Below are 115,343 nucleotides of genomic sequence, written 5' to 3' on the forward strand. Positions count from 1 at the left end.
GCCGCGGTCGGCGTCTCGCTCACCGAGCTGGACGAGGCCGCCCGCGCGGTCCTGGCCGCGGCGGGCGCGAGTTCGCCCTTCCTCGGCTACCGGCCGTCCTTCGCGCCCGTGCCGTTCCCCGCGGTGATCTGCGCCTCGGTCAACGACGCCATCGTGCACGGCATCCCGGACGACTACCGGCTGTGCGACGGCGACCTGGTCAGCATCGACTGCGGCGCCACGCTGGACGGCTGGACCGGCGACTCGGCGATCAGCTTCATCGTCGGCACCCCCCGCCCCGAGGACGTCGCGCTCATCGACGCCACCCAACGGGCGCTCGACGCCGGGATCGCCGCCGCCGTGGTCGGCAACCGGATCGGCGACATCGGCCACGCGACCGGAGGGGTGGCCCGCGCCGCCGGCTGCGGCATGCCCGCGGACTTCGGCGGCCACGGCATCGGGCGGCAGATGCACGAGGACCCGCACGTGCCCGGGCGAGGCCGCCCCGGCCGGGGATTCCCGCTGCGGCACGGCCTCACCCTGGCGATCGAGCCGATGCTGATGTCCGGCGGGCGCGACGAGTACGTCACCGACGCCGACGGCTGGACCCTGCGCACCGTCGACGGCAGCCGTGCCGCGCACATCGAGCACACCGTCGCCGTTACGGACGAGGGGCCGCGGGTGCTGACCCTGCCCTGAACCGTGGCGGCGCGGGTCGTATGCGGCGCTGCGGCGGTGCCCTACGAGCCCGCCCCGGTGCGGTGCGTACGGGTGCCGCCGCGGTGCGGTGCGTACGGTGCCGCCGTCCCGTCCGCTCGTCCTCTCCCGGCTGTCCTTAGTCAAACTAATGACCTAAGGTAATTGCCGACGGTAAGAAAATCCGCGCATCCGGGTGCCCCGCGCGGGAGGGACCGAGGAGAGGCAGCGAGGACGGGTGAGTGACGCGAGCGCGGAGCCGACCGCCCCCGTCGCGGTGGCCGGGCCACGGCAGGAACCGATCTTCACCCTGCCCTTCGTGAGCCTGATGACGGCCAACGGGCTGCTGCGGATCTGCACCTACATGCTGATCACGGTCGTCCCGCTGTACGCCCTCCACAACGGCCTGTCGCTCACCGAGGCCGGCCTGACCACCACGTTCTACATGGCCGCCGCGCTCGTGGTCAGGCCGCTGTCGGGCCGGCTGGTGGACGCGCGCGGCCGGTTCGTCGTCATGCTCCTCGGTTCGGTGCTGTACTTCGTCGCGACCGGTCTGTACGTCCTCGCGCTGCCCGTGTGGCTGCTGCTGGCCGTGCGGGCGTTGCAGGGGCTGGGCTTCAGCTTCAACGGCACCGCGGTGATGACGCTCGCCACCGACCTGATCCCCGAGAGCCGGATGTCGGAGGGGATCGGCTACCTGGGCATCGAGCAGACCGTGGCGCAGATCTTCGCGCCGTGGCTGGCGCTGACGGTGGTCAACGCGTACGGCTACCGGGCCGCGTTCGTGGTCGTGTTCGTGCTGGCCGGGGTGAACCTGCTGGTCCGACTGCCGCTCGGGCGGGTCGCCAAGCAGCATCGGCGGGCTGGGAGCGGGAGCGGGAGTGGCAGGGGGATCGAGGGCGCGGGTGACGCGGGTGCGGGCGCCGTCCCGGGGGCCGACGCCGGTGCGGGCGCGGTGCCGGTCGTGGGCGCGGCTCCGGAGGACGGTCCGGTGGTTCCCGTCGCGTCCGGTGCGGCGGCCGGGCGGGCTGCTCCCGAACCCTGGTGGAACCGGCTGGTGGACCGGGACGCGGCGCGCCCGGCGGCCATCATGTTCTTCATCATGTCGGGCGTGGCGGCCGTCAACACGTTCCTGGCCGCGTACACGACAGGGCGCGGCATCGCCGACTCCGGCCTGTTCTTCACCGCCAGCGGCATCATGCTCGCGGCGGCCCGCATCGCCGGGGGCCGGCTGCAACGGCGGTTCGGCACGACGCCGACCATCACCGCGGGCATCCTGTCGGTGGCGGCCGGGCTGCTGCTCGTCCGCTGGTCGCCGGACCTGGCGGTGCTCATGGCCGGCGGGGCCTGCTACGGCTGGGGGATGGGCACCGCCCAGCCCGGGATGAGCGCGCTGGCGGTGCTGGTGGCGGACAAGTCACGGCGCGGGCTGGCGAACTCGACGTTCTTCATGGCGATGGACCTGTCCCAGGCGGTGGACGCCGCGGCCCTCGGCGCGCTCGCCGGCCTGGCGGGCACCGGCTCGGTGTTCCTCGCCTCCGCGGCGCTGGTGGCCGCGTCGGCGGTGGCGTTCGTGGCGCTGCGGTCGCGCATCGTCCCGTAGGACCGCGCGGATGCTCCTATGCTTGTCAAGCGGCCGGTGCGAGGTTGGTTTGAGTGATTCGTTCCGTTGGTGTGGTGGTCAGGGCGCGGTAGACCTCGCGGGCGACGAATCGCTTGAGGCAGCGCATGATGTCCTTCTTGTTCAGCCCTTCCTTGGTGCGTCGTTCGACGTAGGCGCGGGTGCGTTCGTCGAAGCGCATGCGGGTCAGGACGATGGTGTGCAGGGCGTTGTTGGCGGCCCTGTCGCCGCCGCGGTTGAGTCGGTGGCGGTGTGTGCGGCCGGAGGACGCCGGGATCGGTGCGACTCCTGCCAGGTGGGCGAACGCGGCCTGCGACCGCATTCGTTCGGGGTTGTCCCCGGCGGAGGCGAGCAGTTGGCCGGCGGTCTCGGGCCCGACCCCGAACAGCTCCAGCAGCTGCGGGGCGGCCTGCTTGACCAGCGGGCCGATCTCCGCGTCCAGCTCGGTGATCTCGGTGTCCAGTGCCTGGAGACGGCGGGCGAGGCGCCGCAACGATCCCCGGGTCGCCGCCAGCGGCCGCGAGAGGTCCTCGCCGGGTCGCAGCCGGGCCAGGGTGCGTATCAGCGCGGCCCGGTCCAGACCGGCGACCTGCTCGCGCAGCATCGCGGGGGCCGACACCAGCAGGCCGCGGATCTGGTTCATCGCCTGGGTGCGGGCCTTGACCGCGCTGCGGCGGGCGAGTCGCAGGACCCGCACGGCCTCGACCACGCCGTCCCGGCTCTTGGGGATGCCGGCGGCTCGGCCCGAGAGCACGGCCGTTGCGGCGGCATAGGCGTCGATCGGGTCGGACTTGCCCTTCATCCGCCGTGTCTTGCGGTCTGGCCGGTCTACGTCGAAGACGGTGACCCCGGCGGCGGTCAGCACGCGGGCGAGCTCGGCGCCGTAGGCACCGGTGCCCTCGACGCCGACCGCGACCAGGTCGCCGTGCGAGCGCATCCAGTCCAGCAGGTACCGGTAGCCGCGGATGGTGGCCTCGAACTCGCGATCGGCCAGGTGCCGGCCGATGGAGTCGATCACGGCCGCGTGGTGGGTCAGGCCGTGGGTGTCGACTCCGCCGGTGATCCGCGGCCCGTCGTGCGTCATGCTGGTCATGTCCGTCCTTGCGTATCCGTACCGACGAGGGCGGCACGCGCCGGTCGGGCGGGTGGACAAGACAGTGACGGGGCTTATGCGACAAGCTCCTATGAAGTCACAAGCGCCCGTCCGGCCGCGTGCGTGGTGACGCCCGGATGGGCCGACACATCCCAAACAGGACAGTCGAGACGTCAGTCAGCCGAGGGGTCAGACCCACCAGCAGCGTCACCACGTCACATCCTCACCGTCAGCCGAGTTCGAGCGTCGTGGTGCCGTAGACCGCGTCGACCCGGCTGGCCGGGGCCTGGCCGGTGTACATCCGCAGGCACTCCGACGTGGCGCTCAGGCCCCGGTCGGCGGCGAGCTTCGCGGCGGCCGGGTACAGGTCCGGGATGTCGATGGCCACCTCGGCGCCGGGCGGCAGCGTGGCGACGAGCGCGTCGAAGAGGACGCCGGCCTCCTCGGGGCTGTCGGCGAACAGCGGGCCGATGCGGTGGCCCTGGTGGGCCGGCCGGATCACGCCGTACCCGCGGACACCGCCGTCCGCGCCGAGCAGCACCCGGGCGGTGTGGCCGTCGCCGGTGAGCCAGCGCGCGACGAACTCGGGGCGGGCGGCCGGGAAGCAGCCGCGGTCGTACGCCGCGATCGCCCGGTGGTGGTGCGGTGCCACCGCCAGGGCCGCGGCCGGGTCCGCCGCCGCACCGGCCGTCCGGGGACGGCCGGTGTGGCGCACGTTGCGGTACGCCGGGAGGAAGCCGGCGCGCGCGTAGGCGGCCTGCTGGGCCGGCACGCCGTCGAGGCCGATCACGCGGCCCCGGGCGCGGGGCAGCGCCGCGTTCCAGGTCGTCAGGCCCAGGCCGGTGCCGCGGTGTTCGGGGTGCACCAGGTAGTAGCCGAGGAACGCGTACGCCGGGGAGTACACGACGACGGAGACGGCCGACACCACGCGGCCGCCCAGCCGCCCGACGAGGAAACCGGCCGGATCGCTGGGGAGGAAGTGGGCCGCGTCGCCGTGGCCGGGGTTCCAGCCCTCGTCGGCGGTCCACGCCACGATCTCGTCCCACTCGGCAGCCGTCGCCTGGGTGACGATGAGGTCGTTCCGCATGCGTTCCGCTCCTTCCGCCGGCAGGGTGCCGGTCGTCCGTCGGGCTCCTGCCCGGTGCCGTGCCTTCCGGGGCGACCGGTGTCGCGCGGGCGGGTCGTTCTCGTGCCGGTGCCGGTGCCGGTGCCGGTGCCGTGCGGACCGGGACCGCTGCCGTGCGGACCGGGGCCGCTCAGACCAGATCCATCGCCGCCACCTCGTCGGGACCGCCGTAACTGACCGGTCCGTGGAAGGACTTGCGGGCGGTGGCGAACCACCACAGGGTCGCGATCACCAGGACCACCGCGAGGGCGATCGGCGCGTAGTTGAACGTGCTCGCGGTGATCGGGGTGGCCTGCGGGAGCATGAACAGCACGTTGCTGGTGATGATCCACAGCACGGCGACGACACCGACGGGCCTGCTCCAGCGGCCCAGGTGCCACGGGCCGGCCTGGAACTCGTCCTTCAGCCGCAGCCGCAGGAAGATCGGGATGCCGTAGGAGAGGAACAGCCCCACCACGTTGACGCTGACCACCGCGCTGAAGGCGGTGTGCGACCACCAGCCCGGCAGCACCAGCACCAGCGACGAGGCGGCGGCGAGCCAGACGGCCTTGACGGGCGTGCGGGTGCGCGGGGAGACCGAGTGCCACAGCCGCGAGCCGGGCATGGCGCCGTCACGGGAGAAGGCGAAGATCATGCGGGTGTTGGAGGTCATGTTGGCCAGCCCGCAGAAGAGCATCGAGCCGATGATGATGACCAGGATCGCCTTGGACAGGCCCTGGCCGAGCGCGTCGAGCAGGATCTGCACCGGCGGGGCGGCCGAGGAGACCTCTGCGGCGTAGTCGCGGATCGAGTAGACCAGGGCGACCATGAGGATCAGCCCGGTGAGCGCCGAGTAGCCGATGGCGCGCACGATGCCCTTGGGCGCGTTGACGGTGGCCTGGACGGTCTCCTCGGACATGTGGAAGCTGCCGTCGAAGCCGGTGAAGGTCCAACTCGTGACCAGCAGGCCGAGCAGCCCCGCGTAGACCGCGCTGTGGAAGCCGGTGGTGTTGGCGTAGTGGAACGCGTAACCCGCGTGCTGGTGGTGGGAGGGCACCGAGACCAGCGAGATCACGATCACCAGCAGGCCGACGATCAGCCACCACACGGAGATCCGGTTGATGACGGCGACCAGCCGGACCGTGTACGTGTTGAGCAGCGCGTGGACCAGCAGGACGGCCGCGGTGATCAGCACGGTCTTCCTGAGGGTGGGCGTGTAGTCCCACTGCATGGCGATGTAGGACTGGATGAACGTCGCGGCCGCGTAGTCGGTGGCGGCGGTGCCCGCGACCTGGCCGATGAAGTTGAGCCAGCCGGTGTACCAGGACCAGGCGCCGCTGTGCCGCCTGGCGAGCTTGCCGGCGGAGAAGTACAGCGCGCCGCTGGTCGGGTAGGCGGAGGCGATCTCACCCATGGCGGCGCCGATGAAGAGCACCATCACCGACACGCCGATCCAGCCGAAGATCAGGATGCGCGGACCGCCTCCGGCCATGCCCATCCCGAAGGCGGAGAAGATGCCGGATATGATGTTGATGATGGTGAAAGAGATCGCGAAGTTGTCGAACGCCCGGAATCGCCGGGTGAGTTTGCGCGGATAGCCCATCGCGTGCAGCGTGGCGTCGTCGTCGAGGGCGACCGGCGGCGCGTGTTCCGTTCTCCTGGTGCGGCCGGTCAGTGTGGGGTCGGGCATGCGAACCGTCCATTCTGGTGGGATTCCGTCGACCGGTACGGTCTGGCTCACGAACCGCCGGGCACCGTGAGACCGCACGTCTCCCGAGCCTTCGTGAGCTGTTCCTCCGGGGCGCCGAACGCGCTCCAGGGCATGCGGGAGGCGTAGGGGCCCATCAGCATGAAGGCCGCCCGCGCCTCGAACTCCTTGCGCGCCATGACCAGCGCGTGCGCGAGGTACGACAGGTCCACCACCGGCGTGAACCGGTAACCCGGCACGTGTGGGAGCCACTTGTGGTAGATGCTCAACGCCGCTGTGCTCCACGGCGGTTGCTCCCACATCTTGTACGCGAGCGGGGCCGACGGGTTGTAGTTCTCGACCAGGGCCACCAGCGGGAGCAGCGACAGGGGCGATCCGCTGGGGGCCCGCTGACTCAGGAACGCGGCCACGTCCCAGACCTCGGACGCCTTGCCGCCGTTGCGGGGGAAGTAGATGGACAGGAAGCGGTGGTGCGCCTCACGGTTCCAGGGGTCGAGCCGCAGGATGTGGGACAGCAGCCGCCAGGGGCCGGACGGTGCGGTCAACAACCCCTGCGGGGCGGGGTCGAAGGAACGGTGGAAGCGGGACAGCGAGAGCTGGGCCACCCACGGGGTCGGGTCCTGCGGCGCGTGGTCGGCCGCCTGCTGGCAGGCGCTCAGGGCGATCCTGGACAGGGCGGTGGCGCGGTCGTCCCCGGTCTCCGCGGCGCGCACCGCCCGCAGGACGGCGACCCGGGCCCACAGCAGCGCCGACTCGGCGCACGGCTCCTCGGCGACCCAACGCTCTGTCAGATCCGAGTCCCACGCCTCGGAGGCGAGCACCAGCGAGCGGTGCGCGCGTAAGCCGAAGTCGTCCGCGGCCGAACGCAGGGCCTCGGATGCGCTCAGGTAGCGGCCGGCCTGCACATCCACGCAGGCGTCGGCCAACTGCCGGTCGTCCGCGGCGGAGTGCCAGATGTAGCGTCCTTCGAAGGACTGGTTCCGCGGCTTTTTCCGCGGCTCGCGCTGCCGCCGGCTACTCACCGTGCATCCCCGTCCCTCAGTCTCCGTTGTCGGCGCGTGCGTCGATGGCCAGTGGAAGCCGTCTCCCCGTGCGGGCGGGGCGGTCACGGCTCTCCGAACGCGCCAAAACGGAAATTCCGCTCCGTGTCGTGCTTGGCGTGGGAATTACTCGGAGTTGACGGAGGATGACTGTACGAGTCGATTTCACGGTGTGTCAAATACCTGCTTACGCGCTGTCGATCATCCCTCTCCTTTGCGGCTTTGGTGGGGCATGGGTACCAAAGGTCCCCCCGAGAACGGCGGAAGGCGGCCGACCGCCACCGCGGCCGACCGCCCTCCCGGTAGCCCGTCGTACGGGCTCCGCGAGGCCGCCGATCGCGTCAGCACATGATGGAGGCGACACGCGTCGAGTGGTAGGAGCAGCTGTCGATCTTGGTTCCCTTCGAGGACCTCAGCGTCGCCGTGTCCTTGTCGTTGTTCCAGACGTACGCGGAACGCCCCTGGTACCGGTTCGCCGCCGTGTTCCGGCCTTTGCCGGTGTGTATGGTCACGGTTTTGTGAGCGCCGAGTGTGTAAGTGGTGAAGGTGTACTTGTGCTTCGACGCATCCGTTATCGTCCACCCCTTCAAGTTCGCCGACTTGCCGGTGGTGTTCGCTATCTGGACGTACTCCGCGTTGAGGCTGGTGTTCGTGCGCCGATCCACGCCCGGGCTGTTGTAGTAGATCTTGTGCACATGCACGGAACCGGTCGACGCGCTCGCCGGTGTCGGCGCGAGCACCGCCCCGGTGACGGCGGCCCCGGCCACGGCTCCGGCGGCGAGCATGCGAAAGCGATTCATGGTGTCCCTGTCGTCCCCTGGTCGATCCCGGGCGCCCCCCTGGCGGGCCCGGTGGACCGTCAGACTAGGGACGAACCCCGCGCACCGCCCGCCCGTTACCCAACCGGGACGCAAGGCCGGTCCGACCCGCCCCAACGGCCCGTCTGCTCCCACCCGTCACGGGTGTGCGGCCGCCGCCGGGGCGCCGGAGGCCGGTCATGACTGCACGTCGTGTCCCCCCGGCTTCTCGCTCACCTCTCCCACCTCTCTCACCTCTCCCATCTCCCGCGGGAAGAGCCGCAGTGGCGGGTGGGGGAATGCGGGCGGCGGTGGGCGGCACCGATTCCGGCCGGCCCGCGCGGGAATGCGGGAAGACCGTGCGCGGACCGGTGGTGGTGGCGCCGCGAGTCCTGGGACCGGCACCGGTGGAATGACGTCGTCTGGGCGGAGGAACTCCGTCCGCCGGGCGCGTGGTGGTTCTGTTCGATATTCATGGACATGACGGCCTCGCATTTCGTTGCTCGCGTGAGGAGACACTGAGAGGAGGGGAAACGGCGGCGGTTCCCTGCCGAACGCGCCTGCCCCGACCTCGTCTTCGTCGAGGCTACGACCTGCGGAGAGCGGTGTCATCCATCCACGGGTGGAGTGTGGACGGCGAATTTCTCCACCCGTGAAATAAACCCGGGGGTGGAGGACAGGATCCCGTCCCCCGTCGTACATTTCCGAGCGGCGGGGATTTCCCGCCGGACCGCGGATATGCGGAGGAACGGAAAGGACGGCCGGCCATGGACCAGTTGTGGGGCCTTCTCCCCTGGATCGTGTTCTCCGTCGTGTCGTACGCGCAACTGCGCGAGCACGCGGGCGGGTTGTCGTCGGTGTGGCCGGCGCTGACGGTGGCGGCGGCCTTGTGCGTGCGGCGGCCGTTCGTCGCCGTCACACGCCGACGCGCCCCGCCGGGGGCGGGGCGCGTCAGTGCGCGAGGCGCGGGTGGGGCAGGGAGCGGGTCAGCAGGAGAGGTTGCTTCCGGCGGGGACGCCGAGGATCGAGGTGAAGTTCTCGTAGGCGTTGACGCGGTCCTGGACCTCGGCCGGGTTGCCGCCGTTGCACTCGACACTGCCGTTGATGCTGCGGATGGTCTCGCCGAAGCCGGCGCCGTTGACCATGGCGTTGTGCGGGGTCATGGTGCCCGGTCCGGTCTGGGTGTCCCAGTACCAGAGGCCGGTCTTCCAGGCGACGGCCGGGTCGGTCTGCACCAGGTTGGGGTTGTCGAGGAGGTCGATGCCGAGCGCGTCACCGGCCGCCTTGTAGTTGAAGTTCCAGCTCAGCTGGATCGGACCGCGGCCGTAGTAGGCGGACTGGCCGGCCGGGCATCCGTAGGGCTGGCTGGTGTCGCAGTAGTGCGAGTAGTTGGAGGTGTTCTGCTCGACGATGTAGACGAGCCCGCCGGTCTCGTGGCTGACGTTGGCCAGGAAGGCCGCGGCCTCCTGCTTCTGGACGGTGGCGCTGCCGGTGGTGGCGAAGCCCGGGTAGGCGCTCAGGGCCGCGGTGAGGCCGGCGTAGGTGTAGAAGGGGTTCCGGCTCGGGAACATGCTGTTGAACTGGGCCTCGCTGACGACGAATCCGCCGTTGCTCGGAGGCGTGGTGCCGCCACCGCCGGAGCAGGTGTACGGGCTCCAGTACCAGGTGCTGATGGTCGGGTCGTAGCCCGGGTTGTCGTGGGTGGCGATGTAGTCGCTGCCGTTGCTGTACTGCACGATGTCACCGGTGACGTAGCTCTTGCCGGCGACCCAGGCGGGGTAGCTGCAACTGGAGCTGCCTCCGGTCGAGCCGCCGGTGCCGCCGCTGGAGGTGCCGCAGCCGCCCTGGTCGGCCCAGACGTCGGCGGCGCCGGGCGTCTCGCCCTGGGTCCACCACTTCGCCGACCAGTTGTGCCCGTTGTAGGAGGCGGTCTGGCCGCCGGTGTAGACGGAGGAGGAACTCCAGGCGGCCGCGCAGTCCGTGGCCGAGGCGGTGGATGCGAAGGGGACCAGGACTGCCAGGCCGACCGCGACGGCGAGCGCGGTGAGGAAGGCGATGAACCGTTGTCTCGACACGTGACCACTCCCTGTGGGGGTGAGAAGTGGGACCGGGGATCAGCACTCAAACGGAAATGGTCTGAACCTGTCAATAGTCCAGACCAATCCCCGGGGGTGGTGAAGGGGTGCGACGGGCGGCTTCCCGCCCGCTGTGGGGGCGGATGTGCCCGGTGTTGTCCGTGGGGCGATGGCGAGAACGGGGGAGCCGTGGCGCCGAGTCGGCTGGTGAACGGGGAGAAGGGGCCGGGGTGTTCGAGGGTTCGGGTGTGGGGACGGGAGGAGGGGCGCCGGTCAGTTGTCGCGCGTGATCCAGTCGCTGCCGCCGAGCGGGTAGTCGTAGCCGGGACGGTCGACGTCGGCGCTGGTGCGGAACGGGAGACCGTCGTCGTCGATGCGGACGGTGCCGTGGCGGTTGCCGCTGGACCAGTCCAGGCTCAGGTCCCAGCGGACGTCGTGCGCCTTGGTGTGGGCGGTGACGTAGAAGACCTCGGGGTCGGACTCGCTGACCTTGTAGGGGAAGTCGCGCTGGCCGTTCTTCACGGTGACGGTGGGGCTGCCGTCGTCCAGGTCGATGTCGAAGGACTTGGAGTCGACGCCGCCGCCGCACCCGACCCCCATGGAGTAGTCGTTCCAGGCGAGGGGCGCGTCCTTGGTGAGGGCGCGGACGTGCAGGGCCTCCAGGACGACGGTCTCCGCGCCGGTGCCCTGGACGGTGAGGGCGACGCGCTGCTCGTCCGAGGAGACCGCGCCGTACGCGGCGGCCCAGCGGGGCGCGTCCTGCTCGTTCGCCGGCGGACCGACCTGGGCGGGCGCGCTGTCGACGAGGAAGTGCTGGCTACAGGGGCTGTCGTAGACGTAGGGGCGGGTGCCGACGGTGAGCGGGGCGGCGTTGCCGGTGCTGCCGGTGGGAGGGAGTGCGGCATTCCGTCCCGGACCGGCCGAGGGAGCGCCGGTCGTGCCCGTGCCCGTACCGGTGGCGGATGCCGAGGCGGAGGGGGAGTGGCGCTGTCCGGTCGGGGACGGGGTGGCGGAGGGCGGTTCGGCGTCGGCCGCGGTGCTGGGAGATGTGGCGCCGGCCTGCTGGTCCCGGGAGTCGTGGCCGGTGCCGGTCCAGGGATGGGTGAGGAACGTGGTGGCCGCGAGGAGGACGGCGGCCGTGGCGGAGGCGATCAGGGCGGTGCGGCGGCGCCGCGGCGAGAGGGGGCCGGGGAGCAGTCGCTCGACGACGGGTTCGGACGGCTCGGACGGTGCGGGCGAATCCGGGGGAGTGCCGGGACCGGCAGACGTGGTGGGGGAGGTGGTGGAGTCCGGTCCGGTGGGCACGGCGGACCGGGTGGGCGCATGCGGTCGGTCCGCCGCAGGGCCGTCCGCCGGCTCGCCCGCACGATCGTCTGCCGTGTCGTCCGCCTCGTCGTGGGTCGGATCGTCCGCCGGGACGTCCGTGCTGCGCTCGTGCGGCGCCGCCGGGGCGCTCCTGGTGGCGCGGGCGGCGTCCGCGAGGATCCAGCGGCGGTGCAGTTCGACGAGTTCCCGCGGTGTGGCGCGGCAGGCACGGGCGAGGCGTTCGACCGGGGCGTAGTCGTTGGGAAGGGCGGTCCCGTTGCAGTAGCGGTGCAGGGTCGAGGTGCTCAGGTGCAGCCGCTTGGCCAGCGCCCCGTAGCTCAGGCCCGACCGGTCCTTGAGTTCGCGCAGGAGCGTGGCGAACGCGTCCGTCTCCCCTGCCCCCGCCGCACTCGACAACGGTCCCTCCCCTTCGCGGTGTTCCGTTCATCCAAGCACCCCGGGCAGTCGCACCGCGAAGCCGGGCGGGCCTGCCGGACGGCGGTGTCCCGCTGCTGTCAGCCGTCGCTGGTGAGGGGCGGCGCGGTGTCGGCGCCCGGGGTCCGGCCGGTCATGCGGCGGTAGAACTTGACGAAGTTGGAGGCGTCCACGAATCCGAGCCGCTGGGAGAGGGCCGCCACGGTCGTGTCGGAGGTGGTGAGCCGGCGCCGTGCCTCCAGGGCGATCCGGTCGTCCAGGAAGCGCTTGGCGCTGCCGCCCGTGACCTGGCGTACGGCCCGGTCGATGGTGCGTGCGCTGGCGTGCACCTCGGGCACGTAGTCGAGGACGTGGTGGTGGCGGGCGTAGCCGGCCTCCACGGCTGCCGCGAAGCGCGTGAAGACCTCCGGCGGGCCGTGCGGCCCGGCCGCCACCCGCGGCGCCGCGCCCACCAGTGGGGCCAACGCGAGCCGGAGCGCGTCGGCGGCGTCACGGCGGTCCGGACCGCGCGCGAGCAGCACTTCCAGGTGCTCGATCCCGATCCGGGTGAGGGCGTCGCGCGGATCGGCCCGCCACTGCGATGCCTGTGCGGCCTGCGCGGCCCGGGCGGCGCTGTCCGCGAAGGCGGCCACCGTGGTGCCCGGGACCAGGACGTCTCCGGTGAACAGCAGCAGAACGCCGTGCAGGCCGGCGTGGTCCACGACGTGGTGGACCTGCCCCGGCCGTACCCAGAACACCGCTCCCGCCGCCAGCCGGGCCGGCCGGAAGTCGATCTCGTGCCGCCCCGACCCGCCCGTGACCAGCCCGACGACGTGGAAGTCCGGCCGCACCGGCTGCCGGGACACCGGCCCGGCCAGCACCGGTGTCGCCGGAAAGCGGCGCACCTCGATCGGGACCGACGCCGCCGTCCCCGCCGCCGCGTATCCGACACCGAGCACCGGTTGACCATTTTTTACCACCACAGGTCGACAAACTACCTCGTCGGAGCGGCCAGGCGACGTTGTACTGGAAGCGAGCCGTCCTGAAAGGACCATGATGACGATCACTATTTCCGGCGACGCACGCCTGCGGGTCGCCGACTCCGGGGGCAGCGGGCCCGCCGTGCTCTTCCTGCACGGGAACCTGATGGACCACACGATGTGGGACGGGGTGGTCGCCGAACTGGCGGGGTACCGCTGCATCCGCTTCGACTTCCGGCTGCACGGCGCCACCGAGGACAGCGGCGAACCGTTCACCTACTGGACCGCCGCGCGGGACGCGCTCGCGGTGCTGGAGGGCGCGGGCGTCCGGTCCGCCCACCTTGTCGGGCACTCCCAGGGCGGGTTCACCGCGCTGCGGGCGGCGCTGCTGCGACCGGCTGCGGTGCGGTCGCTGACGTTGATCGACACCGCGGCGACCGCGTTTCCCGGGGAGGCGCTGGGCCGGATGGCGCAGATCCGCGACGGATTCGCCGCGGGCGCGGGCGCGGACCTCGGTGCCGACGCCGATCACGACCTCGACGCCACCCTCGACGGTGCCCCCGCCCCCGGCGCGGTCCCTGACCCGGTCACCGCCACCGGCGCCGCCGTGCTGCGGCTCCTGCTCGGCCCCGACCAGCCGGCCGCCGCGAGCTGGCTGGAACGGCTGCGGCGCCAGCCGCCCCGCCGGCTGAGCACCGCGGTCGGCACCCTGATGGGCGTGGACGACATCCTCCCGCGGCTGGCCGAGGTGACCGCGCCGGCCACCGTCATCCACGGCACCGACGACCTGCCCATCCCGGTCGGCGCCGGCCGGGCCCTCGCCGCCGCGCTGCCCGCCGCAGTGCCCGCCCACCTGATCGAAGGGGCCGGCCACACCCCGCCGATCACCCACCCGGTGCGCACCGCCGCCCTGCTCGCCGCGTTCCTGCGTCACACGTGAGCCACACGGGAATCGTGGGTCCGTGGCCTCCTGCCCGGGGGCGTTGGCCGGGCAGCCGATGACCGACGGTTCCGCACCGCCTCGGACGGGACATGACCGGGGGCACGCCCCGGCACGGCTCAGCCGGAGATCTCCTGGTGGCCGAGAGACGAGACCAGGGCCAGCGCGTCCGCGTCGGGGGAGCCGGGCCGCGCGGTGTAGACGACCAGCCGGGCGTTGCTGTCCGCGACGGTCAGCACGTCGCAGTCGAGCGTGACCAGGCCGACCTCGGGATGGGCGACGGTCTTGCGGCCGTCGGTGCGCGCCGCGACCGGACGGCCCTCCCAGAGCCGGGCGAACGCGCCGCTCTCCCGGCACAGGTCGTCGACGAGACCCGCCAGCTTCGGGTCGTGGGGGAAGAGCCCGACCGCGTGGTGCAGGTCGGCGACGGCCTCCCGCCGGAAGGCGTCCTCCTCGTCCGCGCTGTACACGATCCTGGTCGGCGGGCCGCAGAAGTGGCGCCACAGCAGGTTGCGTTCCCGGCCCGAGGCGTGTGGGGAGTGGCCCAGCAGCGCGGTCGCGGGGTGGTTGACGCTGATGATCTGCCAGGCGGCGTCGATGACCATCACCGGGGTGTCGGCCAGCCGGTCCAGGATGCGCTGGACGCCGGGGGAGAGGTGGCGGTCGATCTGCCCCGCCGCCGGGGGCAGGTGCCCGGCCGCACGGAACAGGTGGTCGCGTTCGGCCCGCGTCAGCCGCAGCGCGCGGGACAGCGAGCCGAGGACCGAGGGGGACGGGGGCCGCACGCGGCCCTGCTCGACCCGCGCCAGATAGTCGACGGAGATGCCCGCCAGCGCGGCGACCTCCTCCCGCCGCAGGCCGCGGGCCCGCCGTGATCCGCCCGGCGGCAGGCCCGCCTCCGCCGGGGTCAGCCGGTCGCGCCACGACCGCAGGCACCGGGCCACTTCTTCGTCGCTCATCGAGACGCCTCCTGTCCTTCCACCGTCATACTCCCCGACCCGGGGCGACACCCGGTCCGCCCGCCCCGTCGCTGGGTCAACTCGCCCGGCGACACCCGGTCCGCCCGCCCCGTCGCTGGGTCGACCCGCTCGGCGCCCGGTCCGCCCGCCCCGTCGCTGGGTCGACCCGCTCGGCGCCCGGTCCGCCCGCCCGTCGGGGGGCCAACCCGCCAAGCCCCCGCTCGCAGGTCCCTACGCGGCCATGCCGCCGTCCACGCCGAGGACCGCCCCCGTCACGTAGGACGCACGGTCGCTCAGCAGCCAGGCGGCTGCCTCGGCCACCTCCGAGGGGCGGCCGCCACGGCCCAGCGGGGTCGCCTCGTCCAGCCGTGCCTCGATCGACGGCTCCCGCCGCTTCCACGCGGTGATCATCGCGGTGTCGGTGGTGCCGGGCGCGATCGCGTTGATCCGCAGCCCCTGGGGGCCGTAGTCGCGGGCCGCGCCCTTCGTCAGGCCGATGACGCCGTGCTTGGCGGCGCCGTAGACCGCCTGGCCGGCCATCGGCAGGCGCACCCCGCCGATGCTGCTGGTGTTCACGATCGCACCGCCGTTTCCGGCGGCGAGCATCGCGCGGATCTGGGCCCGCATGCCCAGCCACACGCCCTTGAGGTTGGTGGCGAGGACCCGGTCGAAGGTCTCCTCGGTCACGTCGGCGGTCAGGCCGCCGCCCTGCGTCACGCCAGCGTTGTTCAGCGCGCCGTCCAGCCGGCCGAAGGCGCCGACGGCGGTGTCCACCAGCCGCTCGGCGTCCGCCGCGCTGGTGACGTCCCCGGTGACGTGGCGCGCCGGCGTCCCGTCCGCCTCCAGTGCCGCGACCAGCGCCTCCAGCGGCTCCTTCGACCGGGCAGTGACCACGACCGAGGCGCCCTCCCGGCCGAACAGCCGTGCCGCCTCGTATCCGATGCCGGAACTGGCCCCGGTCACGACGATGACCTTGCCGGCGAGGATGCCGGAATGGGACATGGTGGGGTCCTCTCGCTGCGCGGGGAGGCGGAGGTACGGCGCGGCCGCGGTGCGCGACCGCGCTGCCGCCTCCCGACCCGTCCACCCTGCGCGCGCGGCGGAACCGGAACAAGGTCAGGCCGTGCCGGGGAACATCGTGGCCCCCCTGGCAGGATCCGTTCGGAACAGGACCGTTCAGAAGGGGTGGACCGTGACGGCCAGGCCGCCGCGGCTGATCTCCAGCACATGGCCCTCGGGGAGCGCCGACCACCGCGGCGGGTCCTGGGGCCAGCCGGCGGAGGCGACCAGGACCTTGTCCGGGTCCACCCGGTAGCTCAGCGAGAAGTAGCCCGCGCCCCGGCGTCCGATCACCTCGCCGTACGGGTCGTGCGAGGTGTACGCGAACACCGCCTCGGGGGTGAGCAGCATGCAGTTCAGGCTGGCGAACCGGGTACATCGGGCCCGTATGGCGGCCGCGGTCTCCGCGATGGCCTTGGGCGGCGGCACCCCGTCGTCGATACGGCGCCGGACCGCCAGGTAGTACCGCTCGCTGTCGGTCTCGCCCTCCACCGTGGCCAGCAGCGGCGCGCCGATCAGGTCGTCCAGGCAGCCCGCCGGGTGGAAGTCGCCGTTGTGCACGAAGGCCGTCCGCCGGTCGCCGAAGGGGTGGGTGTTGCCGTACACCACGGGGTACTGGGGGCTGGCCATGCGCAGGTGCAGCAGCGCCGCGTCCGTGGTCCGGTCCACCATCAGCCCGTGGAACCAGGCGCTCTCGTCCGCGCGCTCCGGTTCCTTGACGAATCCGACGGTGCCGTGCCGGGTGATCGAGGCGACGCCCCAGCCGTGGCTGTGCTCGCACGCGAGCGAGACGAAGGGGTCGAGGTCCTCGGCGAACAGGTCGTCGAGCGGGCGGGGACTGCGGGCGACGGCGGCCATCAGTCGGCACATGGGCGGATCCAACTTTCTCTGGGAGACGGCATCGTTCGCCGGCCCACGGCACGGACCGGGGCGATCGGCCCGCGCACCGCCGCGTCGCGGACCGGTGGTCCGGCGCCGGAGGTGCCGGCCGGGCGGTCACGGGTGGGGGAGGACCGTGCCGCCCGGCCGCGACCCGGCCGCGACCCGGCCGGGGGAGGCGCAGGCGGGGGCACCGCGCCGGCCGGCCGGGGACCGGAGGGCGGGGTTGGAGGACGGGGCGGGAGGAGGGGGCCGGAGGGGGTGGGGCCGCGCTCCGGTCCGGGTCCGGCGGCGGCCCCTTCGGGTGCCGGCGCTCAGGCCGGCGCCGCGGTCCGGCGGACGGTGGCGGGACGGTGCCGGCGCCGGCGCCGGGCGGGACCCAGCCGCCGTTCCAGAAGCCCGGCCGCACCGGCGAGCACGGAGTTGACGACGACGTAGACCGCCGCGACGACCAGGTAGCTCTGCACGATGGTGTGGTCGTACTCGCCCAGCACCTTCGCGGAGTTGAGCAGTTCGAGGAAGCTGACGACGTAGCCGAGGGTGCTGTCCTTGAGCAGGCGGACCAACTGGCCGATCAGCGAGGGCGCGGTGGCGCGGATCGCCTGCGGCAGGACCACCAGCCGCATCGTCGGCCAGTAGCGGAGCCCGAGCGCGTAGGCCGCCTCGGTCTGCCCGCGCGGCAGCGAGCGGACGCCGGCCCGGAAGATCTCGGCGAACACCGCGGCGTTGGTGATCACGATCGGCCACACGAGCTGCCAGAACAGCGGCAGCCGGACGCCCGCGCTGGGCAGGCCGAACAGGAACGCGTAGATCAGCAGCAGCAGCGGGACGGCCCGCATCGTCTCGACGTACAGCCCGGCCAGCCACTTCACCGGACGGTTGCGGGCCAGGCGGCCGAGGGCGAGCAGGGCGCCGCAGGGCAGCGCGATCGCCGCGCTGACCAGCGTGACCCTGACCGTCGCCCACAGCCCGGTGAGCAGGTAGCGGATCACGGCCTGCTGGGTGAACAGGTTCCACTTCGCCGCGTCGAGCTGGCCGTGCCGGGCGAACTGCCGTACCGCCAGCCAGACCAGCGCGGCGGCCACCAGCAGCGAGACCACCGTGGCGACGGCGATACGGGCCCGGCCGCGCGGGCCGGGCGGGTCGAAGAGCGAGCCCCCGTCCGCGTCGCTCCACGCGGCCAGCCGCTCCCGCAGCGACGGCCCGGGACGGCCGACGGGCGCGGCCGCCCCGCCGGTGCCAGCCCCACCGCCGCCCGGCCCTCCGCCGCTGCCCGGCCCTCCGCCGGTGTCCGGTCCTCCGCCCGGGACCGCCGGCGCGGATACGGTCCGCTTCATCGCACCACCGTCAACTTCCGCTCGGTGACGGCCGCCAGCCGTCCGATCAGCAGGGTCACGGCCACGTAGCACAGCGCGGCGGCACCGAAGGTCACCAGCGGCTGCGCGTACTGCTGGTCGAGGAGTTCGGTCTGTCCGGTCAGCTCCTGGGTGACCCCGACGGCCGAGGCGAGGGAGGAGTTGAGCGTCACCGCGATGAGCAGCGACGCGAGCGGCTGGACCATGGACCGGAAGGACTGCGGCAGCACCACCAGCCGCAGCACCTGGAGGAACGACAGGCCCAGCGCCCGGCCCGCCTCGATCTGGCCGACCGGCACCGACCGCACACCCGACCTGATCGCCTCGCAGAAGAAGGCCGCCCAGTACAGGCTCATCGCCGTGACCGCGGTCCAGAACAGCGAGTAGACCATGCCGATCTCGGGCAGCCCGAACACGAACAGCGTCAGCAGGACCAGGAGCGGCACGCTGCGCAGCACCGCGACGTACCCCCAGCCCAGGACGCGCAGCGGGAGCACCGGGCTGATCCGGCAGCACGCCAGGAGCAGCCCGAGCAGGCCCGCGCCCAGGAAGGTGGAGCCGCTCAGTTCGAGGGAGACCAGCAGGCCGTGGCCGAAGACGCCCAGGTGGGAGGTGATGACGTCCATGGCCGTCAGCCGACCGCCGGCGGCGTCGGGGCGTCGCCCGGGACCTGGGTGCCGACGGTGGCCTTCCAGACCTTCGCCCAGGTGCCGTCGGCCTCGACCTTCTTCAGCCAGTCGTCGACGAACTGCTTGAAGTCCGGCTGGTCGAGGGGGATGCCGATGCCGTACGGCTCCGCGCTGAAGGTGGTGGCCGACACCTTGACGTCGGGGTTGGTCGACGCGTTGCCGGCCAGGATGCCCTGGTCCAGGACGTAGGCGTCGGCCCGGCCCTGCTGGAGTGCCTGGAGGCACTCGGTGTTGGTGTCGAACAACTGCACCTTCGCGGTGGGCGCGGCCTTCTTGACGGCGGTGGCGGCGGTGGAGCCGGACTCGGTGACCACCGTCTTGCCCGCGAGGCCGGCCGGGGAGGTGATGTCGGCGGCGGACTTCTTCACCTCGATCGCCAGGCCGTCCTGGTAGTACGGGCCGGCGAAGGCGACGGACTTCTCCCGCTCGGGCGTGATCGTGTAGGTGGCGAACACCGTGTCCACCTGGTGGCTCCTCAGCAGCGCCTCGCGCGTCGCGGAGGTGACGTTCACCAGCTTCGTGGACGGCTTGCCGATGATGTACTTCGCCAGCAGTTCGGACATGGCCGCGTCGAAGCCGTCGACCTTGCCGGTGGTGGGGTCGAGCAACGAGAAGAGCGCCGCGGTCTGGGTGCCGCCGACCACCAGGGTGCCCTTGGCCTTGATCTTCGCCGCGGTGGAGCCGCTCGGCAGCAGCGACGCGCTCGCCGGCTGCTCGGCGGCGACGAGGTCGTCGACGGTCCGGCCCGCGGACGCTGCCGCCGAGCCGCTCTTGGCCCCGGGCGCGCCGGGCACCGCCGAGGAGTTGCCGGAGCTGCTGGAGCACCCGCTCACCACGAGGGCGGTCACGGCGATCAGCCCGGTGGTGAGGCCGGCACCGGTCCGGGTGCGGCGGAATGCTGTTCTGCGGACGTTCATGGCTCTCCTGCGCGGAATCGGTCGCCCGGACCCGGATACGGCGGTCGGAGTCGCCGGGCGGACGGAAAGGAACGGAAAAGGCGGGGCGGCGGAGCGGAAAACGGAGCGGGGCGGACAAAAGGGCGGAACTTGGAGCGGAACCGGAAGGCGGACATCGGGGAAGTCCCGCATCGGGATATGCGGGGAAATACGCGCCCGGAGTTCGGGGTGGGAACTGTTCGGGGTGCGGATTATGCGGAGTGCGGACTGTTCGGAGTACGTACCCGAGGCGGCGCTGAACGGGACCGGACGGAGTACCGGCGGGTGCGCGCCTATACGTGGTGCAGCACCTTCGACAGGAAGTCGGCGGAGCGTTCGTGGCGGGGGGAGGTGAAGAACTCGGCCGGCGGCGAGATCTCCAGGATCCGGCCCTCGTCCATGAAGACGACCCGGTCGGCGGCCTTGCGGGCGAAGCCCATCTCGTGGGTGACCACGATCATCGTCATGCCCTCGGCGGCCAACTCGACCAGGACGTCCAGCACTTCCTGGATCATCTCCGGGTCCAGGGCCGAGGTCGGCTCGTCGAAGAGCAGCACCTTGGGATCCATGGCCAGCGCCCGCGCGATCGCGACGCGCTGCTGCTGGCCGCCGGACAGTTCGGCGGGGTAGGAGTCCGCCTTGTCGGCCAGCCCGACCCGCGCCAGCAGCAGCCGGCCCGCGCTCTCCGCGTCCGCGCGCGAGCGGCCGCGCACCTTGACCGGCGCCAGCACCACGTTCTGGAGCGCCGTCAGGTGGGCGAAGAGGTTGAACGACTGGAAGACCATTCCCGCGTCGGCCCGCAGCCCGGCCAACTGCCGCCCCTCGGCCGGCAGCGGCACACCGTCGATGGCGATGGTGCCCGACGTGATCGTCTCCAGCCGGTTGACACAGCGACAGAGCGTGGATTTGCCGGACCCGGACGGGCCGATCACCACGACGACTTCACCGGCCGCGACATCGAGGTCGATGTCGTGCAGAACCTGGGTGCGTCCGAAGTGCTTGTTGACTCCGGCGATCCGTACCAGCGGTTCGGCGGACGTGCTCACGAGAACTCCTGGGGGACGGGAAGCGGGACCGAAACGGCTTCGCCGTCGGTACTCCGCGGGTTCGCGGCCTCCATTGGACCGGACTTCGGCCCTCCGGTCCAACGAGAGTTTTTTCGCCCCTCCATCAATTGCGCTTATCATTTGCATATGTTGGACGTGCGCCAGTTGGAGGTGCTGGCGGAGATCGCCCGCACGGGCTCCTACACCGCCGCGGCGGCGTCGCTCGGCTTCACCCAGCCGGCCGTCAGCTACCAGATGCGGCGCCTGCAACAGGCCGTCGGCACCCCGCTGTTCACGCGCGTCGGGCGGGGCCTGCAACTCACCCCGACCGGGGAGAGCCTGGTCCGGCACGCCGACACCATCTTCTCGGTGCTGCGGGCGGCGGACCAGGACATCGCCTCACTGGTGGCCAGGGGCGGCGGCCTGGTGCGCATGGTCGCTTTCCAGAGCAGCTGCCTGACCCTGCTGCCGCAGGCGCTGACCTCGCTCGTGGCGGAGCATTCCGACGTCCGCGTCACGCTCGTGCAGGCCGAGCCGGTCGAGGCCCGCCACCTCATCCGGACCGGCGAGGCGGACCTCGGCCTGCTGTGCAACTGGGAGAACGAGGACACCCCCGAGGGCGAGTCGGCCATGCTGAGGGTGCCGTTGATGACCGACCGGCGGTGCGTGCTGATGCGCGAGGACCACCCGCTGGCGGGGCGGGCGGCCATCGGGCTGGGCGAACTCGCCGACCAGCGCTGGGTGATGGAGAGCCACCGGGACCGGTTCGCCGCGGCCTGCACCAACCTCGGCTTCCAGCCGCAGATCAGCGCGACCGTCGACGACGCGCACGCCATCCAGGCGCTGGTCGCCGCCGGGCTCGGGATCACCCTGATGAGCGAGATGGCGCTGCGCGGGCCACTGGTGCCCTCGCTCGTCCACCGCCCGCTGCGGGACTGGCCGTTGCGCCGGACCTACGCGCTGCTGTGGCCGGACATGGCCGAGGTGCCGGCGGTGGCGACGGTCCTGCGCGCGATCCGCCGCGCGGCGCAGTCGTACTGACCGTCCCGTAGCCGTAGCCGTAGCCGTAGCCGGCGGTTGCGGTGGCGGTTGCGGGGGCGGTGGAGACGTCGGCACCGAAGCCGTGCCCGGGCCCGCGGCCGTTCCGCGCTCAGACGCGGTGGACGCGCGGGCCCAGCAGTTCGTAGCGGCGGGCCTCCGCGGCGGGCAGCCCGGTGTCCGTGATGATCGCCTCGAAGTCGGCGACCTCCGCGAAGCGGCTCAGCGTGCTCGTGCCGAACTTGCTGTGGTGGCCGAGCAGTACCCGCCGCCGGGAGACCTCCAGCGCCTTGGCCTTGACGTCGGCGACCGACGGGTCGTGGGTGGTCAGGCCGTGCTCGCGGGAGATCCGGCTGGTGCCCATGAAGGCCAGGTCGATGACGAACCCGGCGAGCATGCCGCACGTCCAGGACCCCGCGGTGGACCGGGTCCTGGACTTCAGCCTGCCGCCGAGGAGCAGCACGGTGAGGTGGGGGGAGTCGACGATCGCCGTCGCGGTCTCGGCCGCCGCGGTGATCACCGTGAGCGGCCGGTCGGCCGGGAGCGCGCCCGCGAGGACCTCCAGGGTGTGGCCCTCGTCCACGAAGATCGTCTCGGCGGACTCGATCCGGCGCACCGCGGCCTTGGCGATCCGGCTCTTCGCCGCCGCGTGCGGCCCGGCCCGGTCGGCGAAGGACGTCTCGAACGCCGCGCTCTGGAGCGGGTACGCGGCGCCGTAGGTCCGGCGGATCAGGCCCCTGCTCTCCAGCGCGCTGAGGTCGCGGCGGACCGTCTCGGGGGACACCTGGAGGTCACACGCGACGGATGTCACCTCGGCCATCCCGCGGCTGCGCACGGTGGCCAGGATGTGGCGGCGCCGTTCTTCGGGTTTCACGGGCGTACTGCTCTCTCCAGGGCTCGGTGGACGGGGACTCGCCCGCGGGCCGGGGCGCCCGGGGCCGGCGGAACACACTCCGGCGCGGGTCGGGCTCCGACCCGCCGCGGCGCGTTCGCGCGCGGGCGGGCGGGTGGCGGGACATCACCCGCCGCATCCCGCCGGACCGGAAGTCCCGCTGGTACCAGTTCCGGTGGTTCCGGTGGTTCCGGGAGTTCCAGGAGTTCCGGACGCCCCGGCGGCTCCGGTGCGTACGAGCGGCGGGCTCGGCCGCACCGTCGGGCCGGCGCCCCCCGCCGCCCGGCCCCGCGGCTCCTCGTGGGAGCGGGGCGGGTGCCAGGGGCTCCGGTCGCGGAACGCCGTGGTCAGCGCGCCGGCGGCGGGGGGAACGATGCCGGCCGGGCGGCGCCGTCGTCGGATGTCCGGCTTCGCGATGGCGGCCATGTGGCTCTCCCGGAAAGGCGGACTGGCGTGGGGCCCTGCGGAGCCGCGCGGCCGATTCCTCGATGCCGGGACCGGGCGCGCGCCGTTCACGGGGCCGGCGCCGGACCCGCGATGCGGTGCGGTGCCATAAGACCGCGCCGGAGCCTGCCAGGTCCAGAAGGAGTTTTTTTCGGCAATCATCAGCGGGTCTTATGGTCGTTTTCCGGCCCGGCCGGTCGGCCCGGCCCGGGGCAGGTCATGGGCCCCGCGGGCCTGCCGGGGGCTGGCCCCTGGGCCGGAACGCGGGACGGCCGCTCACCGGTGCGGGCGACCCGCGGGGCCGTCGCGTCGGGCGACCACGCGGGGCGCCGAGGGTCGCGCCGGGACGGACCCGGTACGGCCCCGGGAACCGGCCGCCGCCGCACCGGGGTGGTCAGCTGCTGCCGGCGGAGACCGCCGCGGCGGTGGCGGCGTCCTGCCGCTGCCACAGGCTGAGCACCACCAGCCCCGCGAAGACCTGCGCCGGCGCGGGCAGGTCCCCGAGTTCGGCGGTCAGACCGCGGCCGAAACGGGTCCGGGTGAAGGTCCCCAGCACATCCCCGCGGCGCAGCAGCCTCCGGCTCCGACGGCCGAACCCCGACGGCCGCTCCAAGGTGTACTCCTCCCCGCCGTGGCGCAGCCGCCAGGTCCGCCCGCTGCGGTGGGCCTCGGCGAGGACGCCGTCGGCGCCCCGCAGTTCGAAGGTGCGGCCCCGGTCGGCGGAACGGAGCTCCGCGGTCCGCCCGTCCATCTCGACCCGCCCGCCGGACCTCCACGCGCGCCGCCGCCAGTGCGCCGCCGTCGAGCCGTCGAGCACGACCGCGTAGTCGCGGCCCCACGCGTGGTTCCGGGTGATCTCCAGCATCTGCCGTCCCATCCGTTCGGTCCGTCCGGCGCCGTACGCCGGGGGCGCGTCCCCCGCGCCGAAGGCACGTGTCCCCCTACCGAGGACGCTTCCCCGTTCGAGGACGCCTCCTCGCACGGAGGACGCTTCCCCGCGCCGAGGACGTTCCCCCGTCCCTTCACGGCTCCGGTTCCCGGGCTCCGGCGGCGCCCACCGCTCTTCTGCCCACCCGCCCGGCGACCGCACGCAGCCACGGCTCGGCGAACACCGGATCGGCGGTCCCTGCACAACTCCGCCGATCGTTGCCAGAGTGGAGGCAAGGACACCAGCGAGGAGCGACCACATGCCACGCCGAACCGTCGATGTACCCGTTCCCGACCTCACCGGAAGGCTGGCCGTCGTCACCGGGGCGAGCGACGGCATCGGGCTGGGCCTCGCCACCCGCCTCGCCGCCGCCGGCGCCGAGGTCGTCCTGCCGGTCCGCAACCCGCGCAAGGGCGAGGCGGCGCTCGCCGCGATCCGGGCGCAGGTCCCGGCAGGGCGCGTCTCTCTGCGGGAACTCGACCTCTCCTCGCTCGCCTCCGTCGCCGCGCTCGGCGCGGCCCTGCGCGAGGAGGGCCGACCGGTGCACCTGCTCGTCAACAACGCGGGGGTGATGACCCCGCCCGAACGGCAGACGACCGCCGACGGGTTCGAGTTGCAGTTCGGCACCAACCACCTGGGCCACTTCGCCCTGGCGGCCCACCTGCTGCCCCTCCTGCGCGCCGGCCGCGCCCGGGTGACCTCGCAGGTCAGCGTCGCCGCGAACCGCCACTCCGTCAACTGGGACGACCTCAACTGGGAGCGGTCCTACGACGGCATGCGCGCCTACAGCCAGTCGAAGATCGCGTTCGGCCTCTTCGGTCTCGAACTCGACCGGCGCAGCGCGGCCGGCGGCTGGGGCGTCACGAGCAACCTGGCCCACCCCGGTGTCGCCCCGACCAGCCTGCTCGCGGCCCGTCCCGAGGTCGGGCGCGCCAAGGACACCCTGGGCGTCCGCCTGATCCGCGCCCTGTCGGCCCGCGGCATCCTCGTCGGGACCGTGGCGACCGCGCAGCTTCCCGCGCTCTACGCCGCGACCTCGCCCGACGCCGAGCGCGGCGGCTTCTACGGCCCTGATGGTCCGGGCCAGCTCGGCGGCCGTCCCGCGGCGCACCGGCCGTACAGCCGGCTGCGCTCCACGGAGGAGGCAGAGCGCGTCTGGCGGGTCTCCGAGGAACTCACCGGCGTCCGCTTCCCGGACCCCTCCGACGCCGTCCCGGAGTAGCCGGGCACGGCGGGTGCGGCGGGCACGACAGGTGCAGCGGGCACGGCGGGTAGAGCGGGCACGGCGGGTGCGGCGGCACCGACCGATGCGCGGCCGGCCGGCACCGGGAGCGCCGCACCGCCGTCCGCACCGCCGTCCGCCCTGCCATACGCACCGCCGTGCGGGCCGGCCGCGGTGGCCGGCCGGCCCGCACGCGGGTGGGAGCGGAGGCTCAGCCCGCGTGGCCGAACCCCAGGGCGAACACGTTCAGCCGTCCCGTGTAGCCGGACGGCAGGGTGACCGACGCGACCGTCTTGGAACTGGTGACCGGCACCGTGACGCCGAAGACGTACGTGCTGGTCTGCTGCGGCCCCGTCGCCAGGTTCCGGTAGGACATCTTGGCCGCGACCGTCTCGCCGGAGAGCAAGGAGTCCTGGTCGTGGTGCATCGTCCAGTCGCTCACCTTGAGCGTGTACGGCTGGACGGTCCCGTCGGTGTAGAGGATCTGCCCGGTCGCGGTGATCGGGCCGCCGGACCCGGCGGTCGCCAGGAGCGCGAGCGTGTCGGCGCTCCCCGGCGCCGTGGGCCTGATCGTCTGTCCCGCGGCCACGGCGTCGTCGGCCTGCCCCGCGGGGCTCGCCGGCCAGGTGAGGGTGGCGTCGCCGACGGGGACGGAGGCGCCGGGCGTCAGCCCCGCCGCGGCGAGGGCGTCCCGGGACAGGCTGTTGTGGCTGCCGTCGAGGTTGCCGACGCTCCGGTCGCTGTCCGGGCTGGTGCCCACCGTGTCGAGGAGCTGGTCCAAGGAGGTCGCGGCCACCTGATACTTCGTGTCCGTGAACGTGGTGAGGGCGCCGCCGCTGCCGCCGGTGCTCGCCCAGTCGGAGGTCACGGTGACCGGGTAGCTGCCGGGCGCGGTGCCCTCGGCCGGCGAGACCGCCAGGGTGGCCGTCGCCGAGTGGCCGGGGGCGATCGCGGGAAGCGTGGCCGCGCGCACCGCCCAGGGCGCCTCGGCGCCGACCGTCACATGGGTGGCGGCGGTGGTGCCGGCGTTGGTGAGGTGCACCGTCATCGTGCCCGCGGCGCCCGCGGCGCCGGGCGCGGACGTCACCCCGGTGATCCGCACGTCGGCGGTGCGGGCGGTCGCCGAGCACGCGGAGACCGGCGTGCCGGAGCCCGTGGCCCAGGTGCTCGGCCGGCTCCCGAGGTCGAAGCGCAGGGTGGCGCCCTTCTGGATCTCGCTGTGGCTGATGACGCTGGTCCGCACCGCCTTGCCGTCGACCGTCAGGCCCTGGACGTAGCGGTTGGCCGCCGACGCTCCGGGCGCGTCGATCACCAGCCGGGACGCGTGGTAGTACGGCTGTTGCAGGTGCACCACGGCGTGGGTGAACAGCGGGCTCGTCAGCGTGTACTGGTCGCCGCCGGCGAACGCCGGGTACAGCCCGAGCGACGAGAGCACGTACCAGCTCGACATGGTGCCGAGGTCGTCGTTGCCGGTGACGCCGGTCGGGCCGGTGTTGTAGAGGGTCTCGGCCGCGCGCACCACGTCCTGCGTCTTCCACGGCTGGCCGAGGTAGTTGTACAGGTACGGGGCCTGGAGGTCCGTCTCGTTGTACGGGTTGTACCGGTCCTCGGCGCCCCAGGTGCCGGCGGCGACGCCGGCGGGGTCCGCGGTCAACTGGTCGTAGGCGAAGAACTGGTCGAGCTTCGTGACGGTCGGGCCGACCCCGCCGAGCGCGCTCGCCAGCCCGGACACGTCCTGCGGCGCCAGCCAGGTGTACTGCCAGGCGGAGCCCTCCTTGAACCCGCTCTCGCCCGCCGGGTCGAAGGGAGTGAGCCACGAGCCGTCGGCCTGGCGCGGCCGCACGAACCCGGTCTGCGGGTCGATCAGGTCGACGAACCGCTGGGACCGGTCCAGGAACCGGGCGGCGTCGGCCTTCTCGCCGAGCTTGCTCGCGTAGAGCGCGAGCGAGCAGTCGTTGACGCCGTACTCGAGCTGGTCGGACGCCGCCGTGGTGTAGTCGCCGGTGCCGCCCAGCGGGACGTACCCCTGGTTGAGGTACTCGGCGAGTCCGGTGCGGCCCTCCAGCGGTGTCTGCGCGGGATCGGGCAGTTGCGTGGCGTTCTTCAGCAGCGCCTCGTAGATCGGCCGCGCGTCACCGGGGCGCAGCAGGCCCTTCAGGTAGGCGTCGGTGAGGAGGTTCGCCGCCGGGTCGCCGACCATCTCGTTCGTGTCGTACTGGGCGTAGGGCCACTTGGGCATCCAGCCGCTCTGCTGCGCGTCCTTCAGCAGGCTGTGCGCCATGGCGGCGACGCGTTCCGGGGCGACCAGGTCGAGGACCTGCTGCTGCGTGCGGTAGGTGTCCCACATGGAGAACGCCGTGTAGTGCGCCTGGCCGCGCGGCTCGTGGTGCACCGCCCCGTCGAAGCCGGTGTAGTCGCCGTCGGCGTCGGAGTACACGTTCGGGTCGAGCAGCGAGTGGTACAGCGACGTGTAGAACGTCGACTGCTGGGCGGCGCTCCCGCCCTGGACCTGGACCCGGGACAGCAGCGCGTTCCACTGCGAGGCGGCCGCCGAGCGGACGTGGTCGAAGCCGAACCCCTTGGTGCCCTCGGCCGCCAGGTTGCCGCGCGCACCGGCGAGCGAGACGTAGGAGATGCCGACCTTCGAGGTGACGTCGCGGCTGTCGAACGACACGTACGCGCCGCTGCCGGTGCCGGTGGCCGACGCCTGCCCGGCCTTGACCGCGGTGCCGCTGCCGGTGGCGAACGAGCTGAACGGGTGGTCGAACTGCATCGAGAAGTAGACGGTGTACTGGTTGTAGCTCTTGGACGGGCAGGTGTTGAAGTACCCGTAGGTGCTGACGGAGCCCTCGATCGTGTGGTCCCCGACCACGTCGACGGTCGCCGCGGACGCCCCGCGGAAGCCGCCGCCCGGGCTCACCAGCACGCCGGGCGCGGACCCGCTCGGGAACGTGTAACGCGCCCACCCGGTGCGGGTGGTCGCGGTGAGCTCCGCCCGTACGCCGGCGAGGTCGACGGCGTACGCCCCGGGGTGCGCGTCCTCCGTGGCGTGGTCGAACGCGACCTCGTTGGCGTGCGGGTCCAGCGAGGTGACGCCGCCGGTCAGCGGGAGCGAGGTCACGTCGCCCATGGCCGCGCAGCCGGGCCCGGACAGGTGGTTGAGCCCGAGCCCCCACGTCTTCGGGTCGGTGTACTCGTAGCCACCGCCCTCGGCCGAGTCGGTGTTGGGACTGAACTGCACCATCCCGAACGGCACGGTCGCGCCGGGATAGGTCCCGCCGCCGGCCGCGGTGCCGGCCAGCGGCGCCACCAGCGCGGCCGGGGCCGAGGGCGCGGACGCCGCGTCCGCGGCGGCGGGTACGGCCGCCAGACCGGTGACCACGAGGGCTGCCGCGACGACGACCCGGGTGAGATGGACCTTCAGAACTCGTCGCCGCATGGCGTTCCTTTCGGCGGACGGCGGTACCCACGTGCATGACATCGTTGTCACGTGGCGTGGGGAACCTACTGCGGGCGTCGTCCCCGCACAAGGGTCCGGGACCGGGACGGCGTCAACCCGCAGGTGGGAGCGGTCGCCGCGGCGCCCGCTGGCGGGGCGGGCGGGGGCGGAGGGGCGCGGGGTGTGAACGGTGGCTCCTGGCGCGTCCGTTCCGGGGACCGGCCCGCCGGCCCGCCGGCCCGTCGGCCCGCCGGCCCGCCGGCCCGGGGGGCACCCGGGCCGACGGGCCGATGACGAGGCCGCCGCGGACGGTCGGGCGGCCGCGGTCCGGTCGGGCGGCCGTCCGGCCTCCGCTTCCGGCGCCGCGGCCCGACCTCCGCTTCGACGGGAACGCTGCCCGTCCTCCGCTTCCGGCGGGACCGCCGCCCGCCGCTACACGGTGGCGTCGAGCCGCTTGCCGGACGGGTCCCACGCGCGGCGCAGCGGGTCGGCGATCTCGACGGTCAGGTCGCCGATCCGCTCGATGCCCAGCGTCACGCTGTCCCCGTCCTGCACCGGCCCCATGCCGATGTGGTGCGTCCCGGTGGCGATGACGTCTCCGGGGGCGACACCGGAGACCGACGACGCCACCTCGATCAGCCGGTCGATCCGGTTGGCCATCTGCCCGGTCGAGTAGCGCTGCCGCACCTCGCCGTTCACCGACAGCTCGACCACCAGGTCGTGGGGGTCGGGGATCTCGTCGGCGGTCACCAGGAACGGGCCCATCGGCCCGAAGCCGGCCGGCGACTTCTTGAAGTAGTAGGTCTGCCCGACGTCGCGCGCCGACAGGTCGAGGAAGCCGGTGTAGCCGAAGACGTGGCCCATCGCCTCCTGCGCGCCGATGTCGCGGCCGCCCCGCCCGATGACGACCGCGAGTTCCGGTTCGTGGTGGAACACCCGTGCCGGGGCCGGCGGGAGCGTGACCGTCGAGCCGGTCGCGACGATCGACAGCGGTGACTTCAGGAAGAAGTCGGCCTCCACGCCCTGCCGGTCGTCGGAGTAGTTCTTCACCGCGCACAGCAGTTGCTGCGGCGACGGCACCGGCGCCTCCAGAGCGACCTCGGCCACGGCGGGCGACGCCTCCCCCGGCAGGCCGGCCAACCGGTCCCGTATCTCCGGGTAGCGGTCGATCAGCGCCACCAGGCGGTCCTGCGGCCGGGTCGTCGCCGGCACCAGCGACTCCGGCACCTCGGCCACCCGGCCGCCGCCGACGACGCCGAGCCGGCCTCCGTTGAAGAAGCAGAGAATCAATGGAACTCCTCAGTGGTGTACGTGCCCGGCCCCACCGGCCGGGCGGCGCCGGTGGCGCCTCGGGTGTCCTCGTCGTCCGGTACCGAGGAGGTCAGCCGGGTCCGGAGGTGGTGCCCGGTCAGCCGCTCCCTGTCGTAGTGGTCGAGGAGCAGTTCGTGCCCGAAGTCGTTGCGGTAGTCGCGCCACATCGAGTGGATGTGGTTGCCGCTGTCGATGGCGTTGTCGAACTCGAACAGCAGCCGCCCGCTCTGGATCCGGTAGTAGTGCGAGGTCCCCTTGCGCTCCCCTCCGGCCCAGCAGAAGAAGATGTTGTCCGCGCCCTCGTCCCGCAGCCGCTCCATGTGCTTGTCCGCGACGACCGCCGGCATGCGGTCCAGGTGGTTGGAGACCAGCGACCAGAACGCCTCCGCCTGGTCCGGCGCCAGGTCCGAGACGGCTATCCCGCGGGGGTTGTCCTTCTCGAACTTCAGCGCCTCCCGGTCCTCCTCGGTGATCACGTACGAGGGGATGCCGAGGTCCCAGTGGTCCGGGTACTCCACCTTGCCGATGAGCGGCACCTGCCGGGTGACGAAGTCCGCCGGCGCGACGGGGTGGATGACCGCCGTGGAGCGCTGCCGGGGTGAGAGGGCGTGCAGCAGGTCGAACCCGTGCTGGTCGTCGTCGTGGAGCGGCGCGATGACCCCGGCGGACGCCGGCTGGCTGCCCATGTTGCACGGCGTCACCGACAGGAACCGCTCGTCGATGATGGTGTAGTTGAGCGAGAGGTGGTGGCCGATCACCCGCCACCCCCACGTGTCCTCGTGGCTGGGCCGGCCGTAGAACGAGAAGAAGTAGAGGTCCGGGTTGCGCATGTCCGCGGCCGCGATGCCGAACCGGGGCACGCCCGACTCGCGCAGCACGTTCTCCATGGCCATGATGGACAGCGCCATCGTGTAGCCGCGCGTGCTGAGCCCGGCGCTCATCAGGGAGTGCGCGAGGGCGCGTTGGTGGCGGTCCATCACCGCCAGGGGCAGCCCGGTCCGGTCCGGCTTGGGGACGAAGTCCCAGTCCCTCCGGTGCGGGGCGTCCAACGGGAACCACGCCCGTGAACGCTGCTCCGCGCTCAGGCAGTTCAGCAGGGCGCTGGTGTTCACCAGCATCCTGCGGATCACCTCGGGCGCCTCGTAGACCTCAGACATACACGCTCCCAAAACCCGCTGCCCGTGCGCCGCGCGCAGGGTCAGATTCAGATGAGGCCGAGATAGCTGCCACCGTCGACATGGAGGTTGTTCCCCGAGATGTATCCGGCCGGGACGGAACAGAGGAAGGCGCACGCCGCGGCGATCTCGGCGGGAGCGCCGAGCCGCCCGGCGGCGACCGACGACGCCTGCCGCCGCCGGGCCTCCTCGAAGCTGATGCCCTCGCGCTCCGCCGTGCGGTTCGCGAGCTGCAACTGCCGCCCGGAGTCGATGCGTTCCGGAAGGATGTTGTTGATGGTCACGTTGTGCCGGGCCACCTCCTTCGACACGGCCTTCATCACCGCCGTCAGGCCGGCCCGCGCTCCGCTGGAGGCCACCATCGTCGGGCTGGGCCGGGTCACCACCGCCGACGTGACGTTGACGATCCGGCCGAAGCGCCGCGCGGCCATGCCGTCGACCACCGCGCGCAGCAGGTGGATCGGCGCCGAGAAGTGCAGGTCGAGGGCTTCCGCGAGGTCCGCCTCCGCCAGCTCGCCGAGCCGTCCGGGGCGCGGTCCGCGGTTGTTCGTGACGAGGATGTCGGGTTCGGGACACGCCTCCAGGAGCGCGCCCCTGCCCCCGGTGGTCGTCAGGTCGCCCACCACGCCGTGCACCGGGGAGGTGGCGTGGGCGCGGACCTCGTCCACGGCTTTCGCGAGCGTGTCCTCATGGCGCCCGTTCAGCCACACCTCCACCCCCTCGGCCGCGAGCGCCGTCGCGCAGGCCAGGCCGATGCCCTGGCTCGACGCGCAGACCAGGGCCTTGCGCCCCTCGATTCCCAGATCCATGGTCACTCTCCCGGCGTGGGGTGTATGAACGCGGACAGCCGCGCGTCGATGGCCTGGAGTCCGTCCAGGTACGGGGCGACGGTCCGCCCGGCGTCCACCAGCCGTCCGGTGTCGTCGACGTCGTCGGCGGAGATCACGATCCGCACGTCGTCGGCGACGACGTCCATGTGCAGGCCGGTGAGGACGGTCCGCATCTGCTCCGCGGCCCGCCCGCCCCCGCGGCTGCCGTAGGTGACGAGCGCGGCGGGCTTGCCCCGCCATTCCGTGTAGAGGAAGTCCAGCGCGTTCTTGAGCACCGCCGGATATCCCCAGTTGTACTGGGGGAAGACGAGGACGAAGCCGTCGAACGCGCTGACGACGCCGCTCCACGCGCGGGTGTGCGCGTGCGCGTATCCGCCGAGCGCGGGTTTGCGCGGTTCGTCGAGGAAGGGCAGGGCGATCTCCGCGAGGTCGATCAACCCGTAGGACAGGGCGCTCTCGGCGCCGAGGTGTTTCGCCGCCAGCCCGGCGATGTCCGCGCAGATCCTCGTCGGGCGGGTGCTGCCGACGATCACGCCCACGTGGCCTCGTGACCGGGGCGGCTGCGGCGGTTCCGCCGCCTGTCGCGGCTCCGTCGGGTGCGGCGGTTCCGGGGGGTGCGGCGGCGGGAGGGGGGCGGAGCCGTCCGCCGCACCCGGACGAGCGTCGTCCACCGTGGTGTCCTTTCTCCTGGGGAGGCTCCGGGGCTCCTGCACCGGAACCCGGGTCCTTACGGGCAACGGGACCGTGCGCACAGGCCCTAGCCGAGGTAGGCGTTGGTCCAGTCGGTTCCCTCGGTCACCTTCATGTCCGGCTTGATGACGTCGATCTGCGAGGTGAACTTCACGGCGGTGGCCCACTGCGCCGGCGTCATCCGGCCGTTCGCCGGCCAGTCGATCTCGGAGATGGACTCCTTGAGGACGTCGAGCGGAATGCCCGGACTCTCCGCCGCCGCGATGTCGGTCAGCGCGGTGGACCCCTCGTTGTCGTGGATGTACTGCACCGCCTCCTGCATCGCCTGCGCGAACCGCTTGACGGCGTCGGGGTGCTTCTTCGCGTAGCTGTTGGTGGTGACGGTGATGTTGCCCGGGCCCATGTTCTGCGGCTCCCAGGCGGGCACGTTGGCCGAGTTCGCGACGACGATCCCGGTGCCCGCCGCCTGTGCCTGGAGCGGCGTCGGCTCGGACGTGCAGAACCAGTCGATCCGGTTCGTCTTCAGCGCGCTCTCGTAGATCGTCGGGCTCGACAGCGACGCGACCTTCATCTGCTTGGTGTCGACGCCGTGTTCGTGGAGGAAGAGGTTCACCTCGGCGGTGGTCGACTCCGACGAGGACCCCCCGGTCGAGCCGACCATGGCCTTGGCGACGTCGCTCAGCGGGGAGTCCTTGGTCAGGTGGTGCTCCTTCGCGAAGTGCGTACTGATGACCAGCCCCAGCGGCACCCCGACCGAGGTCTGGGCCACGGTCAGCTCGCCGGTGCCCTTGTCGACGGCGTCCAGGAAGTTCTTCGCGCTGCCGGCGAGGAACTGCACCGACCCCGAGGTGAGCGCGCTGCTCGTGACGGTCGGTGTCAGCACGTCGAGCTTGACCTTGATGTCGTGCTCGGCGAAGAAGTTCTTCTTCTGCGCCACCCACACCGGCAGGATGTTGACGTTGGCCCCCGAGACGCCGATGGTCACCGAACTGCCGCCGGAACCCGACGCCGACGAGGAGCCTCCGCAGCCGGCGAGGACCAGGCCGGCGGCCAGCACGCCGGCCAGCGCGGCGGTCGGTGCGGCGGTCCGGCGACCCGGACGGTGACGCAGAGCTGTTCTTCGCATCGGCAATGCCCTCTCCTGTGTCATGCGGACGAACCCCCGCCCGGGCCGGCGGAACCGCGGGGCCCGGTGGAAGGTGCCCGGCGCCGGTGGGCGGCGGGCGGTGACGTACGACGGGAGCGGCCACGTCGACGGGATCTGCCGGGACATCGCGGGCTCCTCAAGGCGCCGGGCGTCTCTTCGCCCTTGCGCTCCCTACCCAACGCCCGGGCACCGCGTGATGCCTAGCCATGTGACAGAAGGGCTGGTGAGAGCGGCTATAAGCTCGGGGAATGGCCGGTGGGCGCCCTGCCTTGCCATCCCCGCGGCGCCCGGCGCATACTCGTCCGGCCGTACCCGCCCCGGGGCGCCGGCCGGGTCGGGCCGCCCCCGTCCCCGCCCCCGCCCGTGGACGCGGATGGCCCGCGCCGGGCAACCGTGATGCCATAGGCGCATGGAGATGCGGGCAATGCGTGCGTTCGTGGCGGTGGTCGAGGAGCAGGGACTGTCCGCGGCCGCGCGGAGGCTGCACATCAGCCAGCCCGCCGTGTCCCAGACGATAGGCGCCCTGGAACGCGAGTTCGGGGTGCAACTGCTGATCCGCAGTTCCACCGGCGTGCAGGCGACGGAGTCCGGCCTCGTCCTGCTCGCCGAGGCCCGCGCCATCCTGGCCCGTTACGACCAGGCGCTCGCGACGATGGACGCGCGCACCGCGGCCGCGGCGGCCACGTTGCGCATCGGCATCCCGGTGGAGCTGCCGCCCGACCTGCTCTCGAAGGCGCTGCTCGACCTCGCGGTCGCGTATCCCGGCACGCGGGTCCTGGCCCGGCACCTGTCCACCGCCGACCAGTTGACGGCGCTGCACGAGAACGACCTCGACCTCGGCATCCTCCGGGTGCGCCCGGCGGGCCAGGAGTTCGACGCGATGCTCGTCGTGGAGGAGCCCCTGGGCGTGCTGCTCGTGGCGGAGCGCGCCACGGGACTGGCCGGTCCCGACGGCATCCGCCTGGACGCGCTGATCGGACTGGACTGGCTCGGCTTCCCCCGGTCCGGCAGTCCGGCCTGGTACGACGAACTCACCGCCATCCTGCGCAGCCACGGCATCGACCCCGGCCCGGTGCCGCCGCCGGACGGGCCGCCCCTGATCGCGGAGGTGAAACTCGCGTCGCTCAGCGTCGGCCGGTCCTTCACCCTCGCCCCGGAGGGCTGGTCCCAGCCGCTGCCCGACACGGTGACCTGGTTCCCGCTGGTCGGCAACCCGATCGTCCGCCGCACCTGGGCCGTGTGGAACGCGGGTTCCCACCGCCGCGACCTCGGCCACCTGATAGCGACCCTGGACCAGCCCCGCACCCCCGCCCCCGGCTGACCCGGCCGGACGCCGCCGACGGGTCGGGTGACGTCGGCTCCGGCTGCGTACGGGGGTCCGGGAGGCTGCGGCCGGGGTCGCGGGGCCAGTGGGGTCGGCGGGTCGGCGGGGTCAGTGGGTCACCAGGTCACCGGGAGTTCGTGGGCGCCGTAGATGACCATGTCGCTGCGCAGCGGGACGGCGTCGGCCGGGACGGCCAGCCGCAGGGCCGGGAAGCGGCGGAGCAACCCCCGGTAGCCGGCGGCGAGTTCGATGCGGGCCAGGTGCTGGCCGAGGCACTGGTGGATCCCGTAGCCGAAGGCCAGATGGCTGCTGCGGCGGCGGCCCACGTCGAGCCGGTCGGGGTCCTCCACGAGGGCGGGGTCGCGGTTGGCGGCCGGTACCGACACCGCGACCGAGGTGCCCGCCGGGACGGGGACGCCGGCGATCTCGGTGTCCTCCAGGGCGGTGCGCACCGGGAAGGCGTTGACGATGGCGAGATAGCGCAGCAGTTCCTCGACGGCGAAGGGGACCAGGTCGTCGTCGGCGCGCAGCCGGGCGAGCTGCTCGGGATCGTTGAGCAGGGCGAAGGTGCCCAGGCTGAGCATGTTCATGGTGGTCTCGTGGCCGGCGACGAGCAGCAGCCGGCACATGCCGCAGATCTCCTCGTCGGTGACCTGGCCGGAGGCGATCAGCAGGGAGACCAGGTCGTCGTCGGGACTGCGCCGCTTGGCCGCGATCATCTCGCCCAGGAAGGCGTCGATCGCGTCGACGGCGGCGTCGAAGCTCTCGGCGCTGAGGTCCTGGCGCAGCAGCGTGCCGGAGGCGCGCTGGAAGCGGTCGCGCTCGGTGTAGGGGACGCCGAGGAGTTCGCAGATGATGAGGGAGGGGACCGGCAGGGCGAAGTGCGCCACCAGGTCGGCGGGCCGCCCGGCGGCTTCGAGACCGTCCAGGCAGTGCTCCACGACCTGCTCGACCCTCGGTTGCAGGGCGCGCATGCGGCGGACGGTGAACTGGCCGGTGAGCAGCGTGCGGTAGCGCGCGTGCTCGGGGTCGTCGGTGGCGAGGAACGCGCCGGGCCCCAGCCCCCGGCGCTCCCGGACGCGGCGGGGGACCGGCCGGACGGGGTCGTCGCCGCGCCAGCGCTCCGCGCTCAGCAGCGGGTTGCTCAGTACGGCCCTGGCCGCCTCGAAGCCGGTGACGAGCAGCCCCTCGGCGCCGCCGGCGAAGCGCAGCGGACTGACCGGCGGGAGGCCGAGCAGGGAGGGGGCGGGGTGGAGGTGGCCGGCGCGTTCGAGGGGGTAGCGCGGCAGCGTGGGGGTGGGGATGGAGGGGGCGGCACTCGGGGATGTGTTCACGTCATGGGCTCCTGACGGTGGCAGTCCTCCGGAAGGCGCGGCGGCGGGCGGGCGGCGGTGCCCCGGTCCGGGACACCGGGGGAAGGAGCACGCGCCGCGCCACCACGTCTGTAGGGAAACCTACCGATAGGCATCCCTATCGGAAAGGGGCCCCGATCGATTCCGGCCAGTGCTGCCGTAAGCTGACCGATCACCCCCGGGGGGTGTCCCGACGGCGACCGAGAGGACGCGACATGCCGCCGCAGCGGTCCAAGACAGTGGAGTCGCTGCTCGCCGGGGCGGAGCGCGCCTTCGCCGAGCGGGGGTTCCACGGCGCGTCGATCGGCTACATCTGCCAGTGCGCGGGCCGCACGACCGGCGCCTTCTACTCGAACTACGACAGCAAGGTGAAGCTGTTCCTCGACGTCTTCCGCCGGCACAGCGACCGCACCGCGGAGGGCGTGGAACAGGCCCTGGCGGCCGTGGACACCTCCCGGGACCCGGCCGCGGCCCTCGCGGCGGTCTTCGCGGGGGTGGCCGACCGGGTGCTGGACGAGCGGTGGCTGTCCCTGACCATGGAGTTCCGGTTGATGGCGATCCGCGACGCGGAGGCGGCCGGGGCGCTGGCGGAGCACGAGGAGCAGTTCAACGGGCGGGTGGGCGCGGCACTGGACGCGGTGTACGCCCGGATCGGCCGTCGGCCGGTGCTGCCCGGTCCGCTGATGGCGGCGCTGCTGGGGGCCATGATCCGCGGCGTCCGGCTGGACCGGGGCTTCCATCAGGCGAGCGGTGGTGCGGTCCCGCTGGACCGCGCGGCCCTGGAGCGGGCCCTGCACGGATTGCTGGCGCCGTCCCCCTGAGCGCGGCCGCGGGCGGCGCCGCCCGCGGGTCCGGCCGTCCCGCGGCGCGGGGCGCCGTGGCCGCCGTCGACGAAGGTCGGGTCGTCCAGGAGCGGGCGCAGCGCGGTGGGCACCTCGTCGATGACACCGGGCCAGACCCGGTCGTCGTCCGTGGCGTACGGGCTCATCTCCGACTCGTGGTCGAAGCCGCGGACGAGCACACCGGCCGGGTGAAGAGGACGGAGAAGTCGTCACCCGAGCTGTTGTCCATCAGGGCCGCCTCCGCCCAGGCCCCCAGGTGGTGGAGAAGGAGTAGCGGGAGACCTGCGGGTCGCGGCGACGTCCACCGGCATCCTCCCCTCCCGAAGCGCTCCGGACGCGCCATCGGACGAACATACTCACGCGGCAGGTCCAGGCGGCCGCTGCCGGGGTCGAAGGCAGCCGCGCGCACGTGCGGGCCGACGTCCGGCACCACGGCCGTCGCTCTGGATCACGCGTCCGTTGCGTGCCCCGATTCACCGGCGCGGGGAGCGGTGATGCGGTGGACCGCCTCCAGGAGGGCGGCGCGGTGTTCGCCGAGTCGGTGGGGGGCACGGGGGTCCGTCCCGGTGGCGGCGGCCAGGGCCGGGGGTACGTCGAGCCAGCTTTCGGTGAGACGCAGGACCATTGCGAACAAGTCCGTGGCGGAGATGCCGTCGTTGATGCGGCCCTCGTGCTGTGCGGTGGCGATGGCGTCGACCTTGGCGCGGTAGCTGTCGATCTCGGTCTGGCTGGAGTCGCCGTGGCGTTCGAAGCGGAGCCAGGCCGCCAGGCGCGCGGTCTCCGGGTGGGCGAGCATGAAGTCGAACCGTGCCGCGGCGTAGGCGATCAGGTCGCCGTCTGCCAACGGTGTCTCCTGGGCCAGTTTGCCGATCTGCCGATGCAAGGCGGCCTCGAACAACTGGTCTTTGTCTCCGAAGTAGACGTAGAGCAGGCGCTTGTTGGCCCCGGCCCGTTCCGCGATCCGGTCGATCCGGGCCCCGGCCAGGCCGAATTCCGCGAACTCGCTGGTGGCTGCGGTCAGCAGCCGTTCCTTGGTCGCGGCGGAGTTCCTCGGCCTCGGGGAACTCGCAGTCCTTTCGTCGGTGTCCATGCGGCCATCCTAGGCGATGTAACTAACTTTTGACTTACTTCGCCGGCGGAGCTACGTTGTATCTATCCAGTTAGATACATGCTGCCGAACGGCATCTCCCGGAAGGACACCCTCGTGACCACCCCCGCCACCCTCCAAACCCTCACCCCGGCCGAGGACCTCACCATCACCCGCATGGGATACGGCGCAATGCAACTCGCCGGCCCCGGCGTCTTCGGCCCGCCCAAGGACAAGAGCCAGGCCGTCGCCGTACTGCGCGCAGCGGTCGACGAGGGCATCACCCACATCGACACCAGCGACTTCTACGGCCCCGCAGTCGTCAACGAACTCATCAGGCAAGCCCTGCACCCCTACCCCGCCGGCCTGCACATCGTCACCAAGGTCGGAGCCCGCCGCGACGACAAGGGAGCCTGGATCCCCTCCCTCGCACCCGCCGACCTCAAGGCACAGGTTTACGACAACCTCCGGCACCTCGGCCTGGAGACCCTGGACGTGGTCAACCTGCGCACCGCCGCACTCGAAGCCGGCTCCACCGACTCGCTCTCCGAGCAGTTCGGCGCCCTCGCCGAACTACGGGAGCAAGGCCTGATCCGCCACCTCGGCCTGAGCGGCGTGTCCGACGCACAGCTCACCGAGGCACAGGCCATCGCCCCCGTCGTCACCGTGCAGAACCTCTACAACCTGGCCGACCGCGCCGACGACTCCCTGGTCGACCGCTGCGCCGCCGAGAACATCGCCTACGCCGCGTTCTTCCCCCTCGGCGGCTTCAGCCCCCTGCAATCCCAGGAACTCGCCACCGTCGCGGCGCAACTGGGCGCTTCCCAGCAGCAGGTCGCCCTGGCTTGGCTGCTGCAGCGCTCCCCGTCCATGGTCCTGATCCCGGGCACCTCCTCGGTGGCGCACCTGCGGGACAACATCGCCGCCGCCGGTCTGGCCCTGCCCGCCGACGCGGTCACCGCACTCGACACCATCGCCAGGTAACCCGCCCTCCGCCCCACACCGGGGGTGTGTCCCACCGACGCGCCCCCGCACCGACCGAAAGACAGAAACCCTGAAGCCCGTCGTCGTACTCCGAGCATCGGGCGGCGAAGGAGCCGTCTGCGGATGGTGGTGCCGCATGAGCCGGGGTCGGCTCCATGCGTCAGGAACGCGCCCGCCTCTTGTGGACCGTCGCAAGCTCCGGTCTGGCCACGGTGGAAGCCACCTTGGAACTCGCTTCCACCACGCCCTCACTGGCGACCCCACATGCCTGCAGGCAGCGAACGCCCGGCTGCGCCAGTTGACGTCCGGCGGCGACTACGCCAACCCCACCGGCATCACCCACTTCATCGCTGACCTACCGCTGCCCGAGCAGCACGCCTCCCCGGCCAGGTGGCTGGGGGCAGGCGGACCACAGACACGCTGGCGCGGCCTGGTCAGGCACGCGAGAGCCGAGCACCCGCAGCAGGCCGGCTGCCTCACCGTATGACGGCAGATGCCCCCTGAGCCCTACCGCAGGATGCGTGCCCGCTCAGGGGGTGAGGTCCAGGACACGGACGGGATGCGCCGTCCAGGCCCCGGGGACCGCGGTCGCCACCACTGCCCCGGCGGGGCGTTCCGGGGTGGGCTGCGCGGCGTGCAGGGTGTGGGCCACAGCCCAGGTGTCGTGGCGGGCGACGGACAGCGCCGCGATCAGGTCCAGGTCCAGCACCGTGATGCCGGGCAGGGACACGATGTGCTCGCCGGTTCCCGGGCGGGCACGGTCGGCTTCGACCAGCGCGCAGGCGGTGGCGTACAGGTACCAGCCCGGCTCCGCGTGCGCCCGGTGGATCAGCCGGGAAGCCAGGAGGTTGCCCCGGCCGGCCGCTGCCATCGCCGTGTCGTCCAGGATGACGTGCACCGCCTCGTGAGGATCGGTCACCGGGCGGCCGCCTGCCGCAGACGCGCATCCAGTTCCGCGTCTAGGTCCCTCTGCTCCGCCGCGCCCGGGGCGTACCCGCTCCAGTCCTTCAGCACCGCGCGGGCCTGTTCAGCCTGCTTTGCACGCTCTTCGGGCGTAAGCACGGCTTCTGCCAGCCGGGCCAGGTACGCCCGCAGCGACATTCCCTCCGCCGCCGCCACCGCAGCAAGACGGTCCCGGGCTTCTTCCGGGATGCGGACATTCGCATCGGCCATGATCGTGCTCCCTTCCTATCTGATGAAGGATACGGGTACGTACCCGTGGTGGTGCCGGTCGCGTTGGACTTGCGGCAGTCGACGCTCCCGCGGTCGCACCGGGCGGGCACTTCCAGTCGCGCTGGACCCTGCAGCCGGTGCAGTGCCTTCGGTTCTACGCAGAGGGTCCAGATCACCGGGCAGGGCGACCGGAAGGCGTCCTTCTTCGGTGAAGCCGTGGATCCCATGCGGGGTGCGTCGAACTCCTCCCAGTCGCAACGGGCAGAAGACCTTGTGAGAGGCAACTGCCGCGATGATCCGCCGGACGGGCCCTCAGGGCTGGTCCGGCACCGGCGCGGCGGCGATCAGCGCCCGGGTGTGCGGGTGGCGGGCGCTTCGGCGATCTGCCGTGCGGGGCCCTGTTCGACGATCCGGCCCACGGACAGGACCACGATGTGGTCGCTGAGATGAAACACCACGGACAGGTCGTGGGAGATGGACAGGTAGCTGAGCCCGCGCTCCCGCTTCAGACGGGTGAGCAGGTCGGGACCTGGGCCCGCACCGACAGGTCCAGGGCGCTGACCGCCTCGTCGCACGATGAACTCGGGGTCCGTGAAAGCGCGCGGGCGATGGCCAGGCGCTGCCGCTGGCCTCCGGAGAACGCCGCCGGGTGGCGGTCCACCGCGCCGGCGGGCAGCCCGACGGACTCCAGCGAGCGGCGGAGCCGGTCGTCGATTCCGACGGTCGACTTGCCGGAGCCCGACTCGCCGACCTGTCCGACGGTTGACGAGCGACCGGCCCCCCGGAAGAGGCGCCGATGTCCTCGGAGGCCGGGGGGAGCGGATGGCCTCTGCGGTGTTACCGGGTGTCAGGCGGCCCAGTTGCGCTTGATGAACGCGGCTGCGGAGTTCAGGGCCCGGTCGGCGTCGTCGAGCAGGGCGGCGAAGCCCTGGAAGACGTGCGGTACTTCCGGCCACACCTGGAGTTCGACCGGGACGTCGTGGTCGGCGGCCCGGGCGGCGAGCCGGATGGCGTCATCGAGCAGGATCTCGTGCGAGCCGACCTGGATGAGCAGCGGCGGCAGGTCGGTGAGGTCGGCGAAGATCGGGCTGGCCAGTGGTGTGGCGGCGTCGCGTTCCCCGAGGTAGTCGCGGGCCCGTGTGCGCAGGGCCGCGGGGGTGAGCGCGGGATCGAGGGCGGCCTTGCCGGTCGCGCTGGCGCCCGAGACGGTCAGATCGGCCCACGGCGAGAACACCGCGGCCGAGGAGGGCTGCGGCAGGTCGGCGTTCCTGAGTGCGGCGAGGGCCGCGACGACCAGGCCGCCGCCGGCGGACTCGCCCACGAACGCGATCCTCGTGCTGGGCACACCCTCGCCGAGCAGCGCGCGGTAGGCGGCCACGGCGTCGTCGAGGGCGGCGGGGAACGGGTGCTCTGGTGCGAGCCGGTAGTCGACCGAGATGGCCCGGGCCCCGACGCGCCGGGAGACGTCGGCGGCCAGACCGACCGAGTCGGCCGCCGACCCGAGGGCGTAGGCGCCGCCGTGGAAGTAGAGCACCACCACCGACGGGTCGAGCCCCGGGGTCTCGACGGTCTCGACGGGCACGCCGCCGAGTTCGCCCCGCTTGGCCGAGACGTCGTCGGGCAGGGGAACCGCGGAGATCATCTCCTGGAAGATCACACGTTGTTCGGCTATGTCGCCGCCGACATCGAGCGGGCCGTGGCGCAGGAGCTCCTCGAGGGCTTGGCGCTGTTGCTGGGTCATGATCGCCTTTCGGGCACTTCTCTCGGGCACTTCGGTAACGGGCCGGCGGGCCGGGGTCCGGCCGGTTCAGGCTTGGTTCGCGGCGGGGCCGGGCCCCGTGGTGGGCGTCAGCGCGATGACGGGGATGATCCGCTCGGTCCTGCGCTGGTAGTCGGCGAAGCCGGGGTAACGGCGCGCCTGTTCGGCGAAGGCGGCGTCGCGCTCCTGTCCCCGCAGCACTGCGGCGTGCACGTCACGGATCTCGGCGCCCACCTCGATCCGCGCCGATCGTGTGCAGCAGGAGCAGTGGCGCTCCGGCGAAACCTCCGCCGACCTGCCCGGAGTTGGCGCGGAATTCGGCGATGGTGCGTGCGTTGAACGAGGCCGCGTCGGTCATCACCGTCTCCGTTTCGGAGGTGTGGACGCCGTGGTCGAGGTCATCGCGGCGGGCCCAGCACGATGTTGCCGTATGTGTCGGCGATGTCGGGGTTGGGTGTCACCTGGAAGCCGGGCGGGCGCGGGGTGGCCTTGTCCCGGCCGGTCTCGCGGAACATCCCCTCGATACCGGCCGGTGTGTTGATCATCAGCAGGTCGGCCCTCTCGGAGGTGATGCGGTATCCGTGCGGGATCTGCTTGGGCAGGAACACCACGCCGCCTTCGGCGAGTTCGTACTCCTGGTCGTCGCACCACACGAGGGCGGTGCCCTTGATCAGCAGGAAGATCTCGTCCTCGTGGAGGTGCTTGTGGTAGGGCGGCGCTTCGCCCTTGCCGACGTCGAAGCGTCCGACCATGAGCTGGCCGTCGGTGGCCCGGCCGTCCAGCAGCATCGCCAGCGTGCCGCCGTCGAGCCACTCGAGCTGCTGCTGCTGTTCGGGTTGTGCGATGTAGGCCATGCTCACAGGGGTTCCCTTCATCCGCGGGGACGAGCGTGCCGTCGCGGCACCGAGGGGCGCCGGCGACCGTGGTGACGGGGGGCGGTGTCGGCCTTCGTCCCGCGGGTCGGGTTCGGTGAACGCGAAAACGGGGCGGGGCGCGGCCTGCGATGGCGGGTCGGTCCATGGTGCTGCGTCGACGTCGACGATCTCGCTCACCCCGGTTAAGCGGACGATATCGTCCGCATCAGTGGCTGTCAATTATTCAACTATTCACCAGGGGTCCCGGGCCGACCCTTCGTGTCATCATTGGCCCCGTGACCGAGCCACAGTCGAAGGCCGGCGTCCGGCACCGTGAGCTGCGGCGTGACGCAGCGGACAACAGGGATCGGGTGCTGGCGGCCGCCGCTGCGGCGGTCCGCAGAGAGGGCGCGGCTGTGCCGATGGCGACCGTCGCGGCGGACGCGGGGGTGGGCGTGGGCACCGTCTACCGCCATTTCCCGTCGCGCGAGGCCCTGCTCGGAGCACTGATCCGCCGTTCCTTCCAACTCGTGCTGGACGCTGTGGACAGGGCAGCCGAGACCGGTCAGCCGGGGATCGCGGCTGTGCGCACCTTTCTCGACCAGACCATCGAACAGGGGCCCGACCTCGTGCTCCCTCTGCACGGCGCTCCGAAGCCGATGGACGAGGAAACCGTCGCCATCCAGGCCGAGGTGCACCGCGCGCTCGGCTCGCTGCTGCACAGGGGTCGGCAGGACGGCACGATCCGGCGCGATGTGCGGACGGCGGACCTCGTGATCTTCGGCGCGCTGCTGGCACAGCAGCTCCCGCACGTCCCGGACTGGAAGCGGGCCGCGCGGCGTCTCGCGGACATCCACCTCGCCGGACTGGCGCCCACGACGCAGCCCCTGCGCGATTCCCCGGGCGCCACCGGCTGATCGACACGGCCGCCCGCACCGCGATCCTCGATGTCATCGAGGGCCGGAGAGGGGCGCCCGCGGGAGTCAGGAGGTGACAGCGTCGTAGGCGACGAGAAGTTCGGCCGGACCGCGCAGGGTGGTGTTGGGCCGGTAGGGCGGCGGGTCGTCGAGCAGCCGCGGGTTGGTCAACCGGGTGGCGACGGCGGTGAGCGCGGCATGCGCCTCCATCCTGGCCAGCGCGGCGCCGAAGCAGTAGTGCACGCCGCCGCCGAAGGCCAGGTGCGCGTTGGCCGGACGCCCGGGTCGGAACGCGTGAGGGTCGGCGAAACGGCGAGGGTCGCGGTTGCCGGCTGCCAGGAGAAGCGTGACGTGCTCGCCGGCACGGATGGTGTGGCCGTCCACTGTGATGTCGGCGGTGGCCTGACGACTGGTCATCTGTACCGGCGGGTCGTATCGCAGGACTTCCTCGACCACGGCCGGGACCGACTCCGGGTCGGCGCGCAGCCCGGTGAGCACCTCAGGATTGCGCAGAAGCGCCAACGTCCCGTTGGCGACGAGGTTGACGGTGGTCTCATGGCCGGCGATCAGCAGCAGGCCGAGCGTGATGCCGAGTTCCACCTGAGTCATCCGGGTCCGGGGGTCGCCTTCGGTGAGCAGCGCGGAGATCAGATCCGGCCCGGGGCGTTCGGTGCGCTGCGCGATCATCGGCATCAGGTAGGCGCGCCACTCGCGCCGGGTCACCGTCAGCTCGGCGATCTCCTGCCGGGTCAGGGCCTCCTCGGGGTCCAGGGCTTTGGTCAGGCGAGTGGCGAAGGAGTGGAAGACCGGCTCGTCCGCCGGCGGTACGCCGAGCAGCTCGCAGATCACGCGGATCGGCAGGGGGTACGCCAGCTCGGCGACCACGTCCAGTCGGCCCGGAGCGTCGCCGAGCCGCTTGTCGAGCAGTTCGGTCACCAACGTCTCAATGTGCGGGCGCATGGCCATGACGCGCGGCGCGAACCGGTACATGGTCTGCCGGCGCAGCGTGTCGTGGTGTGGTGGGTCGCGGAACAGGAACGGCCCGGTGACCGGCTTGCCGTCCGAGCCCAGGGGGACGTCGGCGGTGTCGATGCGCGGGTCCTCCGTGCTCATCCTCGGGTCGCGCAACAGCCGGCTGATCGCCTCATGGCTGCTGACCAGCCAGTTGTCAGCGTCGAGCCGCTGGATCGGCACCGTGCCCAGTTCGGCGAAGTACGGGTACGGATCATGCCGGTTGGCCTGGTCGAGGATCTCGCGGTAGGCGGTGGCGGCCGGGTAGGTCCTGGCGGTGGTCACGGTTGTCCTTCCCGGACGATGGCGGGCGCGGTGAGGGGGGAGGCGGCGGCCGGGCCGGCGGGTTCCGTTGCCGGGCGTGGGATTCCCGCTTCACCGGCGACTGGGCAGTCGGGGCCGTCCGCGGCGTTGACGGCAGGCGGGAACGGCGCCCGCTCGGTGATCATCGCGGCGTAGCCGTCCAGCACACGCGGGGAGTTCACCGCGACCGCGCCTATGGTCACTCCGGCGAGGCCGTAGGCGGCGACGAACGGGCCGTGCTCGAACGAGCCCTGGGTGAGCACCACTTGGTCGGCGATGCCGGGCATGCCCACGGCCTTGATGTTCATTCCGAACTGGTCGGACCAGAACGCCGGCAGGGCGTCGTTCTGGCGGACGTCGTCAGACATGATGTTGTGCGCGACGGTCTCGGCTTGGGCGAGGGCGTTCCCCCAGTGTTCGAAGGAAACCGGGTCGGCGTCGAAACCGGGGTGGCGCCACCGGGCCACGTCGCCGACCGCGTACACGCCGCCCACCACGATGCCATCGGCGCCCAGCGCGCGGCAGGCCGCGTCGCAGGACACCCCGCGCTCGTCCGCGACCAGGCCGCTGCCGCGCAGCCACCCTGTGGCGCGAACCGAGCCCATGGCCACCACCGCGACCCGTGCGTCCAGTAGTTCACCGTCGCACAGCCGGGCTCCGCGCAACCGGCCGGATCCGTCGTCCACCAGGCTGTGCACAGTCGTACGCAGCCGCAGGTCGACGCCGTGTGCCCGCTGCCGCTCGCCGATCACGGAGCCGACGAACCCTCCGAGTGCGCCGGCCAGCGGCGCGCTCCCGCGTTGGGTCACGGTGACGGACAAGCCCATGTCACGGCCGCTCGACGCGACTTCGGAACCGGTGAACCCGCCGCCGATCACCAGCAACCTGGCGCCGGTCCCGGCCAATTCAGCCAGGTGGGCGCGCAGCCGGTCCGCGTCGTCGCGCCCACGGAGCACGTGTACACCATGCAGCGCGCCCTGGAACGGCTCCGGCCAGGGGCGGGCGGACGCACCCGTGGCGAGCACCACTCGGTCGAACCCGACAGCGCGGCCGTCGGCCAGCCGCACGTGCTTCGCTTCCAGATCCAGTCCGGTCGCGGGTACGCCCAGAAGCCATCGGGCGTGGAGGTCGCGGGTCCTGGGCAACAGCAGCCGGTCGGTGCCCAGCCAGCCGGACAGCACGCTCTTGGACAGGGGCGGCCGGTCGTAGGGCTCGTACGGCTCATCGCCGATCAGAGTCAGCCGGCCGGCGAAGCCGGCCCGGCGCAACGCCTCCGCCGTACGCAGGCCCGCCAGCGACGCTCCCACGATGACGACGCGCTCGGCGCCGGACGCGCTCACCGGCACGTCACCTCCCGCAAGGGAGCCTCCTCCACGGGCGTGCCGAGAGTGATCGCCTGTACCGGGCAGGCCAGCGCGGCACGCCGCACGGCGGCGTCTGACGCGCCGTCCGGCACGTGGTCGTACTCGAGTGACTCCTCGCCCCGAAAACGAAACACGTCCGGCGCGGCGAACACGCACTGCCCGTAACTCTCGCAGCGATTCAGATCGACAAGTACATGCACGGCAACCTCGCATTCTTGACCTTCGCTCGGTGCGTAACCGAAGTGACGCCCGCACCAGTGGGAAACCCGTCGGCCTCGTCGCCGACGACTCTACGGCCGATGCCGAACTGCCGTCGTGGACCCGGGGGTTGATCCCGGGTGGAGAGATTTCTCCACCCGGGACGAGGAGGGGGGATCCCGGGTGGAGAGTCCCTCAACCCAGGGGTCCACGACATGTCTCCGCGGTCGACGTAACTTCATCTGCGGCAAGGGTTTTTCCCGAATTCGAATCTCGGCAGCGAATCACAAAGGCGAAAGGACATGGCAGCAGTGAGCTACCTGCGAGGATTTCTCCCGTGGATCGGATTCGCCGCGGTGTCGGGTTCCGGTTGGCAGTGGGCGGCGCTGCTGGCCCTGTCGATGGCCGTGGCCTCCCTGGTCAGGGACCGCAGAGCGGGGGTGACCGCGGACGCGCAGATCCTCGACTTCGGCACCATCGTCTTCTTCGGCCTGCTGGCTGCGGTGGCCTTCGCCGATCCGACATCGGAGTTGCAGACCTACGAGAGCGGGCTTTCCTCGGCATGGCTGGCGCTGATCGCGGCTTCGAGCCTGCTGGCGGGCCGCCCGTTCACCGTTGGCATCGCCAAACGCCGTACCGGGCCCGAAACCTGGCACACTCCCGTGTTCCGCCGTACCGGCAGGGTGCTCACCACCGTCTGGACGGTCAGCTTCGCACTCGGCGCGGTCGCCACGTTCGTCTGCGAGGCCACCGACGCCGTCGGGTGGCTCGGCACCATGGTCCAGATCCTGGGGTTCGCCGTCCCGGCGGCCTTCACGCACTTCTACGTCGCGTCGGTCCGCAGCCGCGCGGCCTCCACCGCCGGCTACGGTGCGAACGCCCAGGTCCGTACCTTCCCCACTGCCGGCCGGTGATGGTACTCCTCGCGCTTTGCCTGGCCCAGTTGACGGCAGCACTGGACTCCACCATCGTGGAGGTGGCTTTGCCGTCGATGCGCCAGGCACTGGAGCTCTCCCCGGCCGCCCTGCAGTGGGTGGTCAACGGCTACACGCTCAGTTTCGCCGGATTGCTGTTGCTGGGCGGCCGGCTTGCCGACGTGGTGGGCCACAAGAGGATCTTCCTGGCCGGTCTCGGGCTGTTCACGCTCGCCGGGCTGGCCGGCGGCCTGGCTCCCGATGCTTCGGCCCTGGTGCTCGCGAGGGTGGTGCAGGGCGCCGGAGCGGCACTCCTGTCCCCGGCCACCATGAGCCTGCTGACCAGCGCGTACCCCGAACCCCACCGGCGGCGCCGCGCGTTGGGCGCGTGGACCGCGGCGGCTTCCTCAGGCAGTGCGCTTGGCACGGTACTGGGCGGTGTCCTCACCCAGTGGCTGAGCTGGCACTGGGTGCTGTGGGTGAACGTGCCGATCGGCGTGATCTGCTTCGCCATCGCCGCGCGGGTATGCACCGCGCCCGAAAGCGCCGGGCGCGGCCTGGAACGGTTGGACCTGTCCGGCTCATTGACGGTGAGCCTCGGCCTGGCCGCTGTGGTCTACGCGGTCGTCGGTACGGACACCACGCCGTGGAGATCCGCCCGCACTGTGGGTGTACTGGCGTCCGGAATCACGTTGCTGGTCGCGTTCGTGGTCATCGAGGCGCGCTCCGCACACCCGCTCCTGCCCTTGAGCCTGCTCCGTATCCGGGCCGTGGCCTGTGCGAACGGTCAGGCGCTCCTGCTCGGTGCCGGCATATCCACGATGTTCTACTTCTTGTCCCTGTACCTGCAGACCGTACGGGGGCTCTCACCGCTGTCGGCCGGGGCGGCGTTCCTGCCGGGCAGTCTCGGCATGGTCGCCGGCTCGACGCTGGGCACACGGCTGTTCCCCGTGGTGTCCGCGCGCAGACTGCTCGCCGGCGCCGGCGTGCTCGCGTTCACCGGTGTGCTGTGGCTGTCCCGGCTACCCGTGCACGGCTCTCTTCCGGTGGACGTGCTGATCCCGCTGGTACTGGCATGCACCGGGGTGGGGATGGGTTTCGTCCCCGTCACCACCGCATCCATGCACGGCGTCGCCCCGTCCGGACTCGGTGTGGCCACCGGCCTGCTGCGTACCTCGCAACAGGCCGGCTCGGCGATCGGCCTGGCCGCGCTGGCCACCGTCGCCACCGTCACGACCGCCCACCTCGCGGATGCCAGGCGCCAGTCCGCCCTGGTCGGCGGCTACCGCGCCACACTGCACTGGACCGCCGTGCTGGTGCTGGTGGAGATCGGTGTGGTGCTGGTCATGCCCAGGCTCGACAGCCCGGCCCCCCTGGAAGACGACTCATCGCAGACCGCCAACTCCAGTTCGGCGTGAAGCGGCTGTCGCGCGGCGACTTCCAGCCGTTCGGCGGCCTCGACCGCACCACGTGAGCGCGGGATAGGGTCATGCCGTGTTCGGCTTTGAAAGCGCCGCGGCCTTTGGGCCGGTCTCCGACGGGAAGTCAGGCATCCGGACCGTACCGCGCCAGGATCCCCGCGTGCGCGCGGCCGTGACCGCGGCGGTCATCGTCGTCTCCGCGCTCACGGTCCGGCCGGTGGGCTCAACCGGCCGCGGCCTGGCGGTGGCCGCTCTGCTCGTGCTCTGCTCCGTCACCCTGCTGATCCGCCACCTGTCCTTGACCGGACTCCTGCCCCGTATCGCCCTGCTCTGGCTGTCCGTCGGTCTCGTGGCGGCGGCCCTTCTGCTCGGGGTGGCCTCCAGCGGCTCCAGTTACCTGTTCGCGTACTTCCTCGTCGGCCACGCCGGCTACCGGCTCCCGCTCCGACAGGCGCTGCTTCTGGCGGCGCTGTCCGCCCTGCTGTGCACCGGTATCGTGTACCTGCGCATCGGGCCCGGGCATGCACTACTGCCTTCCATCGTGGAGCTGACGACCGGCCTGCCGGTCCTGGCCGGGATCCTCAGCCGCAGCAGACAGAGCGCCGTGGAGGCGATGGCCGCCTCCGCCGAAGCAGCCGGGCGGGCCGCCCGCGCCGAGGCACAGGCCCTCGTCCTCACCGAACGCAGTCGCATCGCACGGGACGTCCACGACGTACTGGCCCACTCACTGGCCGCAGTCAACATGCATCTGGAACTGGCCGACGCGCTGATCGACACCGGCGACCTGGCGAAGGTCCGCGAAGCCCACGACAAGGCGCACAGCATGGTCAAGGAGAGCTTGGAGCAGGCCCAGTGGGCCGTCCACGCGCTGCGCGAGGACTCGCTTCCGCTGCGCGAGAGCCTGACCGCGATGGTCGAGTCGTCCGGTCACCGCGATGCCCTGACCGTGACCGGAACCCTCCGTGAGCTGCCCGCCCAGATCACCCAGGGCCTGCTGCGGATCGCCCAGGAGGCCCTGACCAACGCGGCCCGGCACGCCCCGGGCGGCAGCGTCCATGTGGAACTGGTGGCCGCCGCCTCGACGACACTGAGGGTCCGCAACGGGCCTCCGCGCGACGCGGCGGGCGCGGGCGCGGGTGCCGGCAGCGGAATGGGACTGATCGGGATGCGTGAACGGGTGACTTTGCTGGGCGGCACACTCACGGCGGGCCCCATCACCGAGGGACGAGACCAAGGCGGCTGGCAGGTGGAGGCAGTGATCCCGAGATGAACGAAGCAACCGACCACCCGCTCCCGTTGAAGGTGATCGTCGCCGACGACCAGGCCGCTGTCCGCGAATCGCTGGCCGCGGTACTCGACCTGTCCGAGGACATCGAGGTCGTCACCGCTGCGGCCGATGGCACCCAGGTTCTGTCCGCCGCTGCCGCCACCTCGGTGGACGTCGTCCTGATGGATCTGCGCATGCCTGGAATGGACGGCATCGAGACGACCCGCCGTCTGAGCGAGGAGCACCCGCAGATCGCCGTCGTGGTACTGACCACCTTCGCCGACGACGACTCCATCCTGGCCGCACTCGGCGCCGGCGCCCGCGGCTACCTCACCAAGAACGCGGGACGCCAGGACATCATGCGCGCCATCCGAGCCGCCGCCGCGGGACAGTCCGTCCTCGACCGCGAAGTCCAGAACCGCCTCCTGGTCGCCGCCCGCACCCGCCAGCCCGCACCCGCGCCAACCCTTCCCCCGGACCTCACCCCCCGCGAACGCGAAGTCCTCACCCTCATCGGCCAGGGCCTGCCCAACCGTGCCATCGCCCAGCAGCTCTTGATCGGCGAGGCCACCGTCAAGACCCACATCAACAAGCTGTTCACCAAAGCCGGCCTCCAGGGCCGGGCCGAGGCCGTACGCCTCGCCATCGCAGCCGGCCTCACGTGACCCCCGACCACCAAAATCAGCCGTCACCCGGGCGAAGGCGTGCAGATGGGGCACATCGGCTGGGCGAACCTCGACGATCCGGCGCGAGAGCCCGTCGGCGCAGCCGGACCACCCCCGCTCGCGCGGGGATAGAGCTGAAAGACGGGAACCCGCAGGTCAGGCCCTACGCCGTCAGCACTCGATGACGTTGACGGCGAGGCCGCCGCGGGCGGTCTCCTTGTACTTGACCTTCATGTCCGCCCCGGTCTGCTTCATGGTCTTGATGACCTTGTCCAGGGAGACGTGGTGGCGGCCGTCGCCGCGCATCGCCATGCGGGCGGCGGTGACCGCCTTGACCGCCGCCATGCCGTTGCGCTCGATGCAGGGGATCTGGACCAGGCCGCCCACGGGGTCGCAGGTGAGGCCGAGGTTGTGCTCCATGCCGATCTCGGCCGCGTTCTCGACCTGCTCGGGGGTGAGCCCGAGGACCTCCGCGAGGCCGCCCGCGGCCATCGAGCAGGCGGAGCCGACCTCGCCCTGGCAGCCGACCTCGGCGCCGGAGATCGAGGCGTTCTCCTTGAAGAGCATCCCGATCGCCCCCGCGGCCAGCAGGAAGCGGACCACCGCGTCGTCCCGGTCGGCGGCGGACGTGGCCGGCGAGCAGACGAACGCCAGGTAGTAGTGCAGGACGGCCGGGATGATCCCGGCGGCGCCGTTCGTGGGGGCGGTGACCACGCGCCCGCCCGCCGCGTTCTCCTCGTTGACCGCCATCGCGTACAGGGTGATCCACTCCATCGCACGGGTGGACGGGTCGCCCTCGGCCCGTAGCTGGCGGGCGGACTGCGCGGCGCGGCGGCGCACCTTCAGGCCGCCGGGCAGGATGCCCTCCCGGCTCATGCCGCGCTCCACGCACGCCCGCATCACCTGCCAGATCTCCAGCAGGCCGGCCCGGATGTCCGCCTCGCTGCGCCACGCCTTCTCGTTCTCCATCATCAGCGCGGAGATCGACAGCCCGGTCTCCCGGGACAGCCGCAGCAGCTCGTCGCCGGTGCGGAAGGGGTGCCGCAGCACCGTGTCGTCCAGCTTGATCCGGTCCTCGCCGACGGCGTCCTCGTCCACCACGAAGCCGCCGCCCACCGAGTAGTACGTCTTCGCCAGCAGCACCTCGCCCGCCTCGTCGCGGGCGGACAGCGTCATCCCGTTGGCGTGGTAGGGCAGCGAGCGGCGCCGGTGCAGCACCAGGTCGGCGTCGGGGTCGAACGCGATCTCGTGGGTGCCCAGCAGGGCCAGCCGGCGTTCCGCGCGGATCCGGGCGACCTCGTCGTCGGCCGTCTCGACGTCCACGGTGCGCGGCGCGTGGCCGGACAGCCCGAGCAGCACCGCCTTCGGGGTGCCGTGGCCGTGGCCGGTGGCGCCGAGCGAGCCGAACAGCTCGGCCCGGACGGAGGCGGTGTGCGCGAGCAGCGCCTCGTTCTTCAGGCGGTGCACGAAGATGTTCGCCGCCCGCATCGGGCCGACGGTGTGCGAGCTGGAGGGCCCTATGCCGATGGAGAACAGGTCGAAGACGGAGATTGCCACGGGTTCCTAGCTCCTGGGTATCGCGGACGCCGTTGTCCGCGGGGTGGTGCTGCGGCCGCGCCCGGCGGGCAGGTGCGGCGGGTGCGCCCGGGTGGGGCGCGCCGCGTCGGGTGCGTCCGGATCGGGCGCCGCGTCGGGTGCGTCCGGATCGGTCGCGCCGCACGCCGGACACGTCCGGCACGGACGCCGGTCCGGGTCCGCCCCTCCCCCCGAGCTTCGCACGCGCGAGGCGTCCGCGACGACGCGGAGCGGGGTGAGGCGGCCCACGGACCGGCCGCCGGCTACAGCGCCGGGTACAGCGGGTGCTTGTCGGCCAGCGCGGTGACCCGCTTGCGCAGGGGCGCGCTCTCCGACGGCGGGAAGGCCGGCGACGCGGTGAGGGTCGCCGCGATGATGTCGGCGACCTCCCGGAAGTCGTCGGCGCCGAAGCCCCGCGTGGCCAGCGCGGGCGTGCCGATCCGCAGGCCCGAGGTGACCATCGGGGGCCGCGGGTCGTTCGGGACCGCGTTGCGGTTGACGGTGATGCCGACCGTGTGCAGCCGGTCCTCGGCCTGCTGGCCGTCGAGCGCGGAGTTGCGCAGGTCGACCAGGACCAGGTGCACGTCGGTGCCCCCGGAGAGCACGGAGACGCCGAGCTCCGCCACGTCGGGCCGGGCCAGCCGGTCGGCGAGGATCTTCGCGCCTTCCAGCGTGCGGGCCTGGCGGTCCTTGAACTCGTCGGTGGCCGCGGCCTTGAACGCCACCGCCTTCGCCGCGATCACGTGCTCCAGCGGGCCGCCCTGCTGCCCCGGGAAGACCGCCGAGTTGATCTTCTTGGCGAGGTCCGCCCTGGCCAGGATCACCCCGCCGCGCGGCCCGCCGAGCGTCTTGTGGGTCGTGGTGGTGACCACGTCGGCGTACGGCACGGGGGAGGGGTGCAGCCCGGCGGCGACCAGGCCGGCGAAGTGCGCCATGTCCACCATCAGGTACGCGCCGACCTCGTCGGCGATCCGGCGGAACTCCGCGAAGTCGAGCTGCCGCGGGTAGGCGGACCAGCCGGCCACGATGAGCTGCGGGCGGTGCTCCTTGGCCAGCCGCTCGACCTCGGCCATGTCGACCCGGCTGGTCTCGGCGTCCACGTGGTAGGCGGCCACCTTGTAGAGCTTGCCGGAGAAGTTGATCTTCATGCCGTGGGTCAGGTGCCCGCCGTGCGCCAGGTCCAGGCCGAGGATGGTGTCGCCCGGCTTGAGCAGGGCGAACATCGCGGCGGCGTTCGCCTGGGCGCCGGAGTGCGGCTGCACGTTCGCCGACTCGGCGCCGAACAGCGCCTTGACCCGGTCGATGGCGAGCTGCTCGATCACGTCGACGTGTTCGCAGCCGCCGTAGTAGCGGCGGCCCGGGTAGCCCTCCGCGTACTTGTTGGTCAGCACCGAGCCCTGGGCCTCCAGCACGGCGACCGGGGCGAAGTTCTCGGACGCGATCATCTCCAGCGTGGACTGCTGGCGGTTGAGCTCGGCGTCGACCGCGGCCGCCACGTCGGGGTCGAAGGCGTGCAGGGACTGGTTCAGCAGCGACATCGCGGGTCCCTCAGTTCTCGATGAAGGCGTCGTACTCGGCGGCGGACAGCAGGTCGGACGGCTCGTCGGCCACCTTCACCCGGAACAGCCAGCCGCCCTCGAAGGGGGCGGAGTTCACCAGTGACGGGTCGTCGACGACGTCCTGGTTCACCTCGGTGACCTCGCCGCCCACCGGCGAGTACAGGTCGCTGACCGACTTGGTGGACTCCAGCTCGCCGCAGGTCTCGCCCGCGGTCACCGTGGCGCCCACCTCGGGGAGCTGGACGAAGACCACGTCACCGAGCGCGTCGGCGGCGTGCGAGGTGATGCCCACGGTGGCCGCGCCGTCGGCGGGGGCGGAGAGCCACTCGTGCTCCTTGCTGTAACGAAGCTGCTCAGGGTTGATGCTCATGGCTGGATTCTCCCGGATCGACAGGGGTGCTCGCGTGCGCGGCACGGCAAACGGAAAGGTAGGGGAACGGGGCGGGGGCGGGCGTCCGCCCCGTTGTCACAGGGGGCGGGGCCAGGCGCAGGGGCCCTCAGGTGCCGGGCCAGGCACCGAGGCCATGCCCGGCCACACCCGCGGGCCATGCCCGGACGCTCCCAGCGGTCGCGCTCAGCGCTCGCGCCGGTAGAACGGCAGCGCCACGACGTCGTACGGCTCCTTCGACCCGCGGATGTCCACCGCGACCCCCGGGGTGCCGGGCGCCGCGTGCGCCGCGTCCACGTACGCCATCGCGATCGGCCTGCCCAGGGTCGGCGACGGGGCGCCCGAGGTGACCTCGCCGATCACCGCGCCCGACGCGTCGGTCACCGGGTAGCCGGCCCGCGGCACCCGGCGGCCCTGCGCGACCAGCCCGACGAGCTTGCGCGGCGGCAGGTCGGCGGCCCGCTCGGCGGCGGCGCCCAGCGCGGTGCGCCCGACGAAGTCCCCGGGCTTGTCGAACTTGACCACCCGGCCCAGCCCGGCGTCGAACGGCGTCACCGAGGCGGTCAGCTCGTGGCCGTACAGCGGCATGCCGGCCTCCAGGCGCAGCGTGTCCCGGCAGGACAGCCCGCACGGCACCAGCCCCGACGCCTCGCCGGCCGCGGTCAGCGCCTGCCACAGCCGCTCGGCGTCGGCCGGCGCCACGAACAACTCGAAGCCGTCCTCACCGGTGTAGCCGGTACGGGCGATCAGCGCCTGCACCCCGGCCACCGTGCCGGGCAGGCCGGCGTAGTACTTCAGCCCGTCCAGGTCGGCGTCGGTCACCGCCTTCATGATCGCCGGGGCCTGCGGGCCCTGGACCGCCAGCAGCGCGTACGCCTCGCGGTCGTCGCGGACCCGCGCGTCGTACCCGGCCGCCCGCAGCGCGACCGCGTCGAGCACCGTCTGCGCGTTGGAGGCGTTGGCGACGACCATGAACTCCTGCTCGCCGAGCCGGTACACGATCAGGTCGTCGAGGATGCCGCCGTCGGGCGCGCAGATCATCGTGTAGCGGGCCCGGCCCACCGCCAGCGCGGACAGGTGGCCGACCAGGGCGTGGTCGAGCGCCTCGCCCGCCTGCGGACCCGTCACGGTGATCTCGCCCATGTGCGACAGGTCGAACAGGCCGGCCCGGGTGCGCACGGCCTGGTGCTCCTCGCGCTCGCTGGCGTAGCGCAGCGGCATGTCCCAGCCCGCGAAGTCGGTCATGGTCGCGCCGAGGGCACGGTGCAGGGCGTCGAGCGCGGTACGACGGGGTTCGCTCATCGGTGACAGGCTCCCAGGCTCGGTCTCGGGAAGAGGAGGGGACGACAGATCGGACACTCCCCATCTGTCATCGGAACCTGAGAGGTTCACCGTGAACCCCCGCACGCGCGGGCCCCGGTTTGCACCTTGGGTGGGCGGGGCCGCACGCACCCGACAGGGGTGCGCCGACGGCTCCGCCGCTTTTCAGATCTGCCTCGCCCGCGCGGTATCTGTGCCTGAGAGATTCAAGGGAGGGCTTGCTCCTTCGGCGCCCGGTCCACCGCCCGCGAGCTGGTCGCGTGCGCCGGTCCGGGACTCTCCCGCGCGGCCTCGAACGGCCGGTATGCAAGTTGTGGCACTCATCATTGCATGCCCAGGGTGCTCGGCCCCCGGCAGCGGTTAGGGTTTCCCGGGCACGACGCAAAAGACGCGGTACTCGGGCGGACAAGGGTGGACATGGAGAATCCGGCGCCGTACATATGGCCGGCCAACGAGCTGGAAGAGGTGCTGGCCGCCAGCCTCGGCAACCCGTCGGCCACGCCCAGGCTGCTGGAGGTGCTCGGCCGGTCCCGGGTGTGGGTGCCGCTGCCGAACGGCGGCTCGCCCGACGCGGCCGACCTCGACCTGCCGACCGTCGTGCTCGGCGGCGCGCCCTACGTCCCGGTGTTCAGCTCCGAGCAGCAGTTCCGGCAGGCCGCGGACGGCATGTCCTGCACGGTCGCGCCGGTGCACGAGTTCGCCCGCGGGCTGCCGCCGCTGGTGGGGATCGCGGTCAACCCCGGCGGCGCGGTCGGGGTGCCGCTGCCCCCCGCCGCGGTGGCCGAGCTGTGCCGGCCGGCGCCGGGCGAGCGGGCCCCGGCGTTCGCCGGGGTACGCGGCGGCGACGCGCCGTCCGGTGCCCGGGTGCGGCTGTGGGAGCCGGACCACGACGCCGAGCCGGTGGACTTCCTGGCCGCCGCGGCCGGCGAGTTCGCGGTCACCCCGGTGGTGCTCACCGCACGGCGGGCCCTGGCCGTCGTCGAGGAGGAGCCGCCCGCCCTGTTCGTCGGCGTGGAACTCGACGGCTGGACCGAGGAGGACCGGGCCGCCGCGATGGACGCGCTCGGCCGGGCGCTGGGCGCGGCGCAGCCCCCCTGGCCGGTGCACCTGATCCTGCTGGACGTGGCGCAGGACCCGGTGGGGGACTGGATGCTGGAGACGGTGCAGCCGTTCTTCGCCCGCGACTGAAGCCGCCCGCCGCGTCCGTTCAACGGCCGTATAGCCGGTCTATAGCCGGTTCCGCTTGAGTCGGTCGCCATACCGCTGGGCACACTCGACCTGGTTTGATGTCGTGCGAAGAGCTGTACGAGGGGAAAGGGGCGGTCCCACGTGATCGCGGGCGCGCAAGGCGGTGCGGCGCAGGCCGGCCATGTGGAGCAGATGCTGCTCCAGGTGGCACCCGGCCGGTTCGACGCCTACGAGAACCTGCTCGCGTCGCTCGCCGAGGGCCAGGTGTGGATGCTGCTGTGGCACGGCAGCTCCGGCGCGCCCGACGCGCAGTACGGCACGATGGAGATCGACGGGTACGGCTACGCGCCGTGCTTCACCTCGCCGCGCGAGCTGGCCGCCAGCGGGTGGAACCGCGAGCACGAGGTGGTCTCCGGGCGGGACATCGCGCGGACCCTCTACCCGGACCGCTCGGGGCTGTGGCTCAACCCGCACGCGGCCGGCGGCGGGATCGGCGTCCCGTGGGCGGACCTGCGCCGGATCGCGGTCGGGCTGGACCTGCTGCCCGCCGGGCCGCTCCAGATCGGCGAGCCCTCGCTCCAGATGCCGCAGTTCTACGCGTTGCTCGCGCAGGCGGCGCACCGTACCTCCGCGGTGCGGGCGCTGCGCCAGGCGTGGGTGCAGCCGGTGCTCGGCGAGCCCTACCTCGCGATCGGGGTGGAGCTGTACGAGGGGGCCGGGCAGGCCGTGGAGTCGGTGCGGCTGATGATGCAGCAGGCCGTGGGCGGAGTGCCCGACGGGGTGGCCGTCTCCACGGTGGCGATGGCCGACCCGTACGACCCCGTGGCCCTGTGGATGCGGACGTTCGGCCGCCCCTTCTTCGACCGCTGAGCCGGGCGGGCGGCGGGCGCGTCCACCGGCGGGCGGTCCGTCCAGCGGGGGACACGGGCGCTCACCGGGTGGGCCCGGGCGGGGGGACCACGGCGTCGAGCAGTCCCAGGGGCGGGCTGCCCAACCGCATCAGGGCGCCGTGGAAGCGGGGGAGCGTGAAGTCCGCTCCCCACTCCCGCTCCGCGCGCCGCCGCACCCGCTGGATCTCCAGCTTGCCCCAGGTGTAGCGGCCGTACCCGGCGTCGAAGGTGCCGCGCCGCGCCTCCGCCGAGGCCGCCGCCGGCGACAGGTGGGCGTCGCGCACGAAGTACCGCGCGGCCTCGTCGAGCGACAGCGCACCCGTGTGCAATCCGATCGCGCAGGTGAGCCGGGTGACCCGGACCAGCGCTTCGAGGGCCACGCCGATCGCGAACCGGGGGTCGCGGGCGCGGAACCCCTCGTCGAGGCAGACCTCCTCCACGTAGTGGGCCCAGCCCTCGGAGAAGGAGAGGCTGTGCAGGAGCCGGCGCACCGGTGAGGGCGCCCGGCGCAGCGCGCGGCCGTGCGCGAAGTGCCCGGGCGCGACCTCGTGGAGGGTGATGGACGGCAGGCTGGTGCGGCTGAAGACGGTCAGCCACTCCTCGCGCTCGTTCTCCGGCCAGTCCGCGTCGGGCGGCGTCACGTGGTACCAGGACGGCGCGTCGGCCTCGGCGGGGGCCGACCAGGTCATCATGGCCATCGCCCACCGCCGCGAAGGGGGCGCCGGACCGACCAGGCACTCGCCGTCCACGTGGGGCGCCAGGCCCCGCTCCCGGGTGAACTCGATGACCTCGTCGGTCAGCCGCGCGGCCTCGGCGATGACGCCGTCGGCGTCCGGGTGGTCGGCGAGCAGGCCGGGCAGCAGATCGTCCACGCCGCTGCGCGGGTCCAGCAGCCGGCAGGCGTCGGTGAGCAGTTCGGTGAGCCGGACCCGCTCCCTGTCGGCCCGCCCGGCCAGCTCGGTGAGATCCACCCGCAGGCCCTCCTGAGCGCCCATCAGGGCGGCCAGCGCCCGGCCGCCGAGCCGCGGGTCCGGGTCGCCGTGCTCGGCGACGTCCCGGACGTGGTCGACCAGCCGCCCGTGCGCGCGCAGCGCGGCCCGCTCCACCCCGTCGGCGTCCGGGTCCAGGTCGGCGGCGAGTCCGAGCACCGGACCGAGCAGCGCCTCCGCGACCGGCGCCCGTACCCGGTCCAGCGCGGAGAGGGCGGCGTCCACGGCGTCCGGCCAGCGCGCCAGGTGCTCCCGGCGGGCCCTGGCCCGGTCCGCGCGTGGGGCGTACTCCCGGTCGTAGCAGGCGAGTTCGAGGTTGGACAGGTGCGGGTAGGGGTCGCGGCGGTGCAGTTCGAGCTCGCCGTACTGCACGCGCAGTGACTCCTCGAAGACCGCCAAGTGGGCTTCGTCGTGCGGATCTTCGAGCGGTCCGGAGCCCCGGGCGGCGCGGTCCATCGCGGCCAGGCCGGCGCGCACCCCCTCGGGGGAGAGGTCCTGCACGCGGCCGTCGTACTCGTGCAGGCCCGACATCTCGCGGGCCTGGGGCATCATCAGGTCGCAGACCGCGCGCAGCCGTTCGTCCATCTCGTGACCGTACCCCGTGGTACGCGTCGGTAACGAGGAAAGAACCGCCCACATCACAGTTGCGCATCCCTTCTCCGTCAGGTCTGGCGGGTGATCGCCAACCGGAAGAAGAATCCAGCGGCAAGACGCCTTGGCGTTGACATGTCCCAACCGCAACGCGCGTAGTGGATACGCACGTCGCACGCGTGATCACGAAGGGCGTTCACTGTGGGTGACCGCAGCGCCGCCCGCAACTGACGCACCACGAGCACCAAGTGACGAGGAAGCCGCTACAGCGGCGGGCGCGCGCCGGTCACCCACCGGCGAGAGGGGTCGGCAAAACGCCATGACCGCACCTATCGAGACCACCTCCGGACAGGCCGAGGCGCATCCGGAGGCCGTCCTCAGCGGGGCCGGGCGAGGCATGATCGAGGGCCGCTCGCTCGGACAGATCGCCTGGAGCCGGCTCAGACGCGACAAGGTCGCGATGGCCGGCGGCGTCGTGGTGGTCCTGCTGGTGCTGCTGGCGATCCTCGCCAAGCCGATCGAGATGGTCTTCAACCTCGATCCCAACGCCTTCCACCAGAACCTCGTCGACCCCGAACTGCTGTCGCCCAAGGGCGGCTGGGGCGGCATGAGCTGGTCCCACCCGCTGGGCGTGGACCCGAAGTTCGGCCGCGACATCCTCGCCCGGATCATCGAGGGCTCCTGGATCTCCATGCTGGTGGCCACCGGCGCCACCGTGCTGTCCAACGTGATCGGCACCGTGCTCGGCGTCATCGCCGGCTACTACGGCGGCTGGGTGGACAGCCTGATCAGCCGGCTGATGGACGTCTTCCTCGCCTTCCCGCTGCTGCTGTTCGCCATCTCCATCTCCGCCTCGCTCCAGGACGGCGCGTTCGGGCTGAGCGGGCTGCCGCTGCGGATCTGCGTGCTGATCTTCGTGATCGGGTTCTTCAACTGGCCCTACATGGGCCGGATCGTCCGCGGCCAGACCCTGAGCCTGCGCGAGCGCGAGTTCGTGGACGCCGCCCGCGGCATGGGCGCGCGCGGGCCGTTCATCCTCTTCCGCGAGCTGCTGCCGAACCTGGTGGCGCCGATCCTCGTCTACTCCACCCTGCTGATCCCCACCAACATCCTGTTCGAGGCCGCGCTGAGCTTCCTCGGGGTCGGCATCGCGCCGCCGCAGGCGTCCTGGGGCGGCATGTTGACCAGCGCGGTCGACGTCTACCAGTCCGACCCGCAGTACATGTTCGTGCCCGGCCTGGCGATCTTCATCACGGTGCTGGCCTTCAACCTGTTCGGCGACGGGTTGCGGGACGCCCTGGACCCGCGCAGCAAGTGATCCCGCAGGGATACCCATCGACCCCGGGTGGCACCGCGTGTGCCGTGCGGCGATCCACGGCCGACCCGGCGACTCAATAGGAAGTGAGGGGCGTAACCCGGTATGAACACCAGAAAGGTGACCTCCGCTCTCGCGCTCTGCTTGGCGATGGCACTCGGCGTGTCCGCCTGCGGCGGCTCGGGCGGTAGCAAGGCCTCGGGCAAGAAGGACCAGGCGCTGACGTCGATCGTCAACGCGTCGACCAAGAAGGGCGGCACGGTCACGGCCGACCACTCCAGCGGCCCCGACTCGCTCGACCCGGGCAACACCTACTACGGCTGGGTACAGGACTTCTCCCGGCTCTACGCCCGCACGCTGCTGACCTTCAAGCCGGCCGCCGGCAAGGCGGGCCTGACGGTGGTCCCCGACCTGGCGACCGGGCTCGGCACCTCCAGCCCCGACGCGAAGACCTGGACGTACCACCTGCGCACCGGGGTGAAGTTCCAGGACGGCACCCCGGTGACCTCCAAGGACGTCAAGTACGCGATCGAGCGCAGCAACTTCGCGCCCGAGGTGATGTCCAACGGCCCGGTGTACTTCAAGAGCTACCTGGCCGACGACGCCAGTTACCAGGGTCCGTACAAGGACAAGAGCGCGAACGGGCTGGCGTCCATAGAGACGCCTGACAACCAGACGATCGTCTTCCACCTGTCGAAGCCGTTCGCCGACTTCGACTACCTGGCGACCTTCTCGCAGACCGCCCCGGTCGAGCAGTCCAAGGACACCGGCGCCACCTACGTGCAGCACATCCAGTCGACCGGCCCGTACAAGTTCGCGTCCTACTCCGAGGGCAAGGGCGCCACGCTGGTGCGCAACCCGGAGTGGAGCAAGGCCACCGACCCGATCCGCACCGCGCTGCCCGACAAGTACGTGCTGAAGTTCAACATCAACCAGCGCACCATCGACAACGACCTGATGGCGAACAACCTCACCGTCGACCTCCAGGGCACCGGGGTCGAGGCCGAGACGCAGTCGAAGATCCTGGGCAACAAGAACCAGCTCTCGCACACCGACGACGCGATCGCCGGCGCCACCTCGTACATGGCGCTCAACCTGCACGTGGCGCCGTTCGACAACATCGAGTGCCGCAAGGCGGTGCAGTACGCGGTCGACAAGACCTCGGTGGTCAACGCCGAGGGCGGCGCGGTCAAGGGCGACGTCGCCAGCACCCTGCTGCCGCCGTCGGTGAACGGCTACACCAAGTTCGACGAGTACCCGACGGCCGGCAACAACGGCGACGTGGCCAAGGCCAAGGCGGCGCTGGCGGCGTGCGGCAAGCCGAACGGCTTCACCACCACGCTCACCGCGCGCAGTGACCGGCAGCCCGAGGTCGACGGCGCCACCGCCATCCAGGCGGCGCTGAAGAAGGTCGGCATCACCGTCAACATCAAGACCTTCCCGTCGGACAAGTACTTCTCCAACTACGCGGGCGTCCCGGACTACGTGCACTCGCACGACGTCGGCATGATGATGATGGCGTGGGGCGCCGACTGGCCGACCGGCTACGGCTTCCTGGACCAGATCGTCGACGGCGGCGCGATCAAGCCGTCCGGCGGCAACAACCTCATGGAGCTCAACGACCCGAAGATCAACCAGGCGCTGGCCTCGGCGATCTCCAACACCGACGCCGCCGCCCGCACCAAGGCGTGGGGCGACATCGACAAGATGGTCATGCAGAACGCCTCCGTGGTGCCGCTGATCTACCGCAAGAACCTGCTCTACCGCCCGAGTTCCGCCACCAACGTGACGGTCACCCAGGCGTACCTGGGCATGTACGACTTCCTGCTGATGGGTTCCTCGAAGTAGCCGCAAGGCCCCTACGCACCGAAAGGCAGGTGAAGGCTCCGGCGTCCGCCCGGCCCGGCCCGCGATCCGGGCCGGGCGGACGCCAGCCGGAACGGCCGTGACCGCTTACTTCATCCGTCGCGTGTTCGCCGCGATCGTGCTCCTCCTGGTGGTCAGCATGATCACCTTCGCGATCTTCTTCCTCGTCCCCCGCATCGGCGGCCAGACCACCACCCAGCTCGCCACGCAGTATGTGGGCAAGGACGCCAACCCGGCGGCCGTCGCGGCGATCAAGAGGAACCTCGGTTTCGACCTGCCGCTGTACGAGCAGTACTGGCACTTCCTCAAGGGGCTGGTGGCCGGCGCCGACTACCACTACGGCCCCGACCCGGTGCACTGCAACGCCCCCTGCTTCGGGTACTCGTTCAAGAGCCACGTCGAGGTGTGGCCGCAGCTCAAGTCCCGCATCCCGGTGACCTTCTCGCTGGCGATCGGCGCCGCGGTGATCTGGGTGGTCACCGGCGTGGCGGTCGGCGTGGTCTCCGCCCTCAAGCGCGGCAGCATCATCGACCGGCTGTCGATGGGCGTGGCCCTGATGGGCGTCTCGCTGCCGATCTTCTTCACCGGCATCCTCGCGCTGAGCGTCTTCACCGTGCAGTGGCCGCTGTGGAGCAACGGCATGAGCTACGTGTCGTTCACCGACAACCCCGCCGACTGGGCGTGGAACCTGCTGGTGCCCTGGTGCAGCCTGGCCTTCCTGTACTCCGCCCTGTACGCCCGGCTGACCCGGGCGGGCATGCTGGAGACGATGGGCGAGGACTACATCCGCACCGCGCGCGCCAAGGGCCTGCGCGAGCGCGACGTGGTGGTCAAGCACGCGCTGCGCTCCACCCTCACCCCGATCGTGACCATCTTCGGCATGGACTTCGGGCTGCTGGTCGGCGGCGCGGTCATCACCGAGCAGGTCTTCTCGCTGCCGGGCATGGGCGCCTACGCCATCCAGGGCGTGACCGCCAACGACCTGCCCATCGTGATGGCCGTGACCTTGGTGGTCGCCTTCTTCGTCGTGGTCTGCAACCTGCTGGTGGACCTCGCCTACGCCGTCCTCGACCCCCGCGTGAGGTACTCGTGAGTTCCGCCGACAGGCTGCTGAAAGCCCCCGGAGAACCGGCCGCCGCCCAGGACGCGTACCTGTCGGTGCGCGACCTGCGCATCCACTTCGACACCGACGACGGCCTGGTGAAGTCGGTCGACGGCCTCAGCTTCGACCTGCCGCGCGGCCGCACCCTCGGCATCGTCGGCGAGTCCGGGTCGGGCAAGTCCGTCACGTCGCTGGGCATCATGGGCCTGCACCGCACCGCGCGGGCCCGGATCTCCGGCGAGGTATGGCTCGACGGCGAGGAACTGGTCGGGGCCCCGCCGGACGCGGTCCGGCGGCTGCGCGGCCGCAAGATGGCGATGATCTTCCAGGACCCGCTGTCGGCGATGCACCCGTACTACTCGATCGGCAACCAGATCGTCGAGGCGTACCGGGTGCACCACACGGTGACCAGGAAGGTCGCCGCCGAGCGGGCCGTGGAGATGCTGGACCGGGTCGGCATCCCCGAGCCGCGCAAGCGCTTCCGGGACTACCCGCACCAGTTCTCCGGCGGCATGCGGCAGCGCGCGATGATCGCGATGGCGCTGGTGAACAACCCCGAACTGCTCATCGCCGACGAGCCGACCACCGCGCTCGACGTCACCGTGCAGGCGCAGATCCTCGACCTGATCCGCGACCTCCAGCAGGAGTTCGGCTCCGCGGTCATCATGATCACCCACGACCTGGGCGTGGTCGCCGAGGTCGCCGACGACCTGCTGGTGATGTACGCCGGCCGGGTGATCGAGCGCGGCACCGCGGAGAAGCTCTTCAGCCAGCCCCGACATCCCTACACCTGGGGCCTGCTGGGCTCCATGCCGCGGCTGGACCGGGAGCGCACCGACCGGCTCAACCCGGTCAAGGGCTCGCCGCCCAGCCTGATCAACGTGCCGACCGGCTGCGCCTTCCACCCGCGCTGCCCGTACGCCGGCCTGACCGGCGGCGCCTCCGAGACCGAGGTGCCCGAACTGCGCGAGGTCGCGGACGGCCACGTGGCGGCCTGCCACCTCGGCGACGAGGAGCGGGTCAGGATCTGGACCGAGGAGATCGAGCCGAAGCTGTGAAGAGCCAGGAGCAGGAGCAGGGACAGGGCCGGGAAGCGGCGGCCGGGAAGGGCCGGGACGGGACCGTGGCGGAGCAGACCTCGCTGGACAAGGGCGGACCGGCCGCCGGCACCGAGCCGCAGCCGCGTACCCCCGCGCCCCGCAAACCGACCGGGGAACCGCTGCTGACGGTCACCGGGCTGACCAAGCACTTCCCGATCACCAAGGGCCTGCTGCGCCGCCAGGTCGGCGCGGTGCAGGCGGTGGACGGCATCGACTTCCAGGTCAACGCGGGCGAGACGCTGGGCGTGGTCGGCGAGTCCGGCTGCGGCAAGTCCACCATGGGCCGGCTGATCACCCGGCTGCTCGAACCGACCGGCGGGTCCATCGAGTTCGACGGCCGGGACATCACGCACCTGAGCACCGGCGAGATGCGCCCGCTGCGCCGCGACGTGCAGATGATCTTCCAGGACCCGTACTCGTCGCTCAACCCGCGGCACACCGTCGGCACCATCGTCGGCACGCCTTTCCGGCTCCAGAAGGTCGCCACCGACAACGGCGTGAAGAAGGAGGTGCAGGGGCTGCTGGAGCTGGTCGGCCTCAGCCCCGAGCACTACAACCGCTACCCGCACGAGTTCTCCGGCGGGCAGCGGCAGCGGATCGGCATCGCCCGGGCGCTGGCGCTGCGCCCGAAGCTGGTGGTCGCCGACGAGCCGGTCTCCGCGCTGGACGTGTCGATCCAGGCGCAGGTGGTCAACCTGCTGGACGACCTCCAGTCCGAACTGGGCCTGACCTACGTGATCATCGCGCACGACCTGTCGGTGATCCGGCACGTCTCGGACCGGATCGCGGTGATGTACCTCGGCAAGGTGGTGGAACTGGCCGACCGGGAGACGCTGTACAGCACCCCGTTCCACCCGTACACCACCGCGCTGCTGTCCGCGGTGCCGGTGCCGGACCCGAAGCGGCGCAACCGGCGCACGCTGACGCCGGCGGCCCCCGCCGCGGACGGCGCGGACGCCCCCACGGACGGCGGCGACGGCGCGGAGGCGGCGCGGACGGCGGCCGCCCCGGTCAGCAGCAACGGCCGCATCCTGCTCACCGGCGACGTGCCCTCGCCGATCTCGCCGCCGGCCGGCTGCCGCTTCCACACCCGCTGCTGGAAGGCGACACAGGTGTGCACGACCGAGCAGCCGCCGCTGGTCGAGCTCGCCCCCGGCCACCAAGTCGCCTGCCACCACCCGGAGAACGCCGACGACCGGCGTCCGGAGCCCGCCGTGCGATGACGCGGCGGCGGCTACTGTTCCGCCACGCCGCCCCCTATCGTCAAGGGCATGGTCGAAGACGCGCAAGGGACTCCGGACGGCGGACCGGCCGGCGGCAGCGGTGGGACCGGGAGGGTGCTGCTGAGCATCGAGGCGGTGAGCAAGCGGTTCGGCGACTTCGTCGCGCTGCGCGACGTGGACCTGGACGTGCACGAGGGCGAGGTCGTCGTCGTGCTCGGCGCGTCCGGCTCCGGCAAGTCCACGCTGTGCCGCTGCGTCAACCGGCTGGAGACGGTCGACTCCGGCCGGATCGTCTTCGACGGCCGCGAACTGCCGCAGGAGGGCGCCGCGTTGGCGGCGCTGCGGGCCGACGTCGGGATGGTCTTCCAGTCGTTCAACCTGTTCGCGCACAAGACCGTGCTGGAGAACGTGGTGCTCGGCCCGACCCGGGTGCGCAAGGTGCCCCGGAGCAGGGCGGTCGAGGAGGCGCGGGCACTGCTGGAGCGGGTGGGCGTGGCCGACAAGGAGTCCCGGCACCCCGCGGAGCTGTCCGGCGGTCAGCAGCAACGCGTCGCCATCGCCCGCGCGTTGGCCATGCACCCCAAGCTGATGCTCTTCGACGAGCCGACCTCGGCACTCGACCCGGAGATGATCCGGGAGGTGCTCGACGTGATGGTCGGCCTCGCCCGCGACGGCATGACGATGGTCGCCGTCACCCACGAGATGGGGTTCGCCCGCCGGGCCGCCGACCGGGTGGTGTTCATGGACGCCGGCCAGGTCGTCGAGACCGGCACACCCGAGGCGTTCTTCACCGATCCGCGCACCGAGCGCGCCCGCGACTTCCTCTCCACCATCCTCCGGCACTGACGCCTGACGCCCGAGGCGAGACGCCGGCCAGCCCACCCGTACCGAAGGAGATCCATGGTCCCCCAGAAGAACGGCAACCGGTCGGAGCACGGAGACGGAGAAGGCGCCGGACGGGGCCGCAGGCGCCGGGGGGCCGCGGCCGGCGCGGTGCTCGCCCTGGCCGGCGTGCTGACCGCCTGCGGTGGTGGCGGCGGCTCCTCGCTGCCGCCGGCCGGCGGCGCCCCGGGCGCGGGGAAGCCGTCGGCGCTCACCCAGGCGCAGGTGGTCGCCGCCGCCCCGGTCGCCCCGGCCTCCGCGATCACCGCCGGCTCCTGGATGGCGAAGGTCAGGAAGCGCGGCACCCTGCTGGTCGGCGGCACCGACTCCTCCGCGATGTTCTCCCAGCGCAACCCGGTCAGCGGCCAGTTGGAGGGCTTCGACGCCGGACTGTCGCAGATGCTGGCGAAGTACGTCACCGGAAAGCCGTCCACGAAGCTCTCCCTGGTCACCGTGGACACCCGCGAGACCATGCTGCAGAACGGCACCGTGGACGCGGTGTTCGCCACGTACACCATCACCCCGCAGCGCGCCCGGAAGATCGCCTTCGCCGGGCCGTACTACGAGTCGGGCGACGCGATCCTGGTCAAGGCGGGCAACAGCACGATCACCGAGCCGGCCGACCTGAACGGCAGGACGGTCGCCACCGAGGGCAACTCCACGGCCGCGCTGGACCTGCGGAAGTTCGCGCCGAAGGCCAAGACGTTGCTCTTCCAGGAGGACGGCGAGTGCGTGGCCGCGGTCAAGCAGGGACGGGCCGACGCCTACGTGCTGGACCAGGGCATCCTGCTGGGCGACGTGGCCAACGACCCGGCGCTGAAGGTCGTCGGGCAGCCGTTCACCCAGGAGCCGTACGGCATCGGGCTGCCCAAGGGCGACCCGGAGGCGAAGGCGTTCGTCAACGCCTGGCTGAAGACGATCTACGCCGACGGCGAGTGGGCCAGGCTGTGGAAGGCCACGATCGGCACCAAGGTGGCCGGCTCGCCGCCCGCGCCGCCCACCATCGGCTCCGCCGACGGCTCCTGACGGCCTGCCATGCGTGAGGTCGTCGCACACATCGGTTATCTCGCGGGCGGGCTCGGCACCACCCTGGAGCTGTCCCTGCTCGGCTTCGCCGGCGCGGTGGTCCTCGGCACCCTCCTGACGGTGATGCGGGTCGGCCCGGTGCTCCCGCTGCGGGTGGTCGGCACTCTGTACGTCGAGGTGTTCCGCAACGTGCCGCTGCTGGCGTTCCTGGTGCTGTTCGTCTTCGGCCTGCCCGACGCCGGCATCACCTACTCGCTGTTCACCTCCGAGGCGGTCTGCCTGGCGCTGTACTTCGCCGCCTACGTCTGCGAGGCGGTGCGGGCCGGGATCAACGCGGTCCCGGTCGGGCAGGCGGAGGCGGCCCGCGCGATCGGGATGACCTTCGGGCAGTCGCTGGCCCTGGTGATCCTCCCGCAGGCGTTCCGCACCATGGTCCAGCCGCTGGCGAACATCTTCATCGGCGTGGTGCTCTCCTCCTCCCTGGGCGCGGCGGTCGGCGTCAGCGAACTCATCGGCCGCACGCAGTGGCTGGACCTGCAGTACGACGAGCCGGTGCCGACGTTCCTGCTCGCCACGGCCGGCTACGTGCTGGTCACCCTGACGGTCGCGCTGCTCGCCGGGCGGCTCCAGAAGCGGATGGCGGTGCGCCGGTGACCGCACCGAACCGCGTGCTCTTCGACGCGCCCGGCCCGCGGGCCCGGCGCCGGATCCGCGCCGCCACCGCCCTGTCGGTCCTGGTCATCGCCGGGCTGATCGCGCTCGGCCTGCACCAGTTCGCGCGCCACGGCCAGCTCGACCGCACCCGGTGGCAGCCGTTCGGGCAGTGGCCCTACCAGCGGTTCCTGCTCCAGGGGCTGGTGCGGACGCTGAAGGCCGCGGGGACGGCCGCGCTCATCGCGCTGCCGGCCGGGGCGCTGCTGGCGCTCGGCCGGCTCTCGCCGCACCGGGTGCTGCGGCTGGCGGCCGGCGGCTTCGTCGAGCTCTTCCGCTCGGTGCCGCTGCTGCTGGTGCTCTACGTCTTCCTGATGGGCATCCCGCGGGCCGGCTACACCTTCCCGGTCTTCTGGGAGCTGGTCATCCCGGTGGTGCTGTGCACCTCGGCGCTGCTCGCGGAGGTCTTCCGGGCCGGCGTCCTCGCGCTGGACCCCGGGCAGGCCGAGGCCGGTCACGCGCTCGGGCTGGGCCGCCGCCAGGTGATGTGGCTGGTGGTGCTGCCCCAGGCGGTCCGCCTGGTGGTGCCCACGCTGGTCTCCCAACTGGTCAGCCTGCTCAAGGACACCACCCTCGGATACGTCGTCAGCTATCCCGAACTCCTCAACCAGGGCAAGGTGCTGGGCTCCTACACGCACGACTTCCTGCAGAGCTACCTCACGGTCACGGTGGTCTACGTCGTGGTCAACGCGGCCCTCTCCCAGCTCGCGGAGGCGCTGGAACGCCGCGGCAGGCGCCGCCCGAGGGCGGACAGCGCGGCGGGGGCCGGCCCGGGCGTGCCCGGGCCGCGGGCGCCGAAGGCCGCCGGCAGTGAGGCGCTGGGCGCGTCCTGAGCGGTGGTCCAAGGCGGGCGGGGCAGGGGCGCCCGGCGTGCGGCGTGGGGCGGAGGCATGGGGCGGGGAGGGCCCCTGGTGCGGCCGGCTGCCCGGTGGGGGCGCCCGGTGCGACCGGGTGCCCGCTGCGGCCGGGCGCCGGGTGCGTCAGGTGCGGCCGGCGGCGCGGGCGCGTTCCACCGCGGGGCCGATCGCCCCGGTCAGGGCCGCCACCTCCTCGGCGGTGGAGGTGTGCCCGAGGGAGAACCGCAGGGTGCCCCGGGCGTCCGCCGCGGACCTGCCCATCGCGAGCAGCACGTGGCTGGGCTGGGCGATGCCCGCGGTGCACGCGGAACCGGTGGAGCAGGCGATGCCCTGCGCGTCGAGCAGGAGCAGCAGCACGTCGCCCTCACAGCCCGGAAACGTGAAGTGGGCGTTGCCGGCGAGCCGCCCGGCGGGGGAGGGGTCGCCGTTGAGCACCGCGTCGGGGACGGCCGCCAGCACCCCGCGCACCAACTCGTCCCGCAGCGCGCCGACATGGCGGACGAACTCCGCGCGCCGCTCCGCCGCCAGGGTGCCCGCGGTGGCGAACGCGGCGATCGCGGGCACGTCGAGGGTGCCGGACCGGCTGCGCTCCTGGCTGCCGCCGTGCAGCAGCGGCACGGGCGTGTCCTCGCGGCGCAGCAGCAGCGCGCCGACGCCGTACGGGCCGCCCACCTTGTGCCCGGTGACCGTCATCGCGTCCAGGCCGCTGCCGGCGAAGTCGAGTGCGACCTGGCCGAACGCCTGCACCGCGTCGGAGTGCATCGGCACGCCGAACTCCCGGGCGACCGCGGCGAGCTCGGGGACCGGCAACACGGTGCCGACCTCGTTGTTCGCCCACATCACGGTGATCAGGGCCACGTCGTCGGGGCCCGCGCCCCGCTCCAGCGCGGCGCGCAGCGCGTCCGGCCGCACCCGGCCGAGGGCGTCGACCTCCAGCCACTCCACGACGGCGCCCTCGTGGTCGGCGAGCCAGTACACCGCGTCGAGCACCGCGTGGTGCTCCACGGGGCTGGCCAGCACCCGCACCCGGCGCGGGTCCTCCGCGCGGCGGGACCAGAACAGGCCCTTCACGGCGAGGTTGTCCGACTCGGTGCCCCCGGCGGTGAACACCACCTCGCTCGGCCGCGCCCCCAGCGCCGCGGCCAGCGCCTCCCGGGACTCCTCGACGGTACGGCGCGCCTGCCGGCCGGCTGCGTGGAGTGCGGACGCGTTCCCGGTCACCGTCAGGTGCGCGGTCATCGCCCGGACCGCCTCCGGGAGCATCGGCGTCGTGGCGGCGTGATCGAGGTAGGCCATGATCCCCAGATTCTAGAGGGTGCCCCTGACCCGCCGGGGTGGTCGGTCCCGTCGGTCCCGGGACCACCTGCCCGTGGCCGGTCGAGCGCGCCGTTTTCCGCGCACCTCGGGCCTGCGTCGTGGGGGTTCCCGTGGCGTCTCCGGCCGCGGGCCGGTGGCTGGCTGAGGGCGCCGCCCCGCCCCCAGGGCTTCGCCTGGGGGTGCCCCCAGCGCCGGCGCGGGGCGCACCCCTTGCCCGCGGGAGGCGCCGCGCCCGCCGAGGGGGCGCTGGGGCCCTCCGGGCGGCCCGGGGGCCCTCCCACCGGGAGGCGGACCCGGGGACGGCAGTACGGGGCGGCTCGGGGGGCCGTTACCCGCGGGGCGCCCTCGCCAGTTGGCGCGACTGCGCCACCAGGCGGTCGGCGCTGTCCCAGACCTCGGCGTCCTCCTCCAGCAGCCCGCCCGCGAGGTTCCGCGTGGTGAGCGAGACCCGCACCGGCCCGGGCGCGGGCCGGCACCGCAGGTGCACCGTGAGTTCGAGCGTCGGGGTCCACCCCTGGAGCCCGAGGTCGAACGCGGTCGGCGGCAGCGCGTCGACCGCCAGCAGGAGCGACAGCGGGTCGTGGTCGCGGCCGTCCGCCAGCCCGAGCCACCCGCGGATGACGCCGGCCCCGGACGGCGCCCCGACCGCCCACCCGGCGGTCGCGGGGTCGAGCCGCAGGTCCAGCCGGTCCATGATCGCGGTGGACCCGACGAACGGCGCGCCCTCCGGCGCGCTCTCGCGGCCCACGCACGCGTCGTACGCCGGCATCAGGGGAGGCCGGGCCGAGGTGCGCACGTCGTCGGGGAGCGCGTCGAGCGCGCTGTGGCCGGCCAGCACCCGCAGCCGTTCGACCTCGGTGCCGTCCTCCGCGCGCTGGAGGAGGAACGCCTGTCCCGTCGACATGGTCCGCCCGACCCGCACGGTCTGCGTCCGGATCACGGCGGGCCCGGCCGTCGCCGGGGTCAGGTAGTGCGCGGTGATCGTCAGCGGGTCCGGGTGCGGCAGCCACGCGCGCAGGGCACGGGCGGCCACCGCGAGCAGGTACCCGCCGTTGACCGCCGAGCCGATCGTCCACCCCTCGGACAGCTCCGCGTCGTACACCCCGGGCTCGTCGGCCCTGGCCGCCACCGAGGTGTCCCGGTCGAACTCGCTGTCGTCGATGGCCGCGCGGGCCGTGCTCAGTGCCATACCACATGTTACCCAGCGGTAAGACGGGCTTGTCCAGCCTTTCCCGGGCAAAGACCGAGCGAGCGCTCAGTGTCCGGCGGCCGTCCTTCCCGCCTCGGCGCCCGCCCCGCGAGTCCGCACCTCCGCCCGTCCCCGCCCCGGCGCCCCGTCCGCCCCTGCCCCCGCCCCTGCCCCCGTCCAGGGCGCGCGGACCGGGCCGGGGGGCCCGTTACCCTGGTCGGGTGACCGATTTCCCGACCGAGCCGCCGCGGCAGCGGCTCCGCGTGCTGGCCGCCATGAGCGGCGGCGTCGACTCCGCGGTCGCGGCCGCCCGGGCCGCGGAGGCGGGCCACGACGTGACCGGGGTGCACCTGGCCCTGTCCGCCAACCCGCAGAGCTTCCGTACCGGCGCCCGCGGCTGCTGCACCCTGGAGGACTCCCGGGACGCCCGGCGGGCCGCCGACGTGATCGGCATCCCCTTCTACGTGTGGGACCTCGCCGACCGCTTCCGCGAGGACGTGGTGGACGACTTCGTCGCCGAGTACGCCGCCGGCCGCACCCCGAACCCCTGCCTGCGCTGCAACGAGAAGATCAAGTTCGCCGCGCTCCTCGACAAGGCCCTCGCCCTCGGCTTCGACGCGGTCTGCACCGGCCACTACGCCGCCGTGCGCACCGCCCCCGACGGCAGCCGCGAACTGCACCGCTCCGGCGACGCCGCCAAGGACCAGAGCTACGTCCTCGGCGTGCTGGACCAGCAGCAGCTCGCACACGCGATGTTCCCGCTCGGCGACACCGCGGCCACCAAGGACGAGATCCGCGCCGAGGCCGAGCGCCGCGGCCTGACCGTGGCCCGCAAGCCCGACAGCCATGACATCTGCTTCATCGCCGACGGCGACACCCAGGGCTTCCTCGCCCAGCGGCTCGGCACCCGCGAGGGCGACATCGTGGACGAGAGCGGCGCCGTGGTCGGCACCCACACCGGCGCGTACGGCTTCACCGTCGGCCAGCGCAAGGGCCTGCGGCTCGGTGTGCCCGCCGACGACGGCAAGCCGCGCTACGTCCTGGACATCTCGCCGGTGGACAACACCGTCACCGTCGGCCCCGCCGAGGCCCTCGACGTGACCGCGCTCACCGCGATCCGCCCGCGCTGGTGCGGCACCCCGCCCGCCGGCCCGGCCGCGTACACCGCCCAGTTGCGCGCCCACGGCGAGGAGGCGCCGGCCACCGCCGAACTCCTCGACGGCACCCTGCACGTCTCCCTCGGCCGGCCGATGCGCGGCATCGCCCCCGGCCAGGCGGTCGTGCTCTACGACGGCACCCGTGTGGTCGGCTCCGCGACCATCGCCGCCACCGACCGCGACCGCGAGCGCCGCCGCGACCGCCCCGCCCCGGCCGGCGCGGGACGCACCGCGTGACCGACCGGACGGCCGGCCCCGCGGCGGACCTCGCGAGCGACCCGGTGGCGGCGGCGCCCGCACCGGCCGCCGTGGACGTTCCCGCCGCCGGACCGGTCCCGCGCGCGGTGCCCGCCACCGGCGGGCCGCGCGCCACCCGCCCGCTGAACATCTGCGTCTTCCTGTCCGCCGCCGACCTGCCGGAGCGCTACACCGCGCCCGCCCGGGAGTTCGGCGGGCTGCTCGGCCGGGCCGGCCACACGCTGGTGTGGGGCGGCTCGGAGTCCGGGCTGATGAAGGTCGTGGCCGACGGTGCGCAGGAGGCGGGCGGGCGCCTGGTCGGCGTCTCCGTGGAATTCCTGCGGGCCAAGGCCCGCGCCGGCGCCGACGAGATGGTGATCGCACCCGACCTCGCCGCCCGCAAGGCCGAACTGCTGCGCCGCAGCGACGCGATCGTGGTGATGGTCGGCGGCACCGGCACTCTCGACGAGGCCACCGAGATCCTGGAGCTGAAGAAGCACGGGCTGCACGCCAAACCGGTGGTCGTGCTCAACAGCGCGGGTTTCTACGACGGGTTGGCCGCGCAGTTCCGCAGGATGGAGGCGGAGGGCTTCCTGCCCCTGCCGCTCTCCGAGCTGGTGCACTTCTCCGACGACGGCGCCGACGCGCTGGCCTACCTCCAGGAGCACGCGTGAGTTTCCTGAGTCAACCTCTATGCCGCCAGGGGGGCGTCGGCGGTCGTGTTGATCTTGTTGTTGGCTTGGTGGATGTCGGGGTCGTAGCAGGTGCCGGTGCGCCAGCAGGCCCACATCACCCGGAGCCAGGATCGGGCGAGGATTCGGACGGCGTGGGGGTGCCGCTTTTTGCGGGCCCGGGCGTCGTCGTAGATCTTGGCGGCCCACTGGCTGCCGTGTCGGCTGTTGTCGGCGAAGGTCGTGAGCGCGACGCGGGCTCTGCGGTTGGTCGCGAAGCGGAAAGCGACTGTGCGGGACTTGCCCGAGGCGCGGGTCACGGGGACGACGCCGGCTTCGGCGATCAGCTGTTCGCAGGTCTGGGCGCGTTCCAGGAGCGGGCCGATCTCGCCGATGACCTGGCCGAGGCTGATCGTGCCGATGCGCGGCAGGGTGGCGAACAGCGGCGCGTAAGGGTGCGTGGCGGTGGCCTCGGTGATGGCCTTGTCCAGGGCGCGGATGGTCGCGCGTATGCCGTGCACGAGCTGGACCTGGACACGGATGAGGTGCTCGACGACCGTCTCGCTGAGGCGGGAGGCGGCTGTGGGGGCCGAGCGCAGGCGTTCGATGAGGACGCTGCCGGGCTTCTTGCCGCAGTAGCCACGGCGTTTGCACCAGGTTTCCAGGCGCCCCGCGGTGAGCTTGGCGGCGGAGGCCGGGGTCGGGTAGCGCTCCAGGAAGGCCTGGGCGATGTCGCTGTCGAGCTTGCCGAAGACTGCCTTGCCGCCGGGCCAGTGTTCGTCCAGGAGCGCGGCGAGTTGGTTGACGGCGGCGATGCGGGCCTCGATGTGGTCGGCGCGCTGGCGGGTGAGGGCCTGCAGGTCGAGAGTGGCCGGCTCGGTGGGCTCCAGCCGGGGCAGCAGGTGGCCGTCGGTGCGCAGGTAGTCGGCGAGTTTCATGCTGTCGCCGGCGTCGGTCTTGGCTTTGGAAGCGCCCCAGCGTGCCCGCATCGCGTGAAAGGCGTTCGGGTGCACCGGCACCACCGGGTGCCCGGCGGCCAGGAGCCGGTCGACGGCCAGGCCCCTGGTGGTCTCGATGGCGACCGGCAGGTCCGCGGGATCTGCGTGCTTGCGCAGCCGGGCCAGGGTCTTGGCGAACCCTTCCTCGGTGTGGGTCGGTTCCCACCGGTCGATGCGTTTGCCGGTGTCGTCCATGACCGTCACGTCGTGCGTTTCGGTCGCCCAGTCCCATCCGATGAACACGTGCGTCGTACTCCTGTACCGCTGGCGGAGCACCTGCCCGGTGGTGAGGTCGTCTGCCGGGAGCTCATTAATCGGCCCTCTGCGGGGCGTGTCCCTGAAGCCGATCAGACGGCCTCGGCCCGGCAGGGCTGGCAGAACTCACGCTGGCCGTCGAACGGCTCGCGACGATGGCCATGCACCCGCCGGGACCGAGAGGTCACAACCCTACCGAAGAGGGCTGCAGAAGGGATGGTCCTCTAATGAGCGTCCATCTCGTCACCGGCGCCGGATCGGGCATCGGCGCCGTCGTCGCCCGCACCCTGCTGGCCCGCGGCGACGACCTGTGGCTGCTCGCCCGGGACGCCGGCCGGGCCCGGCAGCTCGCCGACGCGTTCCCCGGGGCGCGCACCGTCGTCGGGGACCTCGCGGTCCCGGCCCGGCTGTCCTGGGCGCTGGAGAAGCAGGCGCTCCCGGACCGGCTGGACTCGCTGCTGCACGTCGCCGGCACCGTGGACCTCGGGCCGGTGGGCGACATCACCCCGAAGCTGTGGGAGCACACCCTCGCGGTCAACCTCGTCGGCCCCGCCGAACTGACCCGACTGGTGCTGCCCCAACTGCGGCTGTCCCGCGGCACCGTGGTCTTCGTCAACTCCGGCGCCGGGCTGCAGGCGCACGCCGAGTGGAGCGCGTACGCCGCGAGCAAGCACGGCCTGAGGGCCCTCGCGGACTCGCTGCGCGCCGAGGAGCAGGACGCCGGCGTCCGCGTCACCACGGTCTACCCCGGGCGGACCGCCACGCCGATGCAGCAGAAGGTCCACCAGCAGGAGGGCAGGCCGTACGACCCCTCGCGCTGGATCGCCCCGGAGTCCGTGGCGACCGCCCTGCTGACCGCGCTGGACCTGCCCGCCGACGCCACGATCCCGGACCTCACGGTCCGCCCCGGCCCCGGGCGTGCGACCTGACGCACCCGCGGCCGGCACCCGCGGCCCGGACCGGCGGTCCGGGCGGACCGGCCGAGCCTCTACGCTGCCAGCGTGAGCACCGAGACCAGTGAACGTTTCACCCTGCCCGAGGGCGCCGCGACGGGCGTGGGGTCGATGCCCGGGGGAGACGCGCGAGAAGCCGCCCGGGTGGCCACGCAGGCCGTCGACACGCTGCCCCACCTTCCCGAGCTGCCGGGCCGCGGTCCGGGCGCGGACATGATCGGCCGCACCCTCGGCCTGCTGGTGGACCTCTACGCGCGGGTGGAGCCCAGCGGCTGGCGGTTCGGCGACCGCCCCGGCCGCGACACCAAGCGGGCCAGGGCCTGGCTCGGCGAGGACCTGGACGCGCTGGAGGAGTTCACGCAGGGCCACGAGGGCCCGCTCAAGATCCAGGCGGTCGGCCCCTGGACGCTCGCCTCGGCCGTCGAACTGCACGGCGGCGAGGCCGCGCTGCGCGACCCGGGCGCCGTCCGCGACCTGACCGCCTCCCTCGCCGAGGGCCTGCGCGCTCACCTCGCGGACGTCCGCCGCCGGGTGCCCGGCGCCCGGCTGCTGCTGCAACTGGACGAGCCGGGCATCACCGCGGTGCTGCGCGGCCAGGTCCGGACCGCCAGCGGCTACCGCACCCACCGCGCGGTGGACCGCGCCGTCGTGGAGGGCGCGCTGCGCGACCTGGTCGGCGCGGCACAGACGGCCGGCGCGGCCGTCAGCGTCCACTCGTGCGCCCCCGACGTGCCGTTCGCGCTGCTGCGCCGCGCCGGGGTCGCCGGCATCTCCTTCGACTTCGGTCTGCTCACCGAGCGTGACTGGGACGCGTTCGGCGAGGCCGTCGAGGCCGGCACCGCGCTCTTCGCCGGTGTCGTGCCCGGCACGGACGCCCCGTTGTCGGACCCAGCCGGTAGCGTCAGTGGTGTTCGGGCGCTGTGGCGCAGGTTGGGACTGGCACCGGGGGCGTTGGGCTCCTCCGTCGCCGTCACCCCGTCCTGCGGTCTGGCGGGGGCCTCACCGGCCTATGCCCGTGCCGCGCTCGTGCACTGCGCGAGGGCGGCGCGCTCGCTCGTCGACAACCCGGAGTGACGAGGCAGTGCGGCCGCTTGCGGCCCGATTGGTAGGAGGGACACGGACGTGGCAGCCGAGCAGGAGGCCGGCCGGGCGGAGATCCCCGCCGAGGCCCGCGAGGAGCACGCGCGCCTGGCCGAGCAGGTCGAGGAGCACCGCTTCCGCTACTACGTGAACGACGCGCCGGTGGTCAGTGACGCCGAGTTCGACCGGCTGCTGCGCCGGCTGGAGGCGGTCGAGGAGCGGCACCCCTCGCTGCGCACCCCGGACTCGCCCACCCAGAAGGTCGCGGGGGCCTACGAGACGGAGTTCACCTCCGTCCAGCACCGCGAGCGCCTGCTCTCGCTGGACAACGCCTTCAGCGACGAGGAACTGGCGACCTGGGCCGACCGGGTCGCCGCCGAACTCGGCCCGCCCGACAACGCCCGCAGCCCGTACCACTTCCTGTGCGAACTGAAGGTCGACGGCCTCGCGGTCAACCTCACCTACGAAGGCGGCCGGCTGACCCGCGCCGCCACCCGCGGCGACGGCCGCACCGGCGAGGACATCACGCCGAACGTCCGCACCATCTCCGACATCCCCGACCGGCTGGCCGGCGACAGCGTGCCCGACCTGGTCGAGATCCGCGGCGAGGTCTACTTCCCCGGCGACAAGTTCGAGGAGCTGAACGCGCGGCTGGTCGAGGCCGGCGACAAGCCCTTCGCCAACCCGCGGAACGCCGCGGCCGGCTCGCTGCGCCAGAAGGACCCCCGGGTCACCGCCACCCGCCCGCTGCGCATGGTGGTGCACGGTATCGGCGCCCGCGAGGGCTTCGACGTCGACTGCCAGTCGCACGCCTACGAACTGCTGCGCGCGTGGGGCCTGCCCACCGCCCGCCACAACAAGGTGGCCGGCTCGCTCGCCGCCGTCCGCGAGTTCATCGCCTACTACGGCGAGCACCGCCACGACGTCGAGCACGAGATCGACGGCGTCGTGGTCAAGGTCGACGAGGTCCCGCTCCAGGGCCGGCTCGGTTCCACCTCGCGCGCCCCGCGCTGGGCGATCGCCTGGAAGTACGCCCCGGAGGAGGTCAACACCAAGCTGCTGGACATCCGGGTCGGCGTCGGCCGCACCGGCCGGGTCACGCCGTACGCGGTGGTCGAACCGGTCACCGTGGCCGGCTCCGAGGTCGAGTTCGCCACCCTGCACAACCAGGAGGTGGTGAAGAAGAAGGGCGTGCTGATCGGCGACACCGTGGTGCTGCGCAAGGCCGGGGACGTCATCCCGGAGATCCTGGGCCCGGTGGCCGACCTGCGGGACGGCGGCGAGCGGGAGTTCGTGATGCCCGCCGAGTGCCCCGAGTGCGGCACCGCCCTCCAGCCGATGAAGGAGGGCGACATCGATCTGCGCTGCCCCAACGCGCGGCGCTGCCCCGCCCAGTTGCGCGAGCGGATCTTCTACCTCGCCGGCCGCCGCTGCCTGGACATCGAAGCCCTCGGATACGTCGCGGCGACCGCGCTGACCCAGCCGCTCGCCCCCGACCAGCCGCCGATGGCCGACGAGGGCGACCTCTTCGCCCTCGACATCGAGCGGCTGCTGCCGATCCGGTCGTACGTCCTGGACCAGGACACCGGCCTGCCCAAGCGCGACCCGGAGACCGGCGAGGAGAAGGTGGTCACCTTCTTCGCCAACCAGAAGGGCGAGCCGAAGAAGAACGCGCTGGCCATGCTGGAGAACATCGCGGCGGCCAAGGAGCGCCCGCTGGCCCGGGTGATCACGGGGCTGTCCATCCGGCACGTCGGCCCGGTGGCCGCCGAGGCGCTCGCCCGCGAGTTCCGCGACCTGGACCGGATCAAGGACGCCGAGGAGGCCGAGCTGGCCGCGGTCGACGGGGTCGGGCCGACCATCGCCGCCTCGCTCAAGCAGTGGTTCGCGGTGGACTGGCACCTGGAGATCATCGAGAAGTGGCGCGCCGCCGGTGTGACCTTCACCGAGGAGGGCTCCGACGAGGGGCCGCGGCCCCTGGAGGGGCTGACCGTGGTGGTGACCGGCACGCTCGCCGGGCACACCCGCGACGGCGCGAAGGAGCAGCTGAGCGCCCTGGGCGCGAAGGTCACCGGTTCGGTCTCCAAGAAGACCCACTTCGTGGTGGTCGGCGACAACCCCGGCTCGAAGTACGACAAGGCGGTCCAGCTCAAGGTCCCGATCCTCGACGAGGCGGGCTTCGGAGTGCTCCTCGACCAGGGCGCGGACGCCGCCCGTGCGGTGACGGTGAACCCGCCGGAGCCGGAGCCGGCGGCAGAGCAGGCAGCGGAGACGGCGGGGGAGCCGGGGCAGGAGGCGGAGCCGGAAGCAGCCCCGGAGCAGGAGGCGGACCCGGCGGACCCGGCCGGCCCGGCGGCCGGACCCGACGGCACATCAGACTGACCTACCGCCACATGTCACCCGATCGGCCTATATCAGAACGGCGAGTTCGGGTGCGGACGTACCGGGGCGCACGGAAGCATTGACGGCCGATCGGTGCCCGCGACGGCGTGCCGCGGCCTACTGTTGAGGAGCGCTCCCGTCGGGCAGCAGGATCGCGGCGGCCCACCCGTCCGCCCCGTGTCCGTCCCGGCACTCGCGCACCTGCTTGCTTCACGGGCTGTGAGAGGGACATGGGTATGGAACCCACGGAGAGTGCCGGAGCGGCACGGCTGCCCCGGAGCAGCGCGGCCGCGCCGGTCCTCCCCACCTGCCCGGCGCCCGTCGTGCGCTGGTCCGTGCTGGTCGCGGCGACCGCCGTGCTCGCCGCCGGGGTCGGGCGGCTGCTGGACGACGGCGACGCGCTGTTCCCCGGCGGCCGGGTCGGCTGGGCGCTGGCGGTGCTCACCGGCATCATCGTCGGCCATCTCGTCGCGATGGGACGCGACCGGTGGTGGGGCGGCACCGGTTCCGGTGCCGCCCTCGTGCTGGCGGTGCTGCTGCTGTTCGGCTGGGTGCCCGCGGTGCTGGTCAGCCTCGCCGTGGTGGTGCTGGTCGGTGCCGCCCGCCGGCACCGGTGGTGGCAGGCCGGACTGCACGGCGCCATCGACGTGCTCGGCATCGGGGCGGGCGCGCTCAGCCTCGCCCTGTTCGGCATCCACCCGTCCGTGGCGCGGCCCTGGACCACGTCCGGCTGGGACTGGTCGGCGCTGCCGGCCGTCGTCGTCACCGCCCTGGCCTACCTAGCCGCGACCCGGGCCCTGATGTGGGCCGCGTTCGCGCCCCGCGGCGGCCTGCCCACGGTGGCGCGCACCGCCCTGGTCCGGCAGGGCCTGGTGGGCGCGGCCCTGCTGGGCATCTCCCCGCTGATCCTCGTGGTCGCCTGCGACGAGCCGGCACTGCTGCCGCTGTTCGCGGTGCCGCTGATCGCGCTCGACTCCACGCTGTGGATCGTGCACGCCCGGGCCGAGGAGCAGTTGCGCGACCCGCTGACCGGCCTGCCGAACCGGCAGTGGCTGCTGGAGCGCACGTGGTCGGCCATCGACACCGCGCGCAGCGCCGGCAGCGGCGGACCCGACACGAGCCCGCCCGGCAGTTGGGGCCGGGTCGGACTGATCCTCATCGACCTCGACAAGTTCCGGTCGGTCAACGACACCCTCGGACACCTGGCCGGCGACCGGCTGCTGCTCCAGGTCGCCGACCGGCTGCGGCTGGCCCTGCCGCGCGGCGCCGAGGCGGCCCGGCTCGGCGGCGACGAGTTCGCGGTGCTGCTGCCCGCCTGCGACTCCGCCACCCGCGCGCAGCGGATCGCCCGCTCCCTGGTCGCCGCGCTCGGCTCACCGCTGAACCTCGACGGGCTGACGCTGGTGCTGGAGGCCAGCGCCGGCGTCAGCGTCTTCCCCGAGCACGCCTCCGACGCGGAGGGGCTGCTGCGCCGCGCCGACGTGGCGATGTACCAGGCCAAACGGGACCGCAGCGGCGCGGAGGTCTACGAGGCCACCCGCGACGCCAACACCCCCGACCGGCTCGGCCTGCTCGGCGACCTGCGGCGGGCGCTGGACGCCGGCGACGTCGAACTCCACTACCAGCCGAAGGTGCGGTTCGACGGCCAGGTGGCCGGGTTGGAGGCGCTCGTCCGCTGGGAGCACCCCGAGCGGGGCCGGGTCAACCCGGAGGAGTTCATCGCGATGGCGGAGACCTCCGGGCTGATGCCGCGGCTGACCGAGTACGTCCTGGACACCGCGCTCGCCCAGATCGCCCGGTGGCGCGCCCTCGGACTCGACGTGCCCGTCGCCGTCAACGTCTCGCCCCGCGACGTCCACAGCCCGGGTTTCGCCGGCGCGGTCGCCGCCCGGCTGTCCCGCCACCAGGTGCCGCCCGGCTCGCTCCAACTGGAGATCACCGAGCACGTCCTGCTGGAGGACCCGCAGCGGGCCGCCGACACGCTCAACGGGCTCACCGGGCACGGCGTGAAGATGTCCCTGGACGACTTCGGCACCGGCTACTCCTCGCTGGTGCACCTGCGGCGGCTGCCGGTCAGCGAGCTGAAGATCGACCGCTCGTTCGTGGCCCGGCTCATCGCGGACGCCGAGGACGCGGAGATCGTGCGCTGCACCATCGACCTCGCGCACTCCCTCGGGCTCATGGTCGTCGCGGAGGGCGTCGAGGACGACGAGACCTGGGAGCGGCTGCGGGACCTGCGGTGCGACGCGGTCCAGGGCTGGCTGGTGGCCGCCGCCATGCCCGAGCAGGAGGCGACGCACTGGCTCCAGGCGCGGGGGGACCGCGGCTGGCAGCGGCCCGCCGCCGCCCTCCCCGCCGAGCACGCGTAGCGGGTCCGCCCGCGCGGGCGGAGGGCGGGCGCGGGGCGGGCATCCCCTTCGCCCGGGGGAAACGGGGTGCGGGTCCCCGCGCGCGGCACCGTAGGATTGGTCGCACCCATTGACATCTCACCCCGCAGAGGACCGCTGCATGCCTGGCATCACGCCCGAGGAGGTCGCCCACCTCGGCCGGCTGGCACGGATGGAGCTGTCACGCGAAGAGTTGGACCACTTCGCCGGACAGCTCGACGACATCATCGGCGCCGTAGCCCGCGTATCCGAGGTGGCCGGCGAGGACGTCCCGCCGACCTCCCACCCGCTGCCCCTGACCAACGTGATGCGCTCGGACACCGTCCGGCCGTCGTTGACCCCGCAGCAGGCGCTGTCGGGCGCGCCCGCGCAGGAGCAGCAGCGCTTCAAGGTCCCGCAGATCCTGGGGGAGGACTGACGCCGTGACGGACATCATCAGGCTCACCGCCGCCGAGACCGCGCAGAAGATCGCGTCCGGCGAGCTGACCGCGGTCGAGGTGACCGAGGCCCACCTGGCCCGGATCGAGGCCGTGGACGAGAAGGTCCACGCGTACCTGCACGTGGACCGGGAGGGCGCGCTCGCCCAGGCCCGCGCGGTGGACGCCAAGCGCGCCGCCGGGCAGGAGCTGGGACCGCTCGCCGGGGTGCCGCTCGCGCTGAAGGACATCTTCACCACCGAGGGCGTGCCGACCACCGTCGGTTCCAGGATCCTCGAAGGCTGGCTGCCGCCGTACGACGCGACGGTCACCCGGAAGCTGAAGGACGCCGACGTGGTGATCCTCGGCAAGACGAACATGGACGAGTTCGCGATGGGCTCCTCCACGGAGAACAGCGCCTACGGCCCGACCGGCAACCCGTGGGACCTCACCCGCATCCCGGGCGGCTCGGGCGGCGGCTCGGCCGCGGCGCTGGCGTCGTACCAGGCGCCGCTGGCGATCGGCACCGACACCGGCGGCTCGATCCGGCAGCCCGCCGCGGTCACCGCCACCGTCGGGGTCAAGCCGACCTACGGCGGGGTCTCCCGCTACGGCATGGTCGCCTTCTCCTCCTCGCTGGACCAGGGCGGCCCGTGCGCGCGCACCGTGCTGGACGCGGCGCTGCTGCACGAGGTGATCGCCGGCCACGACCCGCTGGACTCCACCTCCGTGGACGTGCCCGTCCCGCCGGTCGTCGAGGCGGCCCGCAACGGCGACGTCAGCGGCCTGCGGATCGGCGTGATCCAGGAGTTCGGCGGCGAGGGCTACCAGGCCGGCGTGGTCCAGCGGTTCGAGGAGTCGGTGGAGCTGCTGCGCGGGCTCGGCGCGGAGATCGTCGAGCTGTCCTGCCCGTCGTTCACCTACGCCCTGGCGGCGTACTACCTGATCGCGCCGTCGGAGTGCTCCAGCAACCTGGCCCGCTTCGACGCGATGCGCTACGGGATGCGGGTCGGCGACGACGGCACGAAGTCCGCGGAGGAGGTCACCGCGCTGACCCGCGAGGCCGGCTTCGGCCCCGAGGTCAAGCGCCGCGTCATCCTCGGCACCTATGCGCTCAGCTCCGGCTACTACGACGCCTACTACGGCTCCGCGCAGAAGGTCCGCACCCTGATCACCCGCGACTTCGAGCGCGCCTTCGAGCAGGTGGACGTCATCGTCTCGCCCACCACGCCCACCACTGCGTTCCCGATCGGCGAGCGGGCAGACGACCCCCTGGCGATGTACCTCGCGGACCTGTGCACCATCCCGGTCAACCTGGCCGGGAACGCGGCGATGTCGCTGCCCTGCGGCCTCGCGCCGGAGGATGGTCTCCCGGTGGGCCTGCAGATCATCGCGCCCGCGCTCAAGGACGACCGGCTCTACCGGGTCGGCGCCGCCGTGGAGGCCGCCTTCGTGTCGAAGTGGGGCCACCCGCTACTCGAGGAGGCACCGCAGCTGTGAGCACCCAGACGAAGTCCGCGGCGAAGAACACCGGCCCGGCCACCCCGTCGGACAAGGGCGGCAAGAGCAAGAAGGGCACGTACCTGTCCATCGGCACCTCGCTCTTCAGCGCCTTCAGCGCGGTGAAGAAGGTGCGCGCCGCGCGCAGCGAGGACGACAAGCTCCAGCTCGTCGACGCCGTGCTGCGCGCCGCCGCGGTGACCACCGGCATCGTGCTGCTCGTCCGCGAGCTGCGCCGGCTGGGCGACGACGACGTCCTCGCGGACTGACGGACCGACAAAGAAGAGGTACAGGGAACAGTGACCGTCACGGACCTGCTGTCCTACGAGGACGCGCTCGCGTCGTACGACCCGGTGATGGGCCTGGAGGTCCACGTCGAGCTGGGCACGCGGACGAAGATGTTCTGCGGCTGCTCCACCGAGCTCGGCGCGGAGCCCAACTCGCAGGTCTGCCCGACCTGTCTGGGCCTGCCCGGCGCGCTTCCGGTGGTCAACGAGATCGGCGTCGAGTCCGCCGTCAAGATCGGCCTGGCGCTCAACTGCGAGATCGCCGAGTGGTGCCGGTTCGCCCGGAAGAACTACTTCTACCCGGACATGCCGAAGAACTTCCAGACCTCGCAGTACGACGAGCCGATCGCCTTCAACGGCTACCTGGACGTCCAGTTGGAGGACGGCGAGGTCTTCCGGGTGCTCATCGAGCGGGCCCACATGGAGGAGGACACCGGGAAGTCCACCCACATCGGTGGCGCGACGGGCCGTATCCACGGCGCCTCGCACTCCCTGCTGGACTACAACCGGGCCGGCATCCCGCTCATCGAGATCGTCACCAAGCCGATCGAGGGCGCCGGCGCCCGCGCACCGGAGGTGGCCCGCGCCTACGTCGCCGAACTGCGCGAGCTGATCAAGGCGCTGGGCGTGTCCGAGGCCCGGATGGAGATGGGCCAGATGCGCTGCGACGTCAACCTCAGCCTGCGCCCGCACGGCCGGGAGGCGTTCGGCACCCGCAGCGAGACGAAGAACGTCAACTCGCTGCGCAGCGTGGAGCGGGCGGCCCGGTTCGAGATCCAGCGGCACGCCGCGGTGCTCTCCTCGGGCGGCACCATCGTGCAGGAGACCCGGCACTTCCACGAGGAGGACGGCTCCACCACCTCCGGCCGGATCAAGGAGGAGGCGGAGGACTACCGCTACTTCCCCGAGCCCGACCTGGTGCCGGTCGCCCCGTCCCGGGAGTGGGTCGAGGAACTGCGGGCCGGACTGCCCGAACTGCCGCTGGCCCGCCGCGAGCGGCTCAAGCAGGAGTGGGGCATCTCCGACTTCGAGATGCAGTCGGCGCTCAACGCCGGTGCGATCGACCTGATCACCGCCACCATCGACGAGGGCGCGGACGCGGCCTCGGCCCGCAAGTGGTGGATGGGCGAGCTGGCCCGGCACGCCAACGAGGCCGGCGTGGAGCTGTCCGAGCTGGCGATCACCCCGGCGCAGGTGTCCAGGGTCGCCGCGCTGGTCGCGGCCGGCGACCTCAACGACAAGCTGGCCCGGCAGGTCATCGAGGGCGTGCTCGCCGGCGAGGGCGACCCCGACCAGGTCGTCGACCGGCGCGGGCTGAAGGTCGTCTCGGACGACGGCGCGCTCGGCGCGGCCGTCGACCAGGCCATCGCGGACAACGCGGCGGTCGCCGACAAGATCCGCGGCGGCAACCTCGCGGCGGCCGGCGCGCTGATCGGCGCGGTCATGAAGCTGACCCGCGGCCAGGCGGACGCCAAGCGGGTACGCGAACTGGTGCTGGAGAAGCTCCAGGGCTGACCCGTACACGTCCCTCGCGTAGGTGGAGGCGGTACCCCGGCCGGGGTGCCGCCTCCCCGCACGTGGCGGACGGCGTCCTGTGTGCCGCCGCGCGTCCGGGCACGGCGGCACACAGGGCGCCTTTATGCTTTCCGGACACTTGTGAGGAGAAGCACGAAAGCCGCAAAGGATCGGTTTCCCCTGGCACAGTGGGCGCAACGTACCCCCACGGGACCCGCACGGGCGTACCGACCACGCAACCGCACCCGCGAGGGGACAGCAGCCCATGGCCGTACTCGCCCGGTGGTGCCTTCGCCGCCGCCTCGCCGTGGTGCTGCTGTGGCTGACCGCTCTCCTCGGGCTCGGCGCAGCCGCCGCGGTCGCCGGCTCCGCCTACTCCCACACCTACGAGGCGCCGAACACCGAGTCCAGCCGGGCCGCGAGGCTGCTGCGCACCGCGTTCCCCGACCAGGCCGGCGACACCGACACGATCGTGTGGCACACCGTGCACGGCTCCGTACGGGCCGCCGCCGTCGAGCAGACCATGGCCAAGGTGATCGACCGGGCCCGCACCCTCCCCGGCGTCACCTCCGTGACCGGTCCCCACGGCCCCACCGGCGCCGGCCGGATCAGCGCGGACGGGCACACCGCCTACGCCACCGTCGGCTACGGCACGGACGCCGACGGCGTCAGCCGCGGCCAGGCCCAGGCACTGGTGGACACCGCCAAGTCCGGTCAGGGCCCCGGCCTGGAGGTCGAGCTCGGCGGCGAGGCGGTCGGCAACACCGAGGCGGCCAGCGCCCACCTCAGCGAGGCGGTGGGGGTCGCGGTGGCCGCGGTGGTGCTGCTGGTCGCGTTCGGGTCGTTCGCCGCGATGCTGCTGCCGATCGCCACCGCGCTGGTCGCCTGCGGCACCGCCTACATGGGCACCGTGCTGCTCGGCCACGCCATGACCGTCGCCGACTTCGCCCCGATGCTCGGCATGCTGATCGGGCTCGGCGTCGGCATCGACTACGCGCTGTTCATCGTCAGCCGGCACCGCAAGGGCCTCAAACGCGGCCTGTCCGTGGCCCGGGCCGCGGAGGAGGCGGTGGCCACCACGGGCCGGGCGGTGGTGTTCGCCGGCGGCACCGTGTGCGTGGCGGTGCTCGGCATGCTGCTGCTGCGGCTGGGCTTCCTGGACGGCGTCGCGGTGGCCGCCTCGCTCACGGTGCTGCTCACGGTCGCCGCGTCGGTCACGCTGCTCCCCGCGCTGCTGGGCTTCATAGGGCACCGGGCGCTCAGCCGCCGGGAGCGGCGGGTGCTGGCCCACGGCGGCGGGTGCCAGGCGGCGCAGCACCGCCGGGCCGAGGAGCACGCCGGCTGCCGCGGCTCCGACGCTCCCGCACCGCCTCCCAGCGGCGCCGCCGCCCGCTGGTCCGGCCTCGTCTCACGGCACCCCCGGCTGCTCGGCGTGGTCGCCGCCGCCGTCATGGCGGTGCTCGCGCTGCCCGCCCTGTCGCTGCACCTGGGCACCTCCGACCAGGGCAACGACCCCTCGACCACGACCACGCGCAAGGCGTACGACCTGCTCGCCGAGGGCTTCGGCCCCGGCGCGGACGGCCCGCTGACGCTGGTGGCCACCACCGACAGCGCGGGCGCGCTGGTGGCCCTCGACCACCTGCCGCAGACCCTCCGGCACACCCCGGGCGTGGCGTCCGTCAGCGGGCCCGACACCGACGCCGCCGGCACCACCGGCGTGATCACGGTGGTGCCCACGACCTCCCCGCAGTCCACCGCCACCTCCGGCCTCGTCGACCGCCTGCGCCACCAGGTGCTGCCGGCCGCGGAGAAGGGCACCGACCTGACGGTCGACGTCGGCGGCGCGACCGCCAGTTACGACGACTTCGCCGCCGTGGTGGTCGGGAAGCTGCCGCTGTTCGTCGGCTGCGTGGTGGGGCTGGGCTGCCTCCTGCTGCTGGTCGCCTTCCGGTCCGTGGGCATCCCGGTCAAGGCCGCGGTGATGAACGTGGCCGCCGTCGCCTCCTCCTTCGGCGTGGTCACCGCGGTCTTCCAGTGGGGTTGGGGCAGCGAGTGGCTGGGGCTCGGCCGGGCCGGGCCGATCGAGCCCTTCCTGCCGGTGATCCTCGTCCCGGTGCTCTTCGGCCTCTCCATGGACTACCAGGTCTTCCTGGTCAGCCGGATGTACGAGGAGTGGCGGGAGACCCGCGACAACGGACGGGCGGTGCGGGTCGGGCTCGCCGAGACCAGCCGGGTGATCAGCTCCGCGGCGGTCATCATGGTCGCGGTCTTCCTGGCGTTCGTGCTCAGCGGGGACCGGGTGATCGCGATGTTCGGCATCGGCCTGGCCGCGGCCGTGGCGCTCGACGCGTTCGTGCTGCGCACGCTGCTGGTGCCCGCGCTGATGCACCTGCTCGGCCCGGCCAACTGGTGGCTGCCGGGCTGGCTGGACCGGCGGCTGCCGCGGCTCGCCGTCGAGGCCGCGCCGGAGGTCCGCCCGCCGGCTCCGGTCCCGCCCCCGGCGGAGCCCGCCCTGCCGGGTACGCCGGCGGCGGGCCTTCCCGCGGTGCCGGGCCTTCCCGGGGCGCCGGGGCCTCCCGCGGTGCCGGGCCTTCCCGCGGTTCCGGGCGCCGGGCGGCCGGTCCCGCACGTGAGCGTGTAGCTCAGGAGACGGTCAGCCGCAGGACCCGGTCGTCACCGGAGCGGGCGGTGCCGCGGTCGTCGGTGTTGCTCGTGCTGAGCAGCAGGGTGTGGTCGTCCAGCGCGACCACCGAGCGCAGGCGGCCGTAGGCGCCCTTCAGGAACGCCTGGGGCGCGGCGGACGCCTTGCCGCCGGCCAGCGGGACGCGCCACAACTGCCCGCCCTTGAGGGAGGCGATCCAGACGCAGCCTGCCGCGTAGGCGACCCCGCTGGGGGAGGCGTCGGCCGGGTGCCACTGCTCGACGGGGTCCACGAAGCCGGTGCGGTGCGCGGTGCCCTCGACGGTGGGCCAGCCGTAGTTCGCGCCCGGCTCGATCAGGTTCAGCTCGTCCCAGCCGTCCTGGCCGAACTCCGAGGCCCACAGCCGCCCCTGGTCGTCCCAGGCCAGGCCCTGGACGTTGCGGTGCCCGCCGGAGTAGACGAGCGACCCGGGCGTCGGGTTGTCGGTGGGCGCCTCGCCGTCGGTCGTCATCCGCAGGATCTTGCCCGCGAGCGAGGACGCGTCCTGCGCCAGCGCCCGCCGCCCGGTGTCGCCGGTGCCGGCGTAGAGGTCGCCGTCGGGGCCGAAGGCGATCCGGCCGCCGTTGTCGAGGGAGCCGGTCGGGATGTCGCGCAGGATCGTGTCGGGGGCGCCCAACTGCTCGCCCTTGGGCCGCGACGGGTCGTAGAGGAAGCTGGCGACGCGGTTGTCGGACTCGGTGGAGAAGTAGGCGTAGACGAGGTGGTCGGAGCCGTAGTCGGGCGAGACGGCCAGTCCCAGCAGGCCGTTCTCGCCGCCCTTGGAGTGGGTGACGCCGGGGACGAGGCCGACCTCGGTGACGGCGTGCGTCTTCGGGTCGATCCGTGAGATCCGGCCGGTGTCGCGCGCGCCCACCAGCAGGCTGCCGTCGGGCAGATCGGCCAGTCCCCACGGTGCGCTCAGCCCGGTCGCCACGGTGGCGGTGACCTTCGCGGTGCCCTCGGCCGGCGGGGTGGACACCGGGGCGGAGGGGGTCGCGGACCCGGAGGGCGCCGCGCCGCCCGCGGACGCCTTGCCGGGAGCGGTGGGCGACATCGGGTGCGTCAGGTTCGGCGACGCGGCCGAGGAGCACCCGCCGACCAGGACCGCCGCGAGCGCGAGCGCGACCCACGCGCCGCCGCGCGCCGGACCCCGTGCAGGCCTGCCGCCCGCCTCCGCTGTCAGTTCCCGCAACCTTCGATCCACGCGCCCCACCAGTTCCGCCGGGCCCGCTCGGCCGGGCCGCTCCACCGGCCAAGCACACCACATCTCGCCCTGGGGGAGGGCCCGTTCGCGGTCGACGCGGTCCGCATCACATCCGGGACGGTCCGCAGGCGGGCGCGGAAGCCGGGGGTCCCGGGTGCGGGGGCGCGGTCCCGGCGGCCCACAGGTACGGCCACACGGTTCGGCACATCCGCCCGCCCGGTCCGTTACGCCTGCCCGGCCCGGTACGCCCACCCGGTCCGTTACGCCGGCCCGGCCCGGCCCGGCCCGGTACGCCCGTCCGGTCCCGTTCACCCGCCGGGCCTCACGGTCAGTCCCACGACCCCTGGGCGGCCGGCAGCGCGGCGATCTCCGCGAGGTCCGCGGCGCTCAGCACGAGTGCGGCCGCCGCCGCGTTCTCCGCCGCCCGCCCGGCCGTCCTGGTGCCCGGCACCGGCACCACCGTGGGGCCCTGGGCGAGCACCCACGCGAGCGCGACCTGCGCGGCGCTGGCGCCGTGCCGCGCGCCCACCCGGCGCAGCCCCGCCACGATCGGCTGGTTCGCGGCCATCATCTCCGCGGTGAACCGCGGATGCCTGGCCCGCAGGTCCTCCGGCGCGAAGCCCGCACCGGGGGTGAGCGTGCCGGTGAGGAAGCCGTTGCCGAGCGGCATCGCGGCCAGGAAACCGATGCCGCGTGCCGCGCACCACGGCAGCAGTTCGGCCAGCGCCTCCGGCGCCCACACCGACAACTCGGCCTGCACGCAGGCCACCGGGAAGACCTGCTGGACCCGGGCGAGGTGCCGGATCGTCTCGTCGTGCGGCCGACCGCCGCTCCCGCGGCCGCCCCTGGACCGGCCGACGCGCGCGCCCACCGCGCACCATCCCAGGGCGCGCACCTTGCCCGCCGCGACCAGCTCGGCCATCGCCCCCCACGTCTCCTCGACCGGCACCTCGGGATCGGCCCGGTGCAACTGGTAGAGGTCGATCGTGTCGGTCCGCAGCCGGCGCAGCGACGCGTCGCACGCCCTGCGGACGTAGGACGGGCGGCCGTTGGCCACGAGGTGCTGCTCGCCCACCAGCAGTCCGCACTTGGTGGAGACGAACGCGTCCGCCCGGCGCTCCTGGAGCACCCGGCCGAGCAGCAGCTCGTTGGTGAACGGGCCGTACATGTCGGCGGTGTCCAGCAGCGTGACGCCCGCGTCGAGCGCGGCGTGCACCACGCGCAGCGACCGCTCGACGGACCCCCGGCCGGAGGGCGGCCACGCGCCGTCATGCCGCGGGGCGCCGTACCCCCAACTCATCGGCATGCAGCCGAGGCCGACCGCGCCCACGTCGAGCGCCGTGGCCCCGACCCTTCTGCGCTCCACCCGTCCCAACCTCCTTGCGCCGCCCCACTGTGTCATAGCCTCCTGACCATGACCGACACCACCCGAACCGACCGCAGCCCAGGCCAGGACAGGTCCGCCGACCGCCCCACGGTGTGGCTGTCCCTGCCGCCCGCCGAGATCGACGGGCTCCCAGACGCCTTCGACTACGTCTTCTGGGACGGCGCCGACCGGTACCCCGCCGACCCCGCGGACGCCGCCTTCTACGTCGTCCCGTACATGAAGGGCCCGGTGCTCGGCGCGCGCCCGCTCGCCGAGATGCGCACCGTGCAGGTGGTGCAGACGCTCAGCGCCGGGGTGGACCACATCACGCCGCACCTCGGGCAGCTCCCGCCCGGCGTCCGGCTGTGCAACGCCCGCGGCGTGCACGAGGCCAGCACCGCCGAACTCGCGCTCACCCTCATCCTGGCCTCGCTGCGCGGCATCCCGCGTTTCGTGCGCGGCCAGGACACCGAGAAGTGGTACTCCGGCTTCTACCCGGCGCTCGCCGACCGGCGCGTGCTGATCGTCGGCCACGGCGCGATCGGCGCCGCCGTCGAGGACCGGCTGGTGCCCTTCGAGTGCACGGTGGACCGGGTCGCCCGCAGCGCCCGCGACACCCCGCGCGGCCCGGTGCACGCCCTGGACGAGCTGCCCGCCCTGCTGCCGGCCGCGGACGTCGTGGTGCTCACCACCCCGCTCACCGAGCAGACCCGCGGCCTGGCCAACGCCTCTTTCCTGGCCGCGATGAAGGACGGCGCGCTGCTGGTGAACATCGCGCGCGGCCCGGTGGTGGACACCAAGGCACTGCTCGCCGAGACCGAGTCCGGACGGCTGACGGCGGCACTCGACGTGACCGACCCCGAGCCGCTGCCGCCCGGGCACCCGCTGTGGCACGCGCCGGGCGTGCTGGTCAGCCCGCACGTCGGCGGCAGCAGCTCCGCCTTCCTGCCGCGCGCCAAGCGGCTGGTGCGCGCGCAACTGGAGAGGTTCGCGGCGGGCCTGCCGCTGGAGAACGTCGTCGCCGGCGGCTGAACACCCCGCGCGGTCGCGGAGCGTGGTCCGCGGCGAGCGGCAACCCCCTGATGGTTACGCACAGTAGGAACTACCTATCCCAGAGTGACCAATCTGGTGTATCGTCGGCATTCGGGGGCACGTCGTGACCGAACGACCACGGACACGGCGCTGTGGACGACGACTGAGTGAGGGGGCGGGTGATGCAGGACCGACAGCGCGGACCGATCACGCGGCGCCGGAGCACCGCGGCACACCGGACCGCGCCATGAGCACCCAGGGAGCCGTGCTCGCGGCACCGCAGACCACCGCCGAGGGGGACCGCGCCGTCGGCCTGCTGCCCCAACTCCTGCTGGCCCTGGTCTGCGGCGGATACACCACCGGCGCCTCGCTCGGCTGGGGGAGCAGCGAAGTGGCCCTGGTCATGGGCGGCTTCGGGCTCGCCGCGGCCGCGGCCGCCGCGTCGGTGTCCGCGCTGCTGTACGCGCGGCGCACGGCCGGCGCGCACCGCCCGGCCTGGCTGCTCTTCGGCTGCTCCTCGCTGATGACGGCCCTCGGCAACGGCATCTGGGGCTGGTACGAAGTGGTGCTGCGCCGCCCGGTGCCCCAGACCTCCCCGGCCGACTTCTGCTTCCTGATGTTCGCCCCGCCCGCGATCATCGGCCTGCTGGTGCTCGCCAAGCGCCCGGTGACCAGGGCGGGTTGGGTCTGCCTGGCGCTGGACACCTGGCTGATCGGCGGCTCGCTGCTCACGTTGTCATGGAGCCTGGCGCTGGCCCGCACCGCCACGATCGACGGGCCGAGCACCGCCCGGATGGCCCTGTCGCTGGCCTACCCGCTGCTGGACATCGCACTGGTCAGCATGGTGCTCGCGCTGCACTTCCGGCGCGCCGGGGTCAACCGCGCCGCGGTCAACACCGCGATCGCCGCCCTCGCGCTCACCGTGCTGTGCGACGCGCTGTTCACCTCCCCCCTGCTGCGGGCGCACTACCGCTCGGGCCAGGTGCTCGACGCGGGCTGGTTCGCCGGCAGCCTGCTGCTGGCGTACGCCCCCTGGGTCGGCGCGAGGCTGTACGCGCCCGTGCACCCCTCCCGCCGGGCCAACGCCACCACCCGCCGGGTCGCCACCTCGCTGACCGCCCTGACGCCCTACCTGGCGGCCGCGGTCTGCACCCTCGGCATCCTGTACAACGTGATCACCGGCCAGAAGTGCGACCGCGTCGTGCTGCTCACCGGCTGCACCGTGGTGCTGGCGCTGGTGGTCCGCCAGGGCATCATGCTGCTCGACAACATCGCGCTCACCCAGGAGCTGGCGCACAAGGAGAACCACTTCCGCTCCCTGGTCCAGGGCTCCAGCGACGTCATCATGATCGCGGCCCCCACCGGCGTGCTGCGGTACGTCAGCCCCGCCGCCCAGGGGGTGTACGGCCGGGACCCGGAGGAGATGGTCGGCACCGAACTGGCCGCCCACATCCACCCCGAGGACCTCGGGCGGGTCCTGCACGAGGTGCGCCGCTTCCTGGCCGCCCCGCCCGGCGAGGAGCCCTCCACCCGGATCGAGTGCCGCATCCGCGCCGACCGGCACGGCTGGCTCGACATCGAGTCCAGCGTCACCCGCTACCAGGGCGGCCTGATCTTCAACAGCCGCGACATCACCGACCGCGTGCGCCTCCAGGCCCAGTTGCAGCACAACGCGTCGCACGACCCGCTCACCGACCTGCCCAACCGCGCCCTGTTCCTCGAACGCCTCGGGCGCGCGGTGGGCGGGCGCCGGGCCGGGGACGCCAGGGCCGCCGTGCTCTACGTCGACCTCGACGGCTTCAAGGCGGTCAACGACACGGTCGGGCACCAGGCGGGCGACGACCTGCTGATCCAGGCCGCCCGCCGGCTGCGGAACGCCCTCCGCTCAGGCGACGTGGCCGCCCGTCTCGGCGGCGACGAGTTCGCCGCGCTCATCTCCGGTCCGGACGGCGTCCCGGCCGCCCCCGCGCACCCCGGTCCCGCCCCGGCCCCCGCGCACGCCTCCCCGCCCGCGCACCCCGCGCACCCCGCACACGCCGAGCGGTCGGCCGACCACGTCGGGCATCCCGCCGGCCACCCGTCCTGCCCCGCCCACCCCGGCGGGAAGCCCGGTCACTGCGCCTACCTGGGCCACGGCCCCATCCCCGGACCCCGCACCGCCCCCGCCGAGTCGCTGACCGGTCCCGTCGGCCCCGCCGCGGCGCCGGGCCCGGCCCCCGCCGCCACCACCGCGGTCGAGGACCGCGTCCGCGACATCGCCGACCGGCTGCGCGCCGCGCTGTCCGAGCCCTACCGGGTGGACGGCGTGGAGGTGCGGGTCGGCGCGAGCGTCGGCATCGCCTTCGCCGAGCCCGGCGCCACCCCCGGCGACGTCATGCGCCACGCCGACCTGGCGATGTACCGCGCCAAGCAGTCCGGCAAGGGCCGCGTGGAGCTGTACGCCCCCCGGCTCCAGGCCGACGCCGTGCGCCGCACCGAACTCGCCGGACGGGTCAGGAAGGCGCTGGACGACGGCGAGTTCACCCTGCTGCACCAGCCCGTCGTGGAGCTGGCCGGCGGCCGGATCACCGGCGTGGAGGCCCGCCCCCGGTGGCGCAGCGCGCAGGGGATACTCTCCACGCCCGCCGAGTTCCTGAACTCCGGTGACGACGGCGAGCGCGAGTTACAGACGGCGCGCCTGCTGGACCGCCTGCTGGACCAGGCCGTCGAGCAGGCCGCGCTCCGCTACGTGGCCGGCCACCGCGTCCCGGTCACGGTACGGCTGTCCGCCCGCCGCCTGCTCCACCGCGACCAGCCGGCCACCGGCATCGAGCGGCTGCTCGCCCGCCACGAGCTGCCGCCCAGCGCCCTGGTCGTCGAGCTGACCGGGGGCGACCCGCGGATCGCCCCCGACGAGCTGGAGCGCCGGCTCACCGGCCTGCGCCGGCTCGGGGTGCGGATCGCGCTCGGCGGCTTCGCCGCGGGATACGGCGCGCTGGGCGCGCTGCGCACCCTGCCGGTGGACATGATCAAGCTCGACCGCGCCTTCACCGACGGCGTGGTCGAGTCCGGCCGGCTGCACAAGGTCACCCGCGGGCTGCTGGGGATCGCCGCCGACCTCGGCATCCGTGCCGTCGCCGACGGCATCGACCGCCCCGAGCAGGTGCAGGCGATGCGCGAGATGGGTTGCGCGCAGGGCCTGGGCATGGCCTTCTCCGGCCCGCTGGACGAGCACCACCTGCGCGGGTCGCTGACCCGCGGAGACTACCCGGTGTGCTCGAATAATGAGACGCCCGTCCCACCGGCTTGACACCCGAGTGGGGGCGGGAGGAGGGTCGGAGCCATGCGCACCCGAATTCTCGTACTTGGAAAGCGCGTCGGCTGACCGAGGCACCCTACGCCTCGCACCGCACCGGCGCGCTCCCCTCGCTTGCCTCACGGCACGAGGGGTTTTTTGTTGCCCGGCGGCAGGACGCCGGGCGACCACCGCAAGTCGGGAGCCTCGACGCTCCACCGCAAACCCTCATCTTCGAGAGAAGAGAACGCAGATGACCGAGCAGGCCACCGGGTCCCACCACCCGCAGCGGAGCCGCGGTGCGGCGACCGCCGCCCCCGCGGAGCGCATGACTGGTGCACAGGCCCTCATCCGCTCCCTCGAGGCCGTCGGCGCCGACACCGTGTTCGGCATCCCGGGCGGCGCGATCCTGCCGGCGTACGACCCGCTGATGGACTCCGTCAAGGTCCGCCACGTGCTGGTCCGCCACGAGCAGGGGGCCGGGCACGCCGCCACCGGCTACGCGCAGGCCACCGGCAAGGTCGGCGTGTGCATGGCCACCTCGGGCCCGGGCGCGACCAACCTGGTCACCCCGATCGCCGACGCGCACATGGACTCCGTGCCGATCGTGGCCATCACCGGCCAGGTCGCCTCGAAGTCCATCGGCACCGACGCGTTCCAGGAAGCCGACATCTGCGGCATCACCCTGCCGATCACCAAGCACAACTTCCTGGTCACCGACCCGGCCGAGATCCCGCGCACCATCGCCGAGGCGTTCCACATCGCCGGCACCGGCCGCCCCGGCCCGGTGCTGGTGGACATCGCCAAGGACGCGCTCCAGAACGAGACCACCTTCAGCTGGCCGCCGCAGCAGGACCTGCCCGGCTACCGCCCGGTCACCAAGCCGCACGCCAAGCAGATCCGCGAGGCCGCCCGGCTGATCAACGAGGCCCGCCGCCCGGTCCTCTACGTCGGCGGCGGCGTGCTCAAGGCCCGCGCCACCGCGGAGCTGCGCATCCTCGCCGAGCTGACCGGAGCACCGGTCACCACCACCCTGATGGCGCTCGGCGCGTTCCCCGACAGCCACCCCCAGCACGTCGGCATGCCCGGCATGCACGGCGACGTCTCCGCGGTCACCGCGCTCCAGAAGTCCGACCTGATCGTCGCGCTCGGCGCCCGCTTCGACGACCGCGTCACCGGCCGGCTGGACACCTTCGCGCCGCACGCCAAGGTCGTGCACGCCGACATCGACCCGGCCGAGATCTCCAAGAACCGGATCGCCGACGTGCCGATCGTCGGCGACGCCCGCGAGGTGCTCGCGGACCTGATCGTCGCCGTCCAGGCCGACCACGAGGCCGGCCACCGCGGCGACTACACCGACTGGTGGCGCCAGCTTTCCTTCTGGCGCAACACCTACCCGCTCGGCTACGAGGCGCCCGACGACGGCAGCCTGTCCCCGCAGCAGGTCATCGAGCGGATCGGCGAGCTCGCCCCCGAGGGCACCCTGTTCGCGGCCGGCGTCGGCCAGCACCAGATGTGGGCCGCCCAGTTCATCAAGTACGAGCAGCCCGGCACCTGGTTCAACTCCGGCGGCGCCGGCACCATGGGCTACGCGGTGCCCGCCGCGATGGGCGCCAAGGCCGGCCGCCCCGACCACACCGTGTGGGCGATCGACGGCGACGGCTGCTTCCAGATGACCAACCAGGAGCTGGTCACCTGCGCCCTGAACAACATCCCGATCAAGGTCGCCATCATCAACAACGGCGCCCTCGGCATGGTCCGCCAGTGGCAGAACCTCTTCTACGGCGAGCGGTTCTCCAACACGGTGCTGCACTCCGGCGCGGAGAACGTGCCCGGCTCCACCCAGGGCGTCGGCTCCATCAGCAACCACGGCACCCGGGTGCCGGACTTCGTGAAGCTCTCCGAGGCGATGGGCTGCGTCGGGCTGCGCTGCGAGTCCCCCGACGAGCTGGACGCGGTCATCGCCAAGGCGAACGCGATCAACGACCGCCCGGTGGTCGTGGACTTCATCGTGCACGAGGACGCCATGGTCTGGCCGATGGTCGCCGCGGGCACCTCCAACGACGAGATCATGGCGGCCCGGGACGTTCGCCCCGACTTCGGCGACAGCGAAAACGACTGAGCGAGCAGGGACGAGCGAAGGAATCCACTGACATGTCCAAGCACACCCTCTCCGTCCTGGTGGAGAACAAGCCGGGCGTCCTGGCCCGGATCACCGCGCTGTTCTCCCGGCGGGGCTTCAACATCGACTCGCTCGCGGTCGGCACCACCGAGCACCCCGAGATCTCCCGGATCACCATCGTCGTCAACGTGGTGGACCAGCTACCGCTCGAACAGGTCACGAAACAGCTCAACAAGCTGGTCAACGTGCTGAAGATCGTCGAACTCGACCCGTCGGCGGCGGTCGCCCGGGAACTCGTCCTGGTGAAGGTGCGGGCCGACAACGACACCCGCTCGCAGGTCGTGGAGATCGTGCAGCTCTTCCGCGCCAAGACCGTCGACGTCTCCCCGGAGGCCGTCACCATCGAAGCCACCGGCGGCGCCGACAAGCTGGAGGCCATGCTCAAGATGCTGGAGCCCTTCGGCATCAAGGAGCTGGTCCAGTCCGGCACCATCGCCATCGGTCGCGGCGCCCGCTCCATCACCGACCGGAGCCTGCGCGCGCTCGACCGTTCCGCCTGACGCGGCCCAGCGGCCGGCGCGGGTGACCCGCGCGCCGGCCGATCCGCATGGCGAGACCCCGCAACCCCCCTGCGCCCACCCGTCGTACGGTGGGCCGTAGCAACCGAACCAAGGAGAGACCCGAAGTGGCCGAGCTGTTCTACGACGACGACGCCGACCTGTCCATCATCCAGGGCCGCAAGGTCGCGGTCATCGGCTACGGCAGCCAGGGCCACGCCCACGCGCTGTCGCTGCGCGACTCCGGCGTCGATGTGCGCATCGGCCTGCACGAGGGCTCCAAGTCCAAGGCGCAGGCCGAGGAGCAGGGCCTGCGCGTGCTGACGGTCGCCGAGGCCGCCGCCGAGGCCGACGTCATCATGATCCTGGTGCCCGACCCGATCCAGGCGCGCGTCTACGAGGAGTCCATCAAGGACAACCTCAAGGACGGCGACGCCATCTTCTTCGGGCACGGCCTCAACATCCGCTACGACTTCATCAAGCCGCCGGCCGGTGTCGACGTCTGCATGGTCGCCCCGAAGGGCCCGGGCCACCTGGTCCGCCGCCAGTACGAGGAGGGCCGCGGCGTGCCGTGCATCGTGGCCGTCGAGCAGGATGCCACCGGCAAGGGCTTCGCGCTCGCGCTGTCCTACGCCAAGGGCATCGGCGGCACCCGGGCGGGCGTCATCAAGACCACCTTCACCGAGGAGACCGAGACCGACCTCTTCGGCGAGCAGGCGGTGCTGTGCGGCGGCACCGCCGCGCTGGTGAAGGCGGGCTTCGAGACCCTGGTCGAGGCCGGCTACCAGCCGGAGATCGCCTACTTCGAGTGCCTGCACGAGCTGAAGCTCATCGTGGACCTGATCTACGAGGGCGGCCTGGAGAAGATGCGCTGGTCGGTCTCCGAGACCGCCGAGTGGGGCGACTACGTCTCCGGCCCGCGGATCATCAACGAGAACACCAAGGCCGAGATGAAGAAGATCCTCGGCGAGATCCAGGACGGCACCTTCGCCAACAACTGGATCGCCGAGTACAACGCGGGCCTGCCGCGCTACAACGAGTACAAGAAGGCCGACGAGGGCCACCTGCTGGAGACCACCGGCAAGAAGCTGCGCAAGCTGATGAGCTGGGTGGACGAGGAGGCGTAAGGACCGGGTCCGGGCCACCCCCGGACCGGACCGGCGAGGAGCGTCGCTTCGTACACCGTCCCCCTCCCCTGAACAGGGGAGCGGCGGCGGGGTTTGTACGAAGCGACGCAACCCTTGTGGGTGATCCTTCCATTTCGGCGATGGCGCTGGTCCACCTCGCCGATACACTCCCTTAACAAGCGCGTCAGGCTCACAGCGTCGTGCGTCTTCCACGCGGCATGCCATCCCCTGATGGGTGGGCTTCCTGTTCGCTCGCTCCACGGCCGGCCTCGTACCTCTGCCGGCCACTGCGTGAGCCCAGGCGTCAGCCCACTACCCCGCCCTCCCCGGAGCGGCCGCACGGGACCGGCCGCCCCCGCAGGAACAAGTGAGGACCACGTGAGCCAGAAGCCTGTCGTACTGATCGCAGAAGAGCTGTCGCCGGCCACGGTCGACGCGCTCGGCCCGGACTTCGAGATCCGGCACTGCAACGGCGCGGACCGAGCCGAACTGCTGTCCGCGATCACCGACGTCGACGCGATCCTGATCCGCAGCGCCACCAAGGTCGACGCCGAGGCGGTCGCCGCCGCGGGCAAACTGCGGGTCGTCGCCCGCGCGGGCGTCGGCCTGGACAACGTCGACGTGTCCGCCGCCACCAAGGCCGGCGTGATGGTCGTGAACGCCCCGACCTCCAACATCGTCACCGCGGCCGAACTCGCCTGCGGCCTGATCATCGCCACCGCCCGGAACATCGCGCCCGCCAACGCGGCGCTGAAGGCCGGCGAGTGGAAGCGCAACAAGTACACCGGCGTGGAGCTGAGCGAGAAGACCCTCGGCGTGGTGGGCCTGGGCCGGATCGGTGTCCTGGTCACGCAGCGGATGTCCGCCTTCGGGATGAACGTCGTCGCGTACGACCCCTACGTGCAGCCCGCCCGCGCCGCCCAGATGGGGGTCCGGCTGCTGTCCCTGGACGAGCTGCTGGAGGTCTCCGACTTCATCACCGTCCACCTGCCGAAGACCCCCGAGACGCTGGGCCTGATCGGCGACGAGGCGCTGCACAAGGTCAAGCCGTCGGTGCGGATCGTCAACGCCGCGCGCGGCGGGATCGTGGACGAGGAGGCGCTGGCCGCTGCCCTCAAGGAGGGCCGGGTGGCCGGCGCGGGCCTGGACGTGTACGCGAAGGAGCCGTGCACCGACTCCCCGCTCTTCCAGTTCGACAACGTGGTGGCCACCCCGCACCTGGGCGCGTCCACCGACGAGGCGCAGGAGAAGGCCGGCATCGCGGTCGCCAAGTCGGTACGGCTCGCGCTCGCCGGCGAGCTGGTGCCGGACGCGGTCAACGTGCAGGGCGGCGTCATCGCCGAGGACGTCAAGCCCGGGCTGCCGCTCGCCGAGAAGCTGGGCCGGATCTTCACCGCGCTGGCCGGCGAGGTCGCCGCCCGCCTCGACGTCGAGGTCTGCGGCGAGATCACCCAGCACGACGTGAAGGTGCTCGAACTCAGCGCGCTCAAGGGCGTGTTCGAGGACGTGGTGGCCGAGACGGTGTCGTACGTCAACGCGCCGCTGTTCGCGCAGGAGCGCGGGGTGGAGGTCCGCCTCACCACCAGCTCCGAGTCGCCCAACCACCGCAACCTCGTCACCGTGCGCGGCACCCTCGCCGACGGCACCGAGGTGTCGGTGTCCGGCACGCTGGCCGGCCCGAAGAACCTCCAGAAGATCGTGGCGGTGGGCGACGAGGACGTCGATCTCGCGCTCGCCGACCACATGGCGTTCCTGCGGTACACCGACCGTCCGGGCGTGGTCGGCACCATCGGCCGCATCCTCGGGGAGGTCGGCGTCAACATCGCCGGCATGCAGGTCGCCCGCGCGGCGGCCGGCGGTGACGCGCTGGTCGCGCTCACCGTGGACTCCACGATCCCGGCCGGCGTCCTCACCGACATCGCCGACGAGATCGGCGCCACCTCCGCCCGCGCCGTCAACCTGACGGACTGATTCCGGGCAGCGGTGGCGCGTAGGCTTGTCTCCAGGACGTGACCAGAAAACACCGGTACGACAATTAACCCTTTCGGGTGGTGGTGCCGGTGTTTTCTGGTGTTCATCCGATCAATGCCGACAAGATCCCGTCCATGGGAGGACAGATGACTGCCGAAAAACTCCCGGACTGGGTTTTCCCCCCTCCGGGTGGCTTCACCGCGGACGATCTCGACCGCATCCCCGATCTCCCGCCGCACACCGAGCTGATCGACGGGAGCCTCGTTTTCGTGAGTCCGCAGAAGAGTTTCCACACTCTGGCGATGTTTCTGCTGGAGAGCGCGCTGCGCGTCCATGCTCCCGACGGCCTTCGGGTGCGCCGGGAGATGACCGTCGTGCTGGACAGGGCCAACCGGCCGGAGCCGGACCTGACGGTCCTGAACGCACGAGCGGTGCCGGATGCCGGACACGGTGAGACGAGCTACCAGGCCGAGGACGTGGTCCTCGCGGTGGAGGTGGTCTCGCCGGAGTCGGCCGGCCGTGACCGCGAGCGAAAGCCGCTGCTCTACGCACGTGCGGGCATTCCGCATTTCTGGCTGGTGGAGCGGACGGGGAGCGGCCGGCCGGTGGTCCACACCTACGAACTGGACCGGCTCGGCCACGCGTACGCGCTCACCGGCATCCACCACGACCGCCTCAAGACCTCCGCCCCGTTCGACCTGGACATCGACCTGACCGAGATCGACCGCATGTAGGTCGTATACGACCGTGCCGCCGCCCGCCCCTCCCGGGCGGGCCGCTCTCACAGGCGGGCCGCTTTGAGGGCCATGTGGAGCAGGAGGCGGGACTCGCCGTCGGAGAGGTCGAGGCCGGTCAGCTGCTCGATGCGGGACAGCCGGTAGTAGAGCGTCTGGCGGTGGATGGCCAGGGCGGTGGCGGTACGACCGGCCTGGCCCGCGTGGTCGAGGAACACCTCGGCGGTGTGGGCGAGTTCGCGGTGCGCGTCGGAGAGCAGCGCGGCGATCGCCGGGTCCGGCGAGGCATCCGCGGGCAGCGCGGTGAGCAGCCGGTACGGGCCGATCCCCGACCACTTGGCGACCGGACCCAGCAGCGGCTGGGCGCTGGCCGCCCGGGCGGACGCGGTCGCCTCCCGCCATGCCGCGGGCAGCGCGGCCAGCGTGGTGCGGGCGTCGCTCACCCCGGCGACCGGCTCCTCCGCCCCGCCGGACCCGCCCGCCGCCGAGCCCGCAGCCGGCCCCGCCGCCGGCCGGGCCCCGGCCGGTTCGGCCGTCGCCGGCCCGGCCGTCCCGCTCCCGCCGCCGGCCCCGCTTCCCGCCGCCACCGCGGCCAGCACCCGGGTCGCCGCGGTCCGCGCGGGCGCGAGCACCTGCGGCGAGCGCAGCCGCACCAGCACCGCGACCGCCTCCCAGCGGCCCCACCCCGGCACCCGCGTGATCGCCGCGGCGCCCGGCACCGCCCGGGTCCCGGGCAGGTCGTCGAGGTGGCCGGCCCAGCCCTCCGGCTGCGGCCCGGCGAGCCGCTTGCCGCCCCGGTCCGGCGGCCACACGCACACCAGCGCGTGCGGCTCGTCCGCGTCCGCGCCGAGCGCCTTGCGCAGCGCCTCCTCCGCGGTGTCCCGGGCGGCCCGGGTCTCCCCGGTGAGCAGGGCCCGCAGCGCCTGGGCGGCCTCGGCCCCGGCCACGGACATCGCGGCCAGCCGGTCGCCGATCCGCGCCGCGACCGCCATCGCCGCGCCGAGCTGCGCGGGGGAGTGGTCGGCCTCGTCGAGCAGCCAGACGTATCCGTAGACCACCCCGCCGTGCCGGACCGGCAGGCAGAGCCGGCCGGTGAAGACGCCCGCCGAGGGGGCCGCGGGGATGCGGATCGGCCCGGTGGCGCGGGCGATGCCGAACCGCTCGAACCAGGCGCGGACCTCGGCGGTGGAGCGCCGGGTCAGGATCGACCTGGTCCGCACCGGGTCCACCGCCGCCTCGTCGTCGCTGTCGTGCACTCCGAACGCGATCAGCCGGAAGTCGCGGTCCTCCAGCGTCGCGGGCGCCCCGAGCAGCGCCGAGACCTCGTCCACCAGATCCTGGAAATCACCGTAGTCAGCGCCCACCCGTCCATTGTCCCCCACGGTCCTCATACATCTGTATGAGGGGTGGCACCCGGATGCGTGACAGGTGTCGATGGTCCGCGGGGCGGCGCGGTCCCTACATTCGCGGTGACGGCACGTGATCCGTGCCGCCGCCCCGGTGCGGCGGCCATCCCCGCCGCACCGCCCGACCCGTCCGCCGGCCCCATCCGCCGCGCCGCCCGACTTGTCCGCCAGGAGGCCCCAAGTGCTCGGTCCCGTGCTGCTCGCCGCCTCGCGCAGCGACCGGCTGCGCCGTGTCGTCGCAGCCGCTCCCGTCACCCGTCCGGTGGTGGACCGGTTCGTCGCGGGTGACGCGCTGCACCCCGCGATGGACACCGTCCGCGCGCTGACCGCGAGCGGTCTGGACGTCACCCTCGACCACCTCGGCGAGGACGTCACCGACCGCGCCACCGCCCGGCACACCCGCGACGCCTACCTGCGGCTGCTGGAGACGCTGGCCGCCGCGGGGCTCGGTGACCGCGCCGAGGTGTCGGTGAAGCTCTCCGCCTTCGGCCAGGCGCTGCCCGACGGCGGCCACGACGTCGCGCTGGAGAACGTCCGCTCTGTCGCCGAACTGGCCACCGCGAACGGCACCACCGTCACCCTCGACATGGAGGACCACACCACCGTCGACTCGACGCTGGCGGTCCTGCACGAGCTGCGCCGCGCGCACCCGCGCACCGGCGCCGTGCTCCAGTCGTACCTGTTCCGCACCGAGGCCGACGCCCGCGACCTGGCCACCGCCGGCTCGCGGGTCCGGCTGGTCAAGGGCGCCTACAACGAGCCCGCGCACGTCGCCTTCCAGGACCGCAGGTCCGTCGACCGCGCGTACGTGCGCGCGCTGCGGACCCTCTTCGCGGGCGACGGCTACCCGATGGTCGGCTCGCACGACCCGCGGATGATCGCCATCGCCCAGGAGCTCGCCGCCCGCGCCGGCCGCGCCCCCGGCAGCTACGAGTTCCAGATGCTCTACGGCATCCGCACCGCCGAGCAGCGACGGCTCGCGGAGGCCGGCGAACGTATGCGCATCTATGTCCCCTACGGCGCAGACTGGTACGGCTACTTCATGCGCCGCCTCGCCGAGCGCCCGGCGAACCTCGCCTTCTTCCTGCGTTCCTTCGCCCCCAGCCGCTGAACCGATCCCACAAGGAGACACGCTCCATGGACGCTGTGACCCAGGTCCCCGCGCCGGTCAACGAGCCGGTGCACACCTACGCGCCCGGCAGCCCGGAACGCGCTCGGCTCGAAGCGAAGCTCAAGGAACTGGCCGGCAACCCGATCGACCTCCCGCTGGTGATCGGCGGGCAGGAGCGGATGGGGCGCGGCGACCGCTTCGACGTGGTGCAGCCGCACAACCACGCGGCCCGGCTGGGCACCAGCGCCGCGGCCGACGGCCAGGACGCGAAGGACGCCGTGGACGCGGCGCTCGCCGCGGCACCCGCCTGGCGCGCCACCTCCTTCGACGACCGCGCCGCGATCTTCCTGCGCGCCGCCGAGCTGCTCGCCGGCCCCTGGCGGGAGACGCTCGCCGCCTCCACCATGCTCGGCCAGTCCAAGACGGTGCAGCAGGCCGAGATCGACAGCCCCTGCGAGCTGGTCGACTTCTGGCGGTTCAACGTGCACTACGCCCGGCAGATCCTCGCCGAGCAGCCGGTCGCCAACGCGCCCGGCGTGTGGAACCGGCTCGACCACCGCCCGCTGGAGGGCTTCGTCTACGCGATCACGCCATTCAACTTCACCGCGATCGCGGGCAACCTGCCCACCGCCCCCGCGCTGATGGGCAACGTGGTGGTGTGGAAGCCGTCGCCCACCCAGACCCACTCGGCGCTGCTGCTGATGCGGCTGCTGAAGGAGGCGGGGCTGCCCGACGGCGTGATCAACCTCGTCACCGGGCCGGGCGCCGCCGTCTCCGAGGTCGCGCTCACCCACCCGGAGCTCGCCGGCATCCACTTCACCGGCTCCACCAGGACCTTCCAGTACCTGTGGCGCACGGTCGGCGAGAACATCGAGCGCTACCGCTCCTACCCGCGGATCGTCGGCGAGACCGGCGGCAAGGACTTCGTGGTCGCGCACCCTTCGGCCGACCCGGCGGTACTGAGGACCGCGCTCACCCGCGGCTCCTTCGAGTACCAGGGCCAGAAGTGCTCGGCGTCCTCGCGCGCCTACATCCCGCGCTCGATCTGGGAGGGCGGGTTCAAGGAGGAGTTCACCGCCGAGGTGGACGCCATCACCATGGGCGACGTCACCGACCTCACCAACTTCCTCGGCGCCCTGATCGACGGGGCCGCGTTCGCGAAGAACAGGGACGCGATCGAGCGCGCCAAGGCGGACCCGTCCGTCGAGGTGGTGGCCGGCGGCACGTACGACGACTCGGTCGGCTGGTTCGTCCGCCCGACGGTGCTGGTCTCCACCGACCCGGACCACGAGATCTTCCGCGAGGAGTACTTCGGCCCGCTGCTGGCGGTGCACGTCTACGACGACGGCGACGACGCGGCCTTCGACGCGATGCTCGACCAGATGGAGTCCGTGGCGTCCTACGCGCTGACCGGCTCGGTCATCGCCCGCGACCGCGCCGCCGTGGCGCACGTGATGGACCGGCTGCGGTTCGCCGCCGGCAACTTCTACGTCAACGACAAGTCGACCGGCGCCGTGGTCGGCCAGCAGCCCTTCGGCGGGGCACGCGCCTCGGGCACCAACGACAAGGCGGGCTCCGCGCAGAACCTGCTGCGCTGGACCTCGACCCGGGCGATCAAGGAGGCGCTGGTCCCGCCGACCGACTACCGCTACCCGCACCAGGGCTGAGCGCCCGCCCGGCCCCGCCGTCCACCGCCCCCGTCTCCCGGCCTCGGAGACGGGGGCGGTCCCCTGTGTACGGCCGAACGAACGACCGGTCGTCTCAGATAGTAGGAAGTCCGAGTAATCCTGACGACAAGGCGACCGCTGTGTCCTAACTTTGAATGAGCCGAACGTTTCCCGCTCGACCGAGCGGACGGCGGATGCGAGCCAGGCGCCCTTCAGGCGGGTCACCCCCGCGGCGCGGCTCTCCGCCCGCGTTCCGTGGCACGTCTCGCCTCCACCCGTCTGCACCGGACTTCCCACGGAGTTGATTCCCATGGACGACGACGCCCGCCAGAACGCCCTGCGCGCCCTCCAGCGCTCGATGGACCGCCGCGACAACGGCGGCTCCACCGGACACGAACGCTGAGCCGCAGCCGGCACCGCTTCCCCCCGACTCCCGAGCCTGCGTCCGACATGCGGACGTGCCGTGTCAGAGGTCAAGACGCGGAGTAGGGTGCCCGCATGTCTCGCAGCATCAACCTCGCAGTGATCCCCGGCGACGGAATCGGTCAGGAAGTCGTCGCCGAGGGTCTCAAAGTCCTCGCCGCGGCCCTCCCGCAGGAAACCAAGCTGGAGACGAAGGAGTACGACTTCGGCGCCAAGCGGTACCACGCCACCGGTCAGACCCTCACCGACGCGGACCTCGCGGAGCTCAAGGCCCACGACGCGATCCTGCTCGGTGCGATCGGCGACCCGTCCGTGCCGTCCGGTGTGCTGGAGCGCGGCTTCCTGCTGAAGCTGCGGTTCGCCTTCGACCACTTCGTCAACCTCCGGCCCAGCAAGCTGCTCCCGGGTGTGGGCACCCCGCTCGCGGGCAGCCCCGACATCGACTTCGTGGTGGTCCGCGAGGGCACCGAGGGCCCCTACACCGGCAACGGCGGCGCGATCAGGACCGGCACCCCGGCCGAGGTCGCCACCGAGGTGAGCCTCAACACCGCCTACGGCATCGAGCGCGTGGTGCGCGACGCGTACGCCCGCGCCCAGGCCCGACCGCGCAAGAAGCTCACGCTGGTGCACAAGAACAACGTGCTGGTGCACGCCGGCGGCCTGTGGACCCGGATCTTCCAGGAGGTCGGCCGGGAGTACCCCGAGGTCACCACCGACTACCTGCACGTCGACGCCACGATGATCTTCCTGGTGACGCAGCCCGAGCGGTTCGACGTGATCGTCACCGACAACCTGTTCGGCGACATCGTCACCGACCTCGCCGCCGCCGTCTCCGGCGGCATCGGCGTGGCCGCGAGCGGCAACATCAACCCCAGCGGCGAGTTCCCCTCGATGTTCGAGCCCGTGCACGGCTCGGCCCCGGACATCGCCGGCCAGTCCAAGGCCGACCCGACCGCGACGGTGCTGTCCGTCGCGCTGTTGCTGCGGCACCTCGGCTACGACGCGGAGGCCGACCGGATCGACGCCGCCGTCCGGACCGACCTCGCCGAGCGCGCCGGCGGCCCGGCCCGCTCCACGGTCGAGATCGGCGACGCGCTGGCGGCACGGGTGGCCGGCTGACCTCAGGGAAGCGGGCCCGCCCGGGTACCACTCGGCCCCGTCGCTGCGATAATCGGTGACGGGGCCGCTTCATGGCGGGAAAGTAGGACGTCCTAGCAGTACGGCCGAGGGCGTCAGCGACACGGTGAAGGAACTGAAGATGACGACGCCCACGATCGAGCTGAAACCCTCCTCGCACCCGCTGTCCGCGGCCGAGCGCGGGGCGATCCTCGCCGACCCCGGTTTCGGGCGGTACTTCACCGACCACATGGTCACCATCAAGTGGACCGACGGCCGCGGCTGGCACGACGCGCAGCTCGTCCCGTACGCACCGCTGTCGATCGACCCGGCGAACATGACGCTGCACTACGCGCAGACGATCTTCGAGGGGCTCAAGGCGTACCGCCAGCCCGACGGCGGGGTGGCCACCTTCCGGCCCGAGGCCAACGCCCGGCGCTTCCAGGCGTCCTCGCGGCGGCTGGCGATGCCCGAACTGCCGGTGGAGACCTTCGTCGAGGCGTGCGACGTGCTGGTCCGCCAGGACAAGGAGTGGGTGCCCACCGAGGGCGAGGCGTCCCTCTACCTGCGGCCCTTCATGATCGCCACCGAGGTCGGCCTCGGTGTCCGCCCCGCCCGCGAGTACCTCTTCCTGGTCATCGCCTCCCCGGCCGGCGCCTACTTCTCCGGCGGCGTCCAGCCGGTCTCGGTCTGGCTGTCCGAGGAGTACGTGCGGGCGGCCCCCGGCGGCACCGGCGCGGCCAAGACCGGCGGCAACTACGCGGCGTCCCTGGTCGCCCAGGCGCAGGCCATCGAGCACGGCTGCGACCAGGTGGTCTGGCTCGACGCGACCGAGCGCCGCTGGATCGAGGAGATGGGGGGCATGAACCTGTACTTCGTCTACGGCAACCGCATCGTCACCCCCTCGCTCACCGGCTCGCTGCTCCCCGGCATCACCCGCGACTCGCTGCTGACGATCGCCGCCGACCTCGGCTACGAGGTCGGCGAGGGCCGGATCAGCGTGGAGGACTGGAAGCGGGGTAACGAGGACGGCACCCTCACCGAGGTGTTCGCCTGCGGCACCGCGGCCGTGATCACCCCGGTCGGCTCGATCAAGTCCACCCGGGCGAACTGGACGGTGGGCGACGGCGGGCCGGGCGAGGTCACCCTGCGGCTGCGCTCGGCGCTGCTCGACATCCAGACCGGCCAGGCGCCCGACCCGCACGGCTGGATGCACCCGCTCGGCGCGTAGGGCGCCCGACGGTGCCCCGGGGCGCGGTGGAGTTGCTCCCCGCGCCCCAGGGGGCCGCCCTCCCGCCGCAGCGCTCCTCCTGCCGCCGCCCCGCTCAGAACGTGAGACGGTGACCCGAATGGCGGAAAGGTGTGCCACACTGCTGGCGTGTCCTCGTACGCCATGCTGATTATCGGCCGCAGGCACGCCGGTCCGCAGTGACGCTTCCGCTGAACCCAGGTGGAACGTCATCGTGCCCCAGACCCGCGTGCTGACCTCTCGCATCCGCGAGGGGTTTTTTCGTTTCCAGGCCCACCCGCGCCGGAGGCGAGAGCGCACGAGGAGACTGGGGGCAAGTGGAGTCGGAACCTCCGGATGAACGCCGTCCGGGGCCAACCCCACCCACCCGACAGGAGTTGCAACCACCATGACCGCCGAACCCGACGACAGCTTCCACGTCTTCGACACCACGTTGCGCGACGGCGCGCAGCGCGAGGGCATCAACCTCACCGTCGCCGACAAGCTGAGCATCGCGCGGCACCTGGACGACTTCGGCGTGGGCTTCATCGAGGGCGGCTGGCCCGGCGCCAATCCCCGCGACACCGAGTTCTTCGCCCGCGCCGCCGCCGAACTCGACCTGAAGCACGCCACCCTGGTCGCCTTCGGCGCGACCCGCCGCCCCGGTGCCAAGGCCGCCGACGACCCGCAGGTCAACGCGCTGCTGGAGTCCGGTGCCCCGGTCATCACGCTGGTCGCCAAGTCCCACGACCGGCACGTGGAGCTGGCGCTGCGCACCACGTTGGAGGAGAACCTCGCGATGGTCCGCGACACCGTCGCGTACCTGGTCTCGCGGGGGCGCCGGGTCTTCGTGGACTGCGAGCACTTCTTCGACGGCTACCGGGCCAACCCGCGGTACTCGACCTCCGTGGTCGCCGCCGCGCACGAGGCCGGCGCGTCCGTGGTGGTGCTCTGCGACACCAACGGCGGGATGCTGCCCAAGCAGGTGCACACCGTCACCGCGCAGGTGCTCGCCGACACCGGCGCGCGCCTGGGCATGCACGCCCAGGACGACACCGGCTGCGCGGTCGCCAACACCCTCGCCGCGGTGGACGCCGGCGCCACCCACGTGCAGTGCACCGCCAACGGCTACGGCGAGCGGGTCGGCAACGCCAACCTCTTCCCGGTCACCGCCGCGCTGGAGCTCAAGCACGACCTGCGGGTGCTGCCCGAGGGCGCGCTCGGCGAGATGACCCGGATCTCGCACGCCATCGCCGAGATCGTCAACCTGCCCTCCTCCACCCACCAGCCGTACGTGGGCGTGTCGGCCTTCGCGCACAAGGCCGGGCTGCACGCGTCCGCCATCAAGGTGGACCCCGACCTCTACCAGCACATCGACCCCGAGCGGGTCGGCAACACCATGCGGATGCTGGTCTCCGACATGGCAGGCCGCGCCTCGATCGAGCTGAAGGGCAAGGAACTCGGCATCGACCTCGGCGGCGACCGCGAACTGGTCGGCCGGGTGGTGGACCGGGTCAAGGAGCGCGAGCTGCGCGGCTACACCTACGAGGCCGCCGACGCCTCCTTCGCGCTGCTGCTGCGCGACGAGCTCCAGCGCGACCGGCCGGAGGGCCCGCGCCGCTTCTTCCGCACCGAGTCCTGGCGCGCCATCACCGAGGACCGCCCCGACGGCTCGCACGCCAACGAGGCCACGGTGAAGCTGTGGGCGAAGGGCGAGCGGATCGTCGCCACCGCCGAGGGCAACGGCCCGGTCAACGCGCTCGACCGCGCCCTGCGGGTGGCGCTGGAGCGGATCTACCCGCAGCTCGGCGCGTTCGCGCTGGTCGACTACCGGGTCCGTATCCTCGAAGGCCGGTCCGGCACCGACTCCACCACCCGGGTGCTGATCACCACCACCGACGGGGCGGCCGAGTGGTCCACGGTCGGTGTCGCCGACAACGTCATCGCCGCCTCCTGGCAGGCCATGGAGGACGCGTACGCCTACGGCCTGATCCGCGCCGGACTGGAGCCGCAGGAGGAGATCCCGCGTCCGTAGCGGGTGCGGGCGCCTCCACCCTGCGCCGCCACCGGACGCCGCCACCGGGCGGCGGCACGGGGCGCCGGCCGACGGCGGGGACATCCGGGCCACGGGCTTCGCGGTCCTCGCCGTCGCCGCCGCGGCCGCCCCTCGCGGGAAAACCCGTCGAGCGGCGGCCCCGCACGCCGTACCCTGCCCGGCGTGACAGCAACCGGTACACAGCAGATCTCCGTACGTCCCGCCGGGGCGGCCGACGCGGCCGCCATCGCGCGGGTGCACATCACCTCGCGGGAGGCCGCGATGCCGTGGCTGCCGCCGCGCCGGCGCACCGACGCGGAGGTGGAGCGCTGGGTGCGCGAGGTGGTGCTCGACGAGGCGGACGTCTGGGTCGCGGTGGACCCCGGCGGCGCCGTGCTGGGGTACGCCGCGGTGGAGGGGGAGTGGCTGGAGCACCTGTACCTGCTCCCCGGCGCGCGGCGGCGCGGCATCGGCTCGCTGCTGCTCGCGCGGGCGAAGACCCACCGGCCGGACCGGCTGGACCTGCACGTCTTCCAGCGCAACACCGACGCCCGGGCGTTCTACGCGCGCCACGGCTTCACGGAGGTGGACCGCAGTGACGGTTCGCGGAACATGGAGCGGGAACCGGACATGACGCTGCGCTGGAACCCGGTGACCAACGGCACACCTACTGACGGGTAACCGCCGGGTGCCCGCGGTCGTAGGGTGAGCGCCACACCCTCGACCCGACACCACCGGGAGATCGCATGCGCTCGGCGAAGGACTTCTTCCGCCCGCTGGCCGTGGGGGCGCCCGCCCCCGTCAGGGAGGTGCCGTTCCGCCCCTCGCGAATGATCCACTTCTTCGACCCGGGCAACGAGAAGATGGCGGCCAAGGTGCCGTCGATCGCCCCGACGGTGGACGTCCTGCTCGGCAACCTGGAGGACGCCGTCCCGGCCGACCGCAAGGAGGCGGCCCGCGCCGGCCTGGTGAAGATCGCCCGGACCACCGACTTCGGCGACACCCAGCTATGGACCCGGATCAACAGCCTCGACTCGCCCTGGGCGCTGGACGACCTGCTCACGCTCGGCACCGAGGTCGGCGACCGGCTCGACGTCGTCATGGTGCCGAAGGTCGAGGGGGCCCAGGACATCCACTACGTCGACCGGCTGCTGGCCCAGTTGGAGGCGAAGGCCGGGCTGGGCCGGCCGATCCTGGTGCACGCGATCCTGGAGACCGCGGCCGGCGTCGCCAACGTCGAGGAGATCGCCACCGCCAGCCCCCGGATGCAGGGCATGTCGCTCGGCCCGGCCGACCTGGCCGCCAGTCGCCGGATGAAGACCACCCGGGTCGGCGGCGGCCATCCCGGCTACCTGGTCCGCGAGGACCCCGCGCCCGGCGCCGAGGGCACCCCCCGGCCCACCTACCAGCAGGACCTGTGGCACTACACGATCGCGCGGATGGTGGACGCGTGCGCGGCGGGCGGCATCCTGCCGTACTACGGCCCGTTCGGCGACATCAAGGACGTCACGGGGTGCGAGGACCAGTTCCGCAACGCCTTCCTGCTCGGCTGCGTCGGCGCCTGGTCGCTGCACCCGGTGCAGATCGACATCGCCAAGCGGGTCTTCTCGCCCGCCCCGGAGGACGTCGCCTGGGCCCGCCGGGTGATCGGGGCGATGGGCGACGGCACCGGCGCGGTGATGATCGACGGCAAGATGCAGGACGACGCCACCTACAAGCAGTGCCGGGTGGTCGTCGAACTCGCGGACGCCCTCGCCGCCCGCGACCCGGAACTCGCCGCCGCCTACGCCGCCGCCACCGAGGAGGCCACCCGATGAGCACCGCCCCCGAGCACACCGCCCCCGGCAACCCCACCGCGTCCGCGCCGCGCCCCCGCCGCTCGGTGCTCTACATGCCCGGCGCCAACGAGCGCGCCCTGGAGAAGGCCAGGAGCCTGCCCACCGACGCGCTCATCCTGGACCTGGAGGACTCCGTCGCCCCGGACGCGAAGGCGGAGGCGCGCGAGCGCGTGGCGGCCGCGGCCGCGAGCGGCGCGTACGGCCGGCGCGAGGTCACCATCCGGGTCAACGCGCCCGGCACCCCCTGGCACGCGGACGACCTGCGCGCCGCCGCGGACGCGGGACCGGACGCGGTCGTCGTCCCCAAGGTGGACTCCCCCCGGACGGTGCGCGAGGTCGTCGCGGCGCTGGAGGCGGCCGGCGCCCCGGAGCGGACCGCGGTGTGGGCGATGCTGGAGACGCCCGCCGCGCTGCTGGACGCGCGGGCGATCGCCGAGGCGTCGCCGCGACTGACCGTCCTGGTGATGGGCACGAACGACCTCGCCAAGGAACTGCACGCCGAGCACGTGCTCGGCCGGGCCCCGCTGCTGGCCTCGCTCTCGCTGGCGCTGCTCGCCGCCCGCGCGGCCGGCAAGGTCATCTTGGACGGTGTCTACAACGACGTCCACGACGCGGACGGCTTCGAGGCCGAGACCCTCCAGGCCCGGCGGATGGGCTTCGACGGCAAGACCCTGATCCACCCCCGGCAGCTCGAACCCTGCAACCGGATCTTCGCGCCCGACGCCGCGGAGATCGAGCGCTCCGAACGGATCATCGCGGCCTTCGAAGAGGCCACGTCACAGGGGCGCGGGGTGGTCACGGTGGACGGCCGGATGATCGAGAACCTGCACGTGGAGGAGGCCCGGCGGGTGCTCGCACTGGCCGAGGCGGTCGCCGACCGGTGACGCGGATCGCACGCATGGAGGCATGAACCCGCCAAATATGGCGGGGTCCGGCGCCGGCCGCCGGACCCCGCCCGACCTCGTCGTCTGTCGGGAACCACCATGAAGAACCGGTGGACACTGTACGAAGTAGACGGCCCTCTCCGGGCCCGCACGCTCGTACTGTCGGTACATGACCACATCGCAAGAGCTGCCCGTCACGGCGAACGACGCCCGGGGGCGCGTCGAGGAGCTTCGTGCGATCCGCGAGGAGGTGCGCCGGGGGCCGAGCGAGAAGGCCACGGCGGCGCAGCGTGCGAAGGGGAAGCTGACCGCGCGCGAGCGGATCGAGTTGCTGCTGGACGAGGGGTCGTTCCACGAGGTCGAGCCCCTGCGCCGGCACCGGGCCACGGGATTCGGGCTGGAGGAGAAGCGGCCGTACACCGACGGTGTGATCACCGGGTGGGGCACCGTCCACGAGCGGACGGTGTTCGTGTACGCGCACGACTTCCGGATCTTCGGCGGCGCGCTGGGCGAGGCCCACGCGCAGAAGATCCACAAGATCATGGACATGGCGATCTCGGCGGGCGCACCGCTGGTGTCGCTGAACGACGGCGCCGGGGCCCGTATCCAGGAGGGCGTCTCGGCGCTCGCCGGCTACGGCGGCATCTTCCAGCGCAACACCCGCGCCTCCGGCGTCATCCCGCAGATCTCGGTGATGCTCGGCCCGTGCGCGGGCGGCGCGGCCTACTCGCCGGCCCTCACGGACTTCGTGTTCATGGTGCGCGAGACCTCGCAGATGTTCATCACCGGCCCCGACGTGGTGCAGGCGGTGACGGGTGAGGAGATCACCCAGAACGGCCTGGGCGGCGCCGACGTGCACTCGGCGGTCTCCGGCGTGTCGCACTTCGCCTACGACGACGAGCAGACCTGCCTGGAGGAGGTCCGCTACCTGCTGTCGCTGCTGCCGCAGAACAACCGGGAGAACCCGCCGGCCGCGGACAACCAGGACCCGGTGGACCGCCGCGGCGACGTCCTGCTGGACCTGGTGCCGGCCGACGGCAACCGGTCGTACGACATGCACAAGGTGATCGAGGAGATCGTCGACGACGGGGAGTACCTGGAGATCCACGAGCGGTGGGCCACCAACCTCATCGTGGCGCTCACCCGGATCGACGGCCAGGTGGTCGGCATCATCGCCAACCAGCCCGCCTCGCTCGCCGGCGTGCTCGACATCGAGGCGTCCGAGAAGGGCGCGCGCTTTGTGCAGATGTGCGACGCCTTCAACATCCCGATCATCACCCTTCTGGACGTACCCGGCTTTCTGCCCGGTGTCGCGCAGGAGCACGGCGGGATCATCCGGCACGGCGCGAAACTGCTGTACGCCTACTGCAACGCGACGGTCCCGCGGATCTCGCTGATCCTGCGGAAGGCGTACGG

At 72.7% G+C, this 115,343-nt stretch carries 99 protein-coding genes and 1 riboswitch (2 of these 100 cut by a window edge); of the genes, 52 read left to right on the forward strand and 47 right to left on the reverse strand.

The features are described from left to right. Both map and RVR_RS26010 read left to right on the forward strand, forming a co-directional pair. Window positions 1-678, forward strand: the 3' portion of a protein-coding gene (gene map / locus RVR_RS26005) for a type I methionyl aminopeptidase (RefSeq protein ID WP_202236336.1). 90 nt of this gene lie to the left of the window's left edge; the window shows 678 of its 768 coding nt (coding positions 91-768); the start codon falls outside the window, past its left edge; the stop codon is at window positions 676-678. A gap of 235 nt (window positions 679-913) precedes the next feature. Then, complete coding sequence (locus RVR_RS26010) at window positions 914-2,278, forward strand: MFS transporter (RefSeq protein ID WP_202236337.1); 1,365 nt, start codon at window positions 914-916, stop codon at window positions 2,276-2,278. A 25-nt stretch (window positions 2,279-2,303) separates the two neighbouring features. Here the strand turns inward: RVR_RS26010 and RVR_RS26015 are convergent, their stop codons facing one another. The 8 genes from RVR_RS26015 to RVR_RS26050 all read right to left on the reverse strand — a co-directional run bounded on the left by RVR_RS26015 (window position 2,304) and on the right by RVR_RS26050 (window position 12,792). Then, window positions 2,304-3,389 (reverse strand): IS110 family RNA-guided transposase, encoded by a 1,086-nt coding sequence (locus tag RVR_RS26015; protein ID WP_202235658.1) that lies wholly within the window; start codon window positions 3,387-3,389, stop codon window positions 2,304-2,306. Window positions 3,390-3,618: 229 nt separating this feature from the next. After that, on the reverse strand, window positions 3,619-4,476 hold the full coding sequence (locus RVR_RS26020; RefSeq protein WP_202236338.1) for a GNAT family N-acetyltransferase: 858 nt from the start codon (window positions 4,474-4,476) through the stop codon (window positions 3,619-3,621). A 169-nt stretch (window positions 4,477-4,645) separates the two neighbouring features. After that, complete coding sequence (locus RVR_RS26025) at window positions 4,646-6,097, reverse strand: amino acid permease (protein ID WP_202239178.1); 1,452 nt, start codon at window positions 6,095-6,097, stop codon at window positions 4,646-4,648. 134 nt (window positions 6,098-6,231) lie between these two features. Then, entirely contained in the window at window positions 6,232-7,158 is a 927-nt protein-coding gene (locus RVR_RS26030) for a hypothetical protein (RefSeq protein WP_202239180.1), read from the reverse strand. A 425-nt stretch (window positions 7,159-7,583) separates the two neighbouring features. Further along, complete coding sequence (locus RVR_RS26035) at window positions 7,584-8,027, reverse strand: lamin tail domain-containing protein (RefSeq protein ID WP_237404965.1); 444 nt, start codon at window positions 8,025-8,027, stop codon at window positions 7,584-7,586. A 998-nt stretch (window positions 8,028-9,025) separates the two neighbouring features. After that, window positions 9,026-10,114: a glycoside hydrolase family 19 protein gene (locus RVR_RS26040; RefSeq protein ID WP_237404966.1), complete on the reverse strand. Its 1,089-nt coding sequence runs from the start codon at window positions 10,112-10,114 to the stop codon at window positions 9,026-9,028. Between the two features lie 273 nt (window positions 10,115-10,387). Continuing rightward, entirely contained in the window at window positions 10,388-11,836 is a 1,449-nt protein-coding gene (locus tag RVR_RS26045; protein ID WP_202236340.1) for a helix-turn-helix domain-containing protein, read from the reverse strand. A gap of 98 nt (window positions 11,837-11,934) precedes the next feature. Beyond that, complete coding sequence (locus tag RVR_RS26050; RefSeq protein WP_202236341.1) at window positions 11,935-12,792, reverse strand: AraC family transcriptional regulator; 858 nt, start codon at window positions 12,790-12,792, stop codon at window positions 11,935-11,937. Between the two features lie 97 nt (window positions 12,793-12,889). On the opposite strand from RVR_RS26050, the gene RVR_RS26055 reads away from it, so the two are divergent. Next, window positions 12,890-13,753, forward strand: a complete 864-nt coding sequence (locus RVR_RS26055; protein WP_202236342.1) for an alpha/beta fold hydrolase — start codon at window positions 12,890-12,892, stop codon at window positions 13,751-13,753. Window positions 13,754-13,872: 119 nt separating this feature from the next. On the opposite strand, the gene RVR_RS26060 is transcribed toward RVR_RS26055, so the two are convergent. From RVR_RS26060 to RVR_RS26090, 7 genes are all read right to left on the reverse strand, one after another. Continuing rightward, a complete protein-coding gene (locus RVR_RS26060; RefSeq protein ID WP_202236343.1) occupies window positions 13,873-14,712 on the reverse strand; it encodes a helix-turn-helix transcriptional regulator in 840 nt (279 codons plus the stop codon). Window positions 14,713-14,943: 231 nt separating this feature from the next. Then, window positions 14,944-15,714 carry an SDR family NAD(P)-dependent oxidoreductase gene (locus tag RVR_RS26065; protein WP_202236344.1) on the reverse strand — a complete coding sequence of 257 codons (771 nt, stop codon included), beginning with the start codon at window positions 15,712-15,714 and terminating at the stop codon, window positions 14,944-14,946. A 174-nt stretch (window positions 15,715-15,888) separates the two neighbouring features. Continuing rightward, the gene (locus RVR_RS26070) at window positions 15,889-16,641 is read right to left on the reverse strand and encodes a class II glutamine amidotransferase (RefSeq protein ID WP_202236345.1); all 753 of its coding nucleotides are present in this window, start codon (window positions 16,639-16,641) and stop codon (window positions 15,889-15,891) included. A 323-nt stretch (window positions 16,642-16,964) separates the two neighbouring features. Continuing rightward, window positions 16,965-17,987 carry an amino acid ABC transporter permease gene (locus tag RVR_RS26075; protein ID WP_202236346.1) on the reverse strand — a complete coding sequence of 341 codons (1,023 nt, stop codon included), beginning with the start codon at window positions 17,985-17,987 and terminating at the stop codon, window positions 16,965-16,967. Beyond that, complete coding sequence (locus tag RVR_RS26080) at window positions 17,984-18,631, reverse strand: amino acid ABC transporter permease (RefSeq protein WP_202236347.1); 648 nt, start codon at window positions 18,629-18,631, stop codon at window positions 17,984-17,986. The genes RVR_RS26075 and RVR_RS26080 overlap by 4 nt, the downstream gene beginning before the upstream one ends. A 5-nt stretch (window positions 18,632-18,636) precedes the next feature. Further along, window positions 18,637-19,611, reverse strand: coding sequence for a glutamate ABC transporter substrate-binding protein (locus RVR_RS26085; RefSeq protein ID WP_202236348.1), 975 nt, complete (start codon window positions 19,609-19,611; stop codon window positions 18,637-18,639). Between the two features lie 311 nt (window positions 19,612-19,922). Continuing rightward, window positions 19,923-20,675, reverse strand: a complete 753-nt coding sequence (locus RVR_RS26090) for an amino acid ABC transporter ATP-binding protein (protein WP_272933111.1) — start codon at window positions 20,673-20,675, stop codon at window positions 19,923-19,925. A 147-nt stretch (window positions 20,676-20,822) separates the two neighbouring features. On the opposite strand from RVR_RS26090, the gene RVR_RS26095 reads away from it, so the two are divergent. Then, entirely contained in the window at window positions 20,823-21,716 is an 894-nt protein-coding gene (locus tag RVR_RS26095; protein ID WP_202236349.1) for a LysR family transcriptional regulator, read from the forward strand. A 109-nt stretch (window positions 21,717-21,825) separates the two neighbouring features. On the opposite strand, the gene RVR_RS26100 is transcribed toward RVR_RS26095, so the two are convergent. Together RVR_RS26100 and RVR_RS26105 are read right to left on the reverse strand one after the other, a co-directional pair. After that, window positions 21,826-22,587: a DeoR/GlpR family DNA-binding transcription regulator gene (locus RVR_RS26100; protein WP_202236350.1), complete on the reverse strand. Its 762-nt coding sequence runs from the start codon at window positions 22,585-22,587 to the stop codon at window positions 21,826-21,828. Window positions 22,588-23,443: 856 nt separating this feature from the next. Continuing rightward, entirely contained in the window at window positions 23,444-23,926 is a 483-nt protein-coding gene (locus tag RVR_RS26105) for a hypothetical protein (protein WP_202236351.1), read from the reverse strand. A 310-nt stretch (window positions 23,927-24,236) separates the two neighbouring features. Between RVR_RS26105 and RVR_RS26110 the strand changes: the two genes are divergently transcribed. Beyond that, complete coding sequence (locus RVR_RS26110) at window positions 24,237-25,199, forward strand: SDR family oxidoreductase (protein WP_202236352.1); 963 nt, start codon at window positions 24,237-24,239, stop codon at window positions 25,197-25,199. A gap of 211 nt (window positions 25,200-25,410) precedes the next feature. On the opposite strand, the gene RVR_RS26115 is transcribed toward RVR_RS26110, so the two are convergent. The 6 genes from RVR_RS26115 to RVR_RS26140 form a co-directional block, all read right to left on the reverse strand. Further along, on the reverse strand, window positions 25,411-28,638 hold the full coding sequence (locus RVR_RS26115; RefSeq protein ID WP_202236353.1) for a GH92 family glycosyl hydrolase: 3,228 nt from the start codon (window positions 28,636-28,638) through the stop codon (window positions 25,411-25,413). A gap of 432 nt (window positions 28,639-29,070) precedes the next feature. Next, window positions 29,071-29,928: a fumarylacetoacetate hydrolase family protein gene (locus tag RVR_RS26120; RefSeq protein ID WP_202236354.1), complete on the reverse strand. Its 858-nt coding sequence runs from the start codon at window positions 29,926-29,928 to the stop codon at window positions 29,071-29,073. Continuing rightward, window positions 29,925-31,106, reverse strand: coding sequence for a DUF3500 domain-containing protein (locus tag RVR_RS26125; RefSeq protein ID WP_202236355.1), 1,182 nt, complete (start codon window positions 31,104-31,106; stop codon window positions 29,925-29,927). Before RVR_RS26125 ends, RVR_RS26120 begins: the two co-directional genes overlap by 4 nt. Before the next feature lie 47 nt (window positions 31,107-31,153). Then, the gene (locus tag RVR_RS26130) at window positions 31,154-31,933 is read right to left on the reverse strand and encodes an SDR family oxidoreductase (RefSeq protein ID WP_202236356.1); all 780 of its coding nucleotides are present in this window, start codon (window positions 31,931-31,933) and stop codon (window positions 31,154-31,156) included. 2 nt (window positions 31,934-31,935) lie between these two features. Further along, window positions 31,936-32,493: an NADPH-dependent FMN reductase gene (locus RVR_RS26135; RefSeq protein WP_202236357.1), complete on the reverse strand. Its 558-nt coding sequence runs from the start codon at window positions 32,491-32,493 to the stop codon at window positions 31,936-31,938. 218 nt (window positions 32,494-32,711) lie between these two features. After that, window positions 32,712-33,770: an ABC transporter substrate-binding protein gene (locus RVR_RS26140; RefSeq protein WP_202236358.1), complete on the reverse strand. Its 1,059-nt coding sequence runs from the start codon at window positions 33,768-33,770 to the stop codon at window positions 32,712-32,714. A gap of 430 nt (window positions 33,771-34,200) precedes the next feature. Between RVR_RS26140 and RVR_RS26145 the strand changes: the two genes are divergently transcribed. Next, a complete protein-coding gene (locus RVR_RS26145) occupies window positions 34,201-35,112 on the forward strand; it encodes a LysR family transcriptional regulator (RefSeq protein WP_202236359.1) in 912 nt (303 codons plus the stop codon). Window positions 35,113-35,231: 119 nt separating this feature from the next. Here RVR_RS26145 and RVR_RS26150 read toward each other — a convergent pair whose 3' ends face one another. Beyond that, complete coding sequence (locus RVR_RS26150; protein ID WP_202236360.1) at window positions 35,232-36,449, reverse strand: cytochrome P450; 1,218 nt, start codon at window positions 36,447-36,449, stop codon at window positions 35,232-35,234. A gap of 233 nt (window positions 36,450-36,682) precedes the next feature. On the opposite strand from RVR_RS26150, the gene RVR_RS26155 reads away from it, so the two are divergent. Continuing rightward, window positions 36,683-37,288: a TetR/AcrR family transcriptional regulator gene (locus tag RVR_RS26155; protein WP_202236361.1), complete on the forward strand. Its 606-nt coding sequence runs from the start codon at window positions 36,683-36,685 to the stop codon at window positions 37,286-37,288. 469 nt (window positions 37,289-37,757) lie between these two features. Here RVR_RS26155 and RVR_RS26160 read toward each other — a convergent pair whose 3' ends face one another. Beyond that, window positions 37,758-38,399: a TetR/AcrR family transcriptional regulator gene (locus RVR_RS26160; RefSeq protein ID WP_202236362.1), complete on the reverse strand. Its 642-nt coding sequence runs from the start codon at window positions 38,397-38,399 to the stop codon at window positions 37,758-37,760. Between the two features lie 78 nt (window positions 38,400-38,477). Between RVR_RS26160 and RVR_RS26165 the strand changes: the two genes are divergently transcribed. Together RVR_RS26165 and RVR_RS26170 are read left to right on the forward strand one after the other, a co-directional pair. Beyond that, the gene (locus RVR_RS26165) at window positions 38,478-39,380 is read left to right on the forward strand and encodes an oxidoreductase (protein ID WP_202236363.1); all 903 of its coding nucleotides are present in this window, start codon (window positions 38,478-38,480) and stop codon (window positions 39,378-39,380) included. A 298-nt stretch (window positions 39,381-39,678) separates the two neighbouring features. Further along, the gene (locus RVR_RS26170; protein WP_202236364.1) at window positions 39,679-39,867 is read left to right on the forward strand and encodes a hypothetical protein; all 189 of its coding nucleotides are present in this window, start codon (window positions 39,679-39,681) and stop codon (window positions 39,865-39,867) included. A gap of 42 nt (window positions 39,868-39,909) precedes the next feature. Here RVR_RS26170 and RVR_RS26175 read toward each other — a convergent pair whose 3' ends face one another. The 8 genes from RVR_RS26175 to RVR_RS26200 all read right to left on the reverse strand — a co-directional run bounded on the left by RVR_RS26175 (window position 39,910) and on the right by RVR_RS26200 (window position 43,166). Beyond that, window positions 39,910-40,251, reverse strand: coding sequence for a PIN domain-containing protein (locus RVR_RS26175; RefSeq protein WP_202239186.1), 342 nt, complete (start codon window positions 40,249-40,251; stop codon window positions 39,910-39,912). Between the two features lie 44 nt (window positions 40,252-40,295). Then, entirely contained in the window at window positions 40,296-40,553 is a 258-nt protein-coding gene (locus RVR_RS26180) for a hypothetical protein (RefSeq protein ID WP_202236365.1), read from the reverse strand. Window positions 40,554-40,897: 344 nt separating this feature from the next. Next, the gene (locus RVR_RS37940) at window positions 40,898-41,128 is read right to left on the reverse strand and encodes a hypothetical protein (protein ID WP_237404967.1); all 231 of its coding nucleotides are present in this window, start codon (window positions 41,126-41,128) and stop codon (window positions 40,898-40,900) included. Then, the gene (locus RVR_RS38950) at window positions 41,059-41,268 is read right to left on the reverse strand and encodes an ATP-binding cassette domain-containing protein (RefSeq protein WP_430393246.1); all 210 of its coding nucleotides are present in this window, start codon (window positions 41,266-41,268) and stop codon (window positions 41,059-41,061) included. Before RVR_RS38950 ends, RVR_RS37940 begins: the two co-directional genes overlap by 70 nt. A 132-nt stretch (window positions 41,269-41,400) precedes the next feature. Then, window positions 41,401-42,294: an alpha/beta hydrolase gene (locus tag RVR_RS26190; RefSeq protein ID WP_202236366.1), complete on the reverse strand. Its 894-nt coding sequence runs from the start codon at window positions 42,292-42,294 to the stop codon at window positions 41,401-41,403. 66 nt (window positions 42,295-42,360) lie between these two features. After that, window positions 42,361-42,546, reverse strand: coding sequence for a nitroreductase/quinone reductase family protein (locus tag RVR_RS37945; protein WP_237404968.1), 186 nt, complete (start codon window positions 42,544-42,546; stop codon window positions 42,361-42,363). Continuing rightward, the gene (locus RVR_RS37950) at window positions 42,527-42,670 is read right to left on the reverse strand and encodes a PNPOx family protein (protein ID WP_237404969.1); all 144 of its coding nucleotides are present in this window, start codon (window positions 42,668-42,670) and stop codon (window positions 42,527-42,529) included. Before RVR_RS37950 ends, RVR_RS37945 begins: the two co-directional genes overlap by 20 nt. A gap of 40 nt (window positions 42,671-42,710) precedes the next feature. Beyond that, window positions 42,711-43,166, reverse strand: a complete 456-nt coding sequence (locus tag RVR_RS26200; protein ID WP_237404970.1) for a cupin domain-containing protein — start codon at window positions 43,164-43,166, stop codon at window positions 42,711-42,713. 296 nt (window positions 43,167-43,462) lie between these two features. On the opposite strand from RVR_RS26200, the gene RVR_RS26205 reads away from it, so the two are divergent. Then, a complete protein-coding gene (locus tag RVR_RS26205; protein ID WP_202236368.1) occupies window positions 43,463-44,083 on the forward strand; it encodes a TetR/AcrR family transcriptional regulator in 621 nt (206 codons plus the stop codon). Window positions 44,084-44,149: 66 nt separating this feature from the next. On the opposite strand, the gene RVR_RS26210 is transcribed toward RVR_RS26205, so the two are convergent. Genes RVR_RS26210 through RVR_RS26220 form a run of 3 tightly spaced genes read right to left on the reverse strand, consistent with a single transcriptional unit; the run spans window position 44,150 to window position 46,961 of the window. Beyond that, window positions 44,150-45,379, reverse strand: a complete 1,230-nt coding sequence (locus RVR_RS26210) for a cytochrome P450 (RefSeq protein ID WP_202236369.1) — start codon at window positions 45,377-45,379, stop codon at window positions 44,150-44,152. Next, complete coding sequence (locus RVR_RS26215) at window positions 45,376-46,737, reverse strand: NAD(P)/FAD-dependent oxidoreductase (protein WP_202236370.1); 1,362 nt, start codon at window positions 46,735-46,737, stop codon at window positions 45,376-45,378. Before RVR_RS26215 ends, RVR_RS26210 begins: the two co-directional genes overlap by 4 nt. Next, window positions 46,734-46,961, reverse strand: a complete 228-nt coding sequence (locus tag RVR_RS26220) for a ferredoxin (protein ID WP_202236371.1) — start codon at window positions 46,959-46,961, stop codon at window positions 46,734-46,736. Before RVR_RS26220 ends, RVR_RS26215 begins: the two co-directional genes overlap by 4 nt. A gap of 300 nt (window positions 46,962-47,261) precedes the next feature. Between RVR_RS26220 and RVR_RS26225 the strand changes: the two genes are divergently transcribed. The 4 genes from RVR_RS26225 to RVR_RS26240 all read left to right on the forward strand — a co-directional run bounded on the left by RVR_RS26225 (window position 47,262) and on the right by RVR_RS26240 (window position 51,226). Further along, entirely contained in the window at window positions 47,262-47,873 is a 612-nt protein-coding gene (locus tag RVR_RS26225) for a hypothetical protein (RefSeq protein ID WP_237404971.1), read from the forward strand. Further along, on the forward strand, window positions 47,873-49,291 hold the full coding sequence (locus RVR_RS26230; RefSeq protein ID WP_272933148.1) for an MFS transporter: 1,419 nt from the start codon (window positions 47,873-47,875) through the stop codon (window positions 49,289-49,291). The genes RVR_RS26225 and RVR_RS26230 overlap by 1 nt, the downstream gene beginning before the upstream one ends. Window positions 49,292-49,454: 163 nt before the next feature. Beyond that, window positions 49,455-50,564 (forward strand): sensor histidine kinase, encoded by a 1,110-nt coding sequence (locus tag RVR_RS26235; protein ID WP_202236373.1) that lies wholly within the window; start codon window positions 49,455-49,457, stop codon window positions 50,562-50,564. Next, window positions 50,561-51,226, forward strand: coding sequence for a response regulator (locus tag RVR_RS26240; protein ID WP_202236374.1), 666 nt, complete (start codon window positions 50,561-50,563; stop codon window positions 51,224-51,226). Before RVR_RS26235 ends, RVR_RS26240 begins: the two co-directional genes overlap by 4 nt. A 171-nt stretch (window positions 51,227-51,397) precedes the next feature. Here the strand turns inward: RVR_RS26240 and RVR_RS26245 are convergent, their stop codons facing one another. The 4 genes from RVR_RS26245 to gcvT all read right to left on the reverse strand — a co-directional run bounded on the left by RVR_RS26245 (window position 51,398) and on the right by gcvT (window position 56,050). After that, window positions 51,398-52,783, reverse strand: coding sequence for an L-serine ammonia-lyase (locus tag RVR_RS26245; protein ID WP_202236375.1), 1,386 nt, complete (start codon window positions 52,781-52,783; stop codon window positions 51,398-51,400). A 281-nt stretch (window positions 52,784-53,064) separates the two neighbouring features. Continuing rightward, window positions 53,065-54,339 carry a serine hydroxymethyltransferase gene (gene glyA / locus RVR_RS26250; RefSeq protein ID WP_202236376.1) on the reverse strand — a complete coding sequence of 425 codons (1,275 nt, stop codon included), beginning with the start codon at window positions 54,337-54,339 and terminating at the stop codon, window positions 53,065-53,067. Window positions 54,340-54,349: 10 nt separating this feature from the next. After that, the gene (gene gcvH, locus RVR_RS26255) at window positions 54,350-54,730 is read right to left on the reverse strand and encodes a glycine cleavage system protein GcvH (RefSeq protein ID WP_202236377.1); all 381 of its coding nucleotides are present in this window, start codon (window positions 54,728-54,730) and stop codon (window positions 54,350-54,352) included. A 204-nt stretch (window positions 54,731-54,934) separates the two neighbouring features. Then, complete coding sequence (gene gcvT, locus RVR_RS26260; RefSeq protein ID WP_202236378.1) at window positions 54,935-56,050, reverse strand: glycine cleavage system aminomethyltransferase GcvT; 1,116 nt, start codon at window positions 56,048-56,050, stop codon at window positions 54,935-54,937. A gap of 193 nt (window positions 56,051-56,243) precedes the next feature. Further along, a riboswitch (glycine riboswitch) is annotated at window positions 56,244-56,362 on the reverse strand. A gap of 123 nt (window positions 56,363-56,485) precedes the next feature. Between gcvT and RVR_RS26265 the strand changes: the two genes are divergently transcribed. Together RVR_RS26265 and RVR_RS26270 are read left to right on the forward strand one after the other, a co-directional pair. Then, window positions 56,486-57,256, forward strand: coding sequence for an enhanced serine sensitivity protein SseB (locus RVR_RS26265; protein ID WP_202236379.1), 771 nt, complete (start codon window positions 56,486-56,488; stop codon window positions 57,254-57,256). 141 nt (window positions 57,257-57,397) lie between these two features. Further along, entirely contained in the window at window positions 57,398-58,126 is a 729-nt protein-coding gene (locus RVR_RS26270; protein WP_430393180.1) for an enhanced serine sensitivity protein SseB C-terminal domain-containing protein, read from the forward strand. A 61-nt stretch (window positions 58,127-58,187) separates the two neighbouring features. On the opposite strand, the gene RVR_RS26275 is transcribed toward RVR_RS26270, so the two are convergent. Further along, window positions 58,188-59,720, reverse strand: a complete 1,533-nt coding sequence (locus RVR_RS26275; RefSeq protein ID WP_202236380.1) for a DUF885 family protein — start codon at window positions 59,718-59,720, stop codon at window positions 58,188-58,190. A gap of 325 nt (window positions 59,721-60,045) precedes the next feature. Between RVR_RS26275 and RVR_RS26280 the strand changes: the two genes are divergently transcribed. From RVR_RS26280 to RVR_RS26320, 9 genes are all read left to right on the forward strand, one after another. Then, complete coding sequence (locus RVR_RS26280) at window positions 60,046-61,044, forward strand: ABC transporter permease (protein WP_202236381.1); 999 nt, start codon at window positions 60,046-60,048, stop codon at window positions 61,042-61,044. A 102-nt stretch (window positions 61,045-61,146) separates the two neighbouring features. Continuing rightward, window positions 61,147-62,889, forward strand: coding sequence for an ABC transporter substrate-binding protein (locus RVR_RS26285; protein WP_202236382.1), 1,743 nt, complete (start codon window positions 61,147-61,149; stop codon window positions 62,887-62,889). A 97-nt stretch (window positions 62,890-62,986) separates the two neighbouring features. Beyond that, entirely contained in the window at window positions 62,987-64,000 is a 1,014-nt protein-coding gene (locus RVR_RS26290) for an ABC transporter permease (protein WP_202236383.1), read from the forward strand. Next, complete coding sequence (locus tag RVR_RS26295; protein ID WP_202236384.1) at window positions 63,997-65,067, forward strand: ABC transporter ATP-binding protein; 1,071 nt, start codon at window positions 63,997-63,999, stop codon at window positions 65,065-65,067. Before RVR_RS26290 ends, RVR_RS26295 begins: the two co-directional genes overlap by 4 nt. Window positions 65,068-65,150: 83 nt before the next feature. Further along, window positions 65,151-66,332, forward strand: coding sequence for an ABC transporter ATP-binding protein (locus RVR_RS26300; RefSeq protein WP_202239192.1), 1,182 nt, complete (start codon window positions 65,151-65,153; stop codon window positions 66,330-66,332). A gap of 48 nt (window positions 66,333-66,380) precedes the next feature. Beyond that, a complete protein-coding gene (locus RVR_RS26305) occupies window positions 66,381-67,178 on the forward strand; it encodes an amino acid ABC transporter ATP-binding protein (RefSeq protein ID WP_202236385.1) in 798 nt (265 codons plus the stop codon). Window positions 67,179-67,232: 54 nt separating this feature from the next. After that, window positions 67,233-68,240, forward strand: coding sequence for a glutamate ABC transporter substrate-binding protein (locus RVR_RS26310; RefSeq protein WP_202236386.1), 1,008 nt, complete (start codon window positions 67,233-67,235; stop codon window positions 68,238-68,240). 9 nt (window positions 68,241-68,249) lie between these two features. Then, complete coding sequence (locus tag RVR_RS26315; RefSeq protein ID WP_202236387.1) at window positions 68,250-68,894, forward strand: amino acid ABC transporter permease; 645 nt, start codon at window positions 68,250-68,252, stop codon at window positions 68,892-68,894. Next, window positions 68,891-69,784: an amino acid ABC transporter permease gene (locus RVR_RS26320; RefSeq protein WP_202236388.1), complete on the forward strand. Its 894-nt coding sequence runs from the start codon at window positions 68,891-68,893 to the stop codon at window positions 69,782-69,784. Before RVR_RS26315 ends, RVR_RS26320 begins: the two co-directional genes overlap by 4 nt. Window positions 69,785-69,931: 147 nt before the next feature. On the opposite strand, the gene RVR_RS26325 is transcribed toward RVR_RS26320, so the two are convergent. Together RVR_RS26325 and RVR_RS26330 are read right to left on the reverse strand one after the other, a co-directional pair. Beyond that, window positions 69,932-71,104, reverse strand: a complete 1,173-nt coding sequence (locus RVR_RS26325) for a cysteine desulfurase family protein (RefSeq protein ID WP_202236389.1) — start codon at window positions 71,102-71,104, stop codon at window positions 69,932-69,934. A gap of 349 nt (window positions 71,105-71,453) precedes the next feature. Further along, window positions 71,454-72,314 carry a thioesterase family protein gene (locus RVR_RS26330; RefSeq protein WP_202236390.1) on the reverse strand — a complete coding sequence of 287 codons (861 nt, stop codon included), beginning with the start codon at window positions 72,312-72,314 and terminating at the stop codon, window positions 71,454-71,456. Between the two features lie 275 nt (window positions 72,315-72,589). Between RVR_RS26330 and mnmA the strand changes: the two genes are divergently transcribed. Continuing rightward, on the forward strand, window positions 72,590-73,708 hold the full coding sequence (gene mnmA / locus RVR_RS26335; RefSeq protein ID WP_202239194.1) for a tRNA 2-thiouridine(34) synthase MnmA: 1,119 nt from the start codon (window positions 72,590-72,592) through the stop codon (window positions 73,706-73,708). Between the two features lie 143 nt (window positions 73,709-73,851). Further along, entirely contained in the window at window positions 73,852-74,382 is a 531-nt protein-coding gene (locus RVR_RS26340; RefSeq protein WP_202239196.1) for an LOG family protein, read from the forward strand. Between the two features lie 17 nt (window positions 74,383-74,399). Here the strand turns inward: RVR_RS26340 and RVR_RS26345 are convergent, their stop codons facing one another. Continuing rightward, on the reverse strand, window positions 74,400-75,620 hold the full coding sequence (locus RVR_RS26345) for an IS110 family RNA-guided transposase (protein WP_202232771.1): 1,221 nt from the start codon (window positions 75,618-75,620) through the stop codon (window positions 74,400-74,402). A gap of 239 nt (window positions 75,621-75,859) precedes the next feature. Between RVR_RS26345 and RVR_RS26350 the strand changes: the two genes are divergently transcribed. The 9 genes from RVR_RS26350 (at window position 75,860) to RVR_RS26390 (ending at window position 88,793) form a co-directional block, all read left to right on the forward strand. Beyond that, window positions 75,860-76,561 (forward strand): SDR family oxidoreductase, encoded by a 702-nt coding sequence (locus tag RVR_RS26350; RefSeq protein WP_202236391.1) that lies wholly within the window; start codon window positions 75,860-75,862, stop codon window positions 76,559-76,561. A gap of 72 nt (window positions 76,562-76,633) precedes the next feature. Continuing rightward, a complete protein-coding gene (locus tag RVR_RS26355) occupies window positions 76,634-77,659 on the forward strand; it encodes a methionine synthase (protein ID WP_202236392.1) in 1,026 nt (341 codons plus the stop codon). Window positions 77,660-77,707: 48 nt separating this feature from the next. Next, window positions 77,708-80,047 (forward strand): NAD-dependent DNA ligase LigA, encoded by a 2,340-nt coding sequence (ligA, locus tag RVR_RS26360; RefSeq protein WP_202236393.1) that lies wholly within the window; start codon window positions 77,708-77,710, stop codon window positions 80,045-80,047. A gap of 236 nt (window positions 80,048-80,283) precedes the next feature. Next, window positions 80,284-82,416, forward strand: a complete 2,133-nt coding sequence (locus tag RVR_RS26365; protein WP_202236394.1) for a putative bifunctional diguanylate cyclase/phosphodiesterase — start codon at window positions 80,284-80,286, stop codon at window positions 82,414-82,416. A 139-nt stretch (window positions 82,417-82,555) separates the two neighbouring features. Next, the gene (gene gatC, locus RVR_RS26370; protein WP_202236395.1) at window positions 82,556-82,852 is read left to right on the forward strand and encodes an Asp-tRNA(Asn)/Glu-tRNA(Gln) amidotransferase subunit GatC; all 297 of its coding nucleotides are present in this window, start codon (window positions 82,556-82,558) and stop codon (window positions 82,850-82,852) included. A 4-nt stretch (window positions 82,853-82,856) separates the two neighbouring features. Continuing rightward, a complete protein-coding gene (gatA, locus tag RVR_RS26375) occupies window positions 82,857-84,350 on the forward strand; it encodes an Asp-tRNA(Asn)/Glu-tRNA(Gln) amidotransferase subunit GatA (RefSeq protein WP_202236396.1) in 1,494 nt (497 codons plus the stop codon). Window positions 84,351-84,433: 83 nt separating this feature from the next. Next, entirely contained in the window at window positions 84,434-84,619 is a 186-nt protein-coding gene (locus tag RVR_RS26380) for a hypothetical protein (RefSeq protein ID WP_202239198.1), read from the forward strand. A 30-nt stretch (window positions 84,620-84,649) separates the two neighbouring features. Next, window positions 84,650-86,152: an Asp-tRNA(Asn)/Glu-tRNA(Gln) amidotransferase subunit GatB gene (gene gatB / locus RVR_RS26385; RefSeq protein ID WP_202236397.1), complete on the forward strand. Its 1,503-nt coding sequence runs from the start codon at window positions 84,650-84,652 to the stop codon at window positions 86,150-86,152. A gap of 265 nt (window positions 86,153-86,417) precedes the next feature. Beyond that, window positions 86,418-88,793 carry an MMPL family transporter gene (locus RVR_RS26390; protein WP_202236398.1) on the forward strand — a complete coding sequence of 792 codons (2,376 nt, stop codon included), beginning with the start codon at window positions 86,418-86,420 and terminating at the stop codon, window positions 88,791-88,793. 1 nt (window position 88,794) lies between these two features. Here the strand turns inward: RVR_RS26390 and RVR_RS26395 are convergent, their stop codons facing one another. Next, complete coding sequence (locus tag RVR_RS26395; protein ID WP_237404972.1) at window positions 88,795-90,024, reverse strand: PQQ-dependent sugar dehydrogenase; 1,230 nt, start codon at window positions 90,022-90,024, stop codon at window positions 88,795-88,797. Between the two features lie 340 nt (window positions 90,025-90,364). Continuing rightward, window positions 90,365-91,402, reverse strand: coding sequence for an aldo/keto reductase (locus RVR_RS26400; RefSeq protein ID WP_202236399.1), 1,038 nt, complete (start codon window positions 91,400-91,402; stop codon window positions 90,365-90,367). 111 nt (window positions 91,403-91,513) lie between these two features. On the opposite strand from RVR_RS26400, the gene RVR_RS26405 reads away from it, so the two are divergent. The 7 genes from RVR_RS26405 to RVR_RS26440 all read left to right on the forward strand — a co-directional run bounded on the left by RVR_RS26405 (window position 91,514) and on the right by RVR_RS26440 (window position 102,219). After that, complete coding sequence (locus RVR_RS26405) at window positions 91,514-92,434, forward strand: 2-hydroxyacid dehydrogenase (RefSeq protein WP_237405417.1); 921 nt, start codon at window positions 91,514-91,516, stop codon at window positions 92,432-92,434. A 247-nt stretch (window positions 92,435-92,681) separates the two neighbouring features. Then, entirely contained in the window at window positions 92,682-95,723 is a 3,042-nt protein-coding gene (locus RVR_RS37955; RefSeq protein ID WP_237404973.1) for a putative bifunctional diguanylate cyclase/phosphodiesterase, read from the forward strand. 238 nt (window positions 95,724-95,961) lie between these two features. Then, window positions 95,962-97,830: an acetolactate synthase large subunit gene (locus RVR_RS26420; protein WP_202236401.1), complete on the forward strand. Its 1,869-nt coding sequence runs from the start codon at window positions 95,962-95,964 to the stop codon at window positions 97,828-97,830. 32 nt (window positions 97,831-97,862) lie between these two features. Then, window positions 97,863-98,390, forward strand: a complete 528-nt coding sequence (gene ilvN, locus RVR_RS26425; RefSeq protein ID WP_202236402.1) for an acetolactate synthase small subunit — start codon at window positions 97,863-97,865, stop codon at window positions 98,388-98,390. A gap of 125 nt (window positions 98,391-98,515) precedes the next feature. Continuing rightward, the gene (gene ilvC / locus RVR_RS26430; RefSeq protein WP_202236403.1) at window positions 98,516-99,514 is read left to right on the forward strand and encodes a ketol-acid reductoisomerase; all 999 of its coding nucleotides are present in this window, start codon (window positions 98,516-98,518) and stop codon (window positions 99,512-99,514) included. 378 nt (window positions 99,515-99,892) lie between these two features. Beyond that, complete coding sequence (gene serA, locus RVR_RS26435) at window positions 99,893-101,485, forward strand: phosphoglycerate dehydrogenase (RefSeq protein ID WP_202236404.1); 1,593 nt, start codon at window positions 99,893-99,895, stop codon at window positions 101,483-101,485. Window positions 101,486-101,631: 146 nt separating this feature from the next. Continuing rightward, window positions 101,632-102,219: a Uma2 family endonuclease gene (locus RVR_RS26440; protein ID WP_202239204.1), complete on the forward strand. Its 588-nt coding sequence runs from the start codon at window positions 101,632-101,634 to the stop codon at window positions 102,217-102,219. Between the two features lie 47 nt (window positions 102,220-102,266). Here RVR_RS26440 and RVR_RS26445 read toward each other — a convergent pair whose 3' ends face one another. Continuing rightward, window positions 102,267-103,610, reverse strand: coding sequence for a PucR family transcriptional regulator (locus RVR_RS26445; protein ID WP_202236405.1), 1,344 nt, complete (start codon window positions 103,608-103,610; stop codon window positions 102,267-102,269). Between the two features lie 196 nt (window positions 103,611-103,806). On the opposite strand from RVR_RS26445, the gene RVR_RS26450 reads away from it, so the two are divergent. The 9 genes from RVR_RS26450 to RVR_RS26490 form a co-directional block, all read left to right on the forward strand. Next, window positions 103,807-104,736 (forward strand): proline dehydrogenase family protein, encoded by a 930-nt coding sequence (locus RVR_RS26450; RefSeq protein ID WP_202236406.1) that lies wholly within the window; start codon window positions 103,807-103,809, stop codon window positions 104,734-104,736. Between the two features lie 26 nt (window positions 104,737-104,762). After that, window positions 104,763-106,403 carry an L-glutamate gamma-semialdehyde dehydrogenase gene (gene pruA, locus RVR_RS26455; RefSeq protein ID WP_202236407.1) on the forward strand — a complete coding sequence of 547 codons (1,641 nt, stop codon included), beginning with the start codon at window positions 104,763-104,765 and terminating at the stop codon, window positions 106,401-106,403. A gap of 498 nt (window positions 106,404-106,901) precedes the next feature. Continuing rightward, window positions 106,902-107,945, forward strand: coding sequence for a 3-isopropylmalate dehydrogenase (locus RVR_RS26460; protein WP_202236408.1), 1,044 nt, complete (start codon window positions 106,902-106,904; stop codon window positions 107,943-107,945). Between the two features lie 139 nt (window positions 107,946-108,084). Next, window positions 108,085-109,173, forward strand: a complete 1,089-nt coding sequence (locus tag RVR_RS26465) for a branched-chain amino acid aminotransferase (protein ID WP_202236409.1) — start codon at window positions 108,085-108,087, stop codon at window positions 109,171-109,173. A gap of 406 nt (window positions 109,174-109,579) precedes the next feature. After that, on the forward strand, window positions 109,580-111,205 hold the full coding sequence (cimA, locus tag RVR_RS26470; RefSeq protein ID WP_202236410.1) for a citramalate synthase: 1,626 nt from the start codon (window positions 109,580-109,582) through the stop codon (window positions 111,203-111,205). 183 nt (window positions 111,206-111,388) lie between these two features. Further along, the gene (locus RVR_RS26475) at window positions 111,389-111,886 is read left to right on the forward strand and encodes a GNAT family N-acetyltransferase (protein ID WP_237404974.1); all 498 of its coding nucleotides are present in this window, start codon (window positions 111,389-111,391) and stop codon (window positions 111,884-111,886) included. Between the two features lie 65 nt (window positions 111,887-111,951). Continuing rightward, on the forward strand, window positions 111,952-113,022 hold the full coding sequence (locus RVR_RS26480; RefSeq protein WP_202236411.1) for an HpcH/HpaI aldolase/citrate lyase family protein: 1,071 nt from the start codon (window positions 111,952-111,954) through the stop codon (window positions 113,020-113,022). Further along, complete coding sequence (locus tag RVR_RS26485) at window positions 113,019-113,927, forward strand: HpcH/HpaI aldolase/citrate lyase family protein (RefSeq protein ID WP_202236412.1); 909 nt, start codon at window positions 113,019-113,021, stop codon at window positions 113,925-113,927. Before RVR_RS26480 ends, RVR_RS26485 begins: the two co-directional genes overlap by 4 nt. A gap of 169 nt (window positions 113,928-114,096) precedes the next feature. Further along, window positions 114,097-115,343, forward strand: partial view of an acyl-CoA carboxylase subunit beta gene (locus RVR_RS26490; protein WP_202236413.1) — the 5' portion only. Its footprint extends 337 nt past the window's final position; the window shows 1,247 of its 1,584 coding nt (coding positions 1-1,247); it begins with the start codon at window positions 114,097-114,099; the stop codon falls past the right edge of the window.

Source organism: Streptomyces sp. SN-593 (genome assembly GCF_016756395.1).
Classification (GTDB): Bacteria; Actinomycetota; Actinomycetes; order Streptomycetales; family Streptomycetaceae; genus Actinacidiphila; species Actinacidiphila reveromycinica.

What these genes read in the sequence shown, in the direction of transcription:
- gcvH (WP_202236377.1), bottom strand. Translation starts at nt 54,730, where the DNA reads ATGAGCATCAACCCTGAGCAGCTTCGTTACAGCAAGGAGCACGAGTGG.
- RVR_RS26280 (WP_202236381.1), top strand. Translation starts at nt 60,046, where the DNA reads ATGACCGCACCTATCGAGACCACCTCCGGACAGGCCGAGGCGCATCCG.
- RVR_RS26365 (WP_202236394.1), top strand. Translation starts at nt 80,284, where the DNA reads ATGGAACCCACGGAGAGTGCCGGAGCGGCACGGCTGCCCCGGAGCAGC.
- mnmA (WP_202239194.1), top strand. Translation starts at nt 72,590, where the DNA reads ATGAGCGGCGGCGTCGACTCCGCGGTCGCGGCCGCCCGGGCCGCGGAG.
- RVR_RS26035 (WP_237404965.1), bottom strand. Translation starts at nt 8,027, where the DNA reads ATGCTCGCCGCCGGAGCCGTGGCCGGGGCCGCCGTCACCGGGGCGGTG.
- cimA (WP_202236410.1), top strand. Translation starts at nt 109,580, where the DNA reads ATGACCGCCGAACCCGACGACAGCTTCCACGTCTTCGACACCACGTTG.
- RVR_RS26315 (WP_202236387.1), top strand. Translation starts at nt 68,250, where the DNA reads ATGCGTGAGGTCGTCGCACACATCGGTTATCTCGCGGGCGGGCTCGGC.
- RVR_RS26115 (WP_202236353.1), bottom strand. Translation starts at nt 28,638, where the DNA reads ATGCGGCGACGAGTTCTGAAGGTCCATCTCACCCGGGTCGTCGTCGCG.
- RVR_RS26085 (WP_202236348.1), bottom strand. Translation starts at nt 19,611, where the DNA reads ATGAACGTCCGCAGAACAGCATTCCGCCGCACCCGGACCGGTGCCGGC.
- RVR_RS26275 (WP_202236380.1), bottom strand. Translation starts at nt 59,720, where the DNA reads ATGGACGAACGGCTGCGCGCGGTCTGCGACCTGATGATGCCCCAGGCC.
- RVR_RS26160 (WP_202236362.1), bottom strand. Translation starts at nt 38,399, where the DNA reads ATGGACACCGACGAAAGGACTGCGAGTTCCCCGAGGCCGAGGAACTCC.
- RVR_RS26485 (WP_202236412.1), top strand. Translation starts at nt 113,019, where the DNA reads ATGAGCACCGCCCCCGAGCACACCGCCCCCGGCAACCCCACCGCGTCC.
- RVR_RS26155 (WP_202236361.1), top strand. Translation starts at nt 36,683, where the DNA reads ATGCCGCCGCAGCGGTCCAAGACAGTGGAGTCGCTGCTCGCCGGGGCG.
- RVR_RS26265 (WP_202236379.1), top strand. Translation starts at nt 56,486, where the DNA reads ATGGAGAATCCGGCGCCGTACATATGGCCGGCCAACGAGCTGGAAGAG.
- RVR_RS26165 (WP_202236363.1), top strand. Translation starts at nt 38,478, where the DNA reads ATGCTGCCGAACGGCATCTCCCGGAAGGACACCCTCGTGACCACCCCC.
- glyA (WP_202236376.1), bottom strand. Translation starts at nt 54,339, where the DNA reads ATGTCGCTGCTGAACCAGTCCCTGCACGCCTTCGACCCCGACGTGGCG.
- RVR_RS26330 (WP_202236390.1), bottom strand. Translation starts at nt 72,314, where the DNA reads ATGGCACTGAGCACGGCCCGCGCGGCCATCGACGACAGCGAGTTCGAC.
- RVR_RS26080 (WP_202236347.1), bottom strand. Translation starts at nt 18,631, where the DNA reads ATGGACGTCATCACCTCCCACCTGGGCGTCTTCGGCCACGGCCTGCTG.
- RVR_RS26310 (WP_202236386.1), top strand. Translation starts at nt 67,233, where the DNA reads ATGGTCCCCCAGAAGAACGGCAACCGGTCGGAGCACGGAGACGGAGAA.
- pruA (WP_202236407.1), top strand. Translation starts at nt 104,763, where the DNA reads ATGGACGCTGTGACCCAGGTCCCCGCGCCGGTCAACGAGCCGGTGCAC.
- RVR_RS26390 (WP_202236398.1), top strand. Translation starts at nt 86,418, where the DNA reads ATGGCCGTACTCGCCCGGTGGTGCCTTCGCCGCCGCCTCGCCGTGGTG.
- ilvN (WP_202236402.1), top strand. Translation starts at nt 97,863, where the DNA reads ATGTCCAAGCACACCCTCTCCGTCCTGGTGGAGAACAAGCCGGGCGTC.
- RVR_RS26145 (WP_202236359.1), top strand. Translation starts at nt 34,201, where the DNA reads ATGGAGATGCGGGCAATGCGTGCGTTCGTGGCGGTGGTCGAGGAGCAG.
- RVR_RS26445 (WP_202236405.1), bottom strand. Translation starts at nt 103,610, where the DNA reads ATGAGGACCGTGGGGGACAATGGACGGGTGGGCGCTGACTACGGTGAT.
- RVR_RS26460 (WP_202236408.1), top strand. Translation starts at nt 106,902, where the DNA reads ATGTCTCGCAGCATCAACCTCGCAGTGATCCCCGGCGACGGAATCGGT.
- RVR_RS26020 (WP_202236338.1), bottom strand. Translation starts at nt 4,476, where the DNA reads ATGCGGAACGACCTCATCGTCACCCAGGCGACGGCTGCCGAGTGGGAC.
- RVR_RS26070 (WP_202236345.1), bottom strand. Translation starts at nt 16,641, where the DNA reads ATGTGCCGACTGATGGCCGCCGTCGCCCGCAGTCCCCGCCCGCTCGAC.
- RVR_RS26240 (WP_202236374.1), top strand. Translation starts at nt 50,561, where the DNA reads ATGAACGAAGCAACCGACCACCCGCTCCCGTTGAAGGTGATCGTCGCC.
- RVR_RS26075 (WP_202236346.1), bottom strand. Translation starts at nt 17,987, where the DNA reads ATGAAGCGGACCGTATCCGCGCCGGCGGTCCCGGGCGGAGGACCGGAC.
- RVR_RS26225 (WP_237404971.1), top strand. Translation starts at nt 47,262, where the DNA reads ATGGCAGCAGTGAGCTACCTGCGAGGATTTCTCCCGTGGATCGGATTC.
- RVR_RS26350 (WP_202236391.1), top strand. Translation starts at nt 75,860, where the DNA reads ATGAGCGTCCATCTCGTCACCGGCGCCGGATCGGGCATCGGCGCCGTC.
- gcvT (WP_202236378.1), bottom strand. Translation starts at nt 56,050, where the DNA reads ATGAGCGAACCCCGTCGTACCGCGCTCGACGCCCTGCACCGTGCCCTC.
- RVR_RS37950 (WP_237404969.1), bottom strand. Translation starts at nt 42,670, where the DNA reads ATGACCGACGCGGCCTCGTTCAACGCACGCACCATCGCCGAATTCCGC.
- RVR_RS26060 (WP_202236343.1), bottom strand. Translation starts at nt 14,712, where the DNA reads ATGAGCGACGAAGAAGTGGCCCGGTGCCTGCGGTCGTGGCGCGACCGG.
- RVR_RS26140 (WP_202236358.1), bottom strand. Translation starts at nt 33,770, where the DNA reads ATGCGAAGAACAGCTCTGCGTCACCGTCCGGGTCGCCGGACCGCCGCA.
- RVR_RS26200 (WP_237404970.1), bottom strand. Translation starts at nt 43,166, where the DNA reads ATGGCCTACATCGCACAACCCGAACAGCAGCAGCAGCTCGAGTGGCTC.
- RVR_RS26125 (WP_202236355.1), bottom strand. Translation starts at nt 31,106, where the DNA reads ATGTCTGAGGTCTACGAGGCGCCCGAGGTGATCCGCAGGATGCTGGTG.
- RVR_RS26015 (WP_202235658.1), bottom strand. Translation starts at nt 3,389, where the DNA reads ATGACCAGCATGACGCACGACGGGCCGCGGATCACCGGCGGAGTCGAC.
- RVR_RS26065 (WP_202236344.1), bottom strand. Translation starts at nt 15,714, where the DNA reads ATGTCCCATTCCGGCATCCTCGCCGGCAAGGTCATCGTCGTGACCGGG.
- RVR_RS26480 (WP_202236411.1), top strand. Translation starts at nt 111,952, where the DNA reads ATGCGCTCGGCGAAGGACTTCTTCCGCCCGCTGGCCGTGGGGGCGCCC.
- RVR_RS26420 (WP_202236401.1), top strand. Translation starts at nt 95,962, where the DNA reads ATGACCGAGCAGGCCACCGGGTCCCACCACCCGCAGCGGAGCCGCGGT.
- RVR_RS26130 (WP_202236356.1), bottom strand. Translation starts at nt 31,933, where the DNA reads ATGGATCTGGGAATCGAGGGGCGCAAGGCCCTGGTCTGCGCGTCGAGC.
- RVR_RS26055 (WP_202236342.1), top strand. Translation starts at nt 12,890, where the DNA reads ATGACGATCACTATTTCCGGCGACGCACGCCTGCGGGTCGCCGACTCC.
- RVR_RS26285 (WP_202236382.1), top strand. Translation starts at nt 61,147, where the DNA reads ATGAACACCAGAAAGGTGACCTCCGCTCTCGCGCTCTGCTTGGCGATG.
- RVR_RS26110 (WP_202236352.1), top strand. Translation starts at nt 24,237, where the DNA reads ATGCCACGCCGAACCGTCGATGTACCCGTTCCCGACCTCACCGGAAGG.
- RVR_RS26305 (WP_202236385.1), top strand. Translation starts at nt 66,381, where the DNA reads ATGGTCGAAGACGCGCAAGGGACTCCGGACGGCGGACCGGCCGGCGGC.
- RVR_RS26025 (WP_202239178.1), bottom strand. Translation starts at nt 6,097, where the DNA reads ATGGGCTATCCGCGCAAACTCACCCGGCGATTCCGGGCGTTCGACAAC.
- RVR_RS26180 (WP_202236365.1), bottom strand. Translation starts at nt 40,553, where the DNA reads ATGGCCGATGCGAATGTCCGCATCCCGGAAGAAGCCCGGGACCGTCTT.
- RVR_RS26105 (WP_202236351.1), bottom strand. Translation starts at nt 23,926, where the DNA reads ATGGGACGGCAGATGCTGGAGATCACCCGGAACCACGCGTGGGGCCGC.
- RVR_RS26465 (WP_202236409.1), top strand. Translation starts at nt 108,085, where the DNA reads ATGACGACGCCCACGATCGAGCTGAAACCCTCCTCGCACCCGCTGTCC.
- RVR_RS26230 (WP_272933148.1), top strand. Translation starts at nt 47,873, where the DNA reads ATGGTACTCCTCGCGCTTTGCCTGGCCCAGTTGACGGCAGCACTGGAC.
- gatC (WP_202236395.1), top strand. Translation starts at nt 82,556, where the DNA reads ATGCCTGGCATCACGCCCGAGGAGGTCGCCCACCTCGGCCGGCTGGCA.
- RVR_RS26095 (WP_202236349.1), top strand. Translation starts at nt 20,823, where the DNA reads ATGTTGGACGTGCGCCAGTTGGAGGTGCTGGCGGAGATCGCCCGCACG.
- RVR_RS26325 (WP_202236389.1), bottom strand. Translation starts at nt 71,104, where the DNA reads ATGGCCTACCTCGATCACGCCGCCACGACGCCGATGCTCCCGGAGGCG.
- RVR_RS26190 (WP_202236366.1), bottom strand. Translation starts at nt 42,294, where the DNA reads ATGACCCAGCAACAGCGCCAAGCCCTCGAGGAGCTCCTGCGCCACGGC.
- RVR_RS26175 (WP_202239186.1), bottom strand. Translation starts at nt 40,251, where the DNA reads ATGGCAGCGGCCGGCCGGGGCAACCTCCTGGCTTCCCGGCTGATCCAC.
- RVR_RS26440 (WP_202239204.1), top strand. Translation starts at nt 101,632, where the DNA reads ATGACTGCCGAAAAACTCCCGGACTGGGTTTTCCCCCCTCCGGGTGGC.
- RVR_RS37955 (WP_237404973.1), top strand. Translation starts at nt 92,682, where the DNA reads ATGAGCACCCAGGGAGCCGTGCTCGCGGCACCGCAGACCACCGCCGAG.